General features: G+C 61.2%; 110 protein-coding genes, 3 tRNA genes and 2 pseudogenes (2 of these 115 only partly in view). 55 read left to right on the forward strand and 60 right to left on the reverse strand.

Features of this window, described 5'->3' with window-relative positions:
* Both secDF and yajC read right to left on the reverse strand, forming a co-directional pair.
* Positions 1–1,046, reverse strand: partial view of a protein translocase subunit SecDF gene (gene secDF / locus FHT79_RS13905; RefSeq protein ID WP_047614797.1) — the 5' end (the start) only. 1,495 nt of this gene lie to the left of the window's left edge; 1,046 of the gene's 2,541 nt are visible here — the first part of the coding sequence; the start codon lies at positions 1,044–1,046; its stop codon lies off the left edge, out of view.
* A 45-nt stretch (positions 1,047–1,091) separates the two neighbouring features.
* Complete coding sequence (gene yajC / locus FHT79_RS13910; protein WP_047614795.1) at positions 1,092–1,439, reverse strand: preprotein translocase subunit YajC; 348 nt, start codon at positions 1,437–1,439, stop codon at positions 1,092–1,094.
* Between the two features lie 206 nt (positions 1,440–1,645).
* On the opposite strand from yajC, the gene FHT79_RS13915 reads away from it, so the two are divergent.
* On the forward strand, positions 1,646–2,518 hold the full coding sequence (locus FHT79_RS13915) for an ATP-binding protein (RefSeq protein ID WP_047614793.1): 873 nt from the start codon (positions 1,646–1,648) through the stop codon (positions 2,516–2,518).
* 91 nt (positions 2,519–2,609) lie between these two features.
* On the opposite strand, the gene FHT79_RS13920 is transcribed toward FHT79_RS13915, so the two are convergent.
* The 13 genes from FHT79_RS13920 to FHT79_RS13980 form a co-directional block, all read right to left on the reverse strand.
* A complete protein-coding gene (locus FHT79_RS13920; RefSeq protein WP_097594614.1) occupies positions 2,610–4,214 on the reverse strand; it encodes a M23 family metallopeptidase in 1,605 nt (534 codons plus the stop codon).
* A 244-nt stretch (positions 4,215–4,458) separates the two neighbouring features.
* Entirely contained in the window at positions 4,459–5,112 is a 654-nt protein-coding gene (locus tag FHT79_RS13925; RefSeq protein WP_047614790.1) for a protein-L-isoaspartate(D-aspartate) O-methyltransferase, read from the reverse strand.
* Positions 5,109–5,882: a 5'/3'-nucleotidase SurE gene (gene surE / locus FHT79_RS13930; protein WP_017964058.1), complete on the reverse strand. Its 774-nt coding sequence runs from the start codon at positions 5,880–5,882 to the stop codon at positions 5,109–5,111. The genes FHT79_RS13925 and surE overlap by 4 nt, the downstream gene beginning before the upstream one ends.
* A gap of 4 nt (positions 5,883–5,886) precedes the next feature.
* Positions 5,887–7,170, reverse strand: a complete 1,284-nt coding sequence (gene serS, locus FHT79_RS13935; protein WP_047614787.1) for a serine--tRNA ligase — start codon at positions 7,168–7,170, stop codon at positions 5,887–5,889.
* 101 nt (positions 7,171–7,271) lie between these two features.
* On the reverse strand, positions 7,272–8,099 hold the full coding sequence (tatC, locus tag FHT79_RS13940) for a twin-arginine translocase subunit TatC (RefSeq protein ID WP_047614785.1): 828 nt from the start codon (positions 8,097–8,099) through the stop codon (positions 7,272–7,274).
* Positions 8,096–8,707 (reverse strand): Sec-independent protein translocase protein TatB, encoded by a 612-nt coding sequence (gene tatB / locus FHT79_RS13945; protein ID WP_097594615.1) that lies wholly within the window; start codon positions 8,705–8,707, stop codon positions 8,096–8,098. Before tatB ends, tatC begins: the two co-directional genes overlap by 4 nt.
* Positions 8,708–8,758: 51 nt before the next feature.
* Positions 8,759–8,950: a twin-arginine translocase TatA/TatE family subunit gene (locus FHT79_RS13950; protein ID WP_097594684.1), complete on the reverse strand. Its 192-nt coding sequence runs from the start codon at positions 8,948–8,950 to the stop codon at positions 8,759–8,761.
* A 185-nt stretch (positions 8,951–9,135) separates the two neighbouring features.
* Positions 9,136–9,852 carry an SMC-Scp complex subunit ScpB gene (gene scpB / locus FHT79_RS13955; RefSeq protein WP_047614781.1) on the reverse strand — a complete coding sequence of 239 codons (717 nt, stop codon included), beginning with the start codon at positions 9,850–9,852 and terminating at the stop codon, positions 9,136–9,138.
* Positions 9,849–10,706: a ScpA family protein gene (locus tag FHT79_RS13960; protein ID WP_047614779.1), complete on the reverse strand. Its 858-nt coding sequence runs from the start codon at positions 10,704–10,706 to the stop codon at positions 9,849–9,851. Before FHT79_RS13960 ends, scpB begins: the two co-directional genes overlap by 4 nt.
* An 18-nt stretch (positions 10,707–10,724) precedes the next feature.
* On the reverse strand, positions 10,725–11,738 hold the full coding sequence (gene nagZ / locus FHT79_RS13965; RefSeq protein WP_047615369.1) for a beta-N-acetylhexosaminidase: 1,014 nt from the start codon (positions 11,736–11,738) through the stop codon (positions 10,725–10,727).
* A gap of 112 nt (positions 11,739–11,850) precedes the next feature.
* Positions 11,851–15,051, reverse strand: a complete 3,201-nt coding sequence (locus FHT79_RS13970; RefSeq protein ID WP_183903477.1) for an SPOR domain-containing protein — start codon at positions 15,049–15,051, stop codon at positions 11,851–11,853.
* Between the two features lie 61 nt (positions 15,052–15,112).
* Positions 15,113–16,870 (reverse strand): arginine--tRNA ligase, encoded by a 1,758-nt coding sequence (gene argS, locus FHT79_RS13975; RefSeq protein WP_047614776.1) that lies wholly within the window; start codon positions 16,868–16,870, stop codon positions 15,113–15,115.
* Positions 16,871–16,935: 65 nt separating this feature from the next.
* A complete protein-coding gene (locus FHT79_RS13980; protein WP_047614775.1) occupies positions 16,936–18,153 on the reverse strand; it encodes a deoxyguanosinetriphosphate triphosphohydrolase in 1,218 nt (405 codons plus the stop codon).
* Between the two features lie 222 nt (positions 18,154–18,375).
* Between FHT79_RS13980 and erpA the strand changes: the two genes are divergently transcribed.
* Both erpA and xth read left to right on the forward strand, forming a co-directional pair.
* The gene (erpA, locus tag FHT79_RS13985) at positions 18,376–18,708 is read left to right on the forward strand and encodes an iron-sulfur cluster insertion protein ErpA (RefSeq protein ID WP_047614773.1); all 333 of its coding nucleotides are present in this window, start codon (positions 18,376–18,378) and stop codon (positions 18,706–18,708) included.
* 124 nt (positions 18,709–18,832) lie between these two features.
* Complete coding sequence (gene xth, locus FHT79_RS13990) at positions 18,833–19,624, forward strand: exodeoxyribonuclease III (protein WP_047614772.1); 792 nt, start codon at positions 18,833–18,835, stop codon at positions 19,622–19,624.
* Between the two features lie 51 nt (positions 19,625–19,675).
* On the opposite strand, the gene exoR is transcribed toward xth, so the two are convergent.
* The 6 genes from exoR to FHT79_RS14020 all read right to left on the reverse strand — a co-directional run bounded on the left by exoR (position 19,676) and on the right by FHT79_RS14020 (position 27,649).
* Positions 19,676–20,479 (reverse strand): exopolysaccharide production regulator ExoR, encoded by an 804-nt coding sequence (gene exoR, locus FHT79_RS13995; protein ID WP_047614771.1) that lies wholly within the window; start codon positions 20,477–20,479, stop codon positions 19,676–19,678.
* 19 nt (positions 20,480–20,498) lie between these two features.
* Positions 20,499–20,969 carry a hypothetical protein gene (locus tag FHT79_RS14000; protein WP_245434789.1) on the reverse strand — a complete coding sequence of 157 codons (471 nt, stop codon included), beginning with the start codon at positions 20,967–20,969 and terminating at the stop codon, positions 20,499–20,501.
* Between the two features lie 229 nt (positions 20,970–21,198).
* Entirely contained in the window at positions 21,199–22,476 is a 1,278-nt protein-coding gene (locus FHT79_RS14005) for an OmpP1/FadL family transporter (RefSeq protein WP_047614769.1), read from the reverse strand.
* Positions 22,477–22,875: 399 nt separating this feature from the next.
* Complete coding sequence (locus FHT79_RS14010) at positions 22,876–25,719, reverse strand: valine--tRNA ligase (RefSeq protein WP_047614767.1); 2,844 nt, start codon at positions 25,717–25,719, stop codon at positions 22,876–22,878.
* Positions 25,720–25,834: 115 nt separating this feature from the next.
* The gene (locus FHT79_RS14015) at positions 25,835–26,707 is read right to left on the reverse strand and encodes a DUF2497 domain-containing protein (protein ID WP_183903478.1); all 873 of its coding nucleotides are present in this window, start codon (positions 26,705–26,707) and stop codon (positions 25,835–25,837) included.
* A gap of 276 nt (positions 26,708–26,983) precedes the next feature.
* Positions 26,984–27,649: a protein-L-isoaspartate O-methyltransferase gene (locus FHT79_RS14020; RefSeq protein WP_183903479.1), complete on the reverse strand. Its 666-nt coding sequence runs from the start codon at positions 27,647–27,649 to the stop codon at positions 26,984–26,986.
* Between the two features lie 531 nt (positions 27,650–28,180).
* On the opposite strand from FHT79_RS14020, the gene FHT79_RS14025 reads away from it, so the two are divergent.
* Complete coding sequence (locus tag FHT79_RS14025; RefSeq protein ID WP_063475452.1) at positions 28,181–28,483, forward strand: hypothetical protein; 303 nt, start codon at positions 28,181–28,183, stop codon at positions 28,481–28,483.
* 76 nt (positions 28,484–28,559) lie between these two features.
* Here FHT79_RS14025 and FHT79_RS14030 read toward each other — a convergent pair.
* Positions 28,560–28,633: transfer RNA gene (locus FHT79_RS14030), tRNA-Cys, on the reverse strand.
* A gap of 260 nt (positions 28,634–28,893) precedes the next feature.
* On the opposite strand from FHT79_RS14030, the gene FHT79_RS14035 reads away from it, so the two are divergent.
* Positions 28,894–29,232: a KTSC domain-containing protein gene (locus tag FHT79_RS14035; RefSeq protein WP_063475442.1), complete on the forward strand. Its 339-nt coding sequence runs from the start codon at positions 28,894–28,896 to the stop codon at positions 29,230–29,232.
* On the opposite strand, the gene FHT79_RS14040 is transcribed toward FHT79_RS14035, so the two are convergent.
* Complete coding sequence (locus FHT79_RS14040) at positions 29,229–29,567, reverse strand: hypothetical protein (protein WP_047614762.1); 339 nt, start codon at positions 29,565–29,567, stop codon at positions 29,229–29,231. The two genes, FHT79_RS14035 and FHT79_RS14040, sit on opposite strands and share 4 nt — an antisense overlap.
* Positions 29,568–29,663: 96 nt before the next feature.
* On the reverse strand, positions 29,664–29,981 hold the full coding sequence (locus FHT79_RS14045; protein ID WP_047614760.1) for a hypothetical protein: 318 nt from the start codon (positions 29,979–29,981) through the stop codon (positions 29,664–29,666).
* 117 nt (positions 29,982–30,098) lie between these two features.
* On the opposite strand from FHT79_RS14045, the gene FHT79_RS14050 reads away from it, so the two are divergent.
* Positions 30,099–30,173 (forward strand) — tRNA-Asn (locus tag FHT79_RS14050).
* A 136-nt stretch (positions 30,174–30,309) separates the two neighbouring features.
* Positions 30,310–30,564, forward strand: coding sequence for a hypothetical protein (locus tag FHT79_RS14055; protein WP_017991185.1), 255 nt, complete (start codon positions 30,310–30,312; stop codon positions 30,562–30,564).
* 268 nt (positions 30,565–30,832) lie between these two features.
* Here the strand turns inward: FHT79_RS14055 and FHT79_RS32160 are convergent, their stop codons facing one another.
* Entirely contained in the window at positions 30,833–31,012 is a 180-nt protein-coding gene (locus FHT79_RS32160) for a hypothetical protein (RefSeq protein WP_080759894.1), read from the reverse strand.
* 324 nt (positions 31,013–31,336) lie between these two features.
* Between FHT79_RS32160 and FHT79_RS14060 the strand changes: the two genes are divergently transcribed.
* The 3 genes from FHT79_RS14060 (at position 31,337) to FHT79_RS14070 (ending at position 35,048) form a co-directional block, all read left to right on the forward strand.
* Entirely contained in the window at positions 31,337–32,236 is a 900-nt protein-coding gene (locus tag FHT79_RS14060) for a hypothetical protein (protein WP_097543835.1), read from the forward strand.
* 195 nt (positions 32,237–32,431) lie between these two features.
* Complete coding sequence (locus tag FHT79_RS14065) at positions 32,432–34,549, forward strand: catalase (RefSeq protein ID WP_183903480.1); 2,118 nt, start codon at positions 32,432–32,434, stop codon at positions 34,547–34,549.
* Positions 34,550–34,688: 139 nt separating this feature from the next.
* A complete protein-coding gene (locus FHT79_RS14070) occupies positions 34,689–35,048 on the forward strand; it encodes a low affinity iron permease family protein (protein ID WP_047614753.1) in 360 nt (119 codons plus the stop codon).
* Here the strand turns inward: FHT79_RS14070 and FHT79_RS14075 are convergent.
* The 3 genes from FHT79_RS14075 to FHT79_RS14085 all read right to left on the reverse strand — a co-directional run bounded on the left by FHT79_RS14075 (position 35,045) and on the right by FHT79_RS14085 (position 36,634).
* Positions 35,045–35,452: a low affinity iron permease family protein gene (locus FHT79_RS14075; protein ID WP_047615366.1), complete on the reverse strand. Its 408-nt coding sequence runs from the start codon at positions 35,450–35,452 to the stop codon at positions 35,045–35,047. The two genes, FHT79_RS14070 and FHT79_RS14075, sit on opposite strands and share 4 nt — an antisense overlap.
* A 219-nt stretch (positions 35,453–35,671) precedes the next feature.
* A complete protein-coding gene (locus tag FHT79_RS14080; protein WP_097631419.1) occupies positions 35,672–36,283 on the reverse strand; it encodes a general stress protein in 612 nt (203 codons plus the stop codon).
* 36 nt (positions 36,284–36,319) lie between these two features.
* A complete protein-coding gene (locus FHT79_RS14085; protein WP_047614749.1) occupies positions 36,320–36,634 on the reverse strand; it encodes a PepSY domain-containing protein in 315 nt (104 codons plus the stop codon).
* 257 nt (positions 36,635–36,891) lie between these two features.
* Here FHT79_RS14085 and FHT79_RS14090 point away from each other — a divergent pair, with 257 nt between their 5' ends.
* The 7 genes from FHT79_RS14090 to FHT79_RS14120 all read left to right on the forward strand — a co-directional run bounded on the left by FHT79_RS14090 (position 36,892) and on the right by FHT79_RS14120 (position 42,770).
* Entirely contained in the window at positions 36,892–37,983 is a 1,092-nt protein-coding gene (locus tag FHT79_RS14090; RefSeq protein WP_183903481.1) for a PHB depolymerase family esterase, read from the forward strand.
* Positions 37,984–38,096: 113 nt separating this feature from the next.
* Positions 38,097–39,200 carry an ABC transporter substrate-binding protein gene (locus FHT79_RS14095; RefSeq protein ID WP_183903482.1) on the forward strand — a complete coding sequence of 368 codons (1,104 nt, stop codon included), beginning with the start codon at positions 38,097–38,099 and terminating at the stop codon, positions 39,198–39,200.
* 4 nt (positions 39,201–39,204) lie between these two features.
* Positions 39,205–40,269 (forward strand): iron ABC transporter permease, encoded by a 1,065-nt coding sequence (locus FHT79_RS14100; protein WP_183903484.1) that lies wholly within the window; start codon positions 39,205–39,207, stop codon positions 40,267–40,269.
* Entirely contained in the window at positions 40,266–41,024 is a 759-nt protein-coding gene (locus FHT79_RS14105; protein WP_183903485.1) for an ABC transporter ATP-binding protein, read from the forward strand. The genes FHT79_RS14100 and FHT79_RS14105 overlap by 4 nt, the downstream gene beginning before the upstream one ends.
* A complete protein-coding gene (locus FHT79_RS14110) occupies positions 41,021–41,638 on the forward strand; it encodes a hypothetical protein (protein ID WP_183903486.1) in 618 nt (205 codons plus the stop codon). Before FHT79_RS14105 ends, FHT79_RS14110 begins: the two co-directional genes overlap by 4 nt.
* Entirely contained in the window at positions 41,635–42,255 is a 621-nt protein-coding gene (locus tag FHT79_RS14115) for a hypothetical protein (RefSeq protein ID WP_097543829.1), read from the forward strand. The genes FHT79_RS14110 and FHT79_RS14115 overlap by 4 nt, the downstream gene beginning before the upstream one ends.
* The gene (locus FHT79_RS14120; RefSeq protein WP_183903488.1) at positions 42,252–42,770 is read left to right on the forward strand and encodes a hypothetical protein; all 519 of its coding nucleotides are present in this window, start codon (positions 42,252–42,254) and stop codon (positions 42,768–42,770) included. The genes FHT79_RS14115 and FHT79_RS14120 overlap by 4 nt, the downstream gene beginning before the upstream one ends.
* On the opposite strand, the gene FHT79_RS32165 is transcribed toward FHT79_RS14120, so the two are convergent.
* Together FHT79_RS32165 and FHT79_RS14130 are read right to left on the reverse strand one after the other, a co-directional pair.
* A complete protein-coding gene (locus FHT79_RS32165) occupies positions 42,743–43,033 on the reverse strand; it encodes a DUF6074 family protein (protein ID WP_080759889.1) in 291 nt (96 codons plus the stop codon). The two genes, FHT79_RS14120 and FHT79_RS32165, sit on opposite strands and share 28 nt — an antisense overlap.
* A gap of 108 nt (positions 43,034–43,141) precedes the next feature.
* Positions 43,142–45,099 (reverse strand): annotated as a pseudogene (locus FHT79_RS14130) (adenine deaminase C-terminal domain-containing protein).
* A 190-nt stretch (positions 45,100–45,289) separates the two neighbouring features.
* On the opposite strand from FHT79_RS14130, the gene FHT79_RS14135 reads away from it, so the two are divergent.
* The 6 genes from FHT79_RS14135 to FHT79_RS14160 all read left to right on the forward strand — a co-directional run bounded on the left by FHT79_RS14135 (position 45,290) and on the right by FHT79_RS14160 (position 51,937).
* Positions 45,290–46,330 carry an ABC transporter substrate-binding protein gene (locus FHT79_RS14135; protein ID WP_047614733.1) on the forward strand — a complete coding sequence of 347 codons (1,041 nt, stop codon included), beginning with the start codon at positions 45,290–45,292 and terminating at the stop codon, positions 46,328–46,330.
* 120 nt (positions 46,331–46,450) lie between these two features.
* On the forward strand, positions 46,451–47,275 hold the full coding sequence (locus tag FHT79_RS14140; protein WP_047614731.1) for an ABC transporter permease: 825 nt from the start codon (positions 46,451–46,453) through the stop codon (positions 47,273–47,275).
* Complete coding sequence (locus tag FHT79_RS14145; RefSeq protein ID WP_047614729.1) at positions 47,272–48,063, forward strand: ABC transporter permease; 792 nt, start codon at positions 47,272–47,274, stop codon at positions 48,061–48,063. The genes FHT79_RS14140 and FHT79_RS14145 overlap by 4 nt, the downstream gene beginning before the upstream one ends.
* 7 nt (positions 48,064–48,070) lie before the next feature.
* On the forward strand, positions 48,071–49,129 hold the full coding sequence (locus FHT79_RS14150) for an ABC transporter ATP-binding protein (RefSeq protein ID WP_047614727.1): 1,059 nt from the start codon (positions 48,071–48,073) through the stop codon (positions 49,127–49,129).
* Between the two features lie 17 nt (positions 49,130–49,146).
* Complete coding sequence (locus FHT79_RS14155) at positions 49,147–50,544, forward strand: dipeptidase (RefSeq protein ID WP_183903489.1); 1,398 nt, start codon at positions 49,147–49,149, stop codon at positions 50,542–50,544.
* A gap of 127 nt (positions 50,545–50,671) precedes the next feature.
* Positions 50,672–51,937, forward strand: coding sequence for a glycerate kinase (locus FHT79_RS14160; RefSeq protein ID WP_097594633.1), 1,266 nt, complete (start codon positions 50,672–50,674; stop codon positions 51,935–51,937).
* Positions 51,938–51,957: 20 nt separating this feature from the next.
* Here the strand turns inward: FHT79_RS14160 and FHT79_RS14165 are convergent, their stop codons facing one another.
* Both FHT79_RS14165 and FHT79_RS14170 read right to left on the reverse strand, forming a co-directional pair.
* Positions 51,958–52,911, reverse strand: coding sequence for an NAD(P)-dependent oxidoreductase (locus FHT79_RS14165; RefSeq protein WP_183903490.1), 954 nt, complete (start codon positions 52,909–52,911; stop codon positions 51,958–51,960).
* A 96-nt stretch (positions 52,912–53,007) separates the two neighbouring features.
* Positions 53,008–53,991: a lytic transglycosylase domain-containing protein gene (locus tag FHT79_RS14170; RefSeq protein ID WP_183903491.1), complete on the reverse strand. Its 984-nt coding sequence runs from the start codon at positions 53,989–53,991 to the stop codon at positions 53,008–53,010.
* A 171-nt stretch (positions 53,992–54,162) separates the two neighbouring features.
* On the opposite strand from FHT79_RS14170, the gene FHT79_RS14175 reads away from it, so the two are divergent.
* Positions 54,163–54,885 carry a glutathione binding-like protein gene (locus FHT79_RS14175; RefSeq protein WP_183903492.1) on the forward strand — a complete coding sequence of 241 codons (723 nt, stop codon included), beginning with the start codon at positions 54,163–54,165 and terminating at the stop codon, positions 54,883–54,885.
* A 119-nt stretch (positions 54,886–55,004) separates the two neighbouring features.
* Positions 55,005–55,775 carry a gamma-glutamyl-gamma-aminobutyrate hydrolase family protein gene (locus tag FHT79_RS14180; protein ID WP_183903493.1) on the forward strand — a complete coding sequence of 257 codons (771 nt, stop codon included), beginning with the start codon at positions 55,005–55,007 and terminating at the stop codon, positions 55,773–55,775.
* Positions 55,776–55,875: 100 nt separating this feature from the next.
* On the opposite strand, the gene FHT79_RS14185 is transcribed toward FHT79_RS14180, so the two are convergent.
* Both FHT79_RS14185 and FHT79_RS14190 read right to left on the reverse strand, forming a co-directional pair.
* Complete coding sequence (locus tag FHT79_RS14185; protein WP_017964008.1) at positions 55,876–56,535, reverse strand: peroxiredoxin; 660 nt, start codon at positions 56,533–56,535, stop codon at positions 55,876–55,878.
* Between the two features lie 295 nt (positions 56,536–56,830).
* Positions 56,831–57,042, reverse strand: a pseudogene (locus FHT79_RS14190) (TRAP transporter substrate-binding protein); the annotation flags it as partial.
* A 154-nt stretch (positions 57,043–57,196) separates the two neighbouring features.
* Between FHT79_RS14190 and FHT79_RS14195 the strand changes: the two are divergent.
* From FHT79_RS14195 to FHT79_RS14220, 6 genes are all read left to right on the forward strand, one after another.
* Positions 57,197–57,784, forward strand: a complete 588-nt coding sequence (locus FHT79_RS14195) for an ANTAR domain-containing response regulator (RefSeq protein WP_047614717.1) — start codon at positions 57,197–57,199, stop codon at positions 57,782–57,784.
* Between the two features lie 34 nt (positions 57,785–57,818).
* The gene (locus FHT79_RS14200) at positions 57,819–59,099 is read left to right on the forward strand and encodes a CmpA/NrtA family ABC transporter substrate-binding protein (RefSeq protein WP_174824492.1); all 1,281 of its coding nucleotides are present in this window, start codon (positions 57,819–57,821) and stop codon (positions 59,097–59,099) included.
* Positions 59,100–59,587: 488 nt separating this feature from the next.
* The gene (locus tag FHT79_RS14205) at positions 59,588–60,829 is read left to right on the forward strand and encodes a nitrate/nitrite transporter (protein WP_183903495.1); all 1,242 of its coding nucleotides are present in this window, start codon (positions 59,588–59,590) and stop codon (positions 60,827–60,829) included.
* 17 nt (positions 60,830–60,846) lie between these two features.
* Positions 60,847–63,297, forward strand: coding sequence for a nitrite reductase large subunit NirB (gene nirB / locus FHT79_RS14210; RefSeq protein WP_047614711.1), 2,451 nt, complete (start codon positions 60,847–60,849; stop codon positions 63,295–63,297).
* A gap of 4 nt (positions 63,298–63,301) precedes the next feature.
* Entirely contained in the window at positions 63,302–63,652 is a 351-nt protein-coding gene (gene nirD, locus FHT79_RS14215) for a nitrite reductase small subunit NirD (RefSeq protein WP_047614709.1), read from the forward strand.
* Positions 63,653–66,310 carry a nitrate reductase gene (locus FHT79_RS14220; protein ID WP_183903496.1) on the forward strand — a complete coding sequence of 886 codons (2,658 nt, stop codon included), beginning with the start codon at positions 63,653–63,655 and terminating at the stop codon, positions 66,308–66,310.
* A gap of 36 nt (positions 66,311–66,346) precedes the next feature.
* On the opposite strand, the gene FHT79_RS14225 is transcribed toward FHT79_RS14220, so the two are convergent.
* Positions 66,347–67,024, reverse strand: coding sequence for an HAD family hydrolase (locus FHT79_RS14225; RefSeq protein ID WP_047614706.1), 678 nt, complete (start codon positions 67,022–67,024; stop codon positions 66,347–66,349).
* Between the two features lie 119 nt (positions 67,025–67,143).
* Positions 67,144–67,563 carry a DUF2000 domain-containing protein gene (locus FHT79_RS14230; RefSeq protein WP_183903497.1) on the reverse strand — a complete coding sequence of 140 codons (420 nt, stop codon included), beginning with the start codon at positions 67,561–67,563 and terminating at the stop codon, positions 67,144–67,146.
* A gap of 136 nt (positions 67,564–67,699) precedes the next feature.
* Here FHT79_RS14230 and FHT79_RS14235 point away from each other — a divergent pair, with 136 nt between their 5' ends.
* Positions 67,700–68,185: an Lrp/AsnC family transcriptional regulator gene (locus FHT79_RS14235; protein ID WP_028757669.1), complete on the forward strand. Its 486-nt coding sequence runs from the start codon at positions 67,700–67,702 to the stop codon at positions 68,183–68,185.
* A gap of 52 nt (positions 68,186–68,237) precedes the next feature.
* On the opposite strand, the gene FHT79_RS14240 is transcribed toward FHT79_RS14235, so the two are convergent.
* A complete protein-coding gene (locus FHT79_RS14240) occupies positions 68,238–68,555 on the reverse strand; it encodes a hypothetical protein (RefSeq protein WP_183903498.1) in 318 nt (105 codons plus the stop codon).
* A 213-nt stretch (positions 68,556–68,768) separates the two neighbouring features.
* Between FHT79_RS14240 and FHT79_RS14245 the strand changes: the two genes are divergently transcribed.
* The 5 genes from FHT79_RS14245 to FHT79_RS14265 all read left to right on the forward strand — a co-directional run bounded on the left by FHT79_RS14245 (position 68,769) and on the right by FHT79_RS14265 (position 74,343).
* Positions 68,769–69,095: a hypothetical protein gene (locus FHT79_RS14245; RefSeq protein WP_028757671.1), complete on the forward strand. Its 327-nt coding sequence runs from the start codon at positions 68,769–68,771 to the stop codon at positions 69,093–69,095.
* Between the two features lie 178 nt (positions 69,096–69,273).
* Positions 69,274–70,725 (forward strand): deoxyribodipyrimidine photo-lyase, encoded by a 1,452-nt coding sequence (locus FHT79_RS14250; protein ID WP_183903555.1) that lies wholly within the window; start codon positions 69,274–69,276, stop codon positions 70,723–70,725.
* Positions 70,722–72,059, forward strand: coding sequence for an FAD-dependent oxidoreductase (locus tag FHT79_RS14255; RefSeq protein WP_183903499.1), 1,338 nt, complete (start codon positions 70,722–70,724; stop codon positions 72,057–72,059). Before FHT79_RS14250 ends, FHT79_RS14255 begins: the two co-directional genes overlap by 4 nt.
* Positions 72,056–72,907: a DUF1365 domain-containing protein gene (locus FHT79_RS14260; protein WP_183903500.1), complete on the forward strand. Its 852-nt coding sequence runs from the start codon at positions 72,056–72,058 to the stop codon at positions 72,905–72,907. Before FHT79_RS14255 ends, FHT79_RS14260 begins: the two co-directional genes overlap by 4 nt.
* Before the next feature lie 176 nt (positions 72,908–73,083).
* Positions 73,084–74,343, forward strand: coding sequence for a cyclopropane-fatty-acyl-phospholipid synthase family protein (locus FHT79_RS14265; RefSeq protein ID WP_047614699.1), 1,260 nt, complete (start codon positions 73,084–73,086; stop codon positions 74,341–74,343).
* Here FHT79_RS14265 and FHT79_RS14270 read toward each other — a convergent pair whose 3' ends face one another.
* Together FHT79_RS14270 and FHT79_RS14275 are read right to left on the reverse strand one after the other, a co-directional pair.
* Positions 74,344–75,177 (reverse strand): SDR family NAD(P)-dependent oxidoreductase, encoded by an 834-nt coding sequence (locus FHT79_RS14270; RefSeq protein ID WP_183903501.1) that lies wholly within the window; start codon positions 75,175–75,177, stop codon positions 74,344–74,346.
* A gap of 98 nt (positions 75,178–75,275) precedes the next feature.
* The gene (locus FHT79_RS14275; protein ID WP_183903503.1) at positions 75,276–75,935 is read right to left on the reverse strand and encodes a ChrR family anti-sigma-E factor; all 660 of its coding nucleotides are present in this window, start codon (positions 75,933–75,935) and stop codon (positions 75,276–75,278) included.
* A 223-nt stretch (positions 75,936–76,158) separates the two neighbouring features.
* Between FHT79_RS14275 and FHT79_RS14280 the strand changes: the two genes are divergently transcribed.
* The 4 genes from FHT79_RS14280 to FHT79_RS14295 are packed head-to-tail and all read left to right on the forward strand — an operon-like array spanning position 76,159 to position 79,394.
* The gene (locus tag FHT79_RS14280) at positions 76,159–77,196 is read left to right on the forward strand and encodes a cysteine synthase A (RefSeq protein ID WP_029867991.1); all 1,038 of its coding nucleotides are present in this window, start codon (positions 76,159–76,161) and stop codon (positions 77,194–77,196) included.
* 6 nt (positions 77,197–77,202) lie between these two features.
* Positions 77,203–77,940 (forward strand): alanyl-tRNA editing protein, encoded by a 738-nt coding sequence (locus FHT79_RS14285; protein WP_183903504.1) that lies wholly within the window; start codon positions 77,203–77,205, stop codon positions 77,938–77,940.
* A gap of 18 nt (positions 77,941–77,958) precedes the next feature.
* Entirely contained in the window at positions 77,959–78,828 is an 870-nt protein-coding gene (gene sseA / locus FHT79_RS14290; RefSeq protein WP_183903505.1) for a 3-mercaptopyruvate sulfurtransferase, read from the forward strand.
* A 5-nt stretch (positions 78,829–78,833) separates the two neighbouring features.
* Positions 78,834–79,394: a GNAT family N-acetyltransferase gene (locus FHT79_RS14295; protein ID WP_029867988.1), complete on the forward strand. Its 561-nt coding sequence runs from the start codon at positions 78,834–78,836 to the stop codon at positions 79,392–79,394.
* 30 nt (positions 79,395–79,424) lie between these two features.
* Here FHT79_RS14295 and FHT79_RS14300 read toward each other — a convergent pair whose 3' ends face one another.
* The gene (locus tag FHT79_RS14300; RefSeq protein WP_164735956.1) at positions 79,425–79,592 is read right to left on the reverse strand and encodes a hypothetical protein; all 168 of its coding nucleotides are present in this window, start codon (positions 79,590–79,592) and stop codon (positions 79,425–79,427) included.
* A gap of 48 nt (positions 79,593–79,640) precedes the next feature.
* Positions 79,641–80,429, reverse strand: a complete 789-nt coding sequence (locus tag FHT79_RS14305) for a class I SAM-dependent methyltransferase (protein WP_183903556.1) — start codon at positions 80,427–80,429, stop codon at positions 79,641–79,643.
* A gap of 280 nt (positions 80,430–80,709) precedes the next feature.
* Between FHT79_RS14305 and FHT79_RS14310 the strand changes: the two genes are divergently transcribed.
* Positions 80,710–81,213, forward strand: coding sequence for a DUF1203 domain-containing protein (locus FHT79_RS14310; RefSeq protein WP_183903506.1), 504 nt, complete (start codon positions 80,710–80,712; stop codon positions 81,211–81,213).
* Between the two features lie 122 nt (positions 81,214–81,335).
* Here the strand turns inward: FHT79_RS14310 and FHT79_RS14315 are convergent, their stop codons facing one another.
* The 3 genes from FHT79_RS14315 to FHT79_RS14325 form a co-directional block, all read right to left on the reverse strand.
* Entirely contained in the window at positions 81,336–81,620 is a 285-nt protein-coding gene (locus tag FHT79_RS14315; protein ID WP_183903507.1) for a DUF1330 domain-containing protein, read from the reverse strand.
* A 61-nt stretch (positions 81,621–81,681) separates the two neighbouring features.
* Positions 81,682–82,230, reverse strand: coding sequence for a flavin reductase family protein (locus FHT79_RS14320; RefSeq protein WP_183903508.1), 549 nt, complete (start codon positions 82,228–82,230; stop codon positions 81,682–81,684).
* A gap of 67 nt (positions 82,231–82,297) precedes the next feature.
* Positions 82,298–83,047 carry an SDR family oxidoreductase gene (locus FHT79_RS14325; RefSeq protein WP_183903509.1) on the reverse strand — a complete coding sequence of 250 codons (750 nt, stop codon included), beginning with the start codon at positions 83,045–83,047 and terminating at the stop codon, positions 82,298–82,300.
* 44 nt (positions 83,048–83,091) lie between these two features.
* Between FHT79_RS14325 and FHT79_RS14330 the strand changes: the two genes are divergently transcribed.
* Positions 83,092–83,301: a hypothetical protein gene (locus FHT79_RS14330; RefSeq protein WP_143541482.1), complete on the forward strand. Its 210-nt coding sequence runs from the start codon at positions 83,092–83,094 to the stop codon at positions 83,299–83,301.
* On the opposite strand, the gene FHT79_RS14335 is transcribed toward FHT79_RS14330, so the two are convergent.
* Complete coding sequence (locus FHT79_RS14335) at positions 83,298–84,227, reverse strand: helix-turn-helix domain-containing protein (protein WP_097594647.1); 930 nt, start codon at positions 84,225–84,227, stop codon at positions 83,298–83,300. The two genes, FHT79_RS14330 and FHT79_RS14335, sit on opposite strands and share 4 nt — an antisense overlap.
* A gap of 228 nt (positions 84,228–84,455) precedes the next feature.
* Positions 84,456–85,574 carry an alanine dehydrogenase gene (ald, locus tag FHT79_RS14340; RefSeq protein WP_183903510.1) on the reverse strand — a complete coding sequence of 373 codons (1,119 nt, stop codon included), beginning with the start codon at positions 85,572–85,574 and terminating at the stop codon, positions 84,456–84,458.
* 155 nt (positions 85,575–85,729) lie between these two features.
* Here ald and FHT79_RS14345 point away from each other — a divergent pair, with 155 nt between their 5' ends.
* The 4 genes from FHT79_RS14345 to FHT79_RS14360 all read left to right on the forward strand — a co-directional run bounded on the left by FHT79_RS14345 (position 85,730) and on the right by FHT79_RS14360 (position 89,964).
* Complete coding sequence (locus FHT79_RS14345) at positions 85,730–86,191, forward strand: Lrp/AsnC family transcriptional regulator (protein WP_028757384.1); 462 nt, start codon at positions 85,730–85,732, stop codon at positions 86,189–86,191.
* Between the two features lie 72 nt (positions 86,192–86,263).
* Entirely contained in the window at positions 86,264–87,145 is an 882-nt protein-coding gene (locus tag FHT79_RS14350) for a DMT family transporter (protein ID WP_028757385.1), read from the forward strand.
* An 84-nt stretch (positions 87,146–87,229) separates the two neighbouring features.
* A complete protein-coding gene (locus FHT79_RS14355; RefSeq protein WP_029867982.1) occupies positions 87,230–87,634 on the forward strand; it encodes a PilZ domain-containing protein in 405 nt (134 codons plus the stop codon).
* 341 nt (positions 87,635–87,975) lie between these two features.
* Positions 87,976–89,964 (forward strand): bifunctional 2',3'-cyclic-nucleotide 2'-phosphodiesterase/3'-nucleotidase, encoded by a 1,989-nt coding sequence (locus tag FHT79_RS14360; protein ID WP_183903511.1) that lies wholly within the window; start codon positions 87,976–87,978, stop codon positions 89,962–89,964.
* Between the two features lie 98 nt (positions 89,965–90,062).
* Here FHT79_RS14360 and FHT79_RS14365 read toward each other — a convergent pair whose 3' ends face one another.
* Positions 90,063–91,031 (reverse strand): LysR family transcriptional regulator, encoded by a 969-nt coding sequence (locus FHT79_RS14365; protein ID WP_063475412.1) that lies wholly within the window; start codon positions 91,029–91,031, stop codon positions 90,063–90,065.
* A gap of 139 nt (positions 91,032–91,170) precedes the next feature.
* Between FHT79_RS14365 and FHT79_RS14370 the strand changes: the two genes are divergently transcribed.
* Positions 91,171–91,785, forward strand: coding sequence for an FMN-dependent NADH-azoreductase (locus FHT79_RS14370; protein WP_063475411.1), 615 nt, complete (start codon positions 91,171–91,173; stop codon positions 91,783–91,785).
* 48 nt (positions 91,786–91,833) lie between these two features.
* Here FHT79_RS14370 and FHT79_RS14375 read toward each other — a convergent pair whose 3' ends face one another.
* Positions 91,834–92,409 carry a TetR/AcrR family transcriptional regulator gene (locus FHT79_RS14375; protein ID WP_063475410.1) on the reverse strand — a complete coding sequence of 192 codons (576 nt, stop codon included), beginning with the start codon at positions 92,407–92,409 and terminating at the stop codon, positions 91,834–91,836.
* Between the two features lie 108 nt (positions 92,410–92,517).
* On the opposite strand from FHT79_RS14375, the gene FHT79_RS14380 reads away from it, so the two are divergent.
* On the forward strand, positions 92,518–93,294 hold the full coding sequence (locus tag FHT79_RS14380) for an SDR family oxidoreductase (protein WP_183903512.1): 777 nt from the start codon (positions 92,518–92,520) through the stop codon (positions 93,292–93,294).
* A gap of 80 nt (positions 93,295–93,374) precedes the next feature.
* Here FHT79_RS14380 and FHT79_RS14385 read toward each other — a convergent pair whose 3' ends face one another.
* The 4 genes from FHT79_RS14385 to ilvA all read right to left on the reverse strand — a co-directional run bounded on the left by FHT79_RS14385 (position 93,375) and on the right by ilvA (position 97,935).
* Entirely contained in the window at positions 93,375–94,592 is a 1,218-nt protein-coding gene (locus tag FHT79_RS14385) for an MFS transporter (RefSeq protein ID WP_183903513.1), read from the reverse strand.
* 203 nt (positions 94,593–94,795) lie between these two features.
* The gene (locus tag FHT79_RS14390; protein WP_183903514.1) at positions 94,796–96,067 is read right to left on the reverse strand and encodes a GGDEF domain-containing protein; all 1,272 of its coding nucleotides are present in this window, start codon (positions 96,065–96,067) and stop codon (positions 94,796–94,798) included.
* Between the two features lie 253 nt (positions 96,068–96,320).
* Positions 96,321–96,647: an HlyU family transcriptional regulator gene (locus FHT79_RS14395; RefSeq protein ID WP_029867973.1), complete on the reverse strand. Its 327-nt coding sequence runs from the start codon at positions 96,645–96,647 to the stop codon at positions 96,321–96,323.
* 37 nt (positions 96,648–96,684) lie between these two features.
* On the reverse strand, positions 96,685–97,935 hold the full coding sequence (gene ilvA / locus FHT79_RS14400; protein WP_097594656.1) for a threonine ammonia-lyase: 1,251 nt from the start codon (positions 97,933–97,935) through the stop codon (positions 96,685–96,687).
* 180 nt (positions 97,936–98,115) lie between these two features.
* On the opposite strand from ilvA, the gene FHT79_RS14405 reads away from it, so the two are divergent.
* Entirely contained in the window at positions 98,116–98,490 is a 375-nt protein-coding gene (locus tag FHT79_RS14405; RefSeq protein WP_097594657.1) for a VanZ family protein, read from the forward strand.
* Between the two features lie 271 nt (positions 98,491–98,761).
* On the opposite strand, the gene FHT79_RS14410 is transcribed toward FHT79_RS14405, so the two are convergent.
* Both FHT79_RS14410 and wrbA read right to left on the reverse strand, forming a co-directional pair.
* Positions 98,762–98,846, reverse strand: a tRNA-Leu gene (locus tag FHT79_RS14410).
* Between the two features lie 149 nt (positions 98,847–98,995).
* The gene (wrbA, locus tag FHT79_RS14415; RefSeq protein ID WP_097594658.1) at positions 98,996–99,592 is read right to left on the reverse strand and encodes an NAD(P)H:quinone oxidoreductase type IV; all 597 of its coding nucleotides are present in this window, start codon (positions 99,590–99,592) and stop codon (positions 98,996–98,998) included.
* 261 nt (positions 99,593–99,853) lie between these two features.
* On the opposite strand from wrbA, the gene FHT79_RS14420 reads away from it, so the two are divergent.
* The 4 genes from FHT79_RS14420 (at position 99,854) to FHT79_RS14435 (ending at position 103,102) form a co-directional block, all read left to right on the forward strand.
* The gene (locus FHT79_RS14420; RefSeq protein WP_183903515.1) at positions 99,854–100,630 is read left to right on the forward strand and encodes a competence/damage-inducible protein A; all 777 of its coding nucleotides are present in this window, start codon (positions 99,854–99,856) and stop codon (positions 100,628–100,630) included.
* Positions 100,631–100,737: 107 nt separating this feature from the next.
* Entirely contained in the window at positions 100,738–101,580 is an 843-nt protein-coding gene (locus tag FHT79_RS14425; protein ID WP_029867968.1) for a universal stress protein, read from the forward strand.
* 243 nt (positions 101,581–101,823) lie between these two features.
* Entirely contained in the window at positions 101,824–102,318 is a 495-nt protein-coding gene (gene gpt, locus FHT79_RS14430; RefSeq protein WP_029867966.1) for a xanthine phosphoribosyltransferase, read from the forward strand.
* Positions 102,319–102,511: 193 nt separating this feature from the next.
* Positions 102,512–103,102 (forward strand): hypothetical protein, encoded by a 591-nt coding sequence (locus FHT79_RS14435; RefSeq protein WP_029867965.1) that lies wholly within the window; start codon positions 102,512–102,514, stop codon positions 103,100–103,102.
* Positions 103,103–103,288: 186 nt separating this feature from the next.
* On the opposite strand, the gene FHT79_RS14440 is transcribed toward FHT79_RS14435, so the two are convergent.
* A complete protein-coding gene (locus FHT79_RS14440; protein ID WP_183903516.1) occupies positions 103,289–103,570 on the reverse strand; it encodes a hypothetical protein in 282 nt (93 codons plus the stop codon).
* Between the two features lie 122 nt (positions 103,571–103,692).
* Between FHT79_RS14440 and FHT79_RS14445 the strand changes: the two genes are divergently transcribed.
* Positions 103,693–107,511, forward strand: coding sequence for a vitamin B12-dependent ribonucleotide reductase (locus FHT79_RS14445; RefSeq protein WP_183903517.1), 3,819 nt, complete (start codon positions 103,693–103,695; stop codon positions 107,509–107,511).
* Between the two features lie 270 nt (positions 107,512–107,781).
* Here FHT79_RS14445 and FHT79_RS14450 read toward each other — a convergent pair whose 3' ends face one another.
* The 5 genes from FHT79_RS14450 to hppD all read right to left on the reverse strand — a co-directional run.
* Entirely contained in the window at positions 107,782–109,107 is a 1,326-nt protein-coding gene (locus FHT79_RS14450; protein WP_183903518.1) for a hypothetical protein, read from the reverse strand.
* Between the two features lie 352 nt (positions 109,108–109,459).
* Complete coding sequence (gene maiA, locus FHT79_RS14455; protein ID WP_183903519.1) at positions 109,460–110,092, reverse strand: maleylacetoacetate isomerase; 633 nt, start codon at positions 110,090–110,092, stop codon at positions 109,460–109,462.
* Positions 110,089–111,114, reverse strand: coding sequence for a fumarylacetoacetate hydrolase family protein (locus FHT79_RS14460; RefSeq protein WP_183903520.1), 1,026 nt, complete (start codon positions 111,112–111,114; stop codon positions 110,089–110,091). The genes maiA and FHT79_RS14460 overlap by 4 nt, the downstream gene beginning before the upstream one ends.
* Positions 111,115–111,154: 40 nt before the next feature.
* Positions 111,155–112,516, reverse strand: coding sequence for a homogentisate 1,2-dioxygenase (gene hmgA, locus FHT79_RS14465; RefSeq protein ID WP_183903521.1), 1,362 nt, complete (start codon positions 112,514–112,516; stop codon positions 111,155–111,157).
* A gap of 66 nt (positions 112,517–112,582) precedes the next feature.
* Positions 112,583–112,682 carry the 3' end of a 4-hydroxyphenylpyruvate dioxygenase gene (gene hppD, locus FHT79_RS14470; protein WP_183903522.1) on the reverse strand. It continues 1,010 nt past the right edge of the window, so only the last 100 of its 1,110 coding nucleotides appear in the window; its start codon lies off the right edge, out of view; its stop codon occupies positions 112,583–112,585.

A 112,682-nucleotide genomic window follows, 5' to 3' on the forward strand; every position in this document is an offset into this window, starting at 1 on the left:
GTCAGCGTCGCCGGCAAGGCGCCGCCACGCAGCATGATGGCAAGGTCGCGGACGCCATCCTCGGAGAAGTTTGCCGAAATCCGGCCCTCACCGCCGGTGATCGCCGCATCGATGACCGGTGACGACATTACCTGGTCATCGAAAACGATGGCAAGGTGCTTGCCGATATTCTGCCCGGTCGCCTGCGCCAGCCGCTGCGTGCCCTCGGCGTCGAGACGGTAGGTGATCGAGGTATCCTGCGTCTGCGGATCGACGACAGGCTCGATATCGACCATGTTGCTGCCGCTGACGAAAGCGGTGCGGTCGACGAGATAAGGTACCGGCGGATCGTCCAGCGAATAGAGCACCTGCGATGTGGCCGGCCAACGGCCGTTCAGCGCTTCCTGCCCCGACATGCTTTCGTCGATCAGATGAAAGGAAAGCTTGGCCGGCTGGTTCAGGATGTTTTTCAGCCGCTCCGCATCGAGCGAGCCCAGCACCTGCACGACGATCCGGTCGGCGCCATCGGGGCGAACGAGGAAATTGTCATAGCCGAATCCGGCGATGCGGCGGCCTACGATATCGAGCGACCGGGTCCGGGCCGAGGCGACGTCGGCGGTAATGCCGGCGTCGGAAATCTGCAGCGAGAGTTGCCCCTCCCCGCCCTGCTGCAGCGCGATCTCAGGTCCTGAACGTCCTGCAGCCGTCGTCAAAGGCTTGAGGAGATCGACCGCCGCCTGTGTCTGGGCCGGATCGGTGATCCGGACGGTGACGGTCTGGTCATTGCCGGTCAGCCCGGTATAGCGGATGCCGGCGCCGCGCAGCGCGTTGCGCACATTGGCGACCGCCTGCTCCAGGCGGTCCTTGACGATATCGGAACGCTCGACCTTCAGAACGATATGCGAACCGCCCTGCAGGTCGAGGCCGAGCGTCATGCGGTCGTGGCGCAACCAGTCCGGCAGAGAGGAACGCTGCGCCTCGGTCAGCAAATTGGGCGCAGCGATGACGATGGCCGCAAACGCGACCAGCCAAATCAGAAGTGTTTTCCAGCGGGAAAAATGCAACATTCTCTCGACGATCTTCCGATCCGGCGGTCCTGCCGTTATCGCTTGTTACGCTGCGTCGGCCTTGACTGGTTCACCCTTGACGCGGACGTCCGAAATGCCACTGCGGACGATACGCACGCGAACGCCTTCAGCGATCTCGACTTCAACTTCCTTGTCGTCGATGACCTTGGTGACCTTACCGACGAGACCGCCACCGGTGACGACCTGGTCGCCGCGACGGATCGCCTTCAGGGTCTCCTCACGCTTTTTTGCCTGTGCGCGCTGCGGACGGATCAGCAGGAAGTACCAGACGACCATCAGCGGCACGAACAGGATGATCATTTCGAAACCGGAGCCGCCGAATCCCGTTGCGGTATCGGTCGCGCTCTGGGCGAATGCCGGGGTGATGAACATGCTAAACTCCTCAGGCTTGGGCGGCGGAACTCCGCCTCTCTTTTCAGGTTGCCGGACTATAGTTACCGCTTCGATGAATGCAACAGAAACAGCCGGAAACAGTACCGATTCCGCTGCCTCATAACCTTTCCGCCGTCAAAACGTCATGGTACCCGGCATCCAAAGATCAAAGCAGATTGCCGCAGTGAGAAATCAGGAGGCCACCGATGACCGAGGAAATCAACACAGCCCTGCTTGCCGAACTGAGACGGCTCGCAGACGCCGTCGAGCGTCTTGCCGGACCGGCGCCTACCCTCAACGACTGGGATGCCGCCGACTGTTTCGTCTGGGCACCATCGCGCCAGCATCTGCAGCCGGTCAAGCGACCGAACCGGGTGGCATTGAAGCTCATCCGCGGCGTCGATCACGTGCGCGACATCCTGCATGAGAATACGGTGCGTTTCGCCGACGGTTATGCCGCCAACAATGTGCTGCTCTGGGGCGCGCGCGGCATGGGCAAATCCTCGCTTGTCAAGGCCGTGCACGAGGATGTCAGGCGCGAAAGCGGCGTCTCGCTGAAGCTGGTCGAAGTCCATCGCGAGGATATCGCCAGCCTTCCCAACCTGCTTGACCTGCTGAAGGACACACCACACCGCGTGATCGTCTTCTGCGACGATCTCTCCTTCGATCACGACGACACCGCCTACAAGTCGCTGAAGGCAGCGCTCGACGGCGGCGTCGAAGGGCGACCGGACAATGTGCTCTTCTACGCCACCTCCAACCGGCGTCATCTTCTGCCGCGGCACATGATGGAAAACGAGCAGTCGACGGCGATCAATCCGTCGGAGGCGGTCGAGGAGAAGGTTTCGCTTTCCGACCGCTTCGGCCTCTGGCTCGGCTTCCATAAATGCAGCCAGGAGGATTATCTCGGCATGATCGACGGCTATGCCGATCACTTCAAGCTCGGGCTCGACCGCAGCAAGATGCATGCGGAGGCGCTGGAATGGGCGACGACCCGCGGCGCGCGCTCCGGCCGTGTCGCCTGGCAGTATATCCAGGATCTGGCCGGGCGCATGCGCGTTCACATCGACAGAGCCTAAATCGCGTAGCATCAGGCGCAGTTCGGACGACATGCCAAAAAACAAAAGCCCGGCGGGTGGCCGGGCTTTTGCGCTTCCTGGTACGCTGTACCTATTCCAGGAAAGTCATCGGGTTAACCGGGGACGCGTCCTTGCGCACCTCGAAATGGACCTGCGGCTGCTTGACGTCGCCGCTCATTCCGGAGACCGCGACGGTCTGGCCGCGCTGGATCTTCTGGCCGCGAGTGACGCTCAGCGTATCGGCGTTGCCGTAGACGGTGACGGTGCCGTCGTCGTGACGGACGAGAACCGTGTTGCCGAGTTCCTTCAGGCCGTTGCCGGCATAGATGACGACGCCGTTTTCGGCGGCCTTGATCGGCGTGCCCTGCGGTACCGAGATGTCGATGCCGTCGTTGCGGTTGCCGTTGACGTTGGCGCCGTATGAAGCAATGACCTGGCCGCGCACCGGCCAGCGATATTTGCCGATGCCGGTCGATTCCGGCGCGTCGGAGCTGACGTCCGACTTCTTCTCGACATCGTCGACGGTCTGGGTGGCAGCCGGCGCCTTGTAGGGCGCGGGCTGAACGGAAGCCGTCTGCTGGGCAGCAGCCGGCTGCGTCGGCTTCGGATCGACCTTCTCGGCCGGGATCGAGGCGGTCTTGATGTTGTCGGCGGTGCCGTTCGGGATCTTCAGGGCTTGACCGACGCGCAGCGAGCTAGCCGAAAGACTATTGGCGGCCTTGAGATCGTCGACATTGGTACCGGTCGCCTTGGCGATCTTTGCCAGCGAATCGCCTTGCTTGACGACATAGGTGCCGGCAGGCGCTTTCGGATCCTTGCCGGCGCCGACCGGAAGCTTGCCGGTGACATCGGCGTTCGCCATGGTCTTGTCGCGGGCGGAATTGGCGCCTGGAACGACAGCGACATTCTGCTCCGGCGCCTTGACCGGCTCCGGCAGCTTGCCGGGCTTGGAGAGATCGGCCGTCTGCGATGCCGCCTTGGCGGCATTGCCGCCGTTGAAGGTCGGGATCAGGATCGCCTGGCCGGGTTGGGCGGCAGATGCGGTCTTCAGATTGTTGACGCGAAGGATTTCCTTTTCCGGGACACCGAAGCGCCTGGAGAGCGTGGCAATGTTTTCACCCGGACGCAGCGTCACCGAAGGGGCATTGGTTGCGGACCAGCCGGAAACCCTCGGCGTCGTGCCTGTCGTCAAAGAATCGGGCGTCACCTTGGGTACCGCCGGCGCCACCAACCGCGGCTTTTCAGCCTGCGGCGTAGCCGGGAAAGGCTGGGCGAGCGCAACTTCCTTTTCCCGCTGGCGGGATGGCGCCACAGCCGACGGTGCGGCAAGTTCTGTCCGCTGTACCGAGACCGGTGCGGAAGCCAGACGCGCGCTCGAGCTCGACGCGCGGATCGGATCGTAACTTGGGCGGGCCGGATAAGGCTGATTCAGCGCGTCATTGCCGCCGCCATAGCCCTGCTGGCTCGCAACGGCCGAACCGCCGAGATCGGCACGCGGCACCGGATCACCCTGAGAACCGTTCATATTCCTGCGCGGAATGGAACTTGTGGTGATCTGATCCTGCCCTGAGGAGGAAAACAAGCCGCCAAACCGTGTCACATCGGAACTGCAGCCCGTTGCGGCACTTGCCAGCAGGCCAACAACCAGAAGATTACCGGCCGACTTCCCGAACTTTGGCGAAAGACTGAAACGCATGACTCGACCCACTGAGAACGCAACCATTTGTGAGTCTATTAAAACGCGTTAGTATTACCACGCGGTTAAGATGCTGGAATCAGTGCGATATTTTTGAGAAGTTGATAACCATAGGCTTACGGGTAAAAAATCGCAGTGCGCAGAGCATGATGCCCAAAACTTCGAGCGCTTTTCTGATTGTGATGCATATTCAGATTTCAGGCCGATCCGGCCGAAAAACATTTATGCCTGCGGCAGCCAGGCCCTACAGCAGCGAGGCAAGCCGCGGAACGATCGGCAGATAGGGAGCTTCGAACAGTTCCTCGCGTTCGAAACGGCTGCCGGTTTTCGTCAGCCGCACCATGCGGCACTCGTTTTCTGAAATCATCAGTGGCGCGATCATCGAACCGCCGGAAACGAGCTGGTCGGTATAAAAGCGCGGCATGGCATTGAAGGCGGCCGTCACCAGGATGCGGTCGAAAGTTCCCTCTCCCTGCATGCCGGCGCTTCCGTCGGCATGGCGAACGATGACGCTGCGCAGACCAAGCGATTCCATGCGTCGCTGCGCTGCCGTGGTCAGCGTCTTGTAGCGGTCGATGGACAGAACACGCTCGGCCATGCGGCCCATGACGGCGGCGGTAAAGCCGCTGCCGGTGCCGATCTCCAGAACGCGCTGTCCTGGTTTGAGCTTCAGGTGATGCAGGATGCGGACGGCAAAATCGATGCCTTCGAGGAAGGAGCCGCATTCGATCGGTATCGTCCGGCTCGAATAGGCGTCGTCGGCGAATTGCGGCGGCACGAACAGTGACCGCTGCGTCTGCTCGACCGCCGTCAGCAGATCGAGGTCGGAGATGCCTTCGGCACGCAATCTGAGGACGAGCGCCGCAAAGCCCTCCTTCTCCGCCAGTTTAGCCGTCAAACTTGTGCTCCGTATCCCAAGGCCCGCGCCACGCGGTCCGTCACGGAATAATCGGTCAGATCAAGTTTCAAAGGCGTTACCGAAATCTTATTATGCTTCAAGGCGTGAATATCGGTGCCTTCGATGAAGGCGCCGGCGCGTTCGCCGAACTTCAGCCAGTAGTAAGGAAAGCCCCGGCCATCGGAGCGGGCGTCGACCTGCAGGTTGAAGGCGAGCTTGCCCTGCATGGTCACTTCCGCGCCATCGACCTCGTCGGGACGGCAGTTCGGGAAATTGAGATTGAGGAACGTGCCCTCCGGCAGGTCGAGCACCATCAGCTTTTCCAGGAGCGCTGGGGCATGCGTTTCGCAGACCTCCCACGGCACGATGCGCGCGCCGTCCTCATAGAGATAGGCCTGGCTCAGCGCGAAGGAGCGCACGCCCTGCATCGTGCCCTCGATGGCGCCGGCGATCGTGCCGGAATAGGTGACGTCGTCGGCAACGTTCGAACCTGAATTGACGCCTGACAGCACGAGATCCGGCTTGATGTCCATCACCTGCCGGATGCCCATGATGACGCAATCGGTCGGCGTGCCGCGCAGCGCGAAATGCTTGTCGGAAATCTTGCGCAGCCGCAACGGTTCAGACAGGCTCAGCGAATGGGCCAGGCCGCTCTGGTCGGTTTCGGGCGCCACGATCCAGACATCGTCGGACAGCGTGCGCGCGATCCGCTCCAGGGCGGCGAGCCCTTCGGCGTGAATGCCATCGTCATTCGTAAGCAGGATGCGCATCGCCTCAGGCCGCCCGTTCGATCTTGGTCAATCCGCCCATATAGGGGAGCAAAACGTCCGGAATCGTGACGGAGCCGTCCTCGTTCAGATAATTTTCAAGGACAGCGATCAGGCAGCGACCGACGGCGGTGCCGGAACCGTTCAGCGTGTGGACGAACCTGTTGCTCTTGTCATCCTTGCCGCGGTAGCGCGCATTCATCCGCCGGCCCTGAAAATCACCGCAGACCGAGCAGGAGGAAATTTCACGGAAGGCATTCTGCCCCGGCAGCCAGACTTCAAGATCGTAAGTCTTGCGCGAACCGAAGCCCATGTCGCCGGTGCAAAGCGTCATCGTGCGGAAATGCAGGCCGAGGCGTTTCAGCACCTCCTCGGCGCAGGCGGTCATCCGTTCGTGCTCGGCAACGGCGCTCTCGGCGTCGGTGATCGAGACGAGTTCGCATTTCCAGAACTGGTGCTGGCGCAGCATGCCACGCGTATCGCGGCCGGCAGAGCCTGCTTCCGAGCGGAAAGACGGCGTCAATGCGGTGAAGCGGAGCGGCAGCTTGTCCTGATCGAGGATTTCCTCGCGCACCAGATTGGTGAGCGTCACTTCGGCCGTCGGGATCAGCCAGCGGCCGTCCGTCGTCTTGAAGAGATCCTCGGCGAATTTCGGCAGTTGGGCAGTGCCATAAACGGCCTCGTCGCGCACCATCAGGGGCGAGCTGACTTCGGTATAGCCGTGCTCGCTGGTGTGGAGATCGATCATGAACTGGCCGAGCGCGCGCTCGAGCTTGGCGAGCGGCCCGGTCAGAACCGTGAAGCGCGAACCGGAGAGCTTGGCGGCGCGCTCGAAATCCATATAGCCGAGCGCCTCGCCGATTTCGAAGTGTTCCTTCGGCGCGTGGTTCCAGCGCGGCTTTTCGCCGACGGTGCGGGTGACGACATTGTCATGCTCGTCCCTGCCGACCGGGACGTCGTCGAAGGGGATGTTCGGGATGCGCGAGAGCGCGTCGTTCAGTTCGGCCGTCAGCTGCCGGTCTTCTTCCTCGACCGCCGGCAGCAGGGTCTTCAATTCGGCGACCTCGGCCTTCAGCTTCTCGGCGAGCTCGCCGTTCTTCTGAGCCATCGCCGCGCCAATCTCCTTGGAGGCGATGTTGCGGCGAGACAGCAAGTCCTGCGCCTTCTGCACGGCGGAGCGGCGCTTTTCATCGAGGGCAACGAGACTTTGGGCCAGAGGCTCCGCCCCGCGCTTGGCAAGGGCGGCATCGAGCGCTTCGGGATTCTCACGGATCCATTTGATATCGAGCATCGTCGTTCCAGGTCGTTGCAACAGAGATGACCCGGCCAAAGCCTGATCGGGCCTCGACCGGATGTTAAGCGGCGCTCACAAAGGGGGATTGGGATCGCCGCTCAGACGCTGTCCGTCTTGGCAACGTCCGCGGATCCGGTGTCCTTTTCGACCGCCTGCCGGGCACGCTGGCGCTCCACGAGTCGCGCCGCATAGATGGAAATCTCGTAGAGAAGGATCGTCGGTATCGCAAGGCCGATCTGAGACATCGGATCCGGCGGCGTCAGCACGGCGGCAACGACGAAGGCGAGGACGATGGCGAACTTGCGCTTTTCGGCAAGCCATTGCGACGTCAGCAGGCCGACACGGGCAAGCAGCGTGGTGACGACGGGAAGCTGGAAGACAAGGCCGAAGGAGAAGACCAGCGTCATGATGAGGCTCAGATATTCCGAGACCTTCGGCATCAGCGAGATCGCCACCTCGTCATGACCCGGCGCCTGCTGCATCGACAGGAAGAACCACATGACCATCGGCGTGAAGAAGAAGTAGACGAGAGCAGCGCCCATCAGGAACAGGACCGGCGAAGCGATCAGGAACGGCAGGAAGGCCTGACGCTCGTTCTTGTAGAGGCCGGGGGCCACGAACTTGTAGACCTGGGCGGCAATGATCGGGAAAGCGACCACCAGGCCGCCGAACATCGCCACCTTGACCTGGGTGAAGAAGAATTCCTGCGGCGCGGTGTAGATGAGCTGCGCCTTCTCGACGTCGAGATGCGCCCACACGACGGCCGTCTTGTAGGGAATGACCAGATAATTGAAGAGATGCTTGGCAAAAAAGAAACATGCGATGAAGGCGACGAAAAACGCGCCGATCGACCAGATCAGCCGCGTGCGCAGCTCCATCAGGTGCTCGATCAGCGGCTGCGGCTTGTCTTCGATATCACCGCTCATGCCTCGTCCTTCTTCGTCTGCGCCGGCTTCTTCGGCGTTGCAGTCTTTTTGACTGCCGTCGCGCGCTTCGGTTTTTCCACAGGCACGGCAACGGCCGCCGCAGCATCGATTTTGTCGGCAGCCTTGACGCGCGGCTTGCGCACGGGTTTCGGCTTGGCGGCAACCGTATCGGCCTGGACAGCCGCTGCTGCGACGGGTTCAGGCTGCGCCGGCGCAGGCACCAGCGGCGGCGTTTCCGGCAGGCTCATCGACGGCGTCGGGGCAGAGACCGCAGCAGAAGGCACCTCGGTCTTGTTTTCCGTGACCACGGTCGACTTCTGCAGGTCGGCTTTGATCTCGTTGCCCATCTGGCGAAGCGGGTTCATCGCCTCGCGCAGGCTGTTGACCGGGTTGAGCTTCTGGGCGTCGCTGATCGTCTGGCGGACATCGTCAAGCTCGGCTTCGCGCAACGCTTCGTCGAACTGCGCACGGAATTCACCCGCCACCTTGCGGGCACGCTGCGTCATCTTGCCGAAAGCGCGCAGCATCGGCGGCAAATCCTTGGGACCGACCACCACGATCAGTACGACCGCGATGACCAAAAGCTCGGTCCAGCCAATATCGAACATGCAAGGCTCCTGGACGGGAAGCGCGGGGGCTGCGCTTTTTCCCGGACTTGGTTACTTCGTTTCGTCGGCCTTGTGATCGACGGTCTTTGCCGTGTCCGGCGCGTCCTCGTCCGTCATGCCCTTCTTGAAGTTCTTGATGCCCTTGGCAACGTCGCCCATCAGTTCCGGAATCTTGCCGCGACCGAACAACAACAGCACGATGACCAGAACGATCAGCCAGTGCCACATGCTAAAAGAACCCATCATTACGCTTACTCCCTGTTTCTATGTTCCCACGATGTAAGGATTTCCGACACCGTTTCCAACATCAAGCCCTTTGAACTGCGCTTAATGTCACGGTATCGCCCTTTGTGACAAGCCATTGACCCGCCGAAAAGTGCTGGTTCTATTGTTTTCGCCATGCATGGCAAAAGCAAGACGCAAACCCCTCAATCTTCAGAGGTGCCGCGCGGCGCCAACAACCCCAATTCCTCGAGGTCCATCTGGGTGATCGGGTCTTCGTCCTCGGTCAGTTCGTCGTTCATCAACGGCGAGGGAATATTGAAATTCGCCGGAATGCGGCCCGACAGCAAGCCCGCTCCCTTCAACTCTTCGAGACCCGGCAAGTCACGCAGCTCTTCGAGACCGAAATGGTCGAGGAAATCGCGTGTCGTGCCCAATGTCACCGGCCGGCCCGGCGTGCGCCGGCGGCCGCGGAACCGCACCCAGCCGGCCTCCATCAACACGTCGAGCGTGCCGCGCGAGGTCTGGACGCCACGGATATCCTCGATCTCGGCCCGCGTCACCGGCTGGTGATAGGCAATGATCGCCAGCACTTCCAATGCTGCGCGCGAAAGCTTCTTCACCTCATTGTCATCACGGCGGATGATGAATGACAGGTCGGCGGCAGTGCGGAAGGCCCAGGCGCCCTCGACCTGGACCAGATTGACGCCCCGCGGCGCATACTGCTCCTTCAGGCGCAGCATGATGGTGCGCACGTCGGTCTTCTCAGGCAGGCGCTCGGCGAGGAAGCCTTCGGAGACCGGCTGCGACGAGGCGAAGACCAGCGCCTCGGCGATGCGCTCGGCCTCGATCTCGGCCTGCAGTTCGCGGCTCCTGTCGTCGAAATCGCCTTCGAAATCCTCTTCGCTCTTCGGATCGATCAAGCCGGCTGCTCCTGCTCCACCACCTGCAGCGTGGCATGTTTTGGACCGCGGCGCATGTATATCGGCTGAAAGGCGCCATCCTGACGGATTTCGAGCTTGCCCTCACGCACCAGCTCCAGCGAGGCGGCAAAGGCGCTGGCGATTGCCGTGACGCGTTCCTCGGGTGCTGCGAGATAACGCAGCAGGTAATGCTCCATCGCCGTCCAGTCACCGATCTCGCCGATCATCTGGGTCAACAGCTCGCGGGCATCGGTCAGCGACCAGACACTGCGCCGCTCGATCGTCACCTGGGTGACGGCATTGCGCTGCCGCAGCGCCGCATAGGCGGTCAGGAGATCGTAGAGGCTTGCCGCATAAGCGGATTGCTGACGGTCGGGAATATGCTCGGGGGCGCCACGCACGAAGATATCGCGGCCGAGACGGTTGCGATTGACGAGGCCCTCCGCCGCCCGGCGCATGGCTTCCAGGCGTTTCAGGCGGAAGGCGAGCGTTGCCGCCAGTTCCTCGCCCGAAGGACCGTCATCCTTGACCTGCTGGGGAATGAGCAACCGTGACTTGAGATAGGCAAGCCAGGCGGCCATGACGAGATAATCGGCGGCCAGCTCGATGCGGATCCGCCGGGCGCTTTCGATGAAGAGCAGATATTGCTCGGCAAGCGCCAGCACCGAGATGCGCGACAGGTCGACCTTCTGGTTGCGGGCGAGATAGAGCAAGAGGTCGAGCGGGCCTTCGAAGCCGGCGACGTCAATCACCAGCGCTGGCTCGTGGCTGGCGCGCTCGGCACCGTTATCCTGCCACAGCTTGTCCATCGGCGTTGCCGCCTGCGGACGTTCCGTGCCCTTGACCGTGCTCACCTAGCTGCTCCCTTACGATCAGACCGTCGCAAACATCGCCTCGAATTCCACCCTCAATTCCGCTTCGTCGGATCTATCCGGCGCCGCGAAGCCTGCTTCCACCGCTTTTGCGCGGGCAAGCGAGATGCCGGCGAGCGGCGGAACATTTGCCACGACATCCCGCATCTCGTCCATATCGCCATTGCAATGCAGCACGATATCGCATCCGCCTGCAATGATATTCGCCGCACGCTCACCGATCGTACCGGAAAGAGCGTTCATCGAGCTGTCGTCGGAGAGCAGCAGACCGGTAAAGCCGATATGCTGACGGATGATGCCGTCGATCACCTTGCGCGAGGTCGTCGCCGGATTGTCCGGGTCGATGGCAGTGAAGACGAGGTGACAGGTCATCGCCATCAACTCGTCCTTCATCGCGATAAAGGGCGGGAAATCGTGGGTCTCCAGCTCATCACGCGAAACGGTGACGACAGGCAGTTCCAGATGTGAATCCGCGAAACCGCGGCCGTGGCCGGGCATATGCTTCATCACAGGCAACAGGCCGCCGGCCTTCAGGCCTTCGGCAGCCGCCCGGCCCATGGCGATGACGGTGTCGGGATCGCCGCCATAGGCGCGGTCGCCGATGACGTTGCTGCTGCCCTCCACCGGCACGTCGAGCACCGGCAGGCAATCGACATCGATGCCGAGGCTCGAAAGGTCGAAGGCATGCAGCCGCGACATCAGCCATGCGGCCCGCAGGCCAAGCGCCGGGTCGCGGCGATAAAGATCGCCGAGCGCCTGGCCGGAAGGATAACGCGCCAGAATGGGCGGGCGGATGCGCTGGACGCGGCCGCCTTCCTGGTCGATCAGCACCGGCGCATGCCAGCCGACGCTTTCGCGCAGATCGGCGACGAGATCGGTGATCTGCCGGGCTTCGGAGATGTTGCGCCCGAAGAGGATGAAGCCCCAGGGCCGTTCGCCCCGGTAAAAGGCCTTTTCTTCGGATGTGAGGGCAAGGCCGCTGCAGCCAAGGATCATCGCTTTTGATTCGGTCATGTGAGAATCATAGACGGCGCCCGGCCAAATGCGAGCAAGGTCCAGCGCGATGCACAAAAAAGAGCGGCGGACCAATCCGGTCCGCCGCTTCCGATATCAATGAGCCTGATTCTTACTTGGAGATCAGGCAGCTTCCGCCCGCGGCGCGATACTGTTCGCAGAGCGCAGCCGCCTCGTCCTTGGAACCGGCCGGAATGCGAACACGGTAGAACGTGCCCTTGCCGGCGATATCGGCCCTGCGGATCTCATGGCTACGGCGGCCAAGCACACCGGCGAATTTCTTCGACAGGTTGGCATAGGATTTGTTCGCCTCGTCTTCCGACGGCAGCGAGGCGATCTGGATGCCGTAGCCGCCGGCGGACGCAGCCTGCTGCGGCTTTGCGGCAACCGGTGCTGCGGCCGCGACCTCAGCCGTCGTCTGCTGTGCAGGCGGCCGGACATTGCCCTTCTCGGTCACGGTGCCGACGACGTTGACGGGCTGGTCGACCGGACGGGCGGTCGGGATCGGAGCGGTATCGGCAATCGCCGAGGTCTTGACCGGGCGCACCGGCGGCTCGACCGGGGCGGGATTTGCGGCCTGCGCGTCGGCGCTGCCTGCAAGCGGCGGCTCAGCCGGCGCGGTTTCAGCAGGTGCTGCAGAACGAGCATCGGCGGAAGCAACCTCGGCGCTTGCCGGGAAACTTGCGGCCGTTCCGGCGACCGGAGGCGCAGTCGGGGTCGATGGCGTCGTCTGGGCCGTCAACGGCGGCAGAGCCGACTGCGTCGGCTGGGCAGACTGCGCCGCCTGTGTCGGCTGGTCGGCGGGCGCCGGCTCCTCGCGTGCGACCAAGGTGCCGTCAGGCTTGACGATCATCGTGCGGACCTTGCGCGGCGAAACGGACGGCGCCTTGTCGGCATCGGTTGCCGAAGCGTTGTCGGCATTGTCCTGGTTGGGCAGCAGACGCGGATCCTGCGTCTCACCGACCGCGGTCGGCGTGACCTGATCACCGGCATTGGCGTTCTCGTCGTCCTCAGGCAGCGCTTCCGGTGTCAGGGTACGCTGGACGACATCGACGGGCGCCTCGTCGGAAGAAACGAGCGCCTTCTGCTTCGGCTCCTCGGCAGAACCCGCGACGCGGTCGTAGACAGCCTTATCCTGGTTCGGCACGGTCTTGCCGCCCGGATTTTCCGGAACGACCTTGACCGGCTCCTTGTCGGCGGTGATCACGCGCGGCTCGCCGGTTGCAACAATGCCGAGCCCCTCGCCGTTCCAGACGGAGGAATAGACGCCATAACCAACGCCGGCAAAAACGACGAGCACGACAGCCCCGGCCAGCAGCCGGCGCATCGACCGGGCGCGGCTGAAATCAGCGGCCTGGCTTGCCGATTCGATACGGACTTCGGAGGTTTCACGGCGCTCGACCGGTTCGCGCACGCTGCGGCGGAAATCCTCCTCCAGCGCCCGTTCGAAATCATCGAGGCCATCGGCGATGGTGGGCTTGACCGGCTTTGCCGCGGCAGCAGCCGTATCCCGGACCGGCGCCGGGGTTTCCCGCGGCTTGGCCGGCTCAAAGAAGCTGGCGATCTCTGCGTCGAGATCGAAATCGAAATCCGCAGTTTTTGCGACCGGCGCAGGCTGCTCCACCGGCGGCAGCGCCGGCACATGCATATCGTCGACGGTCTCGGGACGATCCTCCGGATCGGAGATCATCGCCGGATCGAAAGGCAAGTCTTCGGTGGATTCGGCGACAGGCGCCGCCCAGTTGAAAGCCGACGCCGGAGCTGGCGCCTGCGGCTCAGAAACGGCGGCCGGAGCGGGCCGCACCGAGGCGGCGGCATCCTGCTGGGGAGCAGGAGCTGGCGGCTCAGGCGCAAAAACGGGAGCCGGCCGCGGAGCGACGGCGGCGACCTGCTGCGGCGCAGGGGTTATCGGCTGCGGCGCAGGCTCGATCTGCTCGGAGAAATCGAGATCGGCGAGTTCCAGTTCGATGCCGGCAAGATCCAGTTCGAAATCATGGCCGGCGAAGGGATCGTCGGCTTCCGGTACGGGCTGCGGCGCCTGCGAATATGCCGTTACAGCAGGCTGCGGCGCAACAACTTCGGCAAGTTGCGGCGCGACAGGCCGTGCGGCTTCGGCAGCATAGACCGGAGCAGGCTCGATCGGAGCAGGTCGGACGAATGCTGCGGCGACCGGTGCGGGCGCGATCACCTCGGGCTGAACAGGTGCTGCGGCCACCGGGACGGCAGGAACGGGTGCCGCCTCGATCGATGCGGGTTGCGGCGAAACGGGCGCCGGATTGGCGCGTTGCGGCACCGGATAACGCGAGACGTCGGCCAGCAGATCGTCGAGATCGAAGGTGCCGGCGGTGTGTGGAACCTCCGGCACGACCTCGGTCAGCGCCGCATCGGCCTGGATCTCGCCATCGACGGCCGCGGCAATGAGATCGAAACCGGCGTCGGAGCGGAGATCCTCCAGCCCGTCTTCGATTTCGACGAATTCCTCGGCTTCGGCAGCCTCTTCCGACACGATGACCTCATCATGGCGATCGAGTTCGGCGGGGAAGCCAAGCGACGGCGAAGCGGATTCGAATTCCTCGGAGGGCTCGACAGCGGCGACAGGCGCCGGCGGCTCGATCACAGATTGCAGCTCGACCGCAGGAAGATCGACCGACGGCGCTTCAGCGACCGGTGCTGCGACCGTTTCGGCCACAGGCGCCGGCGCAACAACCGGCTCCTCGCGCTTCGCGGCATGGAAATTGGCGAGCGGCAGCCTGATGCTGGCAGCCGACCATTGCGGCGCCTTGGCGGGTTGCGGCAGCGAAGAGACCGGTGCTGCACCGATCGACAGCTCAAGCTCCTCGATGAGGTCGCGCGCACCGCCGAAGACCGACTGCACCGACGCTTCGGGAGCGGGCTCAGGGGAAAGCTGCTCCGCCCAGTCGGCGGCGGGCGTGTCCTGATTCTCCACGGCCAAAGTCACGTCTTCGTCAGCATCATCGGGAGCGACGGACACCGGCTCAGCAGCCTCCGCACGTTCGTCAGCGGGAGAAACATCGAGAACGGGCTCGACGTAATCTTCAGGCAGGTCGTCAGAGATCGGCTCGGCGGGCCGGTCGAGCTCTGCGAGCGGACGTGGCGAATCGTATCGGTCGAACTCGCGCCCAAGCTCTTCCTCGAGATCGAGGGCCGGCTCGCGCCGAGCCGCCTCGGTCATCGTATTCGCTGCAACACGCGGCTCGAAGCCGACGATACGGGCAAGTTCGGCCAACGGATCGTCGTCGGCAAACAGATCGTCTTTTCCGCGCGTATCATACGCAAGTTGTTTATCAGCCATGCCTATCCCACTCGCAAACGCCAACGCTCAAATGCCAGCGCATTGTGGGGAAATGGTGACGTTATCGCATTTCGTCCGGTGCGGCAGTGCCTGTAATGGCAAGTCCCGACTTCAAAACCGACGCGACGGCGTACACCAGCCCAAGTCTGGCAATACTTGATTCTCGGTTTTTATCATTAACAAATCGTAATTCCGGCTGATCTTTACCTTTGTTCCAGTGCGCGTGGAACGAACTTGCGACGTCGTAGAGGTAAAAAGCGATGCGATGCGGCTCCTGCGACTGGGCGGCCGCCTCGACGATCCGCGGGAATTCGGCGAGCTTGGCGACAAGCTGCAATTCGGCCGGATCACCAATGCCAGCAACGGTTTTCGCGAGATCCTCGGGCGAAACTTCGAGGCCGGGAAAAGCCTCCCTCGCCTGCCGGAAGACCGACATGCAGCGGGCATGCGCATACTGCACGTAAAAAACAGGATTATCTTTCGATTGTTCGGTCACTTTGGCGAAATCGAAGTCGAGCGGCTCGGAATTCTTGCGGTAGAGCATCATGAAGCGGACCGAATCACGACCGACTTCCTCGACGACGTCCCGAAGCGTGACGAAATCGCCGGAGCGTTTCGACATCTTCACCGGCTCGCCGTTTCGATAGAGCTTGACGAGCTGGCAAAGCAGCACCGTCAGCTTCGCCTTACCATCCGAAACGCCGCGTGCAACCGCTTCCAGGCGCTTGACGTAGCCGCCATGATCGGCGCCGAGCACATAGATCATCTCGTCGAAACCACGGTCGAACTTGTTCTTGAAGTAGGCCACGTCGGCGGCGAAATAGGTGTAGGCGCCGTCCGACTTGATCAGCGGCCGGTCGATATCGTCACCCACTTCGGTGGAGCGGAACAATGTCTGTTCGCGATCCTCCCAATCCTCGGGAAGCTGGCCCTTCGGCGGCGGCAGCGTGCCCTTGTAAACATAGCCCTTGAAGGTCAGGTCGTTGATCGCCGTGCGGATCGCCGCGGCCCCATTGGCATGCAGGGTGCGCTCGGAGAAGAAGACGTCGTGATGGACGTTCAGCGCCGCGAGATCGTCGCGGATCATCACCATCATCGCATCGATGGTGCGGTCCTTGACGATCGGCATCCATTGCTCTTCCGGCATGTTGTGCAGCCGCACGCCGTAATCGGCGGCAAGCGACTGGCCAACGGGCACGAGATAGTCGCCGGGATAGAGACCCGAAGGGATTTCGCCGATTTTTTCGCCGAGCGCTTCGCGATAACGCAGGAAAACGGAGCGGGCGAGCACATCGATCTGCGAGCCGGCATCGTTGATGTAATATTCCTTCTCGACGCCGTAACCGGCAAAAGCCAGCAGGTTGGCAAGCGCGTCGCCGACGACGGCGCCACGGCAATGGCCGACATGCATCGGGCCGGTCGGATTGGCCGAGACATATTCGACGTTGACCTTCCTGCCCTCACCCAGCGTCGAGCGGCCGTAATCGGTGCCGGCGCCGATGATCGAGGCGAGCAGCCGCTGCCAGTAGCCGACGGCGAGACGGATGTTGATGAAACCGGGGCCGGCAACCGAGACATCGGCGACGTCGGCATCCTCTTTCAGCTTGGCGATGATGACATCGGCCAGCGCGCGCGGATTGGTTCCGAGCGGTTTTGCCAGCACCATCGCGGCATTGGTCGCGACATCGCCATGGCTCGCGTCACGCGGCGGCTCGACGGTGATGCGGCCGAAATCGAGCTCAGATCGCTTTTCCCTGACCAGATCGATCTGTTCAAGGGCGGTTTTGATCCTGGCTTCGAAGTCGGTAAAAAGGTTCATCGCACTCTTCCATGCATAGGCTGTGCCAAAGGCTCAAATCGGGCCTCGGCGTGGGCGACCGCTGCCTATCGCAAATCCGGAGTGTGGTCAAACAACCGCCTGTGGGCGCTGATCGCATAGGTGTCGGTCATACCGGCGAGATAATCGCCGACATGGCGGGCCTTCGGCGCATCGGACAGGCCGGCGATATGATCGACCCAGTAATGGCTCTGCATCTCCTTGGGATTGGCCATGTAGGCGCCAAACAGATCGGTGACGATCTTTGCCGCGCCGGCGCGGATGCGCATGATATCGGCATTGCGGTAGATGCGTTTGAAGAGCATCGCCTTGATCTGCCGGTCGGTCTCGGCCATCGCCTCGGAAAAGGTGGCGATCACCTGACCGGCGCCGCGGATGTCGCCGGCGCTCTCGGGGCGAAGGAGGGAAAGACGCGCCTGCGCGACGCCGATGACGTCTTCGACCATGCGGGTGATCTGGCGGCGCATGATTTCATGGGTGAAGCGGCTCGGCTCCAGATGCGGATATCGCTCCCTCACCTCGGCCATCAGCCCGGCGAGAAATGGGATTTCCTCCAGCATCTCGAAAGTCAGGTAACCGGAACGCAGGCCGTCATCGATATCGTGGGTATTATAGGCGATGTCGTCGGCGATCGCCGCGACCTGGGCCTCGAGGCTGGCATAGCTTGCAAGCTCGAGATCGTGCAGCTCGCAATAATCGAGGATCGGCTGGGGAACGGGGCCGCGCGTGCCGACGCCATCCGGCGTCAGAAGCGGACCATTGTGCTTGACGAGACCTTCGAGGCTTTCCCATGTCAGGTTGATGCCGTCAAATTCGGCATAACGCCTCTCCAGCTTGGTCACGATGCGCAGCGATTGTGCATTGTGGTCGAAGCCGCCATAGGGCAGCAGCACCTCGTGCAGCGCGTCCTCGCCGGTGTGACCGAAGGGCGTGTGACCGAAATCGTGGACGAGGGCGACGCCTTCGGCCAGATCCTCGTCGAGCTTCAGGGCGCGGGCGAGCGCGCGGGCGATCTGCGCCACCTCGATCGTATGGGTCAGCCGGGTGCGGTAATGATCGCCATCCTGGGCGATGAAGACCTGCGTCTTGTGCTTCAGCCGGCGAAAGGCGGTGGTGTGGACGATGCGGTCGCGGTCGCGCTGGAAATCGGAGCGCGTCGGGCTTCCGTCTTCCTGATAGAGTCGTCCGCGGCTCGTCCAGGGGTCGGCCGCATAGACCGCCCTCTCACTGCTGCCGAAACCCAAAGCACGCGTATCGATCGTCATTCTTCACCGTCATCCTGCATGTTGCCGCATCTGCCCATTGACGCCGCTCTTCGCCCTTCATACCTATAGCCCGATAAAACGGCAAAGAGGCGCTTTCTCAACCGCATCGGCGTATCATCGCCTTTTCGCCAGGATTATGGTAAGTTTCTTTGATATCAGGCATTTGAACATTTCAGTGCCAAAACCCATTCTCTCCGGATCTTGACCCCGGCAGGAGGAAACATGACGGATACGAGTGTAACCCTTTCAGATGCCGCGGCAAAGCGTATCGCTGCGATCGTCGGCGCCGAAGCCGGCAAGAGCGCGTTGCGCGTTTCCGTCGAAGGCGGCGGCTGTTCGGGCTTTTCCTACAAGTTCGATCTTGCCGACGGCGCCGGCGACGACGACATCGTCGTCGAAAAGAACGATGCCAAGGTGCTGATCGACAGCCTGTCGCTCGTCTATATGGCAGGCTCGGAGATCGACTTCGTCGACAATCTGCTTGGCCAATCCTTCCAGATCAAGAACCCGAACGCGGTGGCAAGCTGCGGCTGTGGCACCAGCTTCTCGATCTGACTTCTGAACGCACGGCCTTCTCCCCAACGAACCGGCCGAAGAGTTATTTCCGGCCGGTTTATCGTCTTGTCCCCTGGTGAAATACCGCGATAAAAGAAGCGCACGAAGCTAACGGGACAGAGCCATGAAGATCGCGACCTGGAACATCAACGGCGTTAAGGCGCGCATCGACAATCTCACGCAATGGCTCAAGGATTCCGATCCCGATATCGTCTGCCTGCAGGAAATCAAAACCGTCGACGAAGGGTTTCCGCGGCTGGAGATCGAGGCGCTCGGCTATCACGTCGAGACGCACGGCCAGAAGGGCTTCAACGGCGTGGCGATCCTCTCCAAGAGTTCCCCTTTCGAAGTGAACCGCGGCCTACCCGGCGACCCGCTGGACGAACAGGCGCGTTTCCTCGAAGCCGTGTTCACGCTCCCCGACACGCGCATCCTGCGTGTCTGCTGCCTCTACCTGCCGAACGGCAATCCCGTCGACACGGAGAAATATCCCTACAAGCTCGCCTGGATGGAGCGCCTGCGGGCGTTCGCCGCCGAACGGCTGGCCTATGAGGAGATGCTGGTCCTTGCCGGCGATTACAATGTCATCCCGGAACCGCACGACTGCTTCGATCCCAAGGTCTGGGAAAACGATGCGCTGTTTCTGCCGCAGACGCGGGCGGCGTTCCGCCGGCTCGAAAATCTCGGGCTGACGGATGCGGTGCGCGCGACGACGGATGCGACGCAGTTCTATTCCTTCTGGGATTATCAGGCCGGCGCCTGGCCGAAGAACAACGGCATCCGCATCGACCATCTGATGCTGTCGCCGGAAGCCGCCGACCGGATGACGTCGGCCGCGATCGAGAAACATGTGCGGGCTTGGGAAAAGCCGTCCGACCACGTGCCTGTTATCGCCTATTTCGATTTTGCAGGCTGAGGCTTTTCCGCCTTACCGTGCCGTGGGTCCGAAAGGATGCACGGCACTCCTCTAGTCGTCGGAACCGGTCGCGATGCTGTGCGAGAGGGATACCGCCGTGCGGCGGTCGGCCTCGTTCGCAACAGAGAAGGCCTGCTCCTGCAACGCTTCCATCCAGCCACAGTCCTTGGGCTTGCAGCGGTCGAGTGCCGCCGTCATCAGCGCCAGACCACGGGCCGTCTGGCCTTCGTCGAACAGGATATTGCCGAAGACCGCCATGGCGCCGGGATGGCCGCTCTTGCGGGCCTGGTTCAACCATTTCTTCGCCTGCTGCGGGCTGGCATTGCCGCCCTCGCCGGCGAGCATCATCTGCGCCAGTTGGAACTGCGCTTCGGGGACGCCAAAGGTGGAGGCCACCTGGAAATAAAGTTGGCGTGCCTGGCTGAGGTCGATCCTGACCGGGCTGCCGGCAATGCCGTGCTTGTAATAGTTGGCGAGCGAGAGCAGCGCGTTGACGAAGAAGCCGGTATCTTCCGAACCGGGCTCGACGCCCTGCTGGGCGATCTCGCTATAGATCTTGAAGGCTTCGAAATCATCCTGGGTGACGCCGTCGCCATCGGCATACATGTTGGCAAGCGCCCAGCGCGAGCCGGTGTGCCCCTTTTCGGCGGCGTATCTATAGGCTTCCACCGCCTCTTCCTTCTGGCCGTTCTTGTAGGCCTTGAAGCCGAACTTGAAGAGGTCGAAGGGTCCGGATTCCTTGCTGACGCCGCCTTTGATATCGAATGCGCGGCACGGACCGGACAGCGCCAGCGCGACGGCTATCGACATGCCCATCAGCATGAATTTGAACAGTTTGAACTCGGACGTCACCATTTAAACCGATTTCTTTCGTTCATCTCAGGCAGGCGGCAACGGCGCTCGCGCCCTGCATCCCGCGGATGTATTCCTTCGAGGCGAGCGATCCCGCGGCGAGCTCAATGGCTCCCTTACCCGCGTCGCATCCAGCCCAGTGGCCTTTTCTCAAAGGCGCTATTCTCAGCCCATCATTCAGAACCACCCGGCTCCCGGCATGGCCCCGACTGCAATCTCCGTGGCATTCTTTCGGCAGGTGCGGCATCCGCCTTCCCGCCTCATCGCATTCGTAAACAGCAAATGTGACGAAAGCGGTATCGACGTCTCCGGCAAAGCTAGGCTGCTCATCCGAACGGGTCGAAAACGACGACAATGGATGGATCGGCGACGTCATCGCAAGGCCGGATTGGCGGCCGGAACAGCCTTGTTCGGAAAGCGAAACGACCGCAATCAAACGACTATCGCCAATCGCGCCGTACGATCTGGTGTTACCGGAAAAAAATCGACCCATGCTACTATTTACACGCACCGTAAGCCTGCCATCTCCTCGCCTGCAAATAGCGCTGCGCCCTCTTTGTGGCGGGAAATGGACAAATTCGCCCCGCCGCCACCTTACGCCAATCGTCGTAAAAAAGTGTTGCTGAATCGTCACAAATTGGAACGTCGATTTGTCTTGCCGACCGCCCAAAGAAAAGCCCGGCAAACTGCCGGGCTTTAACACTTTTACTTGGATCGCAGGATCAGAACTTGACCTTTACGCTGGTGGAAAGAGCCGCGACCAGATCGTCGCCGAAGGAATAGGAGACGTCGTTGCCATAGGTCCGGCCATTATAGACGTAGGTACCGGAATCCCCGCCCGTCATGATGCCGAGCGCGCCGGCCAGACGCCACTCGACATTCTCGACCGGCGTATAGGCGACACCTGCACCGAGCGTCCATGTATCGGTCTGGGCGCCGTAGCCCTGGCTCGTGCCGCGATCCCAGGTCAGGCTGAGGGCACCGGACCATTGGTCGTTGAACTTGTGGCCGACGCCGCCGCTGACCGTCCAGCCGTCGCGGTAGAAGAGATCGAGCGAGGTGAGCTGGCTGCTGGCGGAGCAGGCGACGACGCCCTTGGTGGCCTTCGGGCAGAAGGCGATCGACTGCAGCACGCTCCAGTTCGTCCACTTGACCGACCCGAAGGCGAGCCAGTCGGGCGCAATGCCGCTCTGAAGTTTGAGCTCAACGGAATCCGGCGCCTCGGCCTCCCCATAGACCGGCGTCACGACACCGAGGTAGGGATTTTTGGGATTGGCGGCCTTCGGCACCTCGGTCAGGTCGACCGTGCCGGTGAGATCGTCATACTTGACCTTGCTGTTGTAGACCAGGCTGGCGCGGAAGGCATATTCCTCGATTTCGTAGGCGATGCCCGCCCGCCATCCCATAGCCTGGTCGGCAAGATCCAGACGACCGGTGCCGTCATAGATCAGCGCGGCCGGCATTGTGGTGATCGGCGCCACGAGGCGTGTCTTGAAACCTTCGACCGTCTGATAGAATCCGCCGCCGATCAGGCGAAGCTGGCCGGGACCCATATCGAAACGATAGGAGCAGGTGGCGCCGTAATTGCGGGTGCTGATCTTGGTTTCGATATTGTCGTTGACGCCAAGCCAGTCAGCGCCGGGATTGGTGTGTGCGCCGAAGGGTGTCGAAAAATCGCCCATGCAGTCGATCGAGTCGCCGAGACCAACCTTCACGCCGAGATAGGGGACCCAGTAATCCTCGGTATCATCCGCCGTGGTCGAACCGCCGCCGATGCCGTTGGTGCCGAGGCCATCGGTGGGATCGGTGTCCTTGACGTTCTTCAGCTTACGCTGCGGCATGACATAGGTCGCACCGGACTGCACGGCAAACCGCGAATTGTCGAAGAGAAGGTCGATATTGTATCCGCCGCGCTCCAGACCGCCGGCAAAGGATGGCGATGCAAGCGACGAAAAAAGAACGAGCGATGTTATGCCCTTGGAAAACCTACGAGATGCCATTGTGTCTCCCCCACTCCAGCAATTGATGTGACCCCACTCTAGTAAGTGTTCGCGTGATATGGCAACGCGCCCCGCAGCGGCGCTCCCGGCCATTGCAGTGGCTAATTTACGTAAAGAAATTGACGGACACGTCAAAAAATCTGGTTAATAAAATTTTTTTCGAACTTGGCGGCATTTCAGCGGTACTTTTGGGTTTTCATTCCAAACATTGCAGAAGCTGTATCAATCCGACAACAGTGGCACTTTTCGCCGGTAGGCCCCTTGTACGACAACAATCCACAGGCTGAGACGCCTAAAATCTGCTGGTTCGGGACCGAATCGCATGAGGCAGCAGTAAAAAAGACGCACCCCGCAGAGGGCGCGTCTTTGAAATAACTTACCAAAATGGGTCGGGGAAATTTACCCGGCTTCGCTCACCCTGGAAAGAGCGGTCGTCAGGCTGCCGATCTGACCCTTCAGTTCCTCAAGGCGCTCGCGTTCGGCCTCGACCACTTCGGGATTGGCATTGGCGACGAACTTCTCGTTGGAGAGCTTGCCGTCGATCCGGGAGATCTCGCCTTCCATCTTGGCAATCGCCTTTTCGAGCCGAGCCTTTTCGGCGGAAAGGTCGATCAGCTTGCCGAGCGGCAGGCAGATGGTGGCCTCGGCGACAACGATCTGTGCGGCACCCTTCGGCGCGTCCTCCGCCAGCGATATCGCCTCGACGCGCGCAAGCCGCTTGATGGCCGCGTCGTGGCGGAACAGCCTTTCACGCGTCAGGCTGTTGGCCTTGACGACGACGAGCGGGGCTGTCGCCGACGGCGGCACGTTCATTTCAGCGCGCACCGAGCGGATGCCGGAGACGAGGTCGATCAGCCAGTTGATCTCGTCGGCGGCGCCGTCGTCGGCATAGGAGGGCGCAGGCCATTCGGCGTGGCAGACCAGTGTGTCGCGCTCTTTGCCATCGCCTGCGGTATGGGCCCAAAGCTCTTCGGTCATGAAGGGCATGAAGGGATGCAGCAGCTTGTAGATCTCTTCGAGAATATAGGCGCTGCAGGCCTGGGCTTCAGCCTTGGCGCCCTCGTCCTCGCCGTTGAAGACCGGCTTCAAGAGTTCGAGATACCAGTCGCAGACCTCGTTCCAGACGAAGCGATAGAGCGCACCGGCGGCATCGTTGAAGCGGAAGGCTTCGAGTGCTTCCGTAACGTCACGTTCCGTACGGGCAAGTTCCGTCAGGATCCAGCGGTTGATGGTGAGCTCGGCCGCCTCCGGCACGAAATGCGGATCGCTCTTCGCCCCGTTCATCTCGGCAAAACGCGTGGCGTTCCAGAGCTTGGTGCCGAAATTACGGTAGCCGGCGATGCGGGCCGGATCGAGTTTCACGTCGCGGCCCTGCGCGGCCATGATCGCCAAGGTGAAGCGCAGCGCGTCGGCGCCGTATTCGTCGATCAGTTCCAGGGGATCGATGACGTTGCCCTTCGACTTCGACATCTTCTGCCCGTTCTTGTCGCGCACCAGCGCGTGGACATAGACGGTCTGGAAGGGCTCGACGGGCTGCCCGTCCTCGTCCTTCATGAAGTGCAGGCCCATCATCATCATGCGGGCGACCCAGAAGAAGATGATGTCGAAACCGGTGACGAGAACGTTGGTCGGGTAATAACGTGCCAGCTCCGGCGTCTCGTCCGGCCAGCCGAGCGTCGAGAAGGGCCAGAGCGCGGAGGAGAACCATGTGTCGAGCACGTCCTCGTCCCGCGTCAGGATCTCGCCCGGCTTGAAGTTTTCGAGCAGGTCCTCGACATAGGCCTTCATCGGCCCCTCATGCGAGAGGTAATGCTGGATCGCCGCCTGCAGCGCCTCTTCCTCGGTCTTTTCGACGAAGACCTGGCCGTCCGGGCCATACCAAGCGGGAATCTGGTGACCCCACCAGAGCTGACGGGAGACGCACCAGGGCTGGATGTTTTCCATCCATTCGTAATAGGTCTTGTCCCAGCTCTTCGGCACCATCCTGGTGCGGCCTTCGCGGACCGAGGCGATCGCCGGCTCGGCGAGCGTCTTGGCATCGACATACCATTGTTCGGTCAGCCGCGGCTCGATCGGCACGCCGCCGCGGTCGCCATGCGGGACCATGTGCTTGTGTGGCTCGATCTTGTCGAGAAGGCCGGCCTCTTCGAAAATCTCGACGATGACCTTGCGCGCATAGAAACGGTCCTGCCCTTCCAGGCGATCCCAGGCGCCATGCAGCGCCGCCGGATTGTCGAGGCCTTCGAGAAAATCCTCATTGTCCTTGATGGTGATCGTGCCGTCGATATTCAGGATGTTGATCGCGCGCAGGCCAGCCCGTTTGCCGACGTCGAAGTCGTTGAAGTCATGCGCAGGCGTGATCTTGACGGCACCGGTACCGGCGGTCGGATCGGCGTAGCCGTCAGCAACGACCGGAATGCGGCGGCCGACGATCGGCAAGATGACGTGCTTGCCGATGATCGACTTGTAACGCTCGTCCTCCGGATTGACGGCAACACCGGTATCACCCAGCATCGTCTCCGGTCGCGTGGTCGCAACGACCATATAGTCGCGCGTTTCCCATTCGGTCGGCTTGCCTTCCTCGTCGAAAGCGATCGGGTACTGGTAGGTAACGCCCGGCTCCAGCGGATAACGAAGATGCCAGAGATTGCCCTTGATCTCGTGCTGTTCGACTTCAAGGTCGGAGATCGCCGTCAGGAGCTTCGGATCCCAGTTGACCAGACGCTTGTCCTTGTAGATCAGCCCTTCCTTGTAGAGCGTGACGAAAACCTCGAGAACGGCCTTCGACAGGCCCTCGTCCATGGTGAAACGTTCGCGCGACCAGTCGCAGGATGCACCCAGACGTTTCAGCTGGTTGAAGATCAGTCCGCCCGATTCGGCCTTCCATTCCCAGACCTTGTCGATGAAGGCGTCGCGGCCCATGTCGCGGCGGCCCGGCAGCTGCTGTTCCATCAGCTTGCGCTCGACGACCATCTGCGTGGCGATGCCGGCATGGTCCATGCCCGGCTGCCAGAGCACGTCCTTGCCGCGCATGCGCTCGAAACGGACCAGGATATCCTGCAGCGTATTGTTCAGCGCATGGCCCATATGCAGCGAACCGGTGACATTCGGCGGCGGGATCACGATGGTGAAGGTCTCGGCCCCGGGCTTGGCGTTCGCGCCGGCGCGGAAAGCGTCCGCCTCATCCCATTTCGCGGCGATTTTTGGTTCGACGGCGGCGGAATCATAGGTCTTGTCGAGCATTTTCTGACCAATTTCGAGGTTCGAGGATGGAGGTTGTAAATAGGATGGCCACGGGCAAGTCAATAAAAAAGCCGCCCCGGAGACCGGAGCGGCTTTTCAGGAAAAAGCAATCCGATCAGCGGCGCGGGCCGCGTGCCACGCGCTCAATTTCTTCGCGCACCAACCGCTCGACCAGTGTCGGCAAATTGTCATCAAGCCATTCGCGCAGCATCGGGCGCAGCATGTCCTCGGCGATTTCGTCCAGCGAGCGGCGTTCAGCACCGTCGATCGCGGCGGCGAGCTCCTCGAAGGAACGGCTGATCTGCAGGCCGGCATCTTCCGAAAGCAGCGCCGGCTGGACCTCGTCCATAACGCTCGGCAGGAAACGCTCGACCGACGACTGAGTAGGCTCCATAGCCGGCGGCGCTGTTTCGACGGCAGGCGCCGGCTCGGCGACGGCCACCCCAGGCGCTTCCGTCAGCACCGGCTCGGCCGGCTGCTGGATCGGAGCATGCTGAACAGGCGCTGCGGCAGCCGGGAAAAAGGGCTGTGAGGGTTGCGGTTGGGGTTGTGGCGCCACGGCGCGCGGCGGCTCCGGTATTGCGGCCGGCTGCGGTTCGGGCTGACGGAAGCCGCTCGGAATTTCGCGCAGTGCCTGACCGGCCTGCACGGCGCTGCGCTCGGAGGCGGCGCGCACGCGGGCGGCGACATCGGCAAGCGACAGCGCGCGGGCCGGCACTTCCGCTTCGGGGGTGCCGGCCGAATTGGCGGCGACAAAACGCGGATCGGAAGAGCGCATGACCGGTTCGGGGAATTCCACACCGGCATAGGTGTCGTCGACCGTCAAATGGATTTCGGAGCTGTTCTCATCCTCGTCGGCGCCGTAGACCGGCGGCAGGGATGGGGAAATCGCCTTGCCGGCGCCGGGCTCATTGCTTTCGATAATCTGGCGGATGGAGGCCAGAATTTCTTCCATGGACGGTTCACGCGCTACACTTGGCTGAGCCATATCTATCCCCGTTATTCCAAAACAACGACCGGATGGTGTGGAGCATTCATCCGAATCACCACGACCTTAGAATACCCCAGGCGGGAAAAAAATCATCGCGAATCAAATGAATGCGGCCATGCACAGTTTTGTTACCCAATGCTTGCCACCCGCAAAGCCTGCCGTGATTTTGTGGCGGCGTCAGGATAAATTATGTTTGTGAAGGCTTTCCAGCGGCGCTCATAAAAAACGGGCGCCGATGGCGCCCGTCGTTGAATTTCGTCGACAAGAACGATGTCAGAAAACGAATTCGCGCGCCTTGGCGAAACCCGGCAGCGGCTTGACCGAGGCATTGAAGAAGACGTTTTCCGAAACCGCGCCGCGTTCGGCGACGAAGACCTTGGCGCGGGCGGCATTGCCGTAACCCTCGACCGTGATCAGGCGGCCACCATCGCGCAGTTGACCGAGAAGGGCTGCTGGAACTTCCTCGACGGCGCCGTTGACGAAAATCAGATCATAGGGAGCGCCGGCAGCGTAACCTTTTTCGAGCGGGCCGGTGACGACCTCGACTTTGGCATAGTCGGCAAGCTTGGCCTTCGCCTCGGTGGCCAGCGTCTCGTCGCATTCGAGCGCGATGACGGAGCCGGCAACCATCGACAGCAGCGCCGAGGTGTAACCTGTGCCGCAACCGACTTCGAGGACGAAATCATCCTTGGTGATCGCGGCGAGCTGCAGCAGCTTGGCGAGCGGCGACGCCTCCATCAGGAATCGGGCCGGCTTTCCCGGTGCGGCGGCTGATATTTCGACATCGTTGTCGATATAGGCCAGCAGCTTCGTTTTCTCAGGCACGAAAGCCTCACGCGGCACCGTGAGAAGCGCCATCAGCACGGAATGGGAGGTAACGTCCGTGGTGCGAACCTGAGTATCGACCATCTTTACGCGCGCTGCTTCGAAATCCATCATGTCCTCTCGCTCTTTGAAAAGCGGTTCCTGTCCTTCGTCTCTTAATCCCCGCCACGGATGCTTTCAAGGCTTGGCAGCCGCCGGCGAAAAGAATCCGGCAGACGCCTCTTCCGCGCCACAGGAGACGGAGTGGACGCTGCAACTCCAGCGTGGAAGCTTCTGCCCCTTCATGATATGATCTGCAACGGAGGAAATGGGAGGAGCAGGCCATGTCTGCGATTTTCGAATATTTCACGCTGTTCGATTTCTTCATCCTCGCAGCGCTTGTCGGCATATTCTGCTGCGGGCTGCTGGACGGCGAAACGACCTGGAGGCGATAGGGCGCGCTGAACTGCGCTCGGCGATCTCCCCCGCATGGCGTCTGGGGCAACCTCACGCCGGCGGACTCAGTTTTGACATGCGCTCCATTCCTCTTGAAACAGCGGCGCGACCGCTGGTGGCGCGCATTTTGCCAACAGTTCCAACCCTTTGCGACCGCACGCGCATTAACGTTACGTCAACCATTTTGTTGCGGCGCCCTCACCTTCCGCTATGGGTGCGCGCATGCAAACCTTCCTGATCCAATCGCGCGGTATAGAAGCGCTTCACTACAACGCCGCGGCCCGGCTGTTGCTGATCAAATACAGCAGCGGCGACATTCGCAGTTTCACCCGCATTTCGCCGCAGGGCATGCGACGGCTGCTCGGCGCCGGCCCTGAAATCGATGACCGGTCTGAATTGAGCGATCTGCAATATCAGGCGGAAATCCGCAAAGGCGGCCTGAAGGCGCTCTACCGCCTCACGGGAATCAATCCGTCACAGTTCGATTTTTCGCCTGGCCGGCGGGTCTGGTAGCATTTGCGCCTGAAGCACCCATGCAGCGCCCATCGTTTGGGCGCATTTCAGACGGGTTTGTCATGTGGGAAGATGTTGGAGGCCTCGCCCGGAATTGAACCGGGGTACAAGGATTTGCAGTCCTCTGCGTCACCACTCCGCCACGAGGCCTCACGCGCTCGTTATCTGAGCCGTGGCGAGCGTTTAGAATGATCGTAAGGAAATCGCAAGAGGGCATTTCGGAAAAACGCCATTCCACCTCTACTGAAAAGGGCATTTTTCGATCCCGGAACGGCACGGGTGCAGGCTGGAATTTCCATGACCGTCGCGATGCCCCATTTTCTGCCAATGATTGCATTTGAAACAAATTGGCAGCTTGACTTCGATCGCCGTCCGGGCCTCAATTATCCTCGGGAGGGTAAGGAGCTGCGATGGATTGGGCTGCCCTCAAATTTAAGCATATGCATGCGACATACGACGGCGAAACCAGGGATCTCCATGTCAAGTTTCCCGGTTCTGCGCCAATGAAACACACGAACATCCCGCCGCACGTCTATCAGAACCTGCTGGAAACGGATGATCCGCACTTCTACTATAGATATTACATAGCGCCGTCTCGCGTATCACAGGGCCGTCGGCAACCGGTTTCCGTGGCGTCTTACACCATGAAGCTCGTCCTCCTCCTTGCCGCCTGCAGCCTGTTGATGGCGACCAGCCTCGACCCGGACCATGGCGGAGTTTTCGAGGAAAGCGAACTCAGATCCAACTAGACCCGAATTTGCATAGGCGGCACGCCCAGTTCCATCACAGGGCCGGCGGCAAGGCGGTTGGCTGTGGGGGCGAAATTGTCGCTTCTGTTCTGAGAACGATAACGACGATTGTTCCGGTCGCGGTCATTGTCGCCATTGCGCTCGTTGCGACCGTTGAAGTTGCGATAGTTGCGAGGTCCGCTATAGCCACCCTGGCCATGATCGACCACGCAGCCTTCGGGCCGGCGGCAGATGCCGCGGGCGTCGAAACCGCCGCTGTCGACACTCTGGGCCTCGGCGGGAGCGCCGGAGAGCATGCTCGCCGCGGACAGGACAACCACAAAAAATAGCTTCATTTCGTCACCTAGGCCATTGTGGCGCACTTACACTTCATAAACCACAAATGCGAAAAGCGCTCCACCGTTCCACGGAACCCTTCACGGGGGCGGCCGTCAGCCAGCCGGTTTCCCCCGCCGGTGCCACCAGACCGCCAGCCGACGCCGAAGCCGGCGCGCAAACGGCAGATCGTGCGAGAGCACGATGAAGCCAAGCGGCAGCATCCAGAAGCCGAGGATGGGCAGGAAGCCCAGGAACCCGCACAAGATGAGAGCTACGCCGAGCCCCATCCGCGCGATGCGCGAGCGCGGCAAGCCGATGCTGAAGGAGCCGAGCACAAGCCTGCCGCTGGCATGATCGATGCCGAAGCGCCTTGCCCGCGCCTCGCGCTTTTCGCCGCCCCTCGTCTCTCTGCGATCATTCCCTTTTGTCATTCCCCAGAGATGGGCGCAGGCAACCCAAATACAAGTTCATTTCATTTTTTTGAAAAAACCGCTTGGCAAATCGGGAAAGCGTTTGTATTAGCCCACTCACACCGCGCCAAGCAGTGATCCCTGGTAGCTCAGCGGTAGAGCATTCGACTGTTAATCGACAGGTCGCCGGTTCGAATCCGGCCCGGGGAGCCATTTTTTTCAAGCAAACGCCTGTTTCGTTGATGAATCCGAAATCAGGCGTTTTCTTCCCCATCGGCGGACAACGCGCTTTTTACGACGGGTAGGCATTCGCTGGCCAACCAACCACCGGCGGTGTAAAGCAAACGCCATGGCGTTAGATCCCGAAAAAGCATTTTTAGATTACAGTGCGGCGGACTGCAGCGTGCAGTTCTGGACCGCCAACGCACCGGCCGTGCAATTCACATCTTTGGAAGCCGCCGTCAGGTTCGCAAAAGACCATGGCGGCAGGTGGGAAGAGATTGAGATAACAGTCCATCTGCCGCGCGAGGACATCGCGTTCGCTACCGGAAAAGTGCATCAACTCATTGACGCTTTGCCAGGTGATCTCCGGAAAAAACGGTAATGGGATGGATGGGCCGTCGAAGGACAATCCGGCGCGGCCAGCCTCTGGATCTGCCACAAGCTCTCGTGCCGTTCATCGTCCGCAATCCAGTCGGCGTCAAATCGGTCGAGCTCTCCGATCGCCATGGCGATAGGAATCGGAATAGGCGGCGCATTCGGCCCGATACTGTTCGATGACGCTGCGATCGGCGCTGCCGTTGCGGCTGTCACTAAACGGAATGACCGCTTACGCAGCACCTCTCTCGCAAGCGACAAAGAGGCGGCTATCTCTAATAGCTACACGAACGGCCGTCACCGGGACGGAAGCCATCCGCACAGGCCCGGTTCATTGAATCGCCCGGCTGATATCCTGATGCCGTGCCATATGAATTCGGCGGCGTCGAGCAGGCCGAGGCCATGACGGCAAGACTGATTGCGCCGGCTGCGACAAATGCCCGAAATCTGTTCATCGATGCTTCTCCCGTTTAGGCCGTGACCGAGGGATGAAAGCCGCTGCTCTCCCTTCCAGATCACCTTTCGCCTGAAGATATAGGGGCGCTGCCCGGCTTGCGTTAGTTCCGAATGCGGAAGATTCTTGTCGCTTCCTATCAGCATCGTCGATGACCAAGCCGGCCGGGAACAAAGACCGTGGTTCAAAGTTGAGTGGCATCAACCACGTAACGTCAGGTTCTGACAGGAGGTCTTTCATGGGTCGCGGTATTTTGCTTTGGCTGCTTGGTGTTCCACTGCCGATCATCATCCTTCTTGCTCTGTTTATGCGATAGGAACAGATCATGTCGGTTTCAATGACAGGTGCCGGAGAGATTGCTACTCCGGTCGAATCCTCCAAATCCGCCATGGCATGGGGGCCCATCTTCGGCGGCGCCGCTGCGGCCATCGGAGTGACCCTCATTCTGTTACTGCTTGGATCCGGGGTCGGGTTGACGATGGTGTCGCCCTGGTCGGGGCAAAGCAGTTCGCTCGGCACGGTGGGGGTCACGGCAGCGATCTGGCTCGTTGTCGTGCAATGGCTCTCCTCCGGGCTCGGCGGCTATATCACCGGGCGGCTGCGAACCAAGTGGGCGGCCGTCCACACTGACGAGGTGTTCTTCCGTGACACGGCGCATGGCTTCATAAGCTGGGCGCTGGCGACGATCTTCGTCGCCGGATTTCTCGCCTCGTCGCTGACTTCGCTTGCCGGTGCGGGCGCACAAGCCGTGAGTTCGGCCGCCACTGCCGCCGGTACGGCAGCAGCATCGTCGACCTCATCGCCTGTCGATCTCTCCACCGCCTATTTTACCGACGCATTGCTGCGTCCTGAACAGGCCCGAGCAGGCGCGACATCCGATGATACTGCGGCAACGGCTGAGGTCTCCCGTATTCTGCTCAACGGTGCCGCCGCCGGCCAGATCCCGGATGACGACAAGGCCTATCTTGCAACGATCGTCGCTGCGCGCACCGGCCTTTCCGAAGCCGATGCACGCACCCGCGTCGACACCGTCCTGAAGCGCATCGAAGACGCCAAGGTCGCCGCCCAGAAAGCCGCCGATGAGGCACGCAAGGCGGCCTCCACGACGGCCTTGCTCGGCTCGTTGTCACTTCTGATCGGGGCTTTCATCGCCGCGGCCGCTGCAGCTTTCGGCGGATCGCAACGCGACGAAGAGGAAGATCTTATCGTTACCTCCCGAACCTAGGGGCAGACGAAACGGGGACGCGAGGTCGAAAGGCTCCGCGTCCCAATTTTATCTGGGGCTATCCCTGCCTCGTGTGGCTGGTTCTCGGCCGCAGTGAAGCGGCTTCTCTCCTCAGTGGCGGTTTATTTCGCATAAAGCGGAACATGTGGCCATTGTGGAGCTTCGGTTAGGTCACACCCTTTCCGGAGAATAGAGATGGCCAAGAACACGTCCAAAACCTCGCCCTCGGACAATGCAACGATCCATGATCAGAAGCTGCACCGCGGCGCAGGCGGCGAGCTTCATCAGTTTGCCGAAGACGGCAAGCCTGTGCTGACCACCGCTCAAGGCGGCCCCGTGTCCGACGATCAGAATACGCTTCGCGTCGGCGCCCGCGGCCCTGCCCTCATCGATGACTTCCACTTCCGCGAGAAGATCTTTCATTTCGACCACGAGCGCATCCCCGAACGGGTCGTCCATGCCCGCGGTTACGGCGCCCATGGCTACTTCGAAACATACGAATCCCTGGCCGCCTATACCCGGGCCGATCTTTTCCAGCGGCCCGGCGAAAAAACACCGACTTTCGTGCGGTTTTCGACCGTCGCCGGCAGCAAGGGTTCGTTTGATCTGGCGCGCGACGTGCGCGGTTTTGCTGTGAAGATCTACACCCAGCAGGGAAATTGGGATCTGGTCGGCAATAATATCCCGGTCTTCTTTATTCAGGATGCAATCAAGTTTCCCGACATCATCCATTCGGTAAAGCCGGAGCCCGACAAGGAATTTCCGCAGGCGCAGTCGGCGCATGACAATTTCTGGGATTTCATCACGCTGACGCCCGAAAGCATGCACATGATCATGTGGGTGATGTCGGACCGCGCCATTCCACGATCCTTCCGCTTCATGGAGGGTTTCGGCGTGCATACCTTCCGCTTCGTCAATGCAGCGGATGAGTCGACCTTCGTCAAATTTCATTGGAAACCGAAACTCGGTCTGCAGTCCGTCGCCTGGAACGAAGCAGTCAAGATCAATGGTGCCGATCCGGATTTCCATCGCCGCGACCTCTGGCAGTCGATCCAGTCGGGAGCCTTCCCGGAATGGGAACTCTGCGTGCAGCTCTTCGATCAGGACTTCGCCGACACGTTCGACTTCGACATCCTCGATCCAACGAAGATCATTCCGGAGGAGATCCTTCCGGTCAAAGCGATCGGCCGTCTCGTTCTCGACCGAATGCCGGAGAACTTTTTTGCGGAGACCGAACAGGTCGCCTTCATGACGCAGAATGTTCCTCCCGGCATCGACTTCAGCAACGATCCGCTTCTGCAGGGACGGAACTTCTCCTATCTCGACACGCAGCTGAAACGTCTGGGTGGTCCGAATTTCACACATCTGCCGATCAACGCGCCGAAGTGTCCCTTCCACAATTTTCAGCAGGATGGCCATATGGCGATGCGCAATCCTGTCGGGCGCGTCAATTACCAGCCGAACTCCTGGAATCAGGGGCCACGGGAATCGCCGGTGCAGGGCTATCGCCACTTCCCCGCCGAGGAACAGGGTCCCAAGGTTCGGCTGCGGCCGGAAAGCTTTGCCGATCATTACAGCCAGGCCCGGCAGTTCTACATCAGCCAGACCCCGCCGGAGCAACGCCATATTGCCGCGGCGCTGATCTTCGAACTGAGCAAGGTCGAAACGCCGGTCATTCGCGAGCGCATGGTCTCGCATCTGATGAACATCGATGAGACCTTGGCCAGCAAGGTCGGCCACGCCCTCGGCTTCAAGTCGATGCCGAAGCCTGCCGACGCGGCCATGCCGACCCGGCAGGATCTCGAGCCGTCGCCGGCGCTCAGCATTATCGAGCGCGGCCCGGGTCGGTTCGAAGGACGCAAGCTCGGCATTCTTGTCAGCGACGGCAGCGATGCCGCTGTCTTCAAGGCGCTGCTTGCCGAGATCACCGAGCAGAAGGCAACATTCGAAGTGATCGCGCCGAAGATCGGCGGCGTGACGCTCTCGGACGGCAATTGGATCGAGGCGCATCAGATGATCGACGGCGGACCTTCGGTGCTTTACGACGCCGTCGCCCTCCTCCCCTCGGCCGAGGGAACCGGCGATCTGCTGAAGGAGGCAACGGCCCGCGATTTCGTGGCGGATGCCTTCGTGCACTGCAAGTTCATCGGCTATGTGGAGACAGCGCTGCCGCTGATGCAAAAAGCCGGCATTGCCGATTCTCTGGATGAGGGCGTGATTGCACTCGGAGCGGCGAAGGATGTCAGCGCCTTTATCAAGGCGCTTGGCAAACTGCGGGTCTGGGGTCGGGAGCCATCGGTCAAATTGAATTGACCGTCTCGTCGTCATGTTCGTAACGTAAAACCCGTGGAAACGCGGGTTTTAGGTCGTTTGCAGCGTCTATTTATCAGCCCGGGCGATGGAAGCTGTCCCGATCTGCTCTATTTTCCTTTTACGCGCTGTGGAGAGCCGTATGCACTGGCGCTTTCGACAGATCTCTGACTTGGCCGTCTCATGGGCAGGGCATCGTGTGGTCCCGGTCATGCTGATCGCGTTCATAGCTCTATGGGCGGCAGTGGGTCTCAGCATTTCCTTCCCACGGCAGTGGTTTCTGCTGACCAACATGCTCGGGACACTCACTATATTTTTCATTTTGCTGCTGGTGCAGCACTCCCAGAATCGGGACATGATGGCACTCCATGCCAAGCTCGATGAGTTGATCCGCTCAAGCAAGGCAGGAAACCACTGGATTGCGGCTGAGAAGAACGACGCCGACGCAATCGAGGGAATGCGCCAGCAACATCACGGCCAAATCTCAGAGAGCGCGAATTAGGCGGACGCTGCCTCTGCGGCAGATTTCTCATCCGCTTTTTCCTCGACGCATTCTGCCTTTTCGGCAAGGGTCTTGCTCATTTCCCTGAGTTCGCCCTCCTCCAGCTTTTCGATACCGACAAATTTGTTGGCGGCCTGGCTCGTCAGGATGAGTTCGTCAAGCTTGGCCTGCAAAGCCTTTCCGTCACGGTTCTGGCTGTTCTGCAACACAAACACCATCAGGAATGTTATGATGGTCGTGGTGGTATTGATGACAAGCTGCCAGGTTTCAGAATAGCCGAAAAACGGGCCCGACACCGCCCAGACGAACACAAGCGCCAGAGCCGCGACAAAGGTGAACGGCTTTCCCGAGAGGTCGGCGACGGCAGTTGCAAAGGAAGAGAAGAAGTTGGGTTTGTTCGACATCTGAAAAGCCTCGTTCGATCGCAGCATCAGTGCTGTCAATCGACAACATCAACTCCATATCCAGGCCGAAGTTCCTCGCGCCGCCGAGGCCGATCAAGTTGGGCGGCCGTCTTTGCTGCCAGCAAACTGCCATCGAATTGGCAGCCTTCACAAGTTGAACCGCCGCCATGAAAAAGCCGGCCCTGGTGAGGCCGGCTTTCCAAAACTATTCGCAGAAGATCAGATACGCGGGCCGGTCGAATACCGGCCACGTTCGGCATCCACTTCGGCCGGTGTATAGGGGTCGAGCGTATCGTCGAAGCGCTCCCAGCCGTTTTTGGTATAGGATGCGCGCCGCTCGGCAATGTCGACACTTTCGGAGCGGTCGAGAATCGCTCTGGCCGCCATGGCCCTATCATCCTCGACGCGGGCTGTGACCAGCGAGCCGCCGCGACGGACGCCTTCGGCGTAGACGTGGGCGTCTTCTTCGGGCACACCCGATTTGACGAGCGCGCCAACCACGCCGCCTGCGGCCCCTCCGACGACTGCGCCGGCAGTTGCTCCGGCCAGCGTTGCGACCAGCCATCCCGCGGCAACGACAGGGCCGACACCCGGAATGGCGATCATGCCAAGACCCGTGAGCAGACCGCCGGCACCGCCTGCGAGAGCGCCGATCCCGGCGCCGGTGCCGGCGCCTTCGGCAGCGTTACTGCCCTGCCCCTCGACGGTGCGGCCATCGCCGGTATTCGAAACGATGCTGATTTCCTTCGATGCAATGCCGGCGGCTTCGAGCTCACCAACGGCCGACTTCGCAGCTTCGTAGTTGTCGAACAGTCCTGTTACAGTCTTCATAATGTTATCCTTCGATGTTGAGGAAAGGCGCGGCCGTCACTTGACGACGATGTTGCCCTGGTAATCGAGTGCCACCTGCACCTGCTTGGCATCCTTGGTCGCGGACGCACGCCACACGCCCTGATCGTCAAGCTTGAGACCGGTGACGGCGCTGTAGCCCGCATCCTCAAGCCGCGACTTGGCCTGGTCTTCGGTGAAACTGTTCTTGCCTTGGACAGGCGCGCCCGGGTTGTTGGTATCAGGCGTCGCCACAGCCGGCGTTTCCTGGCTTGTCGTCGGTGTCTGGCTCTGGGCGAGCGAAACGGAGGCCGCCATCAGGAAGGCAGCCGTTGTCAGTAGAATCTTTTTCATTGGTTTCCTCGCGTTCATATCTTCATGGGGAAGATTGCCGCTGATAACCCGGTGCAAGCAGGTATGTTCCCTCGTTTTGCTAAAAGAAAATAAGATATCTGAATAACTTAGCGGGTGCGCTCCTCAGAAGAGCGCGCCCGCCCTTGGAAAGGCTGCCGTTCCAAAAATAAACATTGTGCAGTGCAGCAACCTTTCGTAGGCTGAAGCGTTTAGTCAGGCATCACCGCCATCCCGGCTGCTGATTGGCGGAGAGTTTCATGAGATCTATGTCAGACACCCTTGCACGCCTTGCTGCGCTGCGAGGAACACTTCGCACTCAACCCCCGCAGGGCAACTCCGATCTCGTCGCCTTGGACGCGTTTGGCACAAACCCGGGTGCCTTGGGGGGCTACACCTATTTGCCGTCGAAGCGCGGGAAAAACTTGGCCCTGGTCGTTGTCCTGCACGGCTGCACCCAGACCGCCGCCGGCTATGATAGCGGATCCGGGTGGTCGCGATTGGCCGAGGACTATGGCTTCGCGCTGTTGTTTCCCGAGCAGCAAAGGGCAAACAATCCAAACCTCTGCTTCAACTGGTTCAACCCGGAGGACATTCGTCGGGATTATGGCGAGGTCTTTTCCATTCGCCAGATGATCGCAAAGGTCGTTGCGGAACATGGTATTGACGGCAGACGTGTGTTTGTGACGGGGCTGTCGGCCGGCGGCGCCATGGCCGCCGCCATGCTCGCGACCTATCCCGAGGTTTTTGCCGGCGGCGCGATCATCGCAGGCCTGCCATACGCAAGTGCCGCGACCATTCCCGAAGCGTTCGACCGGATGCGCGGTCAAGGTGGCCCGACTGGCAAAGAGCTTGAACTGCGGTTGAGAAACGCTTCAAAACACAAAGGCCCGTGGCCGACATTGTCACTCTGGCAGGGGACCGCAGACAGAACCGTCGCCGCATCCAACGCGAATACGATCATCGAGCAATGGAGACATGTCCACGGCGTCGGCGCATCGCCAGCGCGCATCGAAGATATCGGACGACATCAGCGGCAGGTCTGGACCGATCCGCACGGTAGCGAGGTGATCGAACTCTATACGATTGCCGGCATGGGTCACGGCACGCCTCTCGATGTCGGCACCGGCTACGGGGCAAGCGGCCCCTTCATGCTTGACGTCGGAATTTCCTCGACTGTCGAAATTGCCAGGTCCTGGGGTCTCGTTCCCTCGTTTGAGAAACGGCGCGACGCCAGGCCCTCAGCTGCTCAACCGGAAAATACCCCGGATCCATTCGGCGCGGGCAGCGACCGTGGCGGTATTCAGAAGGTCATTGAAGATGCCCTCCGGTCCGCCGGGCTGCTGCGGTAGGTATCGATGAGGGTTCCACGACATGTCGCTAATTAAAGTGGAGATTTGTAGACAAGATTAAATGCGCGGAATAGGAATGGCGCTCATCGCATATGCCTATACGGGGAGACACCATGGTTCCGCTTTCGCTTGTTATCGCAACTGCTTGCCGCCGCCGCATGGCGGCAGCCCTTGCCGCCATGCTTTTTGCACCGGCAGCTTTTGCCGAAGAGATCGTCTTCAAGGATCAGGGGAACCGCGAGGTACGGCTGGCAAAAGCGGCCGAGCGCGTCGTCTCGATCGTCATCCCGATGGCGTCCACCGTCATTGCGCTGGATGGCAGCACCAGGAAGCTCGTCGGCATGAACCCGACGGCGAAGAGTGCCGTGGTCGAAGGGATTCTCGGAAAGATCTTCCCCGAAGCCAAGGATATTCCCTCCGACGTGACCGCGCCGAATTTCGTGCCGAATGTCGAGGCGCTGACCGCCGCCAATCCCGACCTCGTGATCCAGTGGGGCGATCGCGGCGCCGATATCGTCGCACCGATCACCAATGCCGGCCTCACCACGATGCTGATCCTCTACGGCACCGAAGAGCTGACCCGCGACTATATGACCATGGCTTCGAAGGCGATCGGCAAGCCCGAGCGGATCGGCGAACTGGTGGAATGGCGCGACCGCGTCCAGAAGGATATCGAAGCCAAGGCGACCGTTATTCCCGATGACAAGAGGCCGAACGTTCTCTATCTCGGCCGCGCGCTCTCCGATATCAGCGCATCGGGCACCAAGGGCAATTACAATGCCTGGTCCATCGCGCTTGCGGGCGGGAAAAACGCCTCTGGCGAACTCAACGGCACGGTGTCGGTGAACAAGGAACAGATCGCGCAATGGAACCCCGACGTCATCTTCCTCAATGCTTTCGAGGCCAAGCTTGATATCAACTGGGTCTATAAGGATCCGATCCTGTCCCTGACCAATGCCGCCAAATCAAAGCGGGTCTACAAGATGCCGCTCGGCGGCTATCGCTGGGATCCGCCGAACCAAGAATCGCCGCTGTCCTGGATGTGGACCGCCAACCTGCTCCATCCTGATATCTTCAAATACGATCTGCGGGCGGAAATGAAGACGGCCTACAAGACGCTTTACAACTACGACCTGACCGACGGCGATATCGACAATATCCTTTGGCTGAAGGATCAGGGCGCCTCCGCCGACTACGCGCAGTTCGAGGCTAGGTAATGTCATGACGACGATGACGCAGGACGAGGCGGTGCCCGCTGCCCGCCGAATCCACCTCGCCAGGCAGACGCTGATTTTCGCCTTGCTGCTGGCGCTGCTGGTGATTGCCTTCACCGTCAGCCTCTGCGTCGGGCGGTTCTCGGTGCCGCCAGGACGTGCGCTGGAGCTGATCTGGCAGGGGATCAGCGATCCGTCGCGGGAGCTTGCCGGGATCGACGAACGCATCGTCTTGCTGGTGCGGGCGCCGCGCGTGGTGCTGGCCGCACTTGCCGGCGCCGGGCTCGCCATCTCGGGCGCCGGCCTTCAGGGTGTGTTTCGAAATCCCCTGGTCTCGCCCGACATATTGGGCATATCCCAGGGTGCAGCCTTTGGCGGCGCCCTGGCGATCATGCTCGGTATCTGGGGATTTCCGCTGATCGCCATGGTGTTTTTCTGCGGCATGGCGGCCGTCATCCTGGTGGGACTGCTCTCGCGCATCAACGGCCGGTCGGAAACGGTGACCGTGATCCTGTCGGGACTGGTCATCAGTTCGATGTTCTCGGCGGTCGTCTCGCTGCTGCAATTCATCGCCGATCCCAACACATCCCTTCCCGCCATCGTCTACTGGCTGATGGGATCGTTTGCGACCGCCACCTGGGAACGCACGTTGGTGGCGGCACCGGGCCTCATCCTCGGAAGCTGCTTCCTGTGGATGCTCCGTTTCCGGCTCAACATCCTGTCGCTCGACGAGGCCGAGGCCCGCAGCCTCGGCGCCAATACGACACGCGAGAGATGGCTGGTCTTCTGCCTCATCGCCGTCATCGTCGGCAGCCAGGTCGCGGTCTCCGGCATCATCGGCTGGATCGGCATCGTCATTCCCCACGCCGCCCGCCTGCTGGTCGGTCATGATCACCGCGCGCTGCTGCCGGCGGCCGCCGTGCTCGGCGCAGGGTTCATGGTCTGCATCGATACGCTCGCCCGCGCGGCGACGGCGGCGGAGATCCCGCTCGGCGTCATTACCGCCCTCGTCGGCGCGCCGATCTTCGCAACGCTGCTGCGTCATCAATATCGGGAAAGGACGGGATCATGATCGGCTTGACGGATGCGGTCGTCAGGTTCGGGACGCGCACCATTCTCGACCGTCTCAGTTTCTCGGTTGCCGTCGGGCGGTCGCTCGCCATTCTCGGCCCCAACGGGCGCGGCAAGACGACGATGCTGAAAGCACTGCTCGGTTTTCAACGGCTGGACGAAGGCAGCCGCGTCGCGCCCGCCATTGTCGGTTATGTCCCGCAGACCGGAAGCAGCAACCAGCGCTACCGCGCCATCGATGTCACCGTCATGGGACGGGCAGCGCATCTCGGCCTCTTCGGACAGCCGGGACCTGATGATTTCGAGATTGCCCATGCGGCGCTCGAGCGGGCGGGCGCTGCCCGCTTTGCCGATCATTTCTTCGACCGGCTTTCCGGCGGCGAACGGCAGCTCGTGCTTCTGGCGCGGGCGCTCGCCACCGGCTCGCAGGCGATCGTCCTCGATGAGCCGGCAGCGGCACTCGACCTTCGCAACCAGGAGCGGCTGCTCGACCTGCTCAAGAGCCTTCGCGAGCCGCGCGACAAGGCGATCGCCTTCACCACACATGATCCGAACCATGCGCTCGCGGCCGCCGACGACGCACTGCTGATGATGCCTGATGGTCAATCGCTGTTCGGCCCGGTCGCGGAGACGATCACGCCGGACCATCTGGAACGGCTCTACGGGGTGCCGATGCGGGTTGTCGAGCTTGTCGGTCCGGCAGGCGAAAGACATCAGGCGGTCCTGCCCGCCTTTGCAGGAATTCGCGCCGCATGACCATTCTTCTCATCCAGTCGCACTATCAGGACCCCTTCACCCTGAGCGCGCCGGCTTTCGCGGAGGCAACCGCGCAGGGCAAGCTGATGACGGTACGCGAGACGGAGCTTGCGGAGGCGCATTTTGCCGCCGCAAGCGGCCTGATCACCACCATCCATCTCGATCAGATCGGCTTTCTCAAATTTGCCTCGGCGGTGGCATCCTTCCTCGATCGCGGCGGCCGGTGGATCTTCAACGGCCATATGCTCCGGCCGATCCTGCCGGAACTCGGCGTCTATATTCCCATGCCGCAGCCGAAGCGGTCAGACTTCGCCCAAATCAGGCGCTTCGATCATCCGGTCTTTGCCGGCATCGATCAGAGGAGGCTGGAAACGAACCGCGGCGTCGCCGGGTTCTACGGCCGGGGACACAATCCGATGCCATCAGGCGCCGTCGCGATCAATACATTGGGACCGGCTGCGGTGCCCATCGACTGGATCTGGGCGCGGCCGGCGGGCGGAGAGATATTGTCGCATGCCGGCAACGAATTCTGGGGTTGCGGAGACGACCCTGACATCCAGAAGCATCTGGCCGGCCGCTCCATCGCCTGGCTGGCGGGGGAACTGAACCGATGAGCGTGCTCGCGATCCATCCTGGCGCCTACTACCATATCGAGACGCTGGAAGCGCCGCGTTACCGGCATTATTTCGACAGCCTGGTGCGGCCGGAGGACCTGCCCTCGGTCGAACTCGGCAAACACCAGGTGCTGTTCATTCCCTGCCGCACACCGGCGGACCGGTTGGCGCCGCATGCGGCCCAGCTGCGCGACTATCTCGATCAGGGCGGCACGATCGTCGCGACCGGCGAGACGGCCTGGCAGGCGTTCCTGCCTGCTATCCATTTCACGCCTCAGCCGACGAACTGGTGGTGGTGGCTGACCGAGGGCGCCGATCTCGGCGTCAGGATCGCCTCCCCGCACCATTCACTGTTCGAACATCTCGGGCAGGACGACCTGACCTGGCATCTTCACGGCTGGTTCGATCCACCCGAGGGCGTCGAGGTTCTTGCGGTGAATGAGGAAGGCAAGCCGATCCTCTATGTGGACGAGGTCACGACGGCGGGGCGCATGGTGATCACCAGCCTCGACCCCTGCTTCCACCACGGATCGCATTTCATGCCGGCGACGACGCGTTTCCTGGATGGTTTTCTTCCCTGGATGCGCCGGGAATTGGACAAAGGAAGATCGAGATGAACGAAGCGAAGATCGAAGTTCTCGAAGACGGCAAGCCGCTTGCCTACGGCTTTGCCGATATCATGCACTATCACGGCTTTGGTTTTCCCGGCGGTGTCGCCCATGCCTTCAAGGTGATGGAGCGCGCGTTTCCGCTGCTCAGCGTCGACGGACCGCCGGAGCGCCGCGAAATCTCGATCCGCACGGCCTTTCGCGGTCCCGGCGGGCGTGACGCCTTTGAAATGGTGACGCGTGCGCTGACGGAAGGACGCTATAGCGTCGACCCCTTACTCGACCGGACGGAGCGCGGCGACATCCTCGCTCGCTACGTCTTCGAACTCAGCTATCGCGGACGAACCGTCACCCTGCAATTGCGTGACGGCCATGTCCGCGAGGAGTTCATCACGCTCGGCCGCAAGACCGACCGGACGCCCGCGGAAGAGGAGCGCCTCGCCTGGCTCAAGCAGGAGATGGCCGACCGGTTGCTGGCGCTGCCGCCAGAGGCAGTTTACGAAGAGGCAACGGCCCGCTTTTGATGGCTGAGGACGAGTTCGTTCTGGACATCCTCCTGAAACCACATCACCCGCTGACGGACGTCGCTCTCCGGTATCCCGGCCGCCAGAAGCTGATCGGCAAGCCTGCGGCATTCGGCCTTCCAGAATTCCAGCGCATCCGCGCCATGCCGTCGGCCGAGTTCGCGGGCGCAACGCTCGATATTGGCAGTTCCGGTTCCGGAGGGGAAAGCAATCACCCTGCCTTCACTGGAAGCGGCGGGGCGGTGGGTCATTTCATCAGCCATCGAACACAGGTTCCCTTGATCCTGTTCGTTATCTAAGGGACTATGGTTAATGCTTTCTATTGCTGCAGTCAGAAGATCAATCAGGTGGATTTTTGGCGCTCCGCAATGTCACCAGACAATCGGATGGGTCTTGCCTGTGAGCACGTTCACGAACCCCTCCGGCGCCAGCTCCGACGGCGCGACCAGGACCCAGCGCCAGGGTGAGCAGGTAAGCGTTGCAAACGACAGGCGTTCGGGAAAGCCCGGCCACCATCGAGGCGAAAAGGTCGGCTCGTACATCCAGTCGATCCCGGCACCGGCCGCATAAAGAGCCTGCATCTCCGCATCGAGCGCTTCGGCCGAACGGGCCGTCATCAGGCCGCCGACCTCGTAGCGGACGCGGGCGAGAATCTTGCCGCCGGATACCAGCGCCCAGCCGCCCTGCTGCTCGTTCAGGGCATTGACGGCCAGCGCCATCGCCTCGTCCGACGAACCGACCGTCCAGATATTGTGCTTGTCGTGCCCGAGCGTGGAGGCGAGCGCCGTCTCCGGCGTGCGCGGTCCGGTGCCCAGCCAGAACATCCTGGAGATCTTGGCCTCCCCGGAAAACCGGTCGACAATCGAGAACTTGGTAACATTGCGCGCGGGATCCCGCTGCACGAGGCCATCTTCCACCGGCAATTCCATGGTGATGAAATCGTCGTGCCAGTGAAACGGCCGCAAAAGTGCTGCGTTGACCGTGGCCCGGTTCGGCGGCGCCTCGATGCGGAAATCGTCTGCCGTGACCGTCCTGTCTATGGTCACGGTGCGCGTCGCCCATTGCGGCCAGTCGATTTCCGGGCGCACGCCAATGAAGGTCGCACCCTCGGACACAGGACGCCCGTCCGCCCACACCTTTTCGATCGACAGGCTGCCGACGTCGCTGAGAAGAACGATATCGGCGAAGCGGCCCGGTGCGATCGATCCGACCCACGGCGTCAGCCGCATATGGCGCGCCGGATTGAGGGTTACGCATTGGATGGCGATCTCCGGCGCAAGGCCGTTTTCGATGGCGAGGCGGACATTGTGGTCGGTCGCACCGATTTTCAGCGTGTCCGGGGCGCTGCGGTCGTCGGTCACCAGGGCGATCTGCGACCAGTCCGTCAGTCCCTTGTCGATCAGGCCGCGGATGACCTCCGGCAGGGAATGCGGCCTGAGCTCGATGAATAGACCGTGGAGGAGCTTCTGCCAGATCTCATCGAGAAACCAGCCTTCGTGATCGGAGGCGAGACCCGCCGCGGCAAAGGCGTTGATCGAGGCCATGTCGCGCAGTCCGGCACCATGGCCTTCGACGACGCCGCGCTGCTCGAAGGTGGCGCCGATCATGCCCCACAGCCTGTTGTAGGAAGGATTGCCGGGATCGGATATGGACGGCCAGTCCATGACCTCGTCGAGCCCGGCGACCATCAGGCTTTCGGACAGGAAGGCCTTCTGTTCGTCGTAACCGAACCAGCCGCCACCCCACTCGTAGGCGGTCGGCGGCACGGCGGAGCCAGGCAGGGGAAAGATTTTCATCGGCGATCCGCGCCGGCGCGCTTCCAGCCAGAATTCCAGGTTGCGGGCGCCGTTGACGTTGGAAAATTCGTGGCTCGCCTCACACGTCCAGGTCACGCCATGAGGCATTACCAGCGCCGCCTCCCATTCGGGCGTCAGATGGGAGCTTTCGATATGTTTGTGTGCCTCGCCGAAGCCCGGCACGGCCGCAAGGTCCGGCTCGGAAAAGCGCTCGTTCACCTCGCCAACATAACTGCCGGCAGGGCCGACATAGGCGATACGGCGGCCCTTGATGACGATCTCCTGATCGTCGAGCCATGTCCTGGTGTGGACATCGAGCAATCTGCCGACGCGCAGCAGCCTGTCGGCGGGCCGGCGTCCGAGCGCCGTCAGCACAAGATCCTGGCGCGTCCGAACCTCGTCGGACGCATTGATCAGCAAGTCATCAGGAAGTGCGGCGCGCGAGGTGACCATGAATGAAATGCCCGTGAGACGCTGGAACCGCCGCGGACCGTAAAGACCACGCGCGCATGTGTAAAGCGCTGGCGCAACACGTTTTGCGATCAACAACAAGACGTCATCAACCGAGAGCTACTGATGGTTCGATCTTGGAAAATTCCCCAAGCAAGTACGCATTTGCCCAAGTATTGAGCTTGCGAGCCGATCGATCAAAAAATAGTATCCCTCAAATCCAAGGGGCATGATCCCGATTATCAACGCCGTTTTCACAGAAGGATATTGCTCATGAAGGCCAGACGTTTCGCCCGAATCCTGTCTCTTGCGCTGCTTGCCGCCGCCGGCGGCACCGCTGCGGCCCATGCGCAATCGAAGACGCTGACCATCTCCTGGTGGGGCTATAACGGCGAGAAGATGAACGCCAACATCATCACGCCCTTCAAGAAGATCTGCGGCTGCGAGATCGTGTTCGAGACCGGCAACAACGCCGACCGGCTCAACAAGCTGAAACTGCGCGATGGCAAGGGCGTCGATGTCATCTACCTCACCGACAGCTTCTCGCAGCTCGGCATCGAACAGGGATTGTTCCAGGAGATCGATCCCTCGAAGATCCCCAACCTTGCGGATATCTACGAACTGGGCAAGGCGCCTCAGGGCAAATACGGCCCCGCCTATACGATCGGGCGCGTCGGCATCGTCTATGATTCCGCCAAGGTCAACCCGCCGATCACTGCCTGGGGCGACCTGTGGCGCGACGATCTGAAAAGCTCCGTCTCCCTGCCCGGCATCACCACCACCGCCGGCCCGCTGGTCGTTCTGGAAGCCGGCAAGCATGGCGGCGCGGATGCCTATGAGGACACCGACAAGGCCTTCTCGGAAATCGAGGCGCTGAAGCCCAATGTCGTCAAGAACTACAACACCGGCTCGGAGCTGGTAAACCTGATATCGACAGGCGAAGTGCGCGTTGCGCTAGCCCAGGACTTTACCCTGGCATCGATGCAGGCGGCCGTTCCGACGATGACATGGGCCAAGCTCAAGGACGGCGACATCGCCACGCTGAATACGGTGAACATCCCGAAGGGTTCGGAAAATGTCGAACTGGCGCATCAGTTCATCAACTTCATCCTGTCCAAGGACGTCCAGCAGGCTGAAGCCGAACAAGGCGTCGATGCGCCGATCTCGACCAAGGTCAGCCTGACTCCGGATCAGGCGAAGATCTGGACCTATGGCGCGGATATGGTCGCGAGCCTCACCCGCATCGACTATGCCAAGATGAATGCCGCCAAGGCCGACTGGATCGACCGCTGGAACGAAGTCTTCGCTCAGTAAGCTGCCGGTATCCCGGCCCGAGGCCGGTTTATTGCCGGGCCTCGGTCAGACCTGGAAGCGCCGCACATCCGAGTCCGAGATGCGGCGCTCCCGATATCAGGACATGCCACGAGTTTTGAGATGAAGCATTTTGCCAGATGGGGATTGACGATGCCGGCGACGATTGCCGTCGTTGCGCTTCTCATCGTTCCCGTCGCCATCACCATCGCGGCGACGTTTGCGGAACCGAAGGGCGTGTTTGCGCCCTATGTGACATTCTTCAGCAGCGGCTTTCGCCGGGCGGTTCTTTACCGAACGCTGGAGATCGCTCTGATCACCACGGCGATCTCCCTCACCGTGGGTTTCATCACCGCCTATGTGATCGCCCAAATGCCCGGCCGCGCGAAGAGTATCATGATCATCGCAGCGGTTTTTCCACTGCTGACAGGTGTCGTCGTCCGATCCTTCGCATGGCTGATTATTCTCGGGAAGAACGGCATCCTCAACACCATGCTGATCTCGACCGGTATCCTCAGTGAGCCGCTTTCGATGCTCTATACCGAAGGCTCGGTGATCGTCGCCATGGTCTATCTCTTCGTTCCCCTGATGATCCTGACGCTCGTCGGCGTGCTTGAGGGCATCCCGCGCGATCTGATCGATGCATCCGCTTCGCTCGGCGCCAGACCGCTGATGACATTCCTTCAGGTGATCCTGCCGCTGGCGACACCCGGCCTCATCGTCGGCGCCGTGCTGGTGTTCACCGGCAGCTTCACCTCCTATGCGACACCGCAACTGCTCGGCGGAGAAAAGCAGATGATGATGGGGACCTTCCTCTACCAGCGCGCCATGGTCACCTTCGATTGGGTGGGTGCATCGACGATCGCCGCCATCATGGTGGTGCTGACGCTCGGCGTCGTCCTCATCATGAGCCGCGTTGCACGCCGGCTCAATCCGATGGCGGTGTGATGGACAGGCGCGTTCACCCGATCCTCGCCGCCTTCGCGGCCTGCGTTTTCTTCTTCCTGCTCGCACCGCTGGTCATCATCGTCGGTGCGGCCTTCAGCGACACGACCTATCTGACCTTCCCGCCGCAGGGCCTGACATTGCGCTGGTTCGTCAATATCTTCGAGATCGAGGCCTTCCGCACGACGGCGCTGACCAGCCTGCAGGTCGCCTTTCTCGGCACGGCGCTATCGCTGCTGATCGGCATCCCGGCCGCCTATGCGATCAACCGCTACCGGGTGGAATTGCCGCGCTGGCTTTCCACCATTTTCGTCCTGCCGATCCTGGTGCCGGAGATCGTCTTCGGATTCTCGCTGATGAAGTCGGTCACGATCGGCCTCGGGCTTCCGATCTTCATCAGCCTGCTGGTCGGTCATGCGCTGCTGATCCTGCCCTATTCGGTGCGGGTCGTCGGCGCCAGCCTGGCGGCCTTCGATTTTTCCGTCGAGGAGGCGGCGATCAGCCTGGGTTGCCCGCCGCTGAAAACCTTCCTGACCGTGGTCCTGCCAAATATCCGCGCCGGGGTCATTGCCGCCTTCATCCTCGCCTTCATCACCTCGATCAACGACGTGTCGGTGTCAGTCTTCCTGACCGGTCCTGGCATCTCGACGCTGCCGATCCAGATCCTTGCGCATATGGAACAGTTCTTCGATCCGACGATCGCCTCGGTATCGGTGCTGCTGATGTTCGTGACAGTCGGCGTCATGGCCGTCGTCGAGGCCACGCTCGGTCTCACCTTCCTGACAAAGTAGAACGCTCTTGACCGTATCCCTCACCATCGATTCCATCTCCGCCCATTACGGCAGCACTGAGGTTCTCAAGGACCTGTCGATCTCAGTCATGGCCGGGGAGCTGGTTTCCCTGCTCGGCTCCAGCGGCTGCGGCAAGACGACGACATTGCGCCTGGTGGCCGGTTTTCTGCAGCCGACCAGCGGCAGCATCAAGCTCGGCGAACGCGACCTCACCGGCCTTCCTGCGCATGCGCGCGACATTGGTCTGGTCTTTCAGAACTACGCGCTTTTTCCTCACCTGAGCGTGCAGGACAATGTCGCCTTCGGCCTGAGGCAGCGTCGTGTTCCCCAGCCGGAACGGACGAAGAGAACGATGGCCATGCTGGAGCGCGTCGGCCTTTCCGCCTTCGCCGACCGCCTGCCTTCGGCTCTCTCCGGCGGCCAGAAACAGCGCGTGGCGCTCGCCCGGGCCCTGGTCATCGAGCCGCCGCTGCTGATGTTCGACGAGCCGCTTTCCAATCTCGATGCAAAGCTCAGGATCGACATGCGCGTCGAGATCAGGCAGCTCCAGCGCGCCAACGGCACGACATCGCTTTACGTCACCCACGACCAGGAAGAGGCATTCTCGATCTCCGACAGGGTGGCGATCATGAATGCCGGGCGCATCATGCAGCTCGATGCGCCGGAGGTGCTGTACCGCCAGCCGGCCAATGCCTTCGTCGCCCGGTTCGTCGGCTTCGAGAACCTGATCCGGATGAAGGTAACCGCGCGCAACGGAGCGATCGTGACCGCCGAAGCGACGGGCGGCGCACGGCTGCATCTGTCTCAGGATGCATTCGGGCCGATCAAGGACGACTTCGTGCTGGCCTGCCGCGCAGACGGCCTTGCCGTCAGCCGTGACGGCGATGGCATCGCCGCCGTGCTCGGCACCCGCACCTATCTCGGCCGGGCCTATCAGTATAAATGCGCGACATCGGCGGGAGAGATTACCGCCAATGGAGCTTTGTCCGACCCGCTGGAAACAGGGGCGTCCGCCGTACTGATCCCGCTTGCCGAGCAGTGCTGCATTCTCGACCCGGAAGATTGAGCCGCTGAGGAGAAACCATGGCCAGTATCAGCAATCAGGATATCGACGCCGTTCTTGCCCATGTGGACCGGAGCCTCGATGACAGCCTGGCGCGGCTTTTCGAGCTGATCCGCATTCCGAGCGTCTCGACCGACCCGGCCTATCGCGATCAATGCCGCGCCGCCGCCGAATGGCTGAGCCGGGATCTGGCTGCCATCGGCTTCGAAGCATCGGTGCGCAAAACGACCGGCCATCCGATGGTGGTCGCGCATGAAAAGGCGGCATCCGCACCGCATCTGCTGTTTTACGGCCATTACGATGTCCAGCCGGTCGATCCGCTGGCACTGTGGACCAGCGATCCGTTCGAGCCGCGCATGGAAGCCTTGCCGAACGGCGATACCGCGATCGTGGCGCGCGGCGCCTCCGACGACAAAGGACAATTGATGACCTTCGTCGAAGCCTGCCGCGCCTGGAAAAGCGTTACCGGGAAACTGCCGGTGCAGGTGAGCATGCTGTTCGAAGGCGAGGAAGAGGCCGGCAGTCCGAGTCTCGCACCCTTTCTGGATGCCACGGCGGACGAGTTGAAGGCCGATGCTGTTTTCGTCTGCGACACGGATATGTGGGATCGTGAAACGCCTGCCGTCACCACGATGCTGCGCGGTATCTACACCACGGAAATCGAGGTCACCTGCGCCGATCAGGACCTGCATTCCGGCATGTTCGGCAATGCCGCACGCAATCCGCTGCAGGTGTTGTCAGACATCGTTTCAAGCCTGCGGCGAACCGATGGCGGCGTTGCGGTCGAAGGTTTCTATGACGGCGTGAAAGAGCTCCCCGACGCCATCAAGGCGCTGTGGAAAAGACTGCCCTTCGACGAGGAGGCCTTTCTCGGCGATATCGGCCTGAGAGATCCGGCCGGCGAGGCAGGCCGTTCCGTCCTCGAACAGATCTGGGCGCGGCCGAGCTGCGAGATCAACGGCATGAGCGGCGGCTATACGGGCGAAGGCTTCAAGACGGTCATTCCGGCGAAGGCAAGCGCCAAGATTTCGTTTCGACTGGTGGAAGGACAGGATCCCCAAGCGACCCGCGATGCCTTCCAGCGGCATGTGCGCGCACGTATCCCCAGGGATTGTTCGGTCAGTTTCAGGGATTATGGACTTTCGCCGGCCACCGTCATGCCGATCGACAGTCCGTTTCTCACCAGGACGCTTCAGGCGCTTTCGACAGAATGGCAATGCGAAGCGGCTCTTGCCGGCACGGGAGGCTCGATCCCCATCGTCGGCGACTTCAAACGCCGGCTCGGATGCGATGCCCTCCTGGTCGGCTTTGCCCGCTTCGACAACCGCGTCCACAGCCCGAACGAAAAATATGATCTCTCCAGCTTCCACAAAGGCATACGATCCTGGGTTCGTATCCTGGCGGCCCTCGCCGACTGACGCGCGGCACTGTAACAGTTTGAATTATGCAATAGGCTGTGGTGCGGCCAGTGTCTTGCGGACCTTCGGGGCCGAGAATTAAAGCACTGTCCCATCCCTATCGACACCGAAGCAGCAGAGACCACCGATGAGGATATCAGCTCCCCGCGACTTCCTGAAAAGCCTGTTCGACGCGGCGGTTCGCGCCGCCGATCCGCTGACCGGCATCAAAGCGCATCTGCCTGACAGGCCGAAGGGAAGGACCGTGGTGATTGGCGCCGGCAAGGGCGCGGCGCAAATGGCGCGTGCCCTCGAAAGCGTCTGGGACGGAGCGATCGAAGGCCTGGTGGTCACCCGCTACGGCTATGGCTGTGAGACGCGCAGCATCGAAATCATCGAGGCCGCCCATCCGGTACCCGATGCCGCGGGGCTCGCCGGGGCAAAGCGGTTGATGGAAACGGTGAACGGCTTGACGGAAGACGATCTGGTGATCGCGCTGATCTGCGGCGGCGGCTCGGCGCTGCTGCCCGCTCCGCCGGAAGGGCTGACCCTCGAAGACGAGATTGCGCTCAACGAAATGCTGCTTGCCTCGGGCGCGCCGATTTCGGCGATGAACGTCGTGCGCAAGCATCTCTCCACCATCAAGGGCGGAAGGCTTGCGGCAGCGACCAGAGCGAAGGTCGTCAGTCTTGTTGTCTCCGACATTCCCGGCGACAACCCGGCCCATGTCGCCTCCGGGCCGACGGTGCCGGATGGTTCGACACGACACGATGCGCTCGAGATCATCCGGCAATATGGATTGCAGCTGCCGCAGGCCGCACTCGACCATCTGAACTCGCCGAAGGCCGATGCCCCTCGCCCGGACGATCCGGTCTTCTCACGGCACGCGCACCACATCATCGCCTCCGCAGGCGTTTCGCTGGAGGCCGCTGCGGCACTGGCAAAATCGCAGGGGATCGAGCCGGCGATCCTTTCGGATGCGATCGAGGGGGAATCGCGCGACGTGGCGCTGGTGCATGCAGCGATCGCCCGCGAAGTATTGGGCCGGAACAGGCCGTTTTCGAAGCCGGTCGTCATCCTTTCCGGCGGCGAGACGACGGTGACGCTCAGAGCCAAGGGCGGCAAGGGCGGACGCAACGGCGAATTCGCGCTCGCCATGGGGCTTGCGATCGACGGACAGGAGGGCATCCATGTCCTCGCCGCCGACACGGACGGGATCGACGGCTCGGAGGATAATGCCGGCGCCTTTGCCGATGGCGGCACGGTGAAGCGCCTGCGCGCCGCCGGGCTCGATCCGCGCCGCCTGCTCGACGGCAATGACAGCTATTCAGGCTTTGCGGCCAGCGGCGATCTGTTTGAAACCGGCCCGACCGGAACCAATGTCAATGATTTCAGGGCTATCCTGATCCGTTAGCAGCCCGCGGCAATGGTGGGTCAGGTCTTGATCCGCCCCTGCCCGACCAGCCAGCCGACCGATTCCTGCACCGCCTGCAGCGACTGATATCTCGGGGTAAACCCAAGCAAGCGCCTGGCTTTGGCGATCGAGCAATTCGGGCTGCGGGCGATATGCTCCCAGGTCGCCTCCGCATCCTCGGCCGTCTGGCCTTTGGCCCAGGCATCGAACGGCGCGAAGGTGAGCTTCGGCTCATGCCCGAACCACCGCGACATGGATTCGGCGTAGCCGCGAAGCGTCAGCGCCTGCTGAGAGACCGCGTGGAAACTTTCGCCGATCGAGGCATTCCAGTTGGCGATCGCATCCATGAACATCGCCGCCACATCATCGGCATGGACGTGATGAACGGTCTCCAGACCGAAATTGGGCAGCGCCAGGGTCTCTCCGCGGGCAAGGGTTGAAAAGACCTGCAGGTTGAAATTGCCGGCTGGATTGAGCGGCGCCCAGCCCGGACCGACAATATGACCGGGATGGATGATGGTGGCCGGAAATCCGCGAAGCCTTGCCTGCTGCAACAGATAGGTTTCGATATCAGCCTTCTGCGTGCCGTAACCGCCGAAGGGAGATTTCGGCGCCTCTTCCAGCGTCGGCACGGCGCTGGCATGGCCATGCGTCCAGATCGTGCCGGTATGCAGGAAATGGCCGACATGCCCCGACAGCGCCGTCACCAGCTGCTCGGCACTTTCCAGCGTGAAGCAGATCATGTCGATGACGATATCGGCTTTCACTTCACGGACGGCCGGGCCGAAATCACCCGCCCGCTCCATCGCCGCCCGATCCATCTGACGCTGATCGACAGAAGCCCAGGCATGGTTTTCCGTATAAGGCTTCGCCGTGCCGCGGCTGATCGTGACGACGTCGTGACCTGCCTCCACCAGGCGGGGAACGAGATAGGTTCCGACATGGCCCGTTGCCCCGATTACCAAAACCCGCATCGTCATTCCTCCTTTGGCATTTCCGTGTCGAATATGCTGCGCTCAGGCGATCCTGCAAGCAGACTTTTCATGATCCAGGCGGCTGGGTCAGGCCCGCTACCGGTTCTTGAAAACAAGGCAGGTGCCGCCGTGTTTGCGGATCTGGTTGCAGAGATCATTGGCTTCCATACGCGTCTGCCGACCGATGCGGGCAGCGTAGCGCGGGCGAAAACCGAAGCTGCGATCGCGCTGGCGCAGGATCAGCGGCTGCTCGGCATTCAGGGGCGCAGGCAGATCCTGCACGGCATCGAGAAACATGCGTCGGGCCACCGCGACATTCGCATTCGCCGCAAGCTGGACGCCCCAGGGGGCCCATTCGCCCTCCTGACGCCAGGGCGTGTCCTTCAACGTCCGTCTCTCCGCGAGCGCCATGCAACCATCGATGAAGGACTTGTCCTTGTCGAGCGGGGCGGCCGCATCTTGCGGTGGGTTATCCTTCCATTCCTCGACCGTATGGGCAGTGATCGCCGTGACATAGCTGCGCGTTTCGTAGGGTAATCTTCCTGACGTAAGGTAAGATGCTAGGCCGTTTTCGCCGGCATTATAGGCGGCGGCGGCAAGGCCGAGATTGCCGAAGCGATTGCGCAGTTCGTCGAGATACTGCGCCGATTTCCGCAGGGCTTCCAACACCTGGTAGCTGTCTTCAAGACCGCGCAGTTTCGCCGTTCCGGGCATGAACTGCGCAATCCCCTGCGCTCCTTTGAAGCTGACGGCATCGGGGCGAAAGGTGCTCTCGCGCCAGATGAGACGGGCGAAATAATCCGGCGGCAATTGATTGGCGCTGGCGAAATGCTCGATCGCGACGCAAAGATCACGATTGAAACTGTCCTTACGGATGCAGAGCGCTTCACCCGATCCCGACGCTGAAGGACCTGAATAGAGACAGGCCGGCGGTCCCGCGCTTCCTTCCGGCTGAGCCGTGACCGCATCCACGTGGGAAAACAAAAGGCAAAGCGAAAGCATGGCCTTCGCCGATCTCCTCCCCATGTCGGACTGACATTTCCGGCCTATCATCGGATCTCGGCGGGTTCGAACTTCCATCGCGACGCGGAATTCTCAATACCATCGATACGGGTAGGAAGCTTCCCCCATTTCCATCTCTGCACCAGGTTTCTAATTTCGCCATCAATTTTGGAACAGATATATTCGACCTGCCAAGGTCGCAGCGTCATCCTGATCGCCAGGAAATCCCGAGCGAACGAGGACGCGCAGATGATTGATCTCCACCACTGGCCAACGCCGAACGGCAAGAAGGTTTCGATCTTCCTGGAGGAAACCGGCACGCCCTACCGGCTGGTGCCGGTCAATATCGGCCGGGGCGACCAGTTCAAACCCGATTATCTCAGGCTCAATCCCAATCACCGCATGCCTGCTATCGTCGACCACACGCCTGCCGACGGCGGCGGGCCGCTCAGCGTCTTCGAATCCGGTGCAATCCTCTTCTACCTCGCCGAAAAGACCGGAAGATTCTGGCCGCAGGATCTGCGCGGCAAATACGAGGTGACGCAATGGGTGATCTGGCAGATGGCCAACCAGGGACCGAAACTCGGCGAAGCCGGTCACTTCCGCCGTCTCGGCGATCGCGAGGGCGATCAGCCCTATGCTGTGCGGCGTTTCACCGACGAAGCCAACCGCCTCTACGGTGTTCTCAACATGCGGCTTCATGACCGGCGTTATCTCGCCGGCGACGAATTCACCATCGCCGACATCATCAGCTATCCCTGGACCGTCAACTGGCAGGCGCAGGGCCAGGACATCGATGAATTCAAGCATTTCAAGCGATGGTTCGAGGAGGTCGGCGCACGGCCCGGCGTCCAGCGCGGCCTTGCGGTCGGCGCCGACCTTGGCACCGACAACAGCAAGCTCTCCGAAGAGGAACAGTCGCGCATCCGCAAGATCCTCTACAACCAGCGCGCCCTTCCTGTTCAGGATTGAGATTCGGCCCGGCTGGAGATAACCATAGCGGCAACCGAGCCGGCACCTGCCGGGGAGCCAGGGGGCTTGGGGAGCAGCTGGTGTTGCGACTTGGGTGTGACTTGGGGGTGTAACCGGCAATGACAAGACCTGTAATCGGCATCATCGGGAATGCCCGCATCGTCGAAAGCCGATTTCCGGCTCAGCATGTCGGAGAAAACAATCTGCGGGCCGTGGCCGATGTCGCAGAAGCCTTGCCGCTGATGTTTGCCGGCAATCCCAAACTGGCCGATATCGCCGATCTGCTGGCTGTCGTCGACGGCATTCTGCTGACAGGCGCCAGAGCCAATGTCCATCCCAGCCGTTTCAACACGGTGCCGGATCCCAAGCATGAACCTTATGACGAGGATCGTGACGGGCTGGCGCTGCCATTGATCGAAGCCTGTGTAGCGCGCGGCGTTCCTATTTTCGGCATATGCCGCGGTTTCCAGGAAATGAACGTCGCGGCCGGCGGCTCGCTGCATCCCGAAATCCGGGAATTGCCCGGACGCATGAACCACCGAATGCCGCGCCTGGAAACCGGCGAAATCCATCCCGACCTCGCCATCGTTTTCGGCGATCGTCACGATGTTCAACTTATACAGGATGGGATGTTTGCACGCATCCTCGGCCGGGAGACGATCCGGGTGAACTCCCTGCATGGACAGGGCATTCTCGAGCTTGGCGACAGGGTCGTTGCCGAAGGCATTGCAGAGGACGGGACGATCGAGGCGATACGGTTCAAGGATGCGCCGGGATTTGCGCTCGGCGTGCAATGGCATGCCGAATACGATCCGCACACCAACCCCGTGAACCGTGCGTTGTTTCAGGCATTCGGCGATGCGGTTCGGGCACGAAAAGCCACCGCTTAATCTGACAACTGCGGCGATCATCACCGCCTTCCGCATCAACAAAAAGCCGCCGCGAAACTGCTTTCGCGGCGGCTTTGTAGCAGTTGGGAAGCAGCAGCGATCAGGCGGTCGGCTGCTTGGTCTTCCTCAGATAGGGCAGAACCGTATCGAAGGAACCGAAACGCGTGATCGCGTCTTCGTTGGAAACCGCGGCGGTGATGATGACGTCCTCGCCCTGGTTCCAGTTCGCCGGCGTCGCCACCTGGTGCTTGGCCGTCAGCTGGATGGAATCGATGGCGCGCAGGATCTCATTGAAATTGCGGCCCGTCGTCATCGGATAGGTCAGGATCAGTTTGATCTTCTTGTCGGGACCGATGATGAAAACCGAACGCACCGTCGCATTGTCGGCGGGCGTGCGGCCTTCAGAGCTCTCGCCGGCGCCGGCCGGCAGCATGTCATAGAGCTTGGCGACCTTGAGGTCCTTGTCACCGATCAGGGGATATTCGACGTCGAAACCGGTGGCGGTCTTGATGTCGTTCTTCCACTTGGCATGGCTTTCCACAGGATCGACGGAGATGCCGATGATCTTGGCACCACGCTTGGAAAACTCCCCCGCCAAGCCGGCCATGGCGCCGAGCTCGGTGGTGCAGACAGGCGTGAAATTCTTCGGATGCGAGAACAGGACGGCCCAGCCATTGCCGATCCAATCATGGAAGCTGATCGGTCCCTGGGTGGTGTCGGCGGTAAAATCGGGGGCAATATCGTTGATGCGTAAGCTCATGGTCGGCCCTCCAAAGCCTTGTGTTCAATGTTGTTCTTCTTAAATCGAGGCCATGGGATCCGTCCGCCGGGAGCGGTCGCGAGATTGCGGTCAACAGGATCGCACCGGCCGAAGGTAAAAGACTTCCCATTCCAGGATTTTAAGTAAGTCATATACCACGATTACCGAAGGCATGCTCTTTCGATTTCCGGCCTGCTCCGGCATTATTTTTCCGGCATGTGCGCGCGACAAAGAGACCGATGGTTTTCCATCGGTCCCGTCAAAAGCGGCAGGCACAACTGCCTTGCCCCTTGCTTCAGGCGGCCTGGATGGATTTGATCCTGTCGATGCCGCCGACAACAGGCGCGAAATTGTCCCATACGCCCTGGACGCCCTTCTGCCATTCGTCGAAGGCTTCCGGCTTCAGGAGCTTCCGCCATGGCCAAGCGCCGTCTCGACGGATTTGGCTTCACCATCGACGATCAGCTGGTTGAAATAGGCGGCTCCTTCGCTGAAGGCCTGCTGGAACACCGCGCCATGCAGTGCGGTCATGCGCTGCTGGCCGACGGAATGCCCTCGCCCGAAAATGCGGCAATTTGATTATTTTTTGCGCATATCTATTTTTGCACAGTTTTCAGGCGACACCTTGCCAAAATTGCTGCAGCGCGTCATAAATATAGCAATGACGCATCGCGATCTGACAATTCTGGTGATCGACGAAAATGCCATTCGCGCCTCCATCATCGAAGAGGGGCTGCGCGAGGCAGGGCATGCGCACGTCACCGTGGTCCATGAGGTCAACGGCATTGCGCGAATCATCGAAACGCTGATGCCCGACGTGATCATCATCGATATCGAAAATCCCAATCGCGACATGATGGAGCATCTCTTCCAGCTGACGCGCACGGTCAGCCGTCCGATCGCCATGTTCGTCGATCGCTCCGACACCGCCTCGATCGAGGCCGCCGTCGATGCCGGCGTCTCGGCCTATATCGTCGATGGCCTGAAGAAGGAACGCGTCAAGCCGATCCTCGACATGGCCGTCAGCCGCTTCAACGCCTTCAGCCGGCTGCGGCGCGAGCTTGCCGATGCCCGCTCAGCGCTGGAAGAACGCAAGCTCATCGAGCGCGCCAAGGGCATATTGATGAAGATGCGCGGCCTGTCTGAGGAAGAGGCCTTCGCCCTGCTGCGGCAGACGGCGATGAACGAAAAGAAGAAGATGTCGGAAATCGCCCAGAGCGTCGTCACCGCCGCGGGGCTGTTGATGTAATGGCCGACCTGATGAATTTCCGGAGGAAACCGGAGTGGATATGATGACGAAGACCGCCAAATCAGGCGGCGAGTTGCCCTCGCCCATGCGCCTGAATGCCGAAGGACCGAAAGTGCTCAGGGCCGGTTTCATTCCGCTCGTCGATGCGTCAGTGCTGATTGCAGCGGCGGAATTCGGTTTCGCGCAGAAGGAAGGCCTGACGCTCGATCTCGTCAAGGATGTCTCCTGGGCGAATGTGCGTGACCGTCTGGCATTCCGCCAGTTCGATATCGCCCACATGCTGTCGCCAATGCCCGTCGCCTCCATGCTCGGCCTCGGCTCCAATCCCTCACCGACGATCACACCGTTTTCGCTGGGGCGCGGCGGCAATGCGATCACCCTGTCGACGCGGCTCTTCGACAGGATGCGCAATGACGCGGGACTGCCGGAAACGGCAGGCGCGCTCGACAATGCCCGCGCCCTGGCAAAAACACTGGCGGCGATGAAGGTGCGCGGCGAACCGCTGCCGACCTTCGGGGTCACCTATCCCTTCTCCTCGCATAATTACGAATTCCGCTACTGGCTGGCCGCCGGCGGCATCGATCCCGATAAGGACGTCAAGCTCGTCGTGGTGCCGCCGCCGATGACTTCGGATGCGCTGGCCGCCGGTGCGATCGACGGTTTCTGCGTCGGCGCGCCGTGGAATATGGTCGCTTCGGAGCGCGGCGTCGGCCGCATCGTCGCCGCCAAGCAGGATATCTGGCCGTCCGCCCCGGAAAAGGTGATCGGCATGCGGCCGGATTGGGCGGAAACCCATCCGGAAACCGTTTCCAGGCTGATCGTGGCGCTCGATGCGGCAGCCCGCTGGTGCGACCAGCCGGACAATCACGATGCGCTGGCGGCCGCTCTTGCCGACCCCCGCTATATCGCTGCCCCCGTCGAGATCATCCGCCGCGTGCTCGCCGGCGAATTCAGCCTCGACGCAAAGGGCAACCGGCGCATCATCGCCGATTATTTCATGTTCCATTCCGGATTCGCCAATTATCCTCGGCCAAGCCAGGCGCTGTGGATATACAGCCAGATGATCCGCTGGGGGCAGGCCGAGGCCAGCCTCAACATGGCAAGGGCTGCCGCGTCCGCCTACCGCCCGGATCTCTATCGGACAGCGCTCGGCGACGGCAACGCACCCGATGATGCCGATATCCGCATCGAAGGCGGCGACGAGGGCGACCGTTTCATGGACGGCCATGTCTTCGACCCGGCGAGGCTACCTGATTATGTCGCAGGCTTTGCCGTCAAAAGCGCCCTGCCCTTCGTTACCGGCGACGAAATCTAATCCACGCCCGCTTGCCCAAAACGCCAGCAAGGATCTGCGCCCCACATGGCAAGCGCACAAAAGATTAGCACAACTGTCGACAGCTCGAAAAACAAGCAAACGGCCGATTTCGAGAAATGTAAATAAATCAATACATTACACAAAAAGCGACAAACTGGCACGCAGCTTGCAAGGATATTACCGCACCGGTCAAAGGCGATCTGCGCAGAAAGAGCGCCAGCAGGCGTTCACGGAAGACACGGAGATCCTCTTCAAATGGAAGAAGCAGATCTCGGTGATTTGAAATCAAATACCTGGGCGATCATGTCGATTGTCTCCGGGTAACCGGCCGGAAGGCCCAAGAATTCGGCGTCCAACGGCGGGCGCCACCAGCAAAGCCGCTGATCAGGATATTTCGCGCACCTCGTGTATGCGCGTCCTGACCAGCGGCTTTTTGTTTTAACCCTCAGCGATGGATCGGCACGACCTTGTCGGGCCCCGGAGAAGTTATGTCTGTCATCGAGAAAGTGCCACCCATGTCCGCCGGCGAACCAGCCAAAGCATTGTGGATTTCCACGGTCGCCTTCACCCTCTGTTTTGCCGTCTGGACGATCTTCGCGATCATCGGCATTCGCATCAAGCAGGATCTCGGGCTGAACGAGGCCGAGTTCGGCCTGCTGGTCGGCACTCCGGTGCTGACCGGTTCGCTCGTGCGCATCGTCCTCGGCATCTGGACGGGGCGTTACGGTGGCCGTCTCGTTTACACGCTCACCATGCTGGCCGCCGCATTGGCGACCTTCCTGCTCTCCTATGCCCAGACTTATACGCAAATGCTGATCGCCGGCCTCGGTGTCGGCCTTGCCGGCGGCTCGTTTGCGGTCGGTGTCGCCTATGTCTCGCCTTTCTTTCCGGCGGAGAAGCAGGGAACCGCGCTCGGCATCTTCGGCGCCGGCAATGTCGGCGCAGCCGTGACCAAATTCGCCGCTCCTTTCGTGCTGCTCGCCTGGGGCTGGCAGGCGGTTGCCGAGATCTGGGCCGTCTGTCTGGCGCTGATGGCCATCGTCTTCTGGTTCACCACGACCGATGATCCGGCCTACCGTCTCCGCCGCGAGCGCAACGTCGCGTCCAAGAGTTTTGCCCAGGAATTCGCGCCGCTGCAGAACGTTCAGGTCTGGCGCTTCTCGCTCTACTATTTCTTCGCCTTCGGCGGCTTCGTCGCCCTGTCGCTGTGGCTGCCGCGCTACCTCGTCGGCGTCTACGGCTTCAACCTCGAAACTGCCGGCATGATCGCGGCCGCCTATTCCATTCCCGGCAGCATCTTCCGCGCCTTCGGCGGCGTGCTGTCGGACAAGAAGGGGGCGCGCAGCGTCATGTATACGATGTTTGCCGTGTCGGCGGTCGCCACCCTCATCCTGTCGCTACCGGCTACTACCATCACGCCGGTCATCTTCATCGTGGTGATCTTCGTGCTCGGCTTCTTCATGAGCCTCGGCAAGGCTGCCGTGTACAAGCACATTCCGGCCTACTATCCGGAAAACGTCGGCGCAGTCGGCGGCGTCGTCGGGATGATGGGCGGCCTTGGCGGCTTCATCCTTCCGATCGCCTTCGGCCTCCTCAAGGACATGACCGGCCTCTGGTCCAGCTGTTTCCTGCTGCTCTTTGCGATCGTCGTCACCTCACTCATCTGGATGCACCTGTCCGTCAAGCAACTGTCGCGCCAAGGGCACTCGGCGCCCGTGGCTTCAACCTGATCTAAGGACTTGGAAATATGACCGAAAAACTCGTCATCATCGGCAATGGCATGGCGCCCGGGCGCATGCTGGAGCACCTCTTCGAACAGGCGCCCGGACGCTATGAAGTTACGATCTTCAATGCCGAGCCGCGCGTCAACTACGACCGCATCATGCTGTCGCCGGTTCTCTCCGGCGAGAAGGATTACGAGCAGATCATCATTCACGGTGACGGCTGGTATATCAAGCACGGCATCATGCTCTACAAGGGCCACAAGATCGTCAATATCGATCGCGTCGCCAAGACCGTCACCTCCGACCACGGCGTCACCGAAAGCTACGACAAGCTGGTGATCGCAACTGGTTCCGTGCCCTTCATCATCCCCGTTCCCGGCAAGGATCTGCCCGGCGTCATCACCTATCGCGATCTCGACGACGTGCAGGCCATGCTGCTTGCCGCCCAGTCGCGCGAAAAGGCTGTCGTGATCGGCGGCGGCCTGCTTGGCCTGGAAGCAGCCGCCGGTCTTGCCCAGCGCGGCATGGACGTCACCGTGCTGCACGTCATGCCGACGCTGATGGAGCGCCAGCTCGATCCCGCCGCCGGGTATCTCTTGCAGAAGGCGGTCGAGGAGCGCGGCATCAAGGTCATCTGCAAGGCCAATACCAAGGCGATCATCGGCAACGGCAAGGTCGAAGGCATCGAGCTTGACGACGGCCGCATCATCCCAGCTACGCTTGTTGTGATGGCCGTCGGCATTCGTCCCAGTGTCGGCCTTGCGAAGGACGCCGGCATTGCGGTCAACCGCGGCATCGTCGTCGATTCCGGCATGCAGACCTCGGATGGCGATATTCTCGCGCTCGGCGAATGCGCCGAAGTGGGCGGCATGGTCTATGGCCTCGTTGCGCCGCTCTATGAAATGGCCCGAATCGCTGCCGCGCATCTCTCTGGCGATCGCTCGCCCGCCTTCGTTCACGCCGATACGCCGACCAAGCTCAAGGTCACCGGCATCGAGCTTTATTCACTCGGTGACTTCGCCGACGGCGACGACCGCGAGGAGATCGTGCTGCGCGATGCCAGCGCCGGCGTCTACAAGCGCCTGGTGCTGAAGGACAACAAGATCATCGGCACTGTGCTTTACGGCGAGACCGCCGACGGGGCATGGTTCAACGATCTGAAGAAGAAGGCCACCGATATTTCGGAGATGCGCGAGACGCTGATCTTCGGACAGGCCTATCAGGGAGGGTCGCCGCTGGACCCTATGGCGGCCGTTGCAGCCTTGCCGGATGACGCGGAGATCTGTGGCTGCAACGGCGTATGCAAGGGCAAAATCACTTCGACGATTTCAGGCAAGGGGCTGACGTCGCTCGACGACGTCCGTGCCCACACGAAGGCATCCGCCTCGTGCGGCTCCTGTACCGGCCTCGTCGAGCAACTCATGGCACTGACGCTCGGAGACAGCTACAATCCGGCCGCCGTCCAGCCGATGTGCACCTGTACCGAACTCGGCCATGACGATGTCCGCCGTCTGATCAAGGCCAAGGGCCTGAAGAGCATACCTGCCGTCATGCAGGAGCTGGAATGGAAGACTTCCTGCGGCTGCGCCAAATGTCGGCCGGCGCTCAACTATTACCTCGTCTGCGACTGGCCGGACGAATATGCCGACGACTACCAGTCGCGTTTCATCAATGAGCGCGTGCATGCCAATATCCAGAAGGACGGCACCTACTCCGTCGTTCCGCGCATGTGGGGCGGCGTCACCAATTCGAACGAGCTGCGCGCCATCGCCGATGTCGTCGACAAATTCGAGATCCCGATGGTCAAGGTGACCGGCGGCCAGCGCATCGACCTGCTCGGCATCGAGAAGGAAGACCTGCCCGCCGTCTGGGCCGATCTCGGCAAGGCCGGCTTCGTCTCCGGCCAGGCCTATGCCAAGGGTCTGCGTACCGTGAAGACCTGCGTCGGCTCGGACTGGTGCCGCTTCGGCACGCAGGACTCCACCGGTCTCGGCATTCGCATCGAGAAATTCATGTGGGGCTCCTGGACGCCGGCCAAGCTGAAGATGGCCGTCTCCGGCTGCCCGCGTAACTGCGCGGAAGCAACCTGTAAGGACATCGGCGTTATCTGCGTGGATTCCGGTTTCGAAATCCATTTCGCCGGTGCGGCCGGTCTCGACATCAAGGGCACGGAGGTTCTTGGGCTTGTCCGGACCGAGGACGAGGCGCTGGAGCATATCGTGGCGCTGACGCAGATGTACCGCGAGCAGGCCCGCTATCTCGAGCGCATCTACAAGTGGGCCAAGCGCATCGGCCTGGAGGAAATCCGCCGCCAGATCATGGGCGATGCCGAAAAGCGCCAAGCCTATTACGACCGCTTCGTCTTCAGCCAGAAATTTGCCCAGGTCGATCCCTGGTCGGAGCGTGTTTCCGGCAAGGACAAGCACGAGTTCAAGCCGATGGCGACGATCGGCTATCCGCAGGCAGCCGAGTAAGGAGATGGACATGAACTGGCCCAATGAAAACTGGCATCCAATCGGTGACATCTCCGACATCCCCTTACGCGGCGCGCGCTGCGTGAAAACACCGCAGGGCAAGATCGCCGTCTTCCGTACGGCTGAAAACGAGGTCTTCGCCATCGAAGACCATTGCCCGCACAAGGGCGGCCCGCTCTCCCAGGGCATCGTGCATGCCAAGGCGGTCACCTGCCCGTTGCACAACTGGGTGATCTCCCTCGAAACCGGCAAGGCGCTCGGCGCCGACGAGGGCCAGGTGCGGACCATCCCGGTCCGCAATGAGGACGGCGCCCTCTTCATCGCGCTCGAAAGCCTGATGATGGCGGCGGAATAGATGGCGGCTGAGGTCAAGACCACCTGTCCCTATTGCGGCGTCGGCTGCGGCGTCCTCGCCACGGTCGATGAGGCCGGAACCGTCAGCGTCAAGGGAGATCCCGAGCATCCGTCGAATTTCGGCCGGCTCTGCTCGAAGGGGTCGGCCCTTGCCGAAACCATCGATCTCGATGGCCGGATTCTCTATCCCGAAATCGCAGGCGAACGGAGCGGTTGGGACGAAGCACTTGACCTGGTCGCCCGCCGTTTTTCTGAAACGATCGCCGAACACGGGCCTGACGCTGTCGCCTTCTACGTCTCGGGCCAGTTGCTGACCGAGGATTACTACGTCGCCAACAAGCTGATGAAGGGCTTCATCGGCTCGGCCAATATCGATACCAATTCAAGGCTCTGCATGTCCTCCTCCGTGGCGGGGCATCGCCGCGCCTTCGGCGCAGACACGGTGCCCGGAACCTATGAGGATATCGAACTCGCCGATCTGGTGATCCTGACCGGCTCCAACCTTGCCTGGTGTCATCCCGTCATCTACCAGCGGCTTGCCGCCGCCAAGACGGCGCGGCCCAACATGCGGATCGTCGTCATCGATCCGCGCCGGACGATGACATGCGATATCGCCGACCTGCACCTGGCGATCCGCCCCGACGGCGACGTCGCGCTGTTCATGGGACTGCTTGCCCATCTCGCGACAAGCCCGGCCATCGATCAGAACTATATCGGCGCCCATACGGAAGGTTTCGGCGAGGCTTTTGCGGCGGCCGCAGCACTTGATATCAACGAACTCCTGGAACGCACCGGCCTGCCGGCCATGCAGATCAGGGAGTTCTTCCGCCTGTTCGAGACGACGCCGAAAGTCGTCACCTGCTACAGCCAGGGCGTCAATCAATCCGCCTCCGGCACCGACAAGGTCAATGCCATCCTCAACTGCCACCTGGCGACCGGCCGCATCGGCCGTCCCGGCATGGGACCGTTCTCGCTGACCGGCCAGCCGAACGCCATGGGCGGGCGCGAGGTCGGCGGCCTTGCCAATATGCTTGCCGCCCATATGGCGATCGAGAATACCGATGACCGGGACCGCGTGCAGCGCTTCTGGCATTCGCCCGTCATCGCCGCAAAACCCGGCCTGAAGGCGGTCGACATGTTCCGCGCCGTGGCCGACGGACGCATCAAGGCGCTCTGGATCATGGCCACCAATCCCGTCGTCTCGATGCCGGATGCCGATAGCGTCGAAAGCGCGATCGCCGCCTGTCCCTTCGTCGTCGTGTCGGACATCCTCAAAGAGACGGATACGACCCGGCACGCAGACGTGCTTTTGCCCTCGCTCGGCTGGGGCGAGAAGGACGGCACCGTCACCAATTCCGAACGGCGCATTTCCCGGCAGCGGCCGTTTCTAGGGCTCCCCGGCGATGCAAGAGCCGACTGGTGGCAGCTTGCCGAGGTCGGGCGCCGCATGGGATTTGCCGCCGCCTTCGATTTTGATGCGCCGGACGCAATCTTTGCGGAGCACGCCGCGCTTTCCGCCTTCGAAAATAACGGCAGCCGCGATTTCGACATCGGCGCGCGCGCCGATATCAGCGGCGACGCCTATGACGAGCTGTCGCCCTTCCAGTGGCCGCAGCCGGCAGGGACCGCACCCGGCGTCACCCGCTTCTTCGCCGAGGGTGGATTCTTCCATCCGGATGGCAAGGCACGTTTTGTGGCGGTCAAACCGCCGGCCACGGATCGCACCAGTGCCGATTTCCCCTTCACGCTGAATACCGGGCGCATCCGCGACCAGTGGCACACGATGACGCGAACCGGAAAGAGCGCACGCCTTTCCGCCCACATCGCCGAACCCTTTGCCGAGATCCATCCGCGTGACGCGATCGAGACCGGTATATCAAGCGCCGGTCTGGTCGAGATCGAAAGCCCCCATGGCAAGGCGATCGTCCGGGCGCTGGTGACCGATCGTCAGGCTCGCAGCGGCGTCTTTGCGGCGATGCACTGGAACGATCAGTTCGCCGCGAAAGCGCGGATCGATGCCGTGGTCGCGCCGATCACCGATCCCGTTTCCGGTCAGCCGGCGTCGAAGAATGTTGCTGTCGCCATCCGGCCCTTCCGCGCCACCCATTATGGCTTCGCCGTCTCTGCTACAAAACCGGCCACGCCCAACGCGGCCTATTGGGCGCTGGCGAAAGCCTCCGGCGGCTGGCGGCTGGAGCTTGCCTTCGGTGAAGCTGTCGAAGACTGGACAGCCTGGTGCCGGGCGGTTTTCGCCATTCCGGCCGAGGTCGAACCACTGGGTTATGCCGACCGGCAATCCGGCGACCTCAGGCTTGCCTTTTTCGATGGCGAGGTCCTGCTTGCCGCGCTGTTTCTCGCCCGCGAGCCGGTCGCCGTCGCGCGCAATTGGGCGATCTCGCAGCTTACTGCCTCGCATGGCGACCTCAGGAAGCGCTTTGCGCTGGTCGCTGGCCGTCCCGGAGCCGGCAGGCCGGATCCGGGCGCCACCGTCTGCTCCTGCTTCAGCGTCGGAGTCAATCAGATCGCTGCCGCCGTGCGCGGCGGATGCCACAGCGTCGAGGCGGTCGGCAAGGAAACGAGCGCCGGAACCAATTGCGGCTCCTGCCGCAGCGAAATCGGCAGGATCATCGATCGCTGTCTTGCCGCAGCCGCGGAGTGAAAGCGCAAAGGATGCTGTAACGCGGCCGGACTGATGTCAGGCCGTGGCGGGGACGATCAGCATCTTACGCTCGGCAGAGATGCGAACCGCGATCTCGTCATAGGATGAGAGCGTCGGATGGGGCGTTTCCATCTTGTCGTGATGGGTTGCGGTGACGACCATGACATCGGCGCCCGCCGCTTCGCCGGCGGTGATGCCGGCTGCGACATCCTCGAATACCAGGCAGTCCCGCGTGCCGACGCCGAGGCGTTCGGCGCCGAGAATGTAACATTGCGGATCGGGTTTTCCGACCTTCACGTCCTCCGCCGTCACCATGAATTTCGGCAGCGGCAGCCCCGCCGCCTCCAGCCGCCTGTGGGCAAGGCGCAGAGGCGAGGAGGTGACGATCGCCCAGCGATCCGGCGGCAGTGAACTCAAAAATGCCGCAGCACCCGGGATGGCAACGACATCGCTGACATCGGCGATCTCGGCCTCGGTCACCAGCCTGGATTCATGTTCGGGATCGACGCCGGGCAGGTTCAGCCGGGTGATCGTGTCGATGCCGCGCGATCCGTGCATCTTCGGCAAAAAGGTTGCGACATCGAGCCCGTGGCGCCTTGCCCAGTCACTCCATGCACGCTCGGCCGCACGGATCGAATTGAGGATGGTGCCGTCCATATCGAACAGGAAGGCGGCATAAGGCTTCTCGAAGCCGCGGGGCATCGGCAGGGACAAAGGCGGATCCTTTTAAGGAAGAGTGTCGGATGGTCGTCGTATCGCTCGATCAAACGGCAAATCATGGCCTTTTGCAAGCTTTCGCGAGACGAGCCTATCCACACGCCGGGCCACCCGGATCAACGAAGCAGCTTTAGCGAGCCCGTCAGCGAGCGGATCCATTTCGTCGGGCCGGCGAGCCCGACGCCGTCGATGACCTCCGAAGAGAGGTCGCGTTCGGGCATCGAAGCCTCATAATCGGCATAGACGTGCAGCGCTCGAGCAAAACGCGGGAACGGCACCACCAGCGCCCCTTCGGGCGCCGGCAGTGCCTTCAGCAAGAGCGATCTCAGATCGGCGGCCGCCGCCTGCAGCACCGGAACCGGCTTATTGGCACTGACATGAAATGCCCGACCGGCATGATCGCTCAGCTGTGCCCCGGCAAGCGCGGGTGCCGCGGCACCGAGGCCGATCGACAGCACCGCAACCGTATTGGCGAGTTCGCCGGCCGGCAGCCCCGGCTCGACGATCACGGCGACACGCCAGTCCTCAACCATCATTCGTCCGCTCCTTCTCGGTTCGACGTCCTCACCCTATCGAAAGGCAGAGAAATATCCTGCCTATTCCTGACGTCTCACATCCAAATCAGGTAGGATTTTCCCGGCAACCGAAAAAATTCGAAAGGACATACCGATCATGGAATTCGAGCCGGGAGATATCCGCATATTGAAGGCGCTGCAAAGCGAGGGGCGGCTGACGAACCAGGAGCTTGCCGAACGCGTGGGGATGTCGACCTCGCCTTGTTGGCGCAGGGTGAAAAGGCTTGAAGAGGCCGGCGTCATCCGCGGCTATCAGGCTGTTGTCGATCGCCGCGCCGTCGGCCTCGGCGTCCTCGCTTTCGTCCGCGTCCAGATCGACACGCATTCCCATGACGAGGCCGAACGGTTCGAACGCGAGGTCGGCGCACTGGAAGCGGTGGTCGCCTGTTATTCCGTCGCCGGCGAGGCCGATTTCCTTTTGCAGGTGGTCGCGGCGGATCTCGACAGCTATGCCGAATTCGCCATGACAGTGATCCGCCGCCTGCCCGGCATCAAGGAGATGCATACGATGTTTGTGCTGAAGGACATCAAGGCATCGACGATCCTGCCCGTTCAGACGGCGGCCGCCAGCCGTTCGCGCTGAAGTCATCGCCTGCCTCGCTGCCAGCGTCGGCGTACTGCGGAGAGGCCATCGCCTAGAAGGCTGTGCTGGCGGTCGTCGTGATCAGGTTGCAGGAGAGTCGGAGGCCGATCGGATCGTGGCAAAGATCATCCGCGGCGCCGGCGAGTTCCAGTCCGGCTGGAGCGTCGGCACGCAGGTAGGTCTGTGTGGTCAAGTCGACGCGCACCGGAACGGCGGTCCAGAGCGAGGGACGGCTGACGTTGATCGCGGAAATTTTAGTCTTGTCATTCCTGACGGCGTAAGAGGCGACCGCCATGCCGCTCACCGTCAAGGTGAGTGCAAGTGCGATCTGGAGACCGAGATCTGCGGCTTCGCGAAAGGAGATGAACATAGCGGCCTCATGCCACGGTTTTTTAGTATCTCCGCATGCAAGTAGGGCATGCGCTGGCACCGATCCAGCGACATCGCCCGTTAAGGTTTACGCATAACCATGTCAGCTACGCCGTGCGGCCTGAATGCAGGTTTTCGGCAAATTTCGGAACAATGATTCAGCCTGGCAGTTTCATCAGGGTCATCCAAGATGAAAATCCAAGGAGGATATTCCATGTCTAGATCCCTTATCGCCGCTTCGTTACTCGCGATCGGCATGGCGTCGTCGGCCTTTGCTCAGTCGAACCCCGATCCGATCGGGCCGACGAATGGCGGCTCGACCGATCCGAGTTCGGGTACCTACTCGTCCGATTATACCAACGATGACAATGGCATACGCCCGGTCCCCGTCTCGCCGGTCGATCCGATGACGACCCAGAGCATCGGGCGGCCGCAGACGATGGAATGCCCCGGCATGCCGCAACAGATGTCCGGCGTCGACACGCGCGGCGGCCAGAGCGGTGCATCGATCAGCGAGGCCTGCCGCGAATACGACAACTGAGCGGACAGTTTCCCGTTTTTAGCATGTCGCCCAGACGTGCGCCACGCTTGGAAAAGGCCGGTTAACGCCGGCCTTTTTCATGACAGCCATGAAAGCTTTTTCTTTCGGATGAAACTTTTGATCCGCGCGTTCCGTAGCTCCGTAGCAGGTTGAAAGAACACGAACGGGAATGGCTTCATTGGTAAAGGACACGGCAAAACCTGTTATCCTCTGGTTTCGCAAGGATTTGCGCCTTGACGACAACCAGGCTCTCAACGCCGCCCATCACTCCGGACGGCCGGTCATCCCTCTCTATATCAGAGAGCCGCAGGCGGCAGGCACCGGTCCACTGGGTGCCGCGCAGGCCTGGTGGCTGCACCATTCGCTGGCGGCGCTGGACGGCTCGCTGGGCAAGCTGCAGGGGCGGCTGGTGCTGGCCAGCGGCGATGCGCTTGCGGTGCTCTGCGCCCTGATCAGGGAAAGCGGCGCGGAAGCCGTTTTCTGGAACCGGCGCTACGATCCATCCGGAATGTCGATCGACATCCGGATCAAGCACGAACTGGAGAAGCAGGCGGTCGAAGCGAGAAGCTTCGGCGGTCAGTTGCTGCACGAACCTTCCCGGCTAATGACCGGCAATGGCACGCCCTATCGCATCTATACGCCATTCTGGCGCGCGCTGGAGGGTGGCTGCGAACCGCAGCCGCCGCTGGATGCGCCGGCGAAACTGCTTCTCGCATCGCAACTTCCGAACTCGGAAAGGCTGGAGAGCTGGAAGCTGCTGCCGGTGAAACCGGATTGGGCAGGCGATTTCGCCGATCTCTGGACACCTGGCGAAGAAGGCGCCCGGAAGAAGCTCCATGCTTTCGTCGAGGACGCACTCGACGGCTACAAGCAAAACCGCGATTATCCGGCAAGACCGGCAACATCGATGCTGTCGCCGCATCTGGCTCTCGGCGAGATATCCGCTGCCCGCATCTGGCACGCGACACGCGGCCTGTCGAAACGGGTGCCGGCAACCGATATCGTGCATTTCCGCAAGGAGATCGCCTGGCGCGAATTTTCCTATCACCTGCTCTTCCATTTCCCGCGTCTTGCCTCGGCCAACTGGAACGATCGTTTCGACGGCTTCGAATGGCGCAACGACGGCGAGGATTTCAAGGCGTGGTGCAGAGGGCTGACCGGTTATCCGATCGTCGATGCCGGCATGCGCCAACTCTGGCGCCACGGCTGGATGCACAATCGCGTGCGCATGATCGTCGCCTCCTTCCTTATCAAGGATCTGATGATCGATTGGCGACGCGGCGAGGCCTGGTTCCGTGACACGCTTGTTGATGCCGATCCCGCCAACAATGCGGCAAGCTGGCAGTGGGTGGCAGGCTCGGGAGCCGACGCCTCGCCGTTCTTCCGCATCTTCAATCCGGTGCTGCAGGGCGAAACCTTCGATCCCGGCGGCGACTATGTCAGAGCTCATGTGCCGGAGCTTCGAGGGCTCGGGGCAAAATACATCCACCGGCCATTCGAGGCGCCGCAAGGCGTGCTCGACGAGGCCGGCATCACGCTGGGCCAAACCTATCCGAAACCGATCGTCGATCATGCGAACGCACGCAACCGAGCGCTCGCCGCCTACAACGCCACGAGGGATGCCGCATGAACGCGCATGTCCGTCCCGCATCGCGCCGGCTGAAGATCGCCGTCATCGGCTCCGGCATATCAGGCGCTTCCGCAGCCTGGGCGCTGAACCCCGTGCACGACGTCACACTCTACGAGAGCCAGGCGCGGGCCGGTGGCCATACGGCGACCGTCGACGTCGATTACAACGGCGTTCGGATTGCGGTCGACACCGGCTTCATCGTCTATAACGAACAGAATTACCCCAATCTGACGGCGCTGTTTGCCGAGCTCGGCATTGCGACGCATGCCAGCGACATGAGCTTTTCGCTCTCGCTCGACCACGGCAGGCTGGAATGGAGCGGCGGCGGACTGTCCTCGGTCTTCGCCCAGAAGCGCAACCTGCTGCGGCCGTCATTTCTGTGGATGATCCGCGAGATCCTGCGCTTCAACCGCAGTTGCCTCGAAGATCGGGCCGCCGGCCATCTCGCCTCACGCTCGATCGGCGACTATCTCGACTGGCGCGGCTTCTCGCCCGGTTTCACCAACAATTATCTGATGCCGATGGCGGCGGCAATCTGGTCGACGCCGTCCGCCCGCATGCTGCAGTTTCCGGCCGAGCACTTCGTCAATTTCTTCGACAATCACCGGCTGATCTACCGCCGGCAGCACCAGTGGCGGACGGTCACCGGCGGCAGCCGCACCTATCTCGACCGGCTGCTTCGCCCCCTCGGCGAACGGGTGAAACTTTCCTGCGGCGTGCGCGCCGTCATCCGCTCCGAGCACGGTGTGACGCTCATCGACGAAACGGGCGGCGAACACCTGTTCGACAAGGTGATCTTCGCCTGCCATAGCGATCAGACGGCACGCCTGCTCGCCGATGCCAGCGATAGGGAAAGCAGGCTCTTTGCCGCCATTCCCTACCAGCCGAACCGCGTCGTCCTGCACCGCGACCAATCGTTGATGCCGCAGCGGCGCAAGCTTTGGGCCTCGTGGAACTATTTGCGCTCCAGCCGTGAAGAGGGAAATGCCGGCGTTGCCGTCACCTACTGGATGAACCGGCTGCAAGGCATCGACGACAATTTTCCGTTGTTCGTCACCCTCAATCCCGACCGTGAGCCGGAACGTGACAAGGTGTTTGCCGAATTCACCTACGACCATCCGCAATTCTCGGCGGACGCCATGGCTGCACAACAGGCGCTTGTCACCATTCAGGGACAAAGCCATTGCTATTTCGCCGGCGCCTGGACGGGCTACGGATTCCACGAGGATGGCCTCGTTTCCGGTCTGGCGGCGGCGGAAGCCTTGGGCGGGATCATACCCTGGCGAACTACCCGAACCGCCATCCTCAAGCCTCAACCGGACGTGGCGGCATGACAGGGCGCGGCGAAAAACACGGCATGAATACGATGACCAACGGCCCTCCACCAGATGCCGCGGCAACGCTCTATATCGGCGACATCATGCATCAACGGATGAAACCGTTCGGTCACCGCTTCCGCTACCGCGTCTTCTCGCTGCTCGTAGACCTCGACAGGCTGGATGAGGCTGGCAGGCTATCGTCGCTGTTTTCCGTCAATCGGCGCAATCTTGTCTCGTTCCACGAGAAGGACCATGCCAGTGCCGGGAGCGCGACGCTGCGCGCCTATGTCGACCGGCTGTTCGCCGAGACGGGGCTCGACCGCGCGGACAGGATCCTGCTCGTCTGTTACCCCCGAATTCTCGGCTATGTCTTCAACCCGCTCTCTGTCTATCACGCCTATGATGGCGGCGGCGCACTCGTCGCGATGATCTATGAGGTGCGCAATACGTTTGGCGAGCGGCACAGCTATGTCTGTCCCGTCGGCCCCGGTGAGATGTCGGAAAGCGGGCTTCGCCAGAGCTGCGACAAGCGCTTTCACGTTTCGCCCTTTATCGGCATGGCTGCGCGTTATCATTTCCGCATGCTGCCGCCCGGTGCCGAAATCCGCTGGCGCATCCTGGAAAACGATCATGAAGGCCCGCTTCTCTCGGCGACATTTTCCGGACGACAGGTACCGTTGACCAGTGCCTCGCTGCTCACGCTCACGGCGCGCATCCCCTTCCTCACCTTCAAGATTATCGCCGGGATCCATTGGGAGGCGCTGAAATTGTGGCTGAAGGGCGCGCGCTACATCAGGCGTCCGGCACCGCCCCCTGAAGTAAGCGTCCGACAGCCCCGCCCGCTTGCGGAAGCGGCGGAATGACATGAGAGCCTCGCCTGCCCCGCGCAAAGGAGCCGTAACTTTTTGAACTGCTAAATCTATTCCGATTTCGGGAATTATGCGGTAGCGTTCGATGCAATGGCCGAGGGGGCGGCCACGCATATCATAATGGGTGTATCGTCGTCCCTAACCGGCACGGAAATGCTGGAGGAGAAAAGATGAGCAAGGCGCAGGATTGGAACCTGCTGGCTCGTGATGCGGTGACGCTGACGGCCGAAAATATGTCCCGCATAGTGAAGGGTCTGCCCTTCAAGGCAAGGCTAGCCCTGCGCGGACTTCTGCACATGCAGCACGGTTCGCTTGCCGTCACACTCCCCGACGGCCGCAGGCTGCTGGTCGAGGGCAAAAAGGCGGGACCGAAGGCGGCACTCCACCTCCGCAACTGGAACCTTGCCTATAGGGCGCTGACGAGCGGCACGATCGGCGTCGCCGAAACCTATATGGATGGCGACTGGGACAGCCCCGACATCGCCGCCTTCCTCGAGCTCTTCCTCGTCAACGGCGAGGCCGCGCACAGCTATGCGCATGGCAAGGGCGGCCTCGGCCGCCTTTTCGAGCGCGTCCGCCATTGGATGAACGCCAATACCAAGACGGGCTCGAAACGCAACATCTCCGCCCATTACGATCTCGGCAACGATTTCTACAGGCAATGGCTCGATCCGAGCATGACCTATTCCTCAGCGCTCTATTCCACGGGCGCCAACGACCTGCAATCGGCCCAGAATGCCAAATACCGGGCGCTTGCCGAAGCGACCGGCATCGGCCCCGGCGACCACGTGCTTGAGATCGGCTGCGGTTGGGGCGGTTTTGCCGAGTTTGCCGCAAGCGAGCTGAACTGCAAGGTAACAGGCCTGACGATCAGCCGCGAGCAACTCGCCTTTGCCGAGGAACGCATCCAAAAGGCCGGCCTCGACGACCGCGTGAAATTCCGCTTCCAGGATTACCGCGATGAAACAGGCCTCTACGACCGGATCGTCTCGATCGAGATGTTCGAAGCGGTCGGCGAGAGGTACTGGCCATCCTATTTTTCAAAGCTCAGGCAATGTCTGAAGCCGGGCGGCAAGGCCGGCCTGCAGATCATCACCATCCGGCCGGAATCCTTCGACCAGTATCGCAGCAACCCCGACTTCATCCAGAAATACGTCTTTCCCGGCGGCATGCTGCCGACGCGCAATCATCTGGCCGAGCTTGCCGGCAAGGTCGATCTGTCGCTGGTCAAGGATTTCGGCTTCGGGCTCGACTATGCCCGCACGCTGGCCGAATGGCGCGAACGCTTCTGGTCGGTCTGGGAGCGCATCCGCCCGATGGGCTTCGACGAGCGTTTCAAGCGGCTCTGGGAATTCTACCTGTTCTATTGCGAAGCCGGCTTCCGTGCCCGCAACATCGATGTGCGCCAGGTCGTGTTCTCGCGCCGTTGATCATTCCGCCGGATGCGGCGTCGCCGGATGGTGACCAGCCAAAGGCGGCCGCTCCCGCCAGCCGGTCGCGCGGTTCACCAGCGCGAAATAGGCGCTGTAAGGCAACAGGCGTCCGAGCTTCAGCATGGTGGTGAAGCGCTTCGGGAAGGTGATCTCGAAGACCTGCGATTTCAACCCGGCAGCAATCTGCCGGGCGGCCTCCTCGACCGATACCAGGGCCGGCATCGGAAAGGCGTTCTTCCGCGTCGCCGGCGTATCGACGAAGCCCGGGCTGACGAGCTGGATGCGGATACCCATCTTGTCGAGATCGAATTTCAGGCTCTCGGTCATATTGATCAACGCCGCCTTGGTGGCGCCGTAGGCAGCGCCTGTCGGCAGGCCGCCATAGCCGGTGACGGAGGAGACGATGGCGATCTGCCCCTGCCCCTTTTCCTTCATATGGCGGATTGCCGGCAACAGGCAGTTGACGACGCCGGAAAGATTGACGGCGAAGCTCTTCTCGAAATCGGCGCGGTTCAGATCCTCGGCATGAACAGGCAGGTAGACGCCGGCATTGAGGATCGCCATGGCGAGCGTGCCGTGCTCATATTCGATGGAAGCCATGATATGTTCCATGTCCTCGGCATCGGTGACGTCGCCGTCGAGAACGACAATACTGCCGGAAAGGCCGCTGGCCTCGGCCTGCAGCTCGACCAGCTTTTCATGGCTTCTGGCAGTGACGGCGACCTTGTATCCTTCGCCGGCCAGCTTCAGCGCCAGCGCCCGGCCGATGCCGGAACTCGCGCCCGAGATCCAGACGATTCCATGTTCGGGACGGGCGATGAAATCACGCATGACATGTTCCTCCGGGCTGCCTGATCAATGTGAAAACAGGTCCGGAAGTTCCTCACCTCTCCCGGATTTATGGCTCTATCACACCATTGTGGCTGCTTTCAGCCGATCAGGTCGCCGATCAGCTGACGAAAGGATCCCGTGAGCCTGACCGGCCCGTCGGAAACGGCAAAGGCGATGCAAGGCCTGTCCTTTTCGGCGACCGGCCGATGGTCGACCGTCTCGTCGGCAATAGAGATGTCGCCGGGGCCGAAGCGGCCGCGTTCATCGTTGAAGGCGCCGTCGAGAATGAGGATCAGTTCCATGCCTTTGTGGGTGTGCGCCGGCAAGGCGCGACCCGGACGGATCCACATCAGGTTGACCTCGCAGCCGTCCATGTCGAGCGGATATTCCCTGAAGCCCGGCAGCCGCGTGCGCCAGGGCACATCCTCGGCCTCGAAGCCGACGAGATCGCGCAAGGCTTGGGGAAACAGCGCGTTTTCCGGCCGCGCCGCCGCCGGCGGCGGCGTTCCGGGAGATGCAGAGGAAAAGATCGCCGCAAGCCGCCCGTCGCGATCGGCAATTGCCGCTTCAGGCACGTTTTCCAACGCCTCGCCGGCCAGCAGCTCGAGGCTGTTCACCAGGCTGCGATTGTCCGGTTTCATTTCGAGATGAGACTGTACCAGCACGCGCGCCGGCTCGGGCAAGGAGCCGGCAACATAATGCGCCATCAATGCATCGATCGTGTCGATCTGCTCGTGAACCATGTCTGTTTCGGTCACGCCCTGTTGCCGCGCTCCGTTTCGCTTTGTCGTCATCCGTACGGGGAAAGTCAATCTTCGGATCACCCTCACAGGGCGGGATTGCGGGCCGTACACAATTTCGGGGAGGAAAGCGAAATTTTATCGTGTCCAACAGAGGCGTGGAATAGCTTTTCTTGCCAACCCAGCCTTGTGAAGGGAAAAGACCGTTCCTAAAGTAAGAGTTCGAATAGAGGCAGATTCCATGACCTTCCACCCCTCCGTCCTCGAAGCCATCGGCAACACGCCCCTGATCAAACTCAAGGGCGCCTCAGAGGTGACCGGCTGCACCATTCTCGGCAAGGCGGAGTTCCTGAACCCCGGCCAGTCGGTGAAGGATCGCGCCGCGCTCTACATCATCCGCGACGCAGAGCGTAAGGGACTGCTTCGTCCGGGCGGCGTCATCGTCGAAGGCACGGCCGGCAATACCGGTATCGGCCTGACGCTGGTCGCCAAGGCGCTCGGTTACCGCACCGTCATCGTCATCCCGGAAACGCAGAGCCAGGAAAAGAAAGACGCGCTGAAGCTGCTCGGCGCCGAACTGGTCGAAGTGCCCGCCGTTCCCTACAAGAACCCGAACAACTATGTGAAGGTATCCGGGCGGCTGGCAGAACAGCTGGCGAAGACCGAGCCGAACGGCGCAATCTGGGCAAACCAGTTCGACAACGTCGCCAACCGTCAAGCGCATGTCGAAACGACCGCCAAGGAAATCTGGAAAGACACCGACGGCAAGGTCGACGGCTTCATCTGCTCCGTCGGCTCCGGGGGCACGCTGGCTGGCGTGGCGGCCGGCCTCAAGGCTTTCAAATCAGACGTCAAGATCGGCATCGCCGACCCCGACGGCGCTGCACTCTATGAATTCTACCAGAACGGCACGCTGAAATCCGAAGGATCCTCGATCACCGAGGGCATCGGCCAGGGCCGTATCACCGCCAATCTCGAAGGCTTCACGCCCGATTTCTCCTATCGGGTCTCCGATGCAGAAGCGCTTCCCTATCTTTTCGATCTCGTCGAGAACGAGGGCCTGTGCCTCGGCGGCTCGACAGCCATAAACATTGCCGGCGCGGTCAATCTCGCCCGGGATCTCGGCCCCGGTCACACGGTGGTGACAATCCTCTGCGACTACGGCAACCGCTATCAGTCGAAGCTCTTCAACCCGGATTTCCTGACGTCGAAGGGACTGCCCGTTCCGGGCTGGATGGCCAAGTCGCCCGATATCCACGTTCCCTACGAGCCCGCGTGAGACCCCATGCCCGTTAATGCCCTCTATCGTGACGACTTCTATCTCTCGACGTGCGAAGCGGTCGTCACGGCCGTTCACGAAGACGGGGGCATCGAACTGGATCAGACCTGTTTCTATGCGACATCAGGTGGCCAGCCTGGTGATACCGGTGAGTTCGAACGCGCCGACGGCAGCAAGATCGCGCTCGGCCAGACGAAGCATGGTCCGAGCAAGGATATCATCATCCACGTGCCGCTCGAAAACGAGCCGAGGCCTGTGATCGGCGAAACGCTGGTGCTGCATGTCGACTGGCCGCGCCGCTACAGGCTGATGCGCATGCACACGGCCTGCCACCTGCTTTCCGTCGTCTGCTCCTATCCGATCACCGGGGCTGCCGTCGGCGAGGAGGAGAGCCGCGTCGATTTCGACATGGCCGAGACGATTGACAAGGATGAGGTGACGGCCAGGCTGATGGAACTGGTCGGTGAGAACCATCCGGTCTATCTGCAGTGGATCACCGACGAGGAGCTTGTGGCCAATCCCGACATCGTCAAATCGAAGAATGTACGCCCACCGTTGGGGCTCGGGCGCGTCAGCCTCGTCTGCATCGGTAAGAACTCCTCGATTGACAGCCAACCCTGCGGCGGCACACATGTCTCCGAGACCCAGGAAGTCGGCCGGATTCATATCGCCAAGATCGAAAAAAAGGGCAAAGAGAACCGGCGCTTCCGCATCCGCTTCGGCACGCCCGGCGACGAAGCCTGACCATCAAGGGAGACCATCATGAGTGAGACCAATAGCCGTTTCGTCGTTTCGGCCGATTGGCTGCAGTCCGAGCTCGGGAAAGCCGATCTGCGCGTGCTGGACGCCTCCTTCTATCTGCCGGCGCAAAAACGCGATGCCGATGCCGAATATGCGGCCGGCCATATTCCCGGCGCCATCCGCTTTGACCAGGACAAGATCGCCGACCATTCGACATCGCTGCCGCATACGATCCCCTCACCCGACTATTTCGCTGCCGAAGTCGGCCGGCTCGGCATCAGCGAGAAGGATCGGATCGTCGTCTATGACGGCATCGGCCTGTTCGCCTCGCCACGTGTCTGGTGGCTGTTCCGGGTGATGGGGGCAAAGAATGTCTTCGTGCTCGACGGCGGCCTCGATGGCTGGAAGGCAGAAGGCCGTCCGCTGGAAACCGCAGCACCCAAGCATGCGCCGGCGACCTTCACGCCTGACTTCGACGAAAGCCGCGTGGTGACGCTCGATAGAATGCGCGACATCGTCTCCAGCGGTGCCATGCAGATCGCCGATGCCCGCAGCGCCGGCCGCTTCGCCGCCGCCGAGCCCGAGCCGCGTGCCGGCATGCGCTCCGGCCATATGCCGGGCGCCCGCAGCCTGCCTTCCGGCGTCTTTGCCAACCAGGGCCGGTTCAAATCGCTGCCCGAACTCAGGCAGACGATCGAGGATGCCGGCATCGATCTTTCGAAGCCCGTCGTCACCTCTTGCGGCTCGGGGATCACCGCAGCGATCATCACGCTGGCGCTGGAATCGCTCGGCCATAACGACAACAAGCTTTATGACGGCTCGTGGAGCGAATGGGGCAGCCGTGACGATACGCCCATCGTCACCGGTCCGCCGACACCTGATAAAGCCTGATCGCCATGGGGAAGACACCTGCTTCGCTGAAAGCTCACATCACCCGGCTCGAAATGACGTCGCCGCCGAAGGCAAGCATGCCGGTGCCCGTCAATATCCAGACGGCGATCATGCGCGCTCCCCAGATTCCGCTACCCTTCTATCGTTATCTCTACCGGCAGGTGGGCGCGCGCTGGCAATGGGTGGACCGGTTGCGCATGAGCGACGAGCAGCTTGCCGAGACATTGAACGACAAGCGCAACAATATCAGCGTTCTCTATGTGAACGGCGCACCCGCCGGATTCTACGAATATTTCTGCGAAGACGAGGATGTGATCGAGCTCAGCCATTTCGGCCTGATCGAACATGCGCTCGGTCTCGGCATCGGCAAATGGTTCCTGCTGCAGGCGCTCTATGCCATCTGGTCGCTCAATCCGAAGCGGGTCACCACCACCACCAACAATCTCGACCACCCGCGCGCGCTGCAGCTCTATCAGATGTACGGCTTCTCCCCCGTCTCCACCGGCACCGGAATCGTCCGGCCGCTGAGCGACAAGGAGCTTCTGGAGCTCGCGCGGAAAAGTTGACGGCCTCCTCCCGGACATAGGTAGAGATGACTAACGCTGTGTAAGGCTGTTCGGGCGGCGCGGATCGTTGCGGCGCTCGAAATCGAGCGTGCGGCCCGACTGTTCCTTCAGCTCCGCCACCTCCCGGCGCAGAGCCCTCAGCTCTTCCAGTATTTCGGCATTCTGTTGCGCCAGCAGCGCGAGATCGACGTCGGCCAAGGGTTTCTCCTTTTCGTCATGCAGTGTTGCGGCGGACCCGGAAAGGCTCTAGCCGTGCCGGTGGCCGGTGATCAGCCATGCGCGCGAATCGAACTGAATTCCATGGGATGTTTGGTGCGCTCGCAGCATGTCGAGTAGACGCGCCCGTATTTCGGACGCAGCAGTGGGATGATTGAGAGCCGTCTCGACATTTTCAAATGTCTGAATAGTCGCCAATGCAGTCTCAGGATCCGGACCGTAGAACACAGGCTCGCTGATTTCACGAAACTCGACGGCAGTGAACCCGGCCGTCTCGAGCAATCGAGACGTCACCGAGGGTTCGCTCAGTGAAAAGGCTTTACTGGCCGCAACCGGACCGGTTGAATCCGGGTCGAGCGCCTCATGTATAGCGGTCGCCCACTCATTGCGATCTCTGCCCTGCCAGACCATGAAAACGAAACGCCCGCCCGGCCGTACGGCGTTGGCGATGTTGGCGAAGGCGGCCGCCGGATCGGCAAAGAACATGACGCCAAATCGGCTGATGCAAAGGTCGAACTCCCCTTGTGCGAAAAAATGGTTCTGTGCATCCGCCACTTCGAACGTAACATTGGACAACCCCTCCTCGGCGCTGCGGCGACGGGCGACGTCCAGCATCGTCACAGACAGGTCGATTCCATGCGCTCGTCCTGTTTCAGCAATACGAGCGGCATCACGAGTGGTTTGTCCGGCCCCGCAACCGATATCGAGCACACAATCAGACTGCCCAACCGCGGCGGCGGCCCGAAAATGCGCGTTATGAAGAGCAAGCTCGGCATCATAGAAGTCCGCGAAATTCAATGCCGTTTCGTCAGCCATGATCTATCCCTAGAAACCGAAATTCGTGAGGAGTTGGCCGCCCGACCCGCGCAGCCTCTCAGACCCAGCATGGGCCGTACATATACCATCCCGATCGTGTATCACGGGATGAAGACGCCAGACATACCCGCCGCGACGACGAGAGACACGATTGACGCGACGATAGCATTATACCGCAGAGGCAAGCTGGCCCGCGATCGCCCAATGCCTGCGGCGCGCAAGAAACGGGTGGCTTGCACGCTCGTCCGGGTGCATTTCATGGCAATCACAAAGGAGATCTGCCATGACCGCCATTCGTTTTGTCGCCATGCCGACGACCGACGCCGAACACCTCTGGAACGACGGGCGCGACGCCTATGACAGGCTGCCCGAGACGATCGTTTCCGATGGTCCCGGCCATCCCTGCCGCCACTGCCTTCAGAATATCGATGCCGGCAAGGCGTTGCTGGTCTTCGCCTACCGGCCCTTCCCGAAGCTGCAGCCCTATGCCGAAACCGGCCCGGTCTTCCTGCACAAGCAACCTTGTGCACGTTATGCCGCCGAAGAGATCATGCCGCCGGTGCTGACGACGAGCCGCGACTTCATCGTCCGCGGCTACAGCGAGAACGACCGCATCGTCTACGGTACCGGCGCGGTGACTGAGATCGGCGATATTCCGGCCTATGGCGAAGAGCTGCTGGGACGATCTGATATCGCCTATGTGCATGTGCGCTCCGCGCGCAACAATTGCTTCCAGTGCCGGATCGACAAGGTAAAGGCGCCGGCCCTGGCGGAGGCTGGCGCCTGATCGGCGGCCGTCGAGGCGCAACAAGAAGTCGTCAATTCGCCGGCGCGCTCCTTCTGCTGTAATCGGCGGGCCGTTTCGGTTTCCCCTGACGAATGCTGCCAGGATCGCGCCCTCGAACGTTATTAAACGCCGCGTAAAGCAATGATCCGCGAACCTGCGGCAGCCTGCCGTTGGCCTGCGAGCGGCGCATATTCGGGCGATGCAAAGAGACGACGGATGGCATCCATATCGAGAAACTCGATGATCAGCATATTCGTCGCCTGCCAGCCTTCGAGTTCGAGGGGGGCGTCATCGAGAGCGATGAGACGGCCGCCGGCCTTTGCCACCAGAGGCAGGGCCTTCGAACGGTAATCGGCAATGGCTTCGGGGTCGTGGATATCGAGATCGACAACGAGATAGGCGGACATGATGATATCCTTTCAATCAATGTGAAGTTTGGGATGTGTATTTTGCGTGCGGCGGCGCGCCTTATGGCAAGTGCCGCCACTTAACCATGCGCTTCCGCAGATCGAGTGTGCCGCCATCCACGGTGAAGCTGCCGTCGCCACGATGATGCATGGTCCGCCGTTCCTTGCGGGTCTCGTCGATCCAGATCCTCTTCGCTTCGAGGATGAAGAGATTGTATCGATCGACGAGGCTCGGATCGGCAAGACGGCATTCGATATTGGCAAGGCAGTCCACCAGCAACGGCGCCGCGACATCCTTTGCTGGACGAGTCCCCAAGCTGAACCGCTCGAACTTGTCCACCGTGTCACCGGAGCAATTGCCGATGTCCACCACGGTTTCGGCAAGATCGGTGGCTGGAATCGCAATCACGCATTCGCCGGTCTTTTTCAAAGTCTGGTGGCTGAAGTCCCAGGGGCCGATGACGCAACCGATTAGCGGCGGTGTGTGCTGCACCATCATGTGAAAACCCATTGTCATCACATTGGGCCTTCCCTCAAGGCTCGTCGTTACAAGAACGATCGGGCCCGGTTCGAGCAGGCGATAGGCTTGGGAAGCGGAAATCTCTTTCATCGTGCGGTTCCTTCGCGAGTCTCTTCCCCGCACGTATGCAGGGAAGCTGAATGACCTTCTGGCGTGGTTACCAGCCCTGTTCGACCGGCAGAACGAAGAGTTCCGCGACATTCACATGTGCGGGGGCCTGCGCGGCAAAGACGATGGTGTCGCCGATGTCCTCGCCCTGCAGGAACGTCATTTGCTTGGCAAGGTCGTCCATCTGCTTGATATAGCCAGGTTCGGTGATGTGATCGTACAGCTCGGTCGCCACGGCACCCGGCTGGATGCAGGTCACGCGAATATTGTGCTTCTGGCCCACTTCCATCCGCAGGCCGTCGGAGAACGCGGCCACCGCGTGCTTGGTGGCGCAATAGACCGATAGGCCTTTGAAGACCTTGCGGCCAGCGATCGACGACATGTTGAAGATGTGGCCGGAATGTTGATTGATCATCTGCGGCAGAACGGCAGCCGTGGTATTCAGCAGGCCCTTCACATTGACGTCGACCATCCGGTGCCATTCGTCGACTTTGAACTGATCGACATCCGAAAGCGGCATCAGACCGGCGTTGTTGACGAGAATGTCGATCGAACCATAGGCACCCACCAGCTTTTTGACGCCGGCTTCGACGGAGGCTGGATCGACCACGTCCATTTCGATCACAAGGGCTTCACCGCCCCTAGAGGCGATCTCCTTTTGGAGGCCTTCGAGTTTGCCGGTGCGACGGGCGGCGATCCCAACCTTTGCGCCGGCCTCGGCGAGCTTCAACGCGGTAGCGGCGCCGATGCCGCTCGAGGCGCCGGTGACCAGCGCGATTTTTCCACTGATATTCGTCATGGTTTATCTCCTTGTTTGGCGCCCTTCCAACCGAAAGGACGGTCGTGTTCGACAAGGAAGAACATAAGGAAGCGGGCATGATCCCTCTCTCGGGACCTTGCGGGACCTGTCGGGATCTTGCTCAAAACCGCAAGGACCAAGCTGAATTCCTAAAGCATGCCACGCAAAACTGTGCAGCGACTTTGCGAGACATGCGCAAAAACAAAGACCTAAAAGCGCAAGGAGCGAATCTGAAAGATCTCGACGCGTTTTAACTGCGACGGTAGTCGCTGGGGGAGACGCCGGCCTCCCGGCGGAAAATCTGAGCAAAATGGCTGGGGCTCGAATACCCCACGGACATGCCGATCTCGATGATGCTGGTGCTGGTTTCCTGCAGAAGTTGCTGGGCTTTGGCTATGCGTTGGCGAATGAAATAATGGGATGGGGAAAGGCCGGTGGCCTTCTTGAAGAGGCGGCTGAAGTGAAAAGCGCTCATGCCGGCCGTTTGCGCCAGACGTGCGAGATCAAACGGCTCTTGAAGGTTGGCTTCCATGAATGCGATGGCCCGCCGTAGCTTGGCGCCCGGGAGGGCATTTGACGGCCGTGCCTCTGCGTCAAATGTTGCATATTGTCGAATAAGATGAACAGCGAGCGTCTGCGCCAATCCTTGCACGAAGAGCCGACTTCCCTGCCCTTCTGCCGTCAGTTCAGCATGGATCAGTTCCAGCATGGTGGAAAGATGCTGGTCGCGGCCGCCAGATACGTCGCGCAGGCGCATGGCGCTGGCAGCCTTGCCGAGAACCCCTTCCGCCACCCGGTCGAACAACGGAACGGAGAGATAGAGATGCATTACCTGGAAAGGTTCGTCTCCCTCGGCATGCCAGCGCATTTCGTATGGCGTGGGCGACCGCGTCAGAAAAAAGTCCCCAACTTTGACTGTATTGGTCTCCCACTCCCCGCCCAGATCGCGTTCCTCGACACATGCTTGGCCTGAGATCACCCAAACAACGAGAGGCTCGGCGACTGCCGGAACAAGAAAGGGGTGTTGGACCTTCAGGCGGGAAAACACCTGCACGAATATGTCGGTCCAGGCTGGGCCATCCCCGCTGACGAGTGTTCTGCCGGCAATATATGTTTCGAGTCCGGTCGGTGATGTTCGAAGCGGAACCGGCGATGTTTGCTCTCGACTCTCAACCGTCATTGCTGCTCCGTTTGGATGGCGACTGCACATCGGCATGATACGATGGCAACTGTTGGGGAGGGACACAACTCATCGCGCTGCCTGACGAGGAAAAACATAGCTCCAACGCCGCCGACGGTCGCGGTTCGATTACAGGTGCGCCGTCATATAAAGAAGGCGGCATCCCTTCGGATACCGCCGTGCCGATCGAAGAATAATGCTGTAAGCCATCACCTAGAGTGAGATAGCTTACGCTACGTTCAGTACGCTCTCCGGCGCGAAGGCTTCGTAACCCAGTGCGTCGGCGACCGGCTTGCTGGTGATGCGGCCCTTGTGGACGTTGAGACCATTCCTCAGATGCTTGTCTTCGGCGATGGCGCGCAGGCCGCGATCGGCAAGCGCCAGACCATGAACCAGCGTGGCATTGTTCAACGCATGCGCCGAGGTGACCGGCACGGCGCCCGGCATGTTGGCGACGCAATAATGCACGACGCCGTCAACCTCATAGGTCGGATCGGAATGGGTCGTCGCATGCGAGGTCTCGAAGCAGCCGCCCTGGTCGATGGCGACATCGACAATGACGGAGCCCTTCTTCATGCCGGAAAGCATTTCCCGGGTGACGAGCTTCGGAGCGGCAGCGCCGGGGATCAGCACCGCGCCGATAATCAGGTCGGCCGAAAAGACTTCCTCCTCCAGCGCCTGGATGCTGGAATAACGGGTGTGGATGCGGCCGGAGAAGATATCGTCGAGCTGGCGTAGGCGCGGCAGCGACCTGTCGAGGATGCTGACATCGGCGCCGAGACCGGCGGCCATCCGGGCCGCATGCAGGCCGACGACGCCGCCGCCGATCACCGCGACCTTGGCCGGCAGCACGCCGGGTACGCCGCCGAGCAGGACGCCGAGGCCGCCGTTGGCTTTCTGCAGCGCGGTCGCTCCTGCCTGGATCGACAGGCGTCCTGCCACTTCCGACATCGGCGCCAGCAGCGGCAGGCCGCCGCGCTCGTCGGTCACCGTCTCATAGGCAATCGCGGTCACCCCGGAGGCGATCAGACCCTTGGTCTGTTCGGGATCCGGCGCCAGATGCAGATAGGTGTAGAGAAGCTGACCGTCGCGGAGTTGCGCCCATTCGGAGGGCTGCGGCTCCTTCACCTTGACGATCATGTCGCACTTTTCGAAGATATCCTTGGCCGAGGCGGCGATCTTGGCGCCAGCCGCAGCATAGGCGGCATCATCGGCGCCGATGCCGGTGCCCGCCTTGGTCTCGACCCAGACTTCGTGCCCGTGGGCGACATATTCGCGCACCGAAGCCGGCGTCAGGCCGACGCGATATTCATGATTCTTGATTTCCTTCGGGCAACCGACACGCATTGGCGTTCCTCTCATGTCACTCCGCAGTCGCGGATCTCCTCAGACGATGAATCCAATCATCAAGGCCACGAAATGTCCTTGCAAAGACGATTTGCACAGATGCGTTTTTTCGGTGATTATTGTGCAATGCCCCTCCTTTTTCGAAGGTTCTTCGAATGGCCGATCTCGACACCATCGATCTTGCGATTCTGAAGGTGCTGCAGGCCGATGCCCGCATCACCAATGCCGAGCTTGCCGAAAGGATCGGACTGTCGCCTTCGGCCTGTTCACGCCGGCTCGATATCTTGGAAAGAAGCGGCGTCATCGACGGCTACCATGCCCGCCTTTCACACAAGGCGCTCGACTACAAGATGATCGCCATCGTGCATATCTCGCTCTCCGGCCAGTTCGCCAAGACGCTGGCCGAATTCGAAGCGGCGGTGAAGCTCTGCCCCAACGTGCTCGTTTGCTACCTGATGTCGGGCGAATACGATTATATCCTGCGCGTCGCCGCGCGCGATCTCGAGGATTATGAGCGCATCCACCGCGACTGGCTGTCTGCCCTGCCCCACGTCGTCAAGATCAATTCCAGTTTCGCGCTCAGAGAAATCATCGACAGGCCGAATGTCGGCCTTTGAGGCCTTGCATATTCATTGAAAGCCTGCCCAGACTTTCGGTGCGCGCGGGCGTTTCCCGCTCAACGGCATGTCATGACATCGAAGACCCACGGCTATATTTTCGCCCTGCTGGCAATCACCATCTTCTCCTTGCAGGACGCGATCTCGAAACATCTGGCATCGACCTATCCGCCGATCTTCGTGACGATGATCCGCTACTGGGCTTTCGCGCTCTTCACGATCATTCTCGCCTCGAAGATGCGCGGCGGTCTCAAGGCGACGGCCCGCACCAAGCGGCCTTTCCTGCAGGTGACGCGCGGCGTTCTGCTTGCGATTCAGGTGGTTCTCGCCATCACCTGTTTTGCCATGATCGGCCTTGCCCGTTCACAGGCGATCTTTTCCGCGACGCCGATCCTGATCGCGCTGCTGGCAATGCCGATCCTCGGCGAGCGGGTCGGGTGGCGGCGGTGGGCGGCGATCGGCGCCGGACTGTTCGGGGTGTTGCTGATCCTGAAGCCGGAAGGCGAACTTTTCGACCTCAAGCTGCTTCTGGCCGTCATTTCCTGCTTCAACTTCGCCTTCTATGTCATCGCCACCCGCCTGGTCAGCCGCGACGATTCGTCGATGACCAGCTTCTTCTATACCGGCGTCGTCGGCGGCGTCACGATGACGCTGGTCGGGCCATTCTACTGGAGCTGGATGTCGCCGGGCGACTGGGGCTGGATGGCGCTCGTCTGCATCACCAGCATCTCCAGCCATTATTTCCTCATTCGCGCCTACGATATTCTCGATGCTGCCGCCGTCCAGCCGCTGACCTATCTGTCACTTGTCTACGCCTCGATCATCGGCATGGTGATCTATGACGAAACGCTCAGCATCAACATGATCGTCGGCTCGGCGATCGTGGTCGCCGCCGGCATCTTCACGGTCTGGCGCGAACATGTGGTGGGACGCAGAGCCGCCGCGGCAAACTGACGGTTTCACTGCAATTTTAGCCAAGCCCCTAAAACCATTTCAATTTTCGGGCGCTATGCTCCCTCGCTGTAGAAGGGAGACAGTATGACTCGTAATTTGAAAATCACGGCCCGAAAGGCCGACCGGAAAAGCTGCCGCGTTTTCGGCAATGTCAAATATCTGAACAGCCAGGTGGATGCCCGCATTCTCAACCTGTCGGTAACCGGCGCCGCCCTGGAGATGAAAGGGCCGTTCCATGCCGCCTCCGGCAGCAAGGTGCGGATCGAGGCCGAAAACCTCGGGCTGCTCGAAGGCGTCATCCGCTGGAAGCACAACGGCCGCGTCGGCATCCAGTTCGACGTGAATTCGAATGCGCGGGCACAGGTCTCCTCCTATTTCCGCTTCTTCCATAAAGAAGTCCGGCCGGTATTGGCGACCCGCCCGTTGACCATATCAGGCGCCAATGGCGATCGGACGCCTCACTTGGCGGCATCGACACTGAAATCGTAAGGCTGCACCGCCTTTGCCCTGAAGGAGCGGCTAAGATCGTTCCAGTAGCTGCGGTGGACGTTGACGTCGAGGGTGACCGCCCCTTGCGTCTACGACAGCCTGACGCCCCCGAAGTCGATGGCGGCGCTCTTGGCGTTGACGGCGGAGCAGGATCGATCCTGCCGATGATCCGTCCCCGATGAAATTTCAGCCGGGCCACTGCACCATAAATTGTATTTCGGAGCCACGCTGCTTTCCCGGCGGATTGTTTTGACGTCCTGTCATTTTCGCAGTGTACTCCACGGCAAATCGTCCTAATTCTGACGGGCCGGACGATGCATGATCCTTGAAGGAGAGTTTCCATGTCTTCTATTTTCGATGTTGGCGTAATGAGCCGCCGTTCCCTGCTCGGCGGCCTCGCCGCCACTTCCGCCCTGGTGCTGCTGCACCCCTTCAGCGCGCGGGCCAACGCCAACCAGGCGCATCTGAGGCTGATGGAAACGACGGATATTCACGTCAACGTCTTCCCCTATGACTACTATGCCGACAAGCCGAACGACACGATGGGTCTTGCACGCACCGGCACGATCATCGACGGCATCCGCGCCGAGGCGGTCAACTCGCTGCTGATCGACAATGGCGACGTGCTGCAAGGCAATCCGATGGGCGACTACATGGCCTATCAGCACGGCATGAAGGAGGGCGACGTCCATCCGGTGATCAAGGCGATGAACACGCTCGGCTATACCGTGGGAACGCTCGGGAATCACGAGTTCAACTACGGCCTCGACTTCATGTTCAAGGTACTCTCGGGCGCGAACTTCCCCTTCGTCTGCGCCAACCTGACCAAGGGCCAGCTTGCCTCGGACCCGAAGCAGGACGACCTCTTCTTCAAGCCCTACGTCATCTTGGAAAAACAGATCAAGGATGGCGCCGGCAATGAGAGCCCGGTCAAGATCGGCTTCATCGGCTTCGTCCCGCCGCAGATCATGCTCTGGGACATCAAGAACCTCGAAGGCAAGGCGCAGACGCGCGATATCGTCGAGGCCGCCAAGGCCTGGGTTCCCGCCATGAAGGAGGCCGGCGCCGATATCGTCATCGCACTCTCCCATTCCGGCATCGACGGCAGCGCACCGTCCGAAAAGATGGAAAACGCCTCACTGCATCTGGCCGCCGTCGACGGGATCGACGCGATCTTCACCGGTCACCAGCATCTCGTCTTCCCCGGCCCGAAGAGCTGGGACGGCATCGCCAATGCCGATCCGGTCAAGGGCACCCTGCATGGCAAGCCCACCGTGATGGCCGGCTTCTGGGGCTCGCATCTCGGCCTGATCGACCTGCTGCTCGAAAAGGACGGCAATAGTTGGAAGATCGTCGATTTCACCGCGGAAGCCCGGCCGATCTATCATCGCGACGACAAGAAGAAGGTGGTGGCCGATTACGCAGACAAGAAGGAAGTGGTCGAGGCCGCCAAGGCCGAGCACGAGGCGACCCTTGCCTATGTCCGCACCCCGGTCGGCAAGACGTCCGCACCGCTCTACTCCTACTTCGCGCTGGTCGCCGACGACCCTTCGGTGCAGGTCGTTTCACAGGCGCAGACCTGGTACATCAGGCAGATGCTCGCCGATACCGCTTTCAAGGACCTGCCGGTGCTTTCGGCGGCGGCTCCCTTCAAGGCCGGCGGGCGTGGTGGCGCCGACTACTATACCGACGTTCCAGCCGGCAATATCGCCATCAAGAACGTCGCCGATCTCTATCTCTACCCGAACACGGTGCAGGCTGTCGCCATCACCGGCGCACAGGTGAAGAACTGGCTCGAAATGTCGGCCGGCATGTTCAATCACATCGAAGCGGGCTCGAAGGACGCGCCGCTGCTCAACAGCGACTTCCCGTCCTATAATTTCGACGTGATCGACGGGGTCACCTACCAGATCGACCTGTCGCAGCCGCCGAAATATGATTCATCCGGCAAGGCGATCAATCCGGACGCCAACCGCATCCAGAACCTCGCCTTCGATGGCAAGCCGATCGATCCGGCCCAAAAGTTCGTCGTCGTCTCGAACAATTACCGCGCCGGCGGCGGCGGCAATTTCCCGGAGATCACCGCAGACAAAGTGATCTTCCAGGCGCCGGATACCAACCGCGACGTCATCGTCCGCTATATCCATGACCAGGGCACCATCAATCCGTCGGCCGACGCAAACTGGACCTTCAAACCGCTTCCCGGTACGACCGCGACCTTCGAAAGCGGTCCGAAGGCGAAGCAGTTCCTCGGCGAGGTAAAGAGCGTCAAGATCGAGGATGCCGGCGAAGGCGCCGACGGTTTCTCCAAGTTCAGGCTGGTTCTCTAGAGCTCCGTGCGTCCTTTCGGACGCACAAAGGACGCTCTAACACTTTGAATCTACGCATCGAAGGATATGTAGGCGAAGGCGCGGCACCCGCGCCTTCATCATTCGGCCGCGAGCGGTGCCGCGGGTTCCTGGAGTTCGGCCATCTGCGCATGGAAATCGGCCTGGCTCGGGCAATGGGAAAGCCGCGTGCGGAAGGCGTCAATCATCCAGGTGGCGGCAGGTCCGGGCGGGTTGGCGAGCTGGCGCACCGAATATATCGGATATTCCCCCTGTTCATAGGCATCCAGATCGAGATGGACGAGCGTGCCGCTCACGAGATCGTCATGGATCAGGGAAGCCGGGAGGCCGCCCCAGCCAAGACCGGCTTTGATGAGCTGGTGCTTCGTTGCAATATCGCTGACACGCCAGGTCTTGTAGGACAGAACGTTGAAATCGCGGCCCTTCGTCCGGCCCGATGCATCGGTGACGACGAGCTGCACTTCCTCACGCACATCGCCCAGCGTCAGCGGCCGGCCAATCGCGGCCAGCGGGTGGTTGCGCGCGGCAACCGGCAACATGAAGGAATGACCGATCCGCTCCGTAACGATCGAATCGTCCTGCTTGACGACTGCGCCGCCAATGCCGATCGTCGCCTTGCCGCTGAGGACGAGATCCATGACCATTCCGAGCTCGCCGACGTTGAGGCTCAACGAAACGGAGGGAAACATCTCGCGGAATTCGCGCAGGACATCCACCATGGCCCGTGACGGCACCATGACGCTGATGGCGACGGACACCTCCGCTTCGAGCCCTTCCCTCAGGCTCTTGACCCGCGCCCGCATGACCTGCAGGTCGCCGAGAATGCGCCGCGCATCCTCCAGCATCGCCTTGCCCGCCTCCGTCAGCTTCGGCTGGCGCGCGCCGGAGCGCTCGAAAAGCGGCACTTCAAGCTGCGCCTCCAGATTGGCGATCGTATAGCTCACGACCGATTGCGCCCGGTTCAGCGCCCGCGAAGCGGCCGAGAAGCTGCCGGTCTCGGCAACGGTCAAAAACACCTGCAATTGGTCCAGAGTCGGGTTCGGAAGCATCTTCCATCCATTCCATCGATAGTTTCGATCGACATTATCACCGTTTTTTCGATAGCAGGCCAGACCTATTTTCCTCGTCGAGACTGCGGCTCACCTCCCAGCAACGGGCCGTCAAATTCAATTCGAAAGGAAATGCACCATGTCGTCCATCCTTCTTCTGACGTCCAGCCCGCGTGCCGAATCCCTCTCGACGCCGATCGCCGTCGATCTCGCCGAAAAGCTGAAGAGCCAGAACCCGGGCAGCCTCGTCGTCCGCCGCGATCTGGCCACCAACCCGCTGCCGCATATCGATGACCTCTTTACCGGCGCGATCCGCAAGCCGGCTGAAGCCCGTACCGCCGAAGAAATCGCGGCCATCAAAACCTCCGACGAACTGGTCAACGAGTTGTTTGCCGCCGACACGATCGTCATCAGCACCGGCCTGATCAACTTCAACATCTATTCATCGCTGAAGACCTGGATCGACAACGTCGCTCGCGCCGGCGTGACCTTCAAGTATACGGAAAGCGGCCCGGTCGGCCTCCTGACCGGTAAGAAGGTTTACGTGGTACTGGCTTCCGGTGGGGTCTACTCGCAGGGACCGGCTGCTCCCCTGAACCATGCCGTGCCGTACCTGAAGTCGGTTCTCGGCTTCCTCGGCATCACCGACATCGAGACCATCTATGTCGAAGGCCTGGCCTTCGGACCGGAAGCTGCCGAAAAGGCCATCGACGCCGCCAAGTCGCGCGTCCAGGAAATCGCGCTGGCCGCCTGATCGGCGCCTAAAACGCCCCATGGAACGGCCGGCATTGCCGGCCGTTTTTCATTTGTCGATACCGGCGACAAAATCCCGGACCGTCGCGAGGATTTCGGCCGAGAGTTCCTCATCGGACGAAATTCTGGCAAGGCCGACGCCGCCGGCCATCATCGCGAAGGCCATGATCGCCTTGCGCCGCCTTTCCCCATCGTCCGCTCCCGCAGCCTTGCCCGCCAATGACGCGAAGTTTCGCCGGAGCCCGTCCGTCGCGATCCCCCGCGCCTTCTCGCCGCTGCGGGATATGTCGGAGGTCAGCGCGGCAAAAGGGCAGCCCTCACCAGGATTGTCACGGTGATAGGCGCTGACATAACGATCGGCGACATCGGCGGCCGTCATCTCCGCCGGGTTGATGCCTTCGGCCTCCAGCTTGCGTCCCCATGAATCGAAAGCGGACTGGATCGCCTCGGCGACCAGATCGTCGCGGGAGGCGAAATGCTTGTAGAAGCCGCCGACGGTCAGTCCGGCTTCCTTCATCAGGTCGGCGACGCCGATACCGTCAAGCCCCTCCTCGCGCAGCCGCTTCGACGCGGTCTCGACAATCTTCTCGTGCGTCTTCTGTTTCTCCAGCTGCGAACGGCCCATCCGAAATCTCTCCAGTACTGCTTCTTGACTCATGTGGATTACTATCGTAATCCTAATAGATAACGATCATAATCTAGATCGTTACCAATTCCAAGAGGAGCATGAATCATGCGTCTAAGAAACAAGATCGCCCTGATCACCGGCGGAAACAGCGGCATCGGTCTTGCGACCGCCCGAGTCTTCATCGATGAGGGCGCCAGGGTCGTCATCACCGGCCGCAACCCGGAAACGCTCGCCGCTGCCGAAAAGGCGCTCGGGGCAGGCGTGCTGGCGCTGAAGGTCGATGTCACCGATGCCACCGCCACCGAAAAGGCCTTTGCGGAAGCTGCCGGAAAGGTCGGCAAATTCGACATCGTCTTTGCCAATGCCGGCATCGGCGGCGCGACGCCACTCGGCGAAACTTCGCCGGAGCAGTTCAACCAGATCATCAGCACCAATCTGACGGCGGTTTTCTTCACGGTGCAATCGGCCCTGCCGCATCTCAATGACGGCGCTTCGGTGATCCTCAACGGTTCGGTGCATGCCGTGCTCGGCGCTCCCGGCTGGTCGGCCTATGCAGCGACCAAGGCGGCGGTCCGCGCCATGACGCGCAATATGGCGTCCGAACTTGCGCCGCGCGGCATCCGCGTCAATCAGGTAACGCCAGGCGGCACGAAGACGCCGATCTGGTCGCCGATGGCCCAGACGGAAGATGCAATGTCAGCGCTCGAGGCCCGCATCGGCGGCATGAGCCCGCTCGGCCGCATGAGCGAAGCCGACGAAATCGCCAAGGCGGCGCTCTACCTGGCTTCGGATGATTCGGCCAACGTCGCCGGCATCGAGATCACCGTCGATGGCGGCATGACGAGCGCGCCCTCCGGCGCCAAGATCTTTCGCGCCGCCTGAACCTGCCGGGCTGGGCAAGTGACCTTGCCCGGCCCCGCCGTCAATCTCCTCCCCGACCCGGTCCGCCGTCCTCGAGAGCGCTATTTTCTCCTGAGGACGCTTGCTTCGTTTGCGCCTGACGCGCGCTGGGCAATACGAAACAGGACAATTGCAAAATTCAGGACGGCAAGCAGGAACACGACATACAGCATGGTCTGCACCCCGGAGGAAACGATCAGATTGCCGGCGATCAGCGGAAAGCCGAAGACGCCGATGATATAGGCCAGCGAGAATAACAGAAGTGATTGCGGCATAAGGCCGGCGGGAGCCTCATTGGCAGCCAGGCCGTTGATGACGGAATAGGTCAGCCCATAGCCCAGACCCAGCATCGCTGCGCCTCCGAGATAGGCAAGCTGACTTGATGTCAGCATCAGGAACAGCAGGATCGATGCCAGCGTCAGGCTGGTCAGGATCAAGAGCGAATAGAGCGGGTCCTTCTTGACCACATAGCCCGCCACGAACAGCCGGCTCAGAATCGCGGCGGACATGAAGCCGATGAAGAACAGAGAGTAGTCGAACCCGTGCGCCTTGGCGTAGCTGGTCTGAAAGCTGGACAGCCCGCCGAACATCGCACCGCCGATGCCGACCATGACGATGGAATAGATGGCCGGCGAAGCAATCACCTCCCGCGTCGCGCCAAACGAGATCTTGTTGACATGCGGCAAGATCTTGCCGGCCTTGGTCAGCCTGATGTGGAGCAAAAAGTAAAGCGCACCGCCGGCGAGACTGGAGAGGAAGGCAAATACGAAGGCTGTCTCGATCGGCATCGACCAGCCGGCGGCAATGCGGCCAATGATCGGTCCAGCGCCGATGCCCGACATCATCGATCCCGAAAGCAGGGCAAAAAACCTGATGCGGTGCACGGGCTCGACGATCGCGGCGACCAGAATGGGTCCGAGCGTATAAAACGCGCCCCAACCGATACCGAGGATGAAACCGACAATCATCAGGCTCAATCCCGCCGATGGGATGATGGCGAATCCCAGCGCCGATGCCGCAAGAAACAGTCCCGAAACAGCCACCGCCCGCGCCGAGCCGATGGCATCCGCGATGTGGCCGGAGAGGATCACCAGAATGACGGTGCTGACAGTGGCGGCCGAAATGATCAGACCGGCCAGTGCCTCGTTGCCGCCACGCTGACCCACCAGCACCGGGATCAGAAAGGTCACGCCATAAGCGATCGAAAGAAGAAACCCTCCGATACACAAAACGGCGAACTCGCCGCCATCGACTTTCTTCCGTGCCATTGAATCACTCATGTCTCCACGCCCTTCGCAGGAAAACTCATCCGGGATATTGCGGCAATGGAGATCACGTTTGGATTTTACGAACAAGCCGTTTTTATGTTTCCGGTAACACATTGAAAATACTACAATCTAATGACAAATGTTGCGATTTGAGCAACATCCTCAACATCGAGTTCAGTCAAGTGGGAAGAGTTTCAAAATTAAGGCCAGCCGGGCTAACCGAGTTTCACCACGCCTGAGCGGCCGACGACGCAGTTGCGGCCGCTCTTCTTGGCCGCGTAGAGCCTGCCGTCGGCAGCCGTCAGCACGGCGGTGAAATCGACGCCGTCCTCATCGGCAGTCGCAACGCCGATACTGACGGTGACCGGCCTGTCATCCGGCGTCTTGACGCTGGTCGCGATCGTCCAACGCAGGCGCTCGGCGAGCCGCAGCCCCTCCTCGTGGTCAGTGCCCGGGCAGACGGCAACGAATTCCTCGCCGCCGAAGCGGAAGACGCGATCGCTGGACCGCAGCGTCGTGCCCAATCGGGCGGCGATCGCCTTCAGCACTTCGTCGCCCTGGAGATGGCCGTAGCCGTCATTGACATCCTTGAAGTGATCGGCATCGAGAATGAGGACGGTGGCGAACAGGCCCTGCTTCAGCGCCTCGCGCAGCATCAGCGGCGCTTCCATCTCCATGCGCGTCCGATCGTAGACGCCGGTGAGCATATCGCGGCCGGTGCGCTCCAGAAGATCGTTGTAGCGCTCGCGGAATGTCAGGTCGCCGAACACGTCGCTGATCGAGCGTGCAGACACGGCCGCCCGACCGCGGCGAATGTAATACTCATAGATGGCGAACATCGCCGCATAGAGGCAGACGGCAAACATCTTTGCCTTCCAGCCGCCCCAGAAGGCGGCGATCGGCACTCCCAAGAAATAATGCAGCGCGGAAAAGAAGCCGATCTGGTCGAAAGTCAGCAGCACGAAGCCTGAAATCAGGAAGCGCAGGACGACGCGGCGGCGGAAGAAGTCGCCGAGTTTTTCGTACAGCAGGATGATGCCGAGGGAATCGACATAGAGCAGCGCCGTGCCCCAGACCATCAGCCAGCCCATCTCCTTGAGGAAATCGACGTCGGGGGTGTGGTCCGGCGACATCTGCAGGGGCTGGTGCAGCTGCAGCACCCCGGCGATGCCGACGGTGAGCAGGTTACCGAGGAACAGGCCATAGATCGGCTGGCGCACCGTCGCGGCATCCTCCTGCAGATAAAGCATCAGGATCATCATCAGCTTGCCGGAGAAGAAGACGGATGAACCCGGCGACACGTCCCCGAACGGCAGCGAGACGTAGAAGACCGCCGCCAGATAGGTCTCCATGAAATGCATGACGCCGAGCGCCGTCAGGAAAACCCCGAGACCGAGCCGATGACGGAAATGCAGAAGCGTCACCATCAGCGCGAAATAGGCGATGGCTTCGACGACGAAGAGAAGGAGGTTGAGTGTCTCCATCACGATAGCTCGGCTCCGGACATCCGCCCTCGGTCTCCTGCCGGCGCGACGATCGCGACAGCGAATCCTTTGGTCGATCGTCGGAAAAAGTCAAACACGAGGGCGTCCTGCAAATCCTGCAGGATACCTTTCACCCCAATCCTTTAAGATTGCGTGAGTGAGATCGCGTTCGCTGGCCGGGGGGCCGGGGTCACCCGATTGATAAACAAGAATAATTGCGGGCCGGCATCGCGTGCTGATCCGGCGGATCCCGATTTCAGACCTGGCGAATCTTTTCGCCGTCACCAAAGAGTGACGAACCATGCTGATCGATGATCTGATGCGCCTTGCGCACCGTGCATTCGATCGCGTCGTCGGAGGAAGAAAACAGATCGGCGCGAATGAAATTGCGCACCAGCACCTCGTCGCCGACCTTCTTTTCAATGCGGCCGGCAAGGCGATACTGGCTGCCTTCCCTGCGCGGCTCGGCATAGATCGTGCAATCGCCGTAAAGCTGGGGCTCGCCGGAAGGGCCTGCCGCTTCCGTGGCCGGTTTGCCGCCGCCGGAGAACATCGAAAAGATATTTGAAATGAACGAAGCCATGCTCCGCCTTTAGCACGACGGCATCGCTGTCGCCAAGTCAAATGATCAGGTTGGCTAGGATCTCGTTTTCGGTGATATCCTCGTAACCCATGCCGGCAGCTTCGAAATTTCCGATCAGCCGGGCGAAATTCTCAGGCGCCTTGGTTTCGATGCCGATCAGGATCGAGCCGAAGTTGCGTGCCGATTTCTTCAGATATTCGAACCGGGCGATATCGTCGTCGGGACCGAGCAGATTGAGGAAATCCCTGAGCGCGCCGGGGCGCTGGGCGAGCCGCAGGATGAAGTATTTCTTCAGCCCCGCGTAACGCATGGCTCTTTCCTTTACGTCAGGCAGACGCTCGAAATCGAAATTGCCGCCGGAGACGACGGCAACGATGGTCTTGCCGCGGATCGTTTGGCCGTCCATCGCGGCGATCGCCGTCAGCGACAGGGCGCCGGCCGGTTCCAGCACGACGCCTTCGACATTCAGCATCTCCTGAATCGTCACGCAGATGGCGTTCTCCGGCATCAGATGCACCTGGCTCGCCGGGAAATCGCTAAGGGCGGCGAAATTCAGGTCGCCGATACGGGCGACGGCGGCGCCATCGACGAAATTGTCGACCTTGGCCAGCGTCGTCACCTTGCCCGCCTCGATGCTGCGCCTGAGGCTCGGTGCGCCGGCGGGTTCAGTGAAGACGAAGGCCGATTTCGGCACGGTGCCGTCGAGATAACCGGTGATGCCGGCGGCAAGCCCGCCGCCGCCGACCGGCAGGACGACCATGTCGGGCACCGTTCCTTCCGGCAGCTGCTGCATGATTTCCGCGGCGACCGTCGCCTGGCCCTCGATGATGTCCTCATGGTCGAAGGGCGGCACCATGACGCCGCCGACCGCCTCGACATGTTCGCGGGCGGCCTGGTAGCACTGGTCGAAGAAGTCGCCGAACAGCCGGATGGTGATGAATTCGGCGCCGAACATGCGGGTCTTGTCGATCTTCTGCTGCGGTGTCGTCACCGGCATGAAGACGACGCCCGGCACGCCGAAATGGCGGCAGACGAAGGCAAAGCCCTGGGCATGATTGCCGGCCGAGGCGCAGACGAAAGTCTTGCCGGCCGCACCCTGCCCGATCGCCTTGCGGAAGAAATTGAAGGCGCCGCGGATCTTGTAGGAGCGCACCGGCGACAGGTCCTCGCGCTTCAGCCAGATGTCGGCCCCGTAGCGGGCCGACAGATGGTCGTTCAGCTGCAGTGGCGTTGCCGGAAACAGGCTGCGCATTGCCTCTTCGGCGCTTTCGACATCAAGTCTCGTCACGGGCGTGATCCATTCTCATGATTGCAGCGCCGCTATGGCACAGGCCGGCCGGCAAAAGAAAGCCCGCTTCGACCATTTGCAGTTCGCTCCTGGGAAGCTTTTCTTAAGCCAATCGCAAAATCAGCGGCACATGAACTGATTTTAACTGTCAATGAAAAGGCCAGCCACTAATATGAAGCCATGATCACATTCAAACTCGCAAAACCGCTCGCCTGGCTGCTGCTCGCCTTCATCCTCGTCGTCACGGTTTCACCGATCGGGCTGAGGCCGGATACAGTGACGACGGTCAATACCGATCGCGCAAGCGCCTATGTTCTCCTCGGCCTTGCCTTTGCGCTCGCCTATCCGAAACAGTGGAAATTGGTGGCGGTGCTGCTGATCGCCGGTGCGGTTGGCATCGAATATTTGCAGTACTTCTCGCCGACGCGGCATCCGCGCCTGCATGACGCGGGTATCAAGGCCATGGGTGCCGCCGTCGGGCTGCTCGCCGGCTGGGTGATCAACAGGCGGCGCGACACGAAAGCGCCCAACGCGCTTCCCCTAGCGGAACGCTGATTGTCCCAGCTTAGAAAGCGCGCAACTGCACTGCCCAAAAGAACAGTGGTATTGCAGCCATCGCAGTTCCCAGAACAAGTGCGACACTGGTCTTGAAGATTCGGATGCGCCGAACCCTCGCCCCACTCCAATCGTAAACCATCGTCTTACTCCCACAAGACAACACTTACTCAACCGCCGCGGCGCAATCCTTGCACCGAAAATGTCATTGTCAAGCAACAACGCGCTTTTACGCACAAAATACAGGCATATTCAAACAGGATTGTGAAGATGGTGCGGGCGACGGGGGTCGAACCCGTACAGCCAAGGCCGAGGGATTTTAAGTCCCTTGCGTCTACCAGTTTCGCCACGCCCGCTTGCTGCGTTTTCAATATCTTGCGTCATTGGCGATGGGAAGAGCCGCGAGGCGTAAATTCTGCTCGTTTTGTCGGCTGCGCCAACGAAAACGAATAAGGCGCGGCGAGCCTCACGCCCGCCGCACCCTTCATCATGTCAATATCAACGATCAGGCGAGCTTGGCGGCCAGCTTGGCAACATGGGCGCCCTGGTATTTCGCGCCTTCCAGCTCGATCTCGGAGGGCTGGCGCGAGCCGTCTCCGTTGGTGATGGTGGACGCGCCGTAGGGGGAGCCGCCCTTGACTTCCTCGGTGCCCATCTGGCCCTGGAAGGCATAAGGAAGGCCGGCAACGACCATGCCCTGGTGCAGGAAGGTCGGGATGAAGCCGAGGATGGTCGATTCCTGGCCGCCATGCTGGGTGGCCGAAGAGGTGAAGACCGAACCGATCTTGCCGACGAGCTTGCCGGCGAACCAGAGGCCGCCCGTCTGATCCCAGAAATTGCGCATCTGCGAGGCGACCGTGCCGAAGCGAGTGCCGGCGCCGACGATGATCGCGTCATAATCCGCCAGTTCGTCGACGGTGGCGATCGGAGCTGCCTGATCGACCTTGTAATAGGAAGCCTTGGCGACGTCTTCCGGAACCAGTTCCGGAACGCGCTTGACGGTGACCTCGGCACCGGCCGACTTCGCGCCTTCGGCGACGGCATAGGCCATGGTTTCGATATGGCCGTAAGCCGAATAATAAAGGACGAGAACCTTCGCCATCTTCTATCTTTCTTAAAACATCGGGTTGAATTTCGTGACCGGAGGATGTCTATCAGCCCGCCTGCTTGAACAAAGCCCCGGCCTGAAGAACTCAGTGTTCAACTGATGTAGACGAAAATTCACTTGCCTTTTCATTTCAGCAAAATGGACGCAGATGCTGCCGTCCGATAACCGCTTGCACTTGCGGCATAATGCTCCGGCTGTTTGCAAAGAGATCGAACGGCGCTACCTATTCACCAGCTTCACATTACGGAACATCCCATGAGCCAAGACATCGTCGTCACCGCCGCCATGCTCGCCATCGGCGACGAACTTCTTTCCGGCCGCACCAAGGACAAAAATATTGGCCATCTCGCCGATCTGCTCACGCTTTCCGGCATCGACCTCAAGGAGGTGCGCATCGTCGCCGACGACGAGGAGGCGATCGTCGAGGCGCTGAACGCGCTTCGCGGCAAATATGATTACGTCTTCACTTCGGGCGGCATCGGGCCGACGCATGACGACATCACCGCCGACGCCATCTCCAAGGCTTTCGGCCTGCCCTGCGAATACGACGAAACGGCAATGACGCTGCTGGCCGAAATGTATCGGCGCCGCGAGATGGAATTCACCGAAGCCCGCCAGCGCATGGCGCGCATGCCGCGCGGGGCCGTGCATATCGCCAATCCCGTCTCGACGGCGCCTGGCTTCATCATCGGCAATGTCCATGTCATGGCCGGCGTCCCGCAGGTCTTCCAGGCAATGGTCGACAATGTGCTGCCGACGCTTCGGACCGGCACGCCGGTGCTGTCGCTCGCCATCGCCTGCCCTTACGGCGAAGGTGAAATCGGCACGCCCTTGACCGCTATCCAGAAAGCGCATCCGGAAACCAGCATCGGCTCCTACCCGCGCTATATCGGCCAGAAATTCTCGACCGAGATCGTCGTGCGCGGCCGCTCGCAGGCACTGATCGATGCGGCCGGCGCCGAGGTGCAGGCGATGATCGAAGCCATCCGCCGGAGGAAGGACATCACAGAAAACCATTCTGCCGAGGCTTGAAGGAAACGCCGGAACGGGGGTCATCCTTGATCCCTGTCAAGGAACAGCAGAAGGGGCCGGTGCATTCCTTCCCTCGCGCACGCCATTTCAGCGCAAGGAGAATTGATATGTCTTACAAAACCATTCTCGCCATACTCGATACATCCGATAATAGTGCTGCAGTTGCCGATTTCGCCTTTGCCATCGCCGCTGAAAGCGGCGCCCATGTGATCGGCCTGCATGCTGAAATCATTTCCGCCGTGCCGCTGGTGGCGCCGATGGAAATCCCGGATCCCGTCGCCGTGCAGGCGCTGCAGGACATGGCGCATAGCGAAACGCTCGCGGTTGAGCGCATCTTCCGGGCAAAAGCGGCTGCGACAGGCGCCTCCTACGAGTGGCGCAGCTTTGCGACCTCAACCGGCTACGGCTCAGCGCCGCTGATCGAAAGTGCACGTAGCGCCGACCTTCTGATCGCCTCGCAGGCCGATCCGGCCAAACCTTCCGACAGCCAAGTCGACGTCGACAGCTTCCTTTTCGAAACCGGCCGGCCGGTGCTGATGATCCCCTATATCATCCGCCAGCCGAAGCCGATCAAACGCGTGCTGATCGCCTGGAACGGCTCGAAGGAGGTGGCGCGCGCGACCTTCGACGCGTTGCCGATCCTCAAAGCCGCCGAGGAGGTGGAGATCTTTTCGGTCGATCCGGCCGACACGGCGCTGCAATCGCCGCTCACAGCCGGTGCCGAGATTGCCGCCACACTCGCCCGTCATGGCGTGAAGACGACGCTTTCGACGGCCCAAAGTGTGGACAAGAACGCGTCGCATGTCATCGAGAACCGGCTTTCGGACAGCAGCATCGATCTTCTCGTCATGGGCGCCTATACGCATTCCTGGCTCTGGCAGATGATCTTCGGCGGCACGACGAAGAGCTTGCTGCAATCGATGACGGCGCTGACCCTGTTGTCGCGATGATCCTCTTGCCGCAATCATTGCTGCTCTTGCGTTTTGCCGGCAAATCCCGCTAATTGCAGCGACCGATGAGAGCTTCGAGCCTCGGCCACAACTCGCGCAGTGCAGCTCGCGATCTCGCGCAGCTGCAGCTCGCGATTTCGCGCAGTTTCGGCTACGCGATTTCTCGTTTTGCCGATCGCCGTTCCAAGCCCATCCGGTCGCCGGCAAACGGCGTATCGTTTTTCATGCCGCGGAGCAGCCCGAATGTCCCTTCCCGATAAAGCCTTTCCCGTTTCCTGGGATCAGTTCCACCGCGATGCACGCGCCCTTGCCTGGCGGCTAGCCGGCCTCAATCAGGCGTTCAAGGCGATCGTCTGCATCACCCGCGGCGGCCTCGTTCCGGCGGCGATCATCTCACGCGAGCTGAACATCCGGCTGATCGAGACCGTCTGCGTCGCCTCCTATCATGATTATGTCAACCAGGGCGACATGGTGCTGCTCAAGGGGATCGCGCCCGAACTTCAGGAAAATGGCGGCGAAGGCGTGCTCGTCGTCGACGACCTGACGGATACCGGCAAGACCGCCGCCCAGGTGCGCGCCATGCTGCCGAGGGCGCATTTTGCTTGCGTCTATGCCAAGCCGAAGGGCGTGCCGACGGTCGACACCTTCGTCACCGAGGTGAGCCAGGACACCTGGATCTACTTCCCCTGGGACATGGGCTTCACCTATCAGGAGCCGATCGCCAAAGGCGCAGGCTGATCGCCACCGATCACAGCGCGCGGCCTTCGTATTTACCACTTGAAATTGTTCCAGTTTTTGTCTGCGGGGTTTCCTGAATCCGCTATCGGGATCTGCACATCTATTTTATCGTGTTCGCATAAACTCGACAGCTGCGAATCGCATCAAATTGCGCTTAAAGCGTGCAGCAAACGATGTGATATAGGGAAACAAGATGGCGCGGTGGGGGCGTAGAGCAGCGGTTGTGACCGTCGGGCTGGCGGCATGTCTGTTTTCCCTCACGCCTGTCCGCGCCGAGCCTGCCTATATCCCCCTTGTGCGCGACTATGTCGAGAAGCAGATCCGGCCAATGGTGGAAACGCCATTGGTGCTGAAGGCCATTGCCGAGCAGAACGCGGAGTTCGGCAATGTCAGCGAAATGGATATGCGGGTGCTCGATGACACTTACCGATCTGAGGTCGATCAGCATCACCTGCATATGGTCAAGCTGCTGCTCGACAGATCCGTGTCGCATTATCTGAAAGCCAGGCAGGACGCCTCGCAGGGAGCGATCGTCGAATTTTTCGTCACCGATAGTCATGGACTGAATGTCGGGCAGAGCATCATTACCGCCGACTACTGGCAGGGCGACGAAGAGAAATATCTCAGAACCTTCGCCAACGGCTCGCGAGAGGTCTTCATCGACCGGGCCGAGCGCAACGAATCCACTCAGATACTCGAGACGCAGGCGAGCTTCGTCGTCATGGACGAAGAGAACAGGCCGATCGGCGTGGCCACCGTTACCATCGCCATCGACGCGCTTTAAGACCGCTCGTTTTCTCGCCGAATCGCCATGCGCATTTGCGCCGGAAATGCCATCACAAGATTTGCCGCAGGGCGCTTTTTTATCGTTCTGGCCTTTTCCTTAGCCGGCAACGCCTGCAAGCCATTGTAATTTCAGCGCTCCCCGGCTTTCCCCAATCTCCACAGGCGCATCCACAAGATGTTGTGGTTAGCAATCAATTAAAAGCCAGCCCTTGACGGAATCAGCTGTTTCAAACTTTACTGTTTTCGATGTTGCGGCGGCGACAGGACCGGAGGTAACGAGCCCGGTTCCCTTTTGAAAATCAGGACGCAGAATCAGGGTGATGCACCGGGAGCGGTTCAGACCCGACAGGTTCTCTGCGCGGTTTTCAGCCTCCAAAAAAAGTGACGTCGGGACTGGCGATAATAAGCTGTTAATACTATATTTAGCGTTTGCAGCCACCATCACCACAAGATACAGGAAGGACATCTCCGGATGACACCCCTGTCACGATACGGAAACGAGGCTGGCTGCACCACGACAAAGTGCCGCCGGATAGGAATTTTGCGCCCCGGTCGCTGGGGATCGGGCGCCAACACGAGGTCAAGACCATGCGCATCGAACGTCGTTTCACGAAGGCCGGCCAAGGCGCCTATGCGGATATCGAATTCCGCAAGGCGACGAGCGAGATCAAGAACCCCGACGGTTCGATCGTGTTCCGCCTCGAGAATATCGACGTTCCCTCGCAGTTCTCCCAGGTCGCGACCGACGTTCTGGCGCAGAAGTATTTCCGCAAGGCCGGCGTTCCCACCCGGCTGAAGAAGGTCGAGGAAAACGACGTTCCCTCCTTCCTGTGGCGCTCCGTTCCCGACGATGCTGCGCTGAAGACCCTGCCGAAGGATGAGCAGACCGGCTCCGAAATCGATGCGCGCCAAGTCTTCGACCGTCTTGCCGGCACCTGGACCTATTGGGGCTGGAAGGGCGGCTATTTCTCCTCCGAGGAAGATGCCGCGGCCTTCAAGGACGAGCTTGCCTATATGCTCGCCACCCAGCGCGTCGCCCCGAACTCTCCGCAATGGTTCAACACCGGCCTGCATTGGGCCTATGGCATCGACGGCCCCGGCCAGGGCCATTTCTATGTCGACCCCTTCACCGGCAAGCTGACCAAGTCCAAGTCGGCCTACGAACATCCGCAGCCGCATGCCTGCTTCATCCAGTCGGTCGAGGACGATCTCGTCAACGAAGGCGGCATCATGGACCTCTGGGTGCGTGAAGCGCGCCTGTTCAAATACGGCTCCGGCACCGGCTCCAACTTCTCGATGCTGCGCGGCGAAGGCGAAAAGCTTTCCGGCGGCGGCCGTTCCTCCGGCCTGATGAGCTTCCTGAAGATCGGCGACCGCGCCGCCGGCGCCATCAAATCGGGCGGCACGACGCGCCGCGCCGCCAAGATGGTGGTCGTCGATATCGACCATCCCGATATCGAGGAATACATCAACTGGAAGGTCAAGGAAGAGCAGAAGGTCGCGGCCCTTGTCACCGGCTCGAAGGTCGTCGCTAAGCATCTGAAGGCGATCATGAAGGCCTGCTTCAATTGTGAAGGCGGCGACAACGGCGATTGCTTCGACCCGGCCAAGAACCCTGCCCTGAAGCGCGAAATCCGCGCTGCCAAGAAGGATCAGGTTCCGGAGAACTATGTCCAGCGCGTCATCCAGTTCGCCCGCCAGGGCTACAAGGATCTCCAGTTCAAGACCTACGATACGGATTGGGATTCGGAAGCCTACCTCACGGTATCGGGCCAGAACTCCAACAACTCCGTCTCGATCAAGGACGACTTCCTGCGCGCCGTCGAGAATGATGGCGAATGGAACCTGACCGCCCGCAAGGACGGCAGGGTGATGAAGACGCTGAAGGCGCGCGATCTCTGGGAAACGATTTCCTACGCTGCCTGGGCCTCGGCCGATCCGGGCATCCACTTCAACACGACGATGAACGACTGGCACACTTCGCCGGCCGGCGGCCCGATCCGCGGCTCGAACCCGTGCTCGGAATATATGTTCCTCGACGACACGGCCTGCAACCTTGCCTCGCTGAACCTTCTGCAGTTCAAGGACAAGGCCACCAAGCGCATCAACATTGCCGATTACGAACATGCCGTTCGCCTGTGGACCGTCGTGCTCGAAGTCTCAGTGATGATGGCGCAGTTCCCGTCGAAGCGCATTGCCGAACTCTCCTACGAATACCGCACGCTCGGCCTTGGCTACGCCAATATCGGCGGCCTGCTGATGTCGTCGGGCATTCCCTACGACTCCACCGAGGCCCGCGCCATTGCCGGTTCGTTGACCGCGATCATGACCGGCGTCTGCTATGCGACCTCGGCCGAAATGGCTGCCGAACTCGGGCCCTTCCCGAACTTCGCGCCGAACCGCGAGAGCATGCTGCGGGTCATCCGCAACCATCGCCGCGCCGCCCATGGCGAAACCTCCGGCTATGAGGCCCTGTCGATCAACCCGGTCGCGCTGATCCATTCGGAAAACCCGGACCAGGATCTCGTCGCCCACGCCAAATCGGCCTGGGACAAGGCGCTCGAACTCGGCGAACAGCACGGCTATCGCAACGCCCAGGTCTCGGTCATCGCGCCCACCGGCACGATCGGTCTCGTCATGGATTGCGACACCACCGGCATCGAGCCCGACTTCGCCCTCGTCAAGTTCAAGAAGCTCGCCGGCGGCGGCTACTTCAAGATCATCAACCGCGCCGTGCCCGAAGCGCTGCGCACGCTCGGCTATTCCGAGAGCCAGATCGCCGAGATCGAGGCCTATGCCGTCGGCCACGGCAACCTGAACCAGGCGCCGGCGATCAACCCGTCGACGCTGAAGACCAAGGGCTTCACCGACGAGAAGGTGGAAGCCGTCAATGCCGCGCTGAAGAGCGCCTTCGACATCAAGTTCGTCTTCAACCAGTGGACGCTCGGCGCCGACTTCCTGAAGGACACGCTGAAGGTTTCCGACGAACAGCTGTCCGACATGAGCTTCAGCCTGCTCGACCATATCGGCTTCTCGAAGAAGGACATCGAAGCCGCCAACATCCATGTCTGCGGTGCGATGACGCTGGAAGGCGCGCCCTTCCTCAAGAATGAGCATCTGCCGGTCTTCGATTGCGCCAATCCCTGCGGCAAGATCGGTAAGCGCTACCTCTCTGTGGAAAGCCATATCCGCATGATGGCGGCGGCCCAGCCGTTCATCTCGGGTGCGATTTCCAAGACGATCAACATGCCGAACGAGGCGACCGTCGAGGATTGCAAGAACGCCTACCTGCTCTCCTGGAAGCTCGGCCTCAAGGCCAACGCGCTCTATCGCGACGGCTCGAAGCTGTCGCAGCCGCTCAATGCCTCGCTGATCGAAGACGAGGATGACGAGGATGCGCTGGAGGAACTGCTGCAGGCGCCGGTCGCCGCCCAGGCCGTCACCATCACCGAGAAGATCATCGAGCGGGTGATCGAACGCGTTTCGCGCGAACGCGAGAAGCTGCCGAACCGCCGCCAGGGCTACACCCAGAAGGCCGCCGTCGGCGGACACAAGGTCTATCTCCGCACCGGCGAATTCGGCGACGGCCGCCTCGGCGAGATCTTCATCGACATGCACAAGGAAGGCGCTGCCTTCCGCGCGATGATGAACAATTTCGCCATCGCCATCTCGCTCGGCCTGCAATATGGCGTGCCGCTCGAGGAATATGTCGAGGCCTTCACCTTCACCAAGTTCGAGCCGGCCGGCATGGTCATCGGCAATGATGCGATCAAGAACGCCACGTCGATCCTCGACTACGTCTTCCGCGAACTTGCCGTCTCCTATCTCGGCCGCCACGACCTGGCGCATGTCGATACGTCCGACTTCTCCAACACCGCGCTCGGCAAGGGCATCCAGGAAGGCAAGACCAACCTGCTCTCCACCGGCTGGACCCGCGGCTACAAGCCGACGCTGGTCTCCGGCACCGGCGGCGAACGTCAGGCAGCGGCCGAGCCCAAGGGTGCGGCGACTGCCGCCCCTGCCCGCGCCGCTTCCACCGGTACCGTGACTGCCTTTGCCGGCAGTGCCGCCCGCAAGCTGGAGCCGACGGTCGCCATCTCCACCTCCGAAATCGTCGCCTTCAAGCGCGACTATGAGGAGCGCGCCAAGGAACTGGCGGAAGAGATTGCCGAAGAGGTGATCGACGAAATCACCAGCGACGCAACCGCCCTCTTCTCCGACAAGGCGGCGGCCGACGCGGCCACGGCGAAATCCGAAGCCAAGAAGCGGGAGGCCGAACGCCGCCAGCGCTCGATCATGCAGGGCTATACCGGCAACATGTGCTCGGAGTGCCAGAACTTCACGATGGTGCGGAATGGGACGTGTGAGAAGTGCGACACTTGCGGTGCTACGAGTGGGTGCAGCTGAGTGGGCGTTTGTTGTCTAGCGCGCCCCGTTGAAAGGCGTCCGACACAAACTGATCGATAGTCAAAAGCCGCCGACAGTCAGCTGCCGGCGGCTTTTTATTTGGCCGAGACGATCGCCACTCGTTTGAAGCTCGAGATAGACCCCGTGGTCTTCTTGCCTTCTACTCCGCGCTCGCCGCAGCCGACCGTGAAACCGCCTCGGCGCTGGTCATTCCGGAGAAGCGCGGCCAAGGACCCTTCAACGTTCGCTTCCGGTCCGGCATACTTAATCTCAATACCTACGGGAGTTGGCATCGCATTTGTGCCATTGCATATCCATTCCGGCTTCATCCTCATGGCCATAGCACCAGTCAACGCGATTGAGCAGCGGACTGATCTGCTCGCGCCGTTTGCAGGCCCGCTCCGTCTCGATGCCGTAGCGATCGGTGCTGCCGCGGCAGATGTCGTCCAGTCCTATCCACTGCTGGATCAACCGATCCGGCGCTTTGGCTCCTTTGTCTGTGGCGATCACCTTTCCGGTCTCGGACTCGATCTGCAGGGAGGCGGTGTTCCACACGAAAGAGAATTCCGCCATCCCGGAAGTTGTCCTACCTGTATCCCGGTTTCGGGCAAACCATTCGACAATTCCTGACATTTCGCATTTTCCGGCGCAGCTGGCGGTCACGGAGCCGGGTTTGACGCTGTACATGCGCTCTGGCCAGCGTTGGGCGAAGGCCGCCTTGTCTTTCAAGACGACGTCTTTGTCGACCACGGTCCCGAAGAAGGAAACCTGATCGGCATAGACGCTCTTCATGAAATCAAGCGCCGAAGCGCTGTCTTTCGACCATTCGTCATTGTATCGGTTGACGAAATCAACCGCCTCCGTGGTCAGGTCGCCGGGTGCGGATGCGGCGACCTCCTCGGAAGCGCTTGGGTCTGATGGCATGACGGCGGGTGCTGCGCTCACCTGCGGCGCGGCGTCCGGCGGTGGCGGCGCGCTTGACGATGGCGAGCGCATATCTTCGGGCGTGACGATATTCCAGTCTCGCATTTCCGCGGAGGTCAGATACCTTATGTCGGTGCTGTCGATCGACAGGCTGAGCTGCAGCAGATTGGGGCTCACCCCCATGTCGGTCAGATATCCGATGATCTCGCCGGTCAGCGATTGAACCGACGAGACTGCCAATTTGCTGTCCATGGCGGCATCGTCGGATAGGGAAACCCGATGCACGCCGATGGACCCCGGCTCGGCAAATCTTTGAACGCCACCGACGAAGGCGAAGGCGCAAGCCGATGCGCATTCCACGGCTCTGAGCTGGATCGTTCGCGCATTCAACGCGCGGATGGTGCGGCCGAACTCGATCGCGACGATCACGTTTCCACCGGGCGAGTCAAAGGTAATATAGGCCGGCTGGAACTGCTTGTACTCGTCGACAAGCGCCTTCGGATCGTCGGAGATTTCGAACGCGCCCTTTATCGCAAGGCCGCGCTTGCCCGGCGCGCCGTCGAGACGTTCATAGGAAATTGCCGCATGCGTCTCTTGCGCCAGGGCGGCGAAAGCCAGCAGCATCGATATGAACGACACGGATTTCCGTATTCTTCTCCAGCCTTCGAGCACGTGTATTTCTCCCGTCGTCACTCGCAGCATATCTTGCTCACGTATGTATTGCCGGGGGTGATCATCAAATCCCGTCAGCGTTCAATGCGATCAAGCCCGTGTCCATCACGAGTTTGAAGATCAACAGCTTTGACGAGAACATTTCAGACCTACCCCAGCAACCTGATCAATGCACAAGGGGCGATCTTCTGGCAAGCGGCACAATCAGAAGTGATAAGACACGGTAAACGCCGGTTGCTCGCCGCGATCGATAGATCCCAGCCCAGGCGATCCGACGCGGTGCCGGCAATTGATGTGGGAGCAGCAGGAAAAAGGCAGTGCGTCTTCGGATTTCGTGTGGTTAGGCCTGCCGTTACGGTTTCACCCGGTCAGGATGCGCCGCCTGGAAGGCGGGCAGTTCGGCGCATCTGGCGTCGATATCGACGATACGCGTAAAAGCGGTCAGATCCACACCCCAGCGGCGGGCATTGTAGACCTGGGGAACGAGACAGAGGTCCGCCATCGTCGGTGTATCTCCGAAGCTGAACGTGCCATCACCTTCACCGATCATGGCTTCCAGTTTGCGAAGCCCGTCGGTGATGAAATGTTTCATCCATTCCTCACGGGCATCCGTCTTGTCTGTCAGCGTCATCAGATGCGAGACGACATGCAGGTTGCAGATCGGATGGATGTCCATGGCAACCGCATATGCGAGGGCGCGGACTTTCTGGCGATCGGCGATATCCGATGGCAGCAATCCGCATTCCGGTCGGGTTTCGGCGAGATATTCGATGATGGCAAGCGACTGCGTCAGTGTTTTCCCGTTGATCACCAGTGTCGGCACCAAGCCTTGCGGGTTGAGCGCGAGATAGTCCGGCGTCCTGTGCGCGCCCTCCAACAGGTTGATCGGCACGGTCCGATAGTCGACGCCCAGGAGATTGAGCGCGATGCGGACGCGATAGCTCGCCGATGATCGCCAGTAGTCGTAGAGAACGACCTCGTTCATTGCCGCACGGCTCCCCCGTATTTTTCGACCGTCTGCTCGATCGCCCCGAAGATCGAATGACCGGCATGATCCTTCATCTCGATGCGGACCTGATCGCCGAACTTCATGAACGGCGTCTTCGGCGATCCGGTCTCGATGGCCTCGATCATCCGGAGTTCGGCAATGCAGGAGTAGCCGTTTCCGCCACCGTCCACCGGCTTGCCGGGGCCGCCGTCGAGCTTGTTGGAAACAGTGCCGGAACCGATGATCGTGCCGGCCGCAAGATGGCGGGTTTTGGCGGCATGGGCGATCAGCTGGCCGAAATCGAATGTCATGTCGATGCCGGCATTCGCCTTGCCGAAGGCCTTGCCGTTCAAACTGACGAGCAGCGGAAGATGCAGCTTGCCGCCATCCCAGGCCTCTCCAAGCTCGTCCGGCGTCACCGCGACCGGCGAAAATGCCGAGGCCGGTTTCGACTGGAAGAAACCAAATCCCTTCGCCAGTTCGTCGGGGATCAGACCGCGCAGCGACACGTCGTTGACGAGCGTCACCAGCCGGATCGCGCCGCGCGCCGCTTCCGGGCTGGAACCCATGGCGACGTCGCCGGTGATGACGGCGACCTCGCCCTCCATGTCGATCCCGTAAACCTCGTCGGCCATCACGATCGGGTCGCGCGGGGCGAGGAAAGTGTCCGACCCGCCTTGATAGATCAGCGGATCGGTCCAGAAGCTCGCCGGCATCTCGGCGCCGCGCGCCTTGCGCACCAATTCGACATGGTTGACGTACGCGGAACCATCGGCCCATTGGTAGGCCCGCGGTAGAGGTGACGTAGCGTCATGTTCGTGAAAGCGGATCGTCGGCTGGGCTCCGGTCTCGATGCCTTCGGCGATCAATGCAAGTCTCGGTGCCATATGCGCCCAGTCGTCGAGTGCTGCCTGCAATGTGCGGGCGATGTGGCCGACTTCCGAACAGCGGGTCAGGTCGCGGGAAACGACGACCAGCCGGCCGTCCCGCGTAGAGTCCTTCAAGGTCGCAAGTTTCATGTCCGAATTCCTGTGCTGGAGGATGTCTTCGCTTGATGCTTCACTTGAATCCGGGGGTTCCGTCGAACTTGCGTTCCAGGCCGTCCCAGCACTCGAGGTAGTCATCCTGCAGCGTTTCGAGCTCGGCCGCATATTTCGTCAGTTGCTGCGGGTACCGGGTCTCGAACATGAAGGCCATGGTGTGATCGAGCTTCACCGGCTTGAGCTCGGTATTGGATGCCTTTTCGAAGGCGAGCGCATCCGGCCCGTGGGGAAGCATCATGTTGTGCAGGCTCATGCCGCCCGGCACGAAACCCTCCTCCTTGGCGTCGTACTGGCCGTGGATCAGGCCCATGAATTCGCTCATGATGTTCCGGTGGTACCAGGGCGGGCGGAACGTATGCTCGGCGACCAGCCAGCGCGGCGGAAAAATCACGAAATCGACATTGGCGGTACCGGCATCTTCGGTGGGCGCGGTCAGCACGGAAAAAATCGACGGATCGGGATGGTCGAAGCTGATGGCGCCGACCGGAGAAAACGTCCGCAGGTCATATTTGTAAGGCGCGTAATTGCCGTGCCAGGCGACCACATCGAGCGGCGAGTGGCCGATCTCCGTGACATAGAATTTTCCGCACCACTTCACATGCACGCGGCAAGGCGTTTCCTTGTCTTCGAAAGCGGCGACGGGTGTCTTGAAGTCACGCGGGTTTGCCAGGCAGTTGGCGCCGATCGGGCCGCGATCCGGCAGCGTGAATTTCGCGCCGTAGTTCTCGCAGATATAGCCACGCCAGACCGTCTGTTCACCGCCCCTCAAAATCTTGAACATCATGCCGCGCGGGATGAGACATATTTCCAGCGGCTCGACATCCATGATGCCCATTTCGGTGAACACCCTGATGGCGCCGAGCTGCGGCACGATCAGCAGTTCACCATCGGCGTTGAAGAAGTAATCGTCGACCATGTCCTCATTGAAGAGGTAGGCATGGGCTGACATGCCCACCTGGGTGGTGGCATCGCCTGCCGTCGTGATGGTCCGCACCCCTTCGAGAAAGGTCAGCTTCTCCGTGGGCGCAGGGATGGGATCCCAGCGAAGCTGACCGAGAGGAAGCGAATGCTCCTCCAGGCAGGGTGCGGTTTTCCAGAGCGGATAGGAAGCGTTGGAGAAGCGGCGGGTGTGGCGTACGCTCGGGCGGATGCGATAAAGCCAGGACCTTTCGTTGGTGCCGCGCGGCGCCGTGAACGGCGAGCCGGACAGTTGCTCGGCATAAAGGCCGTAATTGCATTTCTGCGGGCTGTTCTGGCCCTGTGGCAAGGCGCCGGGCAGTGACTCGGTTTCGAAGTCGTTGCCGAAGCCCGGCATGTATTTCAGTTTGTTTGCCGTCGCGGCTTCACCGTCCGATGCCTGGATCGATGTCTGGTCCATTGCTCAATTCCTCCCCGAAAACGCCGCAGCGCCGCGCGTCCGAAAAAACCCGCGGCGCTAGTGAGTTTACTCTGCTGCCGTGCCGATGACACCACGCTTGATCTGATCGGCCTCGATCGACTCGAACAGCGCACGGAAGTTGCCCTCGCCGAAGCCCTCGTCGCCC

This window comes from Rhizobium sp. BK212 (assembly GCF_014197475.1).
GTDB classification, from domain to species: domain Bacteria; phylum Pseudomonadota; class Alphaproteobacteria; order Rhizobiales; family Rhizobiaceae; genus Rhizobium; species Rhizobium anhuiense.

What these genes read in the sequence shown, in the direction of transcription:
- yajC (WP_047614795.1), bottom strand. Translation starts at nt 1,439, where the DNA reads ATGTTCATCACCCCGGCATTCGCCCAGAGCGCGACCGATACCGCAACG.
- FHT79_RS13915 (WP_047614793.1), top strand. Translation starts at nt 1,646, where the DNA reads ATGACCGAGGAAATCAACACAGCCCTGCTTGCCGAACTGAGACGGCTC.
- FHT79_RS13920 (WP_097594614.1), bottom strand. Translation starts at nt 4,214, where the DNA reads ATGCGTTTCAGTCTTTCGCCAAAGTTCGGGAAGTCGGCCGGTAATCTT.
- surE (WP_017964058.1), bottom strand. Translation starts at nt 5,882, where the DNA reads ATGCGCATCCTGCTTACGAATGACGATGGCATTCACGCCGAAGGGCTC.
- serS (WP_047614787.1), bottom strand. Translation starts at nt 7,170, where the DNA reads ATGCTCGATATCAAATGGATCCGTGAGAATCCCGAAGCGCTCGATGCC.
- tatC (WP_047614785.1), bottom strand. Translation starts at nt 8,099, where the DNA reads ATGAGCGGTGATATCGAAGACAAGCCGCAGCCGCTGATCGAGCACCTG.
- tatB (WP_097594615.1), bottom strand. Translation starts at nt 8,707, where the DNA reads ATGTTCGATATTGGCTGGACCGAGCTTTTGGTCATCGCGGTCGTACTG.
- FHT79_RS13950 (WP_097594684.1), bottom strand. Translation starts at nt 8,950, where the DNA reads ATGGGTTCTTTTAGCATGTGGCACTGGCTGATCGTTCTGGTCATCGTG.
- nagZ (WP_047615369.1), bottom strand. Translation starts at nt 11,738, where the DNA reads ATGACCGAATCAAAAGCGATGATCCTTGGCTGCAGCGGCCTTGCCCTC.
- FHT79_RS13970 (WP_183903477.1), bottom strand. Translation starts at nt 15,051, where the DNA reads ATGGCTGATAAACAACTTGCGTATGATACGCGCGGAAAAGACGATCTG.
- argS (WP_047614776.1), bottom strand. Translation starts at nt 16,870, where the DNA reads ATGAACCTTTTTACCGACTTCGAAGCCAGGATCAAAACCGCCCTTGAA.
- FHT79_RS13980 (WP_047614775.1), bottom strand. Translation starts at nt 18,153, where the DNA reads ATGACGATCGATACGCGTGCTTTGGGTTTCGGCAGCAGTGAGAGGGCG.
- erpA (WP_047614773.1), top strand. Translation starts at nt 18,376, where the DNA reads ATGACGGATACGAGTGTAACCCTTTCAGATGCCGCGGCAAAGCGTATC.
- xth (WP_047614772.1), top strand. Translation starts at nt 18,833, where the DNA reads ATGAAGATCGCGACCTGGAACATCAACGGCGTTAAGGCGCGCATCGAC.
- exoR (WP_047614771.1), bottom strand. Translation starts at nt 20,479, where the DNA reads ATGGTGACGTCCGAGTTCAAACTGTTCAAATTCATGCTGATGGGCATG.
- FHT79_RS14000 (WP_245434789.1), bottom strand. Translation starts at nt 20,969, where the DNA reads ATGGGTCGATTTTTTTCCGGTAACACCAGATCGTACGGCGCGATTGGC.
- FHT79_RS14005 (WP_047614769.1), bottom strand. Translation starts at nt 22,476, where the DNA reads ATGGCATCTCGTAGGTTTTCCAAGGGCATAACATCGCTCGTTCTTTTT.
- FHT79_RS14010 (WP_047614767.1), bottom strand. Translation starts at nt 25,719, where the DNA reads ATGCTCGACAAGACCTATGATTCCGCCGCCGTCGAACCAAAAATCGCC.
- FHT79_RS14015 (WP_183903478.1), bottom strand. Translation starts at nt 26,707, where the DNA reads ATGGCTCAGCCAAGTGTAGCGCGTGAACCGTCCATGGAAGAAATTCTG.
- FHT79_RS14020 (WP_183903479.1), bottom strand. Translation starts at nt 27,649, where the DNA reads ATGATGGATTTCGAAGCAGCGCGCGTAAAGATGGTCGATACTCAGGTT.
- FHT79_RS14025 (WP_063475452.1), top strand. Translation starts at nt 28,181, where the DNA reads ATGGGTGCGCGCATGCAAACCTTCCTGATCCAATCGCGCGGTATAGAA.
- FHT79_RS14035 (WP_063475442.1), top strand. Translation starts at nt 28,894, where the DNA reads ATGGATTGGGCTGCCCTCAAATTTAAGCATATGCATGCGACATACGAC.
- FHT79_RS14040 (WP_047614762.1), bottom strand. Translation starts at nt 29,567, where the DNA reads ATGAAGCTATTTTTTGTGGTTGTCCTGTCCGCGGCGAGCATGCTCTCC.
- FHT79_RS14045 (WP_047614760.1), bottom strand. Translation starts at nt 29,981, where the DNA reads ATGACAAAAGGGAATGATCGCAGAGAGACGAGGGGCGGCGAAAAGCGC.
- FHT79_RS14055 (WP_017991185.1), top strand. Translation starts at nt 30,310, where the DNA reads ATGGCGTTAGATCCCGAAAAAGCATTTTTAGATTACAGTGCGGCGGAC.
- FHT79_RS32160 (WP_080759894.1), bottom strand. Translation starts at nt 31,012, where the DNA reads ATGAACAGATTTCGGGCATTTGTCGCAGCCGGCGCAATCAGTCTTGCC.
- FHT79_RS14060 (WP_097543835.1), top strand. Translation starts at nt 31,337, where the DNA reads ATGTCGGTTTCAATGACAGGTGCCGGAGAGATTGCTACTCCGGTCGAA.
- FHT79_RS14065 (WP_183903480.1), top strand. Translation starts at nt 32,432, where the DNA reads ATGGCCAAGAACACGTCCAAAACCTCGCCCTCGGACAATGCAACGATC.
- FHT79_RS14070 (WP_047614753.1), top strand. Translation starts at nt 34,689, where the DNA reads ATGCACTGGCGCTTTCGACAGATCTCTGACTTGGCCGTCTCATGGGCA.
- FHT79_RS14075 (WP_047615366.1), bottom strand. Translation starts at nt 35,452, where the DNA reads ATGTCGAACAAACCCAACTTCTTCTCTTCCTTTGCAACTGCCGTCGCC.
- FHT79_RS14080 (WP_097631419.1), bottom strand. Translation starts at nt 36,283, where the DNA reads ATGAAGACTGTAACAGGACTGTTCGACAACTACGAAGCTGCGAAGTCG.
- FHT79_RS14085 (WP_047614749.1), bottom strand. Translation starts at nt 36,634, where the DNA reads ATGAAAAAGATTCTACTGACAACGGCTGCCTTCCTGATGGCGGCCTCC.
- FHT79_RS14090 (WP_183903481.1), top strand. Translation starts at nt 36,892, where the DNA reads ATGAGATCTATGTCAGACACCCTTGCACGCCTTGCTGCGCTGCGAGGA.
- FHT79_RS14095 (WP_183903482.1), top strand. Translation starts at nt 38,097, where the DNA reads ATGGTTCCGCTTTCGCTTGTTATCGCAACTGCTTGCCGCCGCCGCATG.
- FHT79_RS14100 (WP_183903484.1), top strand. Translation starts at nt 39,205, where the DNA reads ATGACGACGATGACGCAGGACGAGGCGGTGCCCGCTGCCCGCCGAATC.
- FHT79_RS14105 (WP_183903485.1), top strand. Translation starts at nt 40,266, where the DNA reads ATGATCGGCTTGACGGATGCGGTCGTCAGGTTCGGGACGCGCACCATT.
- FHT79_RS14110 (WP_183903486.1), top strand. Translation starts at nt 41,021, where the DNA reads ATGACCATTCTTCTCATCCAGTCGCACTATCAGGACCCCTTCACCCTG.
- FHT79_RS14115 (WP_097543829.1), top strand. Translation starts at nt 41,635, where the DNA reads ATGAGCGTGCTCGCGATCCATCCTGGCGCCTACTACCATATCGAGACG.
- FHT79_RS14120 (WP_183903488.1), top strand. Translation starts at nt 42,252, where the DNA reads ATGAACGAAGCGAAGATCGAAGTTCTCGAAGACGGCAAGCCGCTTGCC.
- FHT79_RS32165 (WP_080759889.1), bottom strand. Translation starts at nt 43,033, where the DNA reads ATGGCTGATGAAATGACCCACCGCCCCGCCGCTTCCAGTGAAGGCAGG.
- FHT79_RS14135 (WP_047614733.1), top strand. Translation starts at nt 45,290, where the DNA reads ATGAAGGCCAGACGTTTCGCCCGAATCCTGTCTCTTGCGCTGCTTGCC.
- FHT79_RS14140 (WP_047614731.1), top strand. Translation starts at nt 46,451, where the DNA reads ATGAAGCATTTTGCCAGATGGGGATTGACGATGCCGGCGACGATTGCC.
- FHT79_RS14155 (WP_183903489.1), top strand. Translation starts at nt 49,147, where the DNA reads ATGGCCAGTATCAGCAATCAGGATATCGACGCCGTTCTTGCCCATGTG.
- FHT79_RS14160 (WP_097594633.1), top strand. Translation starts at nt 50,672, where the DNA reads ATGAGGATATCAGCTCCCCGCGACTTCCTGAAAAGCCTGTTCGACGCG.
- FHT79_RS14165 (WP_183903490.1), bottom strand. Translation starts at nt 52,911, where the DNA reads ATGCGGGTTTTGGTAATCGGGGCAACGGGCCATGTCGGAACCTATCTC.
- FHT79_RS14170 (WP_183903491.1), bottom strand. Translation starts at nt 53,991, where the DNA reads ATGGAAGTTCGAACCCGCCGAGATCCGATGATAGGCCGGAAATGTCAG.
- FHT79_RS14175 (WP_183903492.1), top strand. Translation starts at nt 54,163, where the DNA reads ATGATTGATCTCCACCACTGGCCAACGCCGAACGGCAAGAAGGTTTCG.
- FHT79_RS14180 (WP_183903493.1), top strand. Translation starts at nt 55,005, where the DNA reads ATGACAAGACCTGTAATCGGCATCATCGGGAATGCCCGCATCGTCGAA.
- FHT79_RS14185 (WP_017964008.1), bottom strand. Translation starts at nt 56,535, where the DNA reads ATGAGCTTACGCATCAACGATATTGCCCCCGATTTTACCGCCGACACC.
- FHT79_RS14195 (WP_047614717.1), top strand. Translation starts at nt 57,197, where the DNA reads ATGACGCATCGCGATCTGACAATTCTGGTGATCGACGAAAATGCCATT.
- FHT79_RS14205 (WP_183903495.1), top strand. Translation starts at nt 59,588, where the DNA reads ATGTCTGTCATCGAGAAAGTGCCACCCATGTCCGCCGGCGAACCAGCC.
- nirB (WP_047614711.1), top strand. Translation starts at nt 60,847, where the DNA reads ATGACCGAAAAACTCGTCATCATCGGCAATGGCATGGCGCCCGGGCGC.
- nirD (WP_047614709.1), top strand. Translation starts at nt 63,302, where the DNA reads ATGGACATGAACTGGCCCAATGAAAACTGGCATCCAATCGGTGACATC.
- FHT79_RS14220 (WP_183903496.1), top strand. Translation starts at nt 63,653, where the DNA reads ATGGCGGCTGAGGTCAAGACCACCTGTCCCTATTGCGGCGTCGGCTGC.
- FHT79_RS14230 (WP_183903497.1), bottom strand. Translation starts at nt 67,563, where the DNA reads ATGATGGTTGAGGACTGGCGTGTCGCCGTGATCGTCGAGCCGGGGCTG.
- FHT79_RS14235 (WP_028757669.1), top strand. Translation starts at nt 67,700, where the DNA reads ATGGAATTCGAGCCGGGAGATATCCGCATATTGAAGGCGCTGCAAAGC.
- FHT79_RS14240 (WP_183903498.1), bottom strand. Translation starts at nt 68,555, where the DNA reads ATGTTCATCTCCTTTCGCGAAGCCGCAGATCTCGGTCTCCAGATCGCA.
- FHT79_RS14245 (WP_028757671.1), top strand. Translation starts at nt 68,769, where the DNA reads ATGTCTAGATCCCTTATCGCCGCTTCGTTACTCGCGATCGGCATGGCG.
- FHT79_RS14255 (WP_183903499.1), top strand. Translation starts at nt 70,722, where the DNA reads ATGAACGCGCATGTCCGTCCCGCATCGCGCCGGCTGAAGATCGCCGTC.
- FHT79_RS14260 (WP_183903500.1), top strand. Translation starts at nt 72,056, where the DNA reads ATGACAGGGCGCGGCGAAAAACACGGCATGAATACGATGACCAACGGC.
- FHT79_RS14265 (WP_047614699.1), top strand. Translation starts at nt 73,084, where the DNA reads ATGAGCAAGGCGCAGGATTGGAACCTGCTGGCTCGTGATGCGGTGACG.
- FHT79_RS14270 (WP_183903501.1), bottom strand. Translation starts at nt 75,177, where the DNA reads ATGCGTGATTTCATCGCCCGTCCCGAACATGGAATCGTCTGGATCTCG.
- FHT79_RS14280 (WP_029867991.1), top strand. Translation starts at nt 76,159, where the DNA reads ATGACCTTCCACCCCTCCGTCCTCGAAGCCATCGGCAACACGCCCCTG.
- FHT79_RS14285 (WP_183903504.1), top strand. Translation starts at nt 77,203, where the DNA reads ATGCCCGTTAATGCCCTCTATCGTGACGACTTCTATCTCTCGACGTGC.
- sseA (WP_183903505.1), top strand. Translation starts at nt 77,959, where the DNA reads ATGAGTGAGACCAATAGCCGTTTCGTCGTTTCGGCCGATTGGCTGCAG.
- FHT79_RS14295 (WP_029867988.1), top strand. Translation starts at nt 78,834, where the DNA reads ATGGGGAAGACACCTGCTTCGCTGAAAGCTCACATCACCCGGCTCGAA.
- FHT79_RS14310 (WP_183903506.1), top strand. Translation starts at nt 80,710, where the DNA reads ATGACCGCCATTCGTTTTGTCGCCATGCCGACGACCGACGCCGAACAC.
- FHT79_RS14315 (WP_183903507.1), bottom strand. Translation starts at nt 81,620, where the DNA reads ATGTCCGCCTATCTCGTTGTCGATCTCGATATCCACGACCCCGAAGCC.
- FHT79_RS14320 (WP_183903508.1), bottom strand. Translation starts at nt 82,230, where the DNA reads ATGAAAGAGATTTCCGCTTCCCAAGCCTATCGCCTGCTCGAACCGGGC.
- FHT79_RS14325 (WP_183903509.1), bottom strand. Translation starts at nt 83,047, where the DNA reads ATGACGAATATCAGTGGAAAAATCGCGCTGGTCACCGGCGCCTCGAGC.
- FHT79_RS14335 (WP_097594647.1), bottom strand. Translation starts at nt 84,227, where the DNA reads ATGACGGTTGAGAGTCGAGAGCAAACATCGCCGGTTCCGCTTCGAACA.
- ald (WP_183903510.1), bottom strand. Translation starts at nt 85,574, where the DNA reads ATGCGTGTCGGTTGCCCGAAGGAAATCAAGAATCATGAATATCGCGTC.
- FHT79_RS14345 (WP_028757384.1), top strand. Translation starts at nt 85,730, where the DNA reads ATGGCCGATCTCGACACCATCGATCTTGCGATTCTGAAGGTGCTGCAG.
- FHT79_RS14350 (WP_028757385.1), top strand. Translation starts at nt 86,264, where the DNA reads ATGACATCGAAGACCCACGGCTATATTTTCGCCCTGCTGGCAATCACC.
- FHT79_RS14355 (WP_029867982.1), top strand. Translation starts at nt 87,230, where the DNA reads ATGACTCGTAATTTGAAAATCACGGCCCGAAAGGCCGACCGGAAAAGC.
- FHT79_RS14360 (WP_183903511.1), top strand. Translation starts at nt 87,976, where the DNA reads ATGTCTTCTATTTTCGATGTTGGCGTAATGAGCCGCCGTTCCCTGCTC.
- FHT79_RS14365 (WP_063475412.1), bottom strand. Translation starts at nt 91,031, where the DNA reads ATGCTTCCGAACCCGACTCTGGACCAATTGCAGGTGTTTTTGACCGTT.
- FHT79_RS14370 (WP_063475411.1), top strand. Translation starts at nt 91,171, where the DNA reads ATGTCGTCCATCCTTCTTCTGACGTCCAGCCCGCGTGCCGAATCCCTC.
- FHT79_RS14375 (WP_063475410.1), bottom strand. Translation starts at nt 92,409, where the DNA reads ATGGGCCGTTCGCAGCTGGAGAAACAGAAGACGCACGAGAAGATTGTC.
- FHT79_RS14380 (WP_183903512.1), top strand. Translation starts at nt 92,518, where the DNA reads ATGCGTCTAAGAAACAAGATCGCCCTGATCACCGGCGGAAACAGCGGC.
- FHT79_RS14385 (WP_183903513.1), bottom strand. Translation starts at nt 94,592, where the DNA reads ATGAGTGATTCAATGGCACGGAAGAAAGTCGATGGCGGCGAGTTCGCC.
- FHT79_RS14395 (WP_029867973.1), bottom strand. Translation starts at nt 96,647, where the DNA reads ATGGCTTCGTTCATTTCAAATATCTTTTCGATGTTCTCCGGCGGCGGC.
- FHT79_RS14405 (WP_097594657.1), top strand. Translation starts at nt 98,116, where the DNA reads ATGATCACATTCAAACTCGCAAAACCGCTCGCCTGGCTGCTGCTCGCC.
- wrbA (WP_097594658.1), bottom strand. Translation starts at nt 99,592, where the DNA reads ATGGCGAAGGTTCTCGTCCTTTATTATTCGGCTTACGGCCATATCGAA.
- FHT79_RS14420 (WP_183903515.1), top strand. Translation starts at nt 99,854, where the DNA reads ATGAGCCAAGACATCGTCGTCACCGCCGCCATGCTCGCCATCGGCGAC.
- FHT79_RS14425 (WP_029867968.1), top strand. Translation starts at nt 100,738, where the DNA reads ATGTCTTACAAAACCATTCTCGCCATACTCGATACATCCGATAATAGT.
- gpt (WP_029867966.1), top strand. Translation starts at nt 101,824, where the DNA reads ATGTCCCTTCCCGATAAAGCCTTTCCCGTTTCCTGGGATCAGTTCCAC.
- FHT79_RS14435 (WP_029867965.1), top strand. Translation starts at nt 102,512, where the DNA reads ATGGCGCGGTGGGGGCGTAGAGCAGCGGTTGTGACCGTCGGGCTGGCG.
- FHT79_RS14440 (WP_183903516.1), bottom strand. Translation starts at nt 103,570, where the DNA reads ATGTCCTTCCTGTATCTTGTGGTGATGGTGGCTGCAAACGCTAAATAT.
- FHT79_RS14445 (WP_183903517.1), top strand. Translation starts at nt 103,693, where the DNA reads ATGCGCATCGAACGTCGTTTCACGAAGGCCGGCCAAGGCGCCTATGCG.
- maiA (WP_183903519.1), bottom strand. Translation starts at nt 110,092, where the DNA reads ATGAACGAGGTCGTTCTCTACGACTACTGGCGATCATCGGCGAGCTAT.
- FHT79_RS14460 (WP_183903520.1), bottom strand. Translation starts at nt 111,114, where the DNA reads ATGAAACTTGCGACCTTGAAGGACTCTACGCGGGACGGCCGGCTGGTC.
- hmgA (WP_183903521.1), bottom strand. Translation starts at nt 112,516, where the DNA reads ATGGACCAGACATCGATCCAGGCATCGGACGGTGAAGCCGCGACGGCA.